Genomic DNA, 96,114 nt, shown 5'->3' with positions numbered 1-96,114 from the left:
GGCCCCGCCCCGAACGCCGACCGCACTGACGCCGGTCAGGTACCCGGCTGTGCCGGCGGATCCGGCACCAGGCGCAGGCCGGTGGGCCGGGCGGCCGCCAGATGGTCCTCCACGTCGGCGAACGCGTCGTCCAGCGCGGCCAGCAGGTTCGCCGTCGTACCGAAGAGGGCCCGGGTCCGCGGGTCGTCCACGGTGTCCCGGTCGTCGCGGAGCTGGTCGGCCAGCTCCCGCAGCCGCGCACGGGCCCGCGTCGCGGACCCGCGGGCGTCGGTGCGGCCGGTCGACACGTCGGTGCGGGTGTCGCCACGGGCCGCGGACGGAGAGTCGTCCACCGCGGTGCCTCCTGTTCCTGCGCGGCCGGTGCGCCGACCCGGTGCGGTCCCCGAAGTCGACACCGACCTGCCCGTACGCCGGGGTGTCGGCGCGGCCGGGATGCAGCCCAACGTACCTCCCCGGCCCGCGCGCGGCGCCGTCTTCGCCGCAGCACGGCCCGGACGACCGACGTGTCCGACGTCCGACCGGCCGACCCCCGTGTCCCGGCCCGGTACGCATCGCCCGACCGGTACGTCAGGCGCCGGGGCCGTACGCCGCGGCGATGTCCTGCGACCCGGACCACCGGCTGTACGTCGGCGACTGCGGCCAGCCCTCCGGCGAGTCCTGCCACTCCTCCTGCCGCCCGTACGGCAGCAGGTCGATGAGCGGGAACGTGTGCGTGAGCTGCTCCGTACCGCGGCCGTTGGTGTGCCAGGTGCGGTAGACGGTGTCACCGTCGCGCAGGAACACGTTCACGGCGAAGCCGCCGCCGGGAGGCGCGTCGACGTCGGTACCGAACGGGCTGTTCGCGGTGGAGTACCAGGTCATACGGTTCCCGACCCGCCTCTTGTACGCCAGCGCCTCGTCGATCGGCCCCTGGGTGACGATCACGAACCGGGCGTCGTAGTCGTCCAGGAACTCCAGCCGCGTGTACTGCGCGGTGAAGCCCGTGCAGCCCGGGCACTGCCACTCCTTGCCGGGGAACCACATGTGGTTGTAGACGATCAGCTGGGACCGGCCGGCGAAGACCTCGGCGAGCGTCACCGGCCCCTCCTCGCCCTCCAGCGTGTACTCCGGCATGGCGACCATGGGCAGCCGGCGGCGTTGCGCGGCGATGGCGTCCAGTTCCCGCGTGGCCGCCCTCTCCCGCTTCCGCAGCTCGTCGAGTTCCCTGCGCCAGGTGTCGGCGTCGACGACCGGCGGTCGCGCGGTGAGGCTCATGCTCTCTCCTCCAGGTCCGTGCCCGGTCGCCCTCTCGGCCCCGGGCGTACGCTGCTGTCGCAGCCTGCACCGGGGTAGACGAGCCGCGCGCGCCGAACTCATCGGTCGGCCGGGGGAGCCGCAGGAGAGCCGGAGATCAGGGCGCGTCCGGTCGGTTCCCGCGCGTCCGGCGGACCGCACACCGACCGAACAGTTCGGGAAAGTGCCGAGGAACGACGCCCCGCTCCGATCCGTACGGCCCTGGGCCAGGTGGCATCCGCGGCACCGTCATCGCCCGTACCCGGGTCGGGCATCGCCCGCGTGCCGCGGCCCGTCTTGACCGAATGTTCGCCGCCGCCGGCCCCCTGCCGGTCACAATGGATCGACCGCACGCCCGCGCGGCCACGGTGGCGGCGCGCGGCGACACCCGCCGGCGAACACCGTGATCCCGGCGGTACGGCACCGCCCGGCGAGGAGGGCGCGACCACGGAACCTGTTGCCGCACAACGGATCCCGTCCCGCCTCCGGAGGCGGCGGCGGTCAGTCGGCGGTGCGGGTGGCGAGCGCGGTGGCGGCGGCGTCGGCGAGGCGCGTGACGTAGTCGGCGGAGAGCGGGGCGCGCGCCACCGCGAGCCGCCAGTACAGCGGGCCGATCATGAGGTCGACGAGGAAGTCGGGGTCGGTGCCCGCGGGCAGCTCGCCGCGTCGGGTGGCGCGGTCGACGAGCAGCGTGCCGATGCCGTGCTGGTTGTCGCGCAGGGCGGTGTGCAGGATCGTCGCGATCGCCGGCGTACGCGCGGCTTCGGCCAGCAGGTCGGGCACGATGTGCGCGGCGAGCGGGTGGCGCAGCGCGTGCGCGGCGAGGGTGAGCACGGTCTCGATGTCGCTGCGCAGGCTGCCGGTGTCGGGCAGCGCGGTGATGTCGACCGCGACGGCGGACACCATGTCGATGACCATTTCGAGCTTGGAACCCCAGCGCCGGTACACGGCGGTCTTGCCGACGCCGGCGCGGCGGGCGACCCGCTCGATCGACATCCGGCCGTACCCGACCTCGGCGAGCTCGGCGAACACGGCGTCCCGGATGGCCTCGGTGACGTCCTCACGGAGCACCGCGGCGCCGGCCGGCGGGCGCTTCGCCCGCGGGCCGGAGCCCGCTGGCTGGCTCTTCGCCGGTTGCATCCGAGCAGCTTACCGCGACGACGATCCGGTTGCGTTCCGTCGTCGGACGTGCCTATCGTATCGAGACGACGAAACGGTATCGTTCCGACGTGGCAGCACGCCGGTCGCGTACGCCGGTGTCGTGTCGTACCGGGGGGTCGACACGCGGGACGGCCGTCGCGCCGGTTGCTGCGGAGCCCGAGCGAGGAGTACCGATGGGTGAGGGAGTTGAGCTGGCTGTGACCGATCTGTCGGCATCGGCGCGTGCGGCCGGCGGTGCCGGGGCGGCCCCGCCGCCCGACACGACCGACCTGTCGGAACTCGCCCGCAGATACGGGCTGGGGGTCAGCGGCGCGCGCCCCGGCCTGATCGAGTACGCCCGGCAGGTGTGGGGGCGCCGGCACTTCATCGTGACGTTCGCCTCGTCGAAGCTCGCCGCGCAGTACACGACGGCCCGGCTCGGTCAGCTCTGGCAGGTGGTGACCCCGCTGGTCAACGCCGCCGTCTACTTCCTGATCTTCGGCGTACTGCTCGGCACGCACCGCGGCATCCAGAACTACATCGCGTACCTCTGCGTCGGGGTGTTCATCTTCAACTTCACGCAGCAGGCGGTGCAGTCGGGCACCCGGTCCATCCCGGGCAACCTCACCCTGATCCGCGCGCTGCACTTCCCCCGGGCCTGCCTGCCCGTCGCCGCGACCATCTCCCAGTTGCAGCAGCTCGTGCTGTCCATGGTGGTACTGAGCGGGATCGTGCTGCTCACCGGCGAACCGCTGACCTGGCGCTGGTTCCTGGTCATTCCGGCGATCCTGCTCCAGTCGATGTTCAACGCGGGGCTGGTGCTGATCGTCGCCCGGCTGGCCGCGAAGACGACCGACCTGTCGCAGCTGGTGCCGTTCGTGATGCGCGTCTGGATGTACGGCTCGGGCGTCTTCTACAGCACGGCCATCTTCTCCCGGCACGCCCCGCACGCCGTGTCGACGCTCCTCAACGCCAACCCGGCGTACGTGTTCATCAGCCTGATGCGGCGCTCGCTCATGTCGTCGGTACCGCGGGACATGGTGCCGGGGCACCTGTGGCTCAAGGCCGTGCTGTGGGCCGTGGTCGTCGGCATCGGCGGGTTCGTGTTTTTCTGGAAGGCCGAGGAGGAGTACGGCCGTGGCTGACTTCGACGACCCCACCGTCATCGTCGACGACGTCCACATCGTCTACCGGGTGTACGGCGCCAGCGGCAGCCGGAACTCGCCGGCCGCGGCGTTCAGCCGGATCGTACGGCGGCGGCGGCCCCCGTCGATGCGCGAGGTGCACGCCGTACGCGGGGTGAGTTTCGTGGCGCACAAGGGCGAGGCGATCGGCATCGTCGGCAGCAACGGTTCCGGCAAGTCCACGCTGCTGCGCGCGATCGCCGGCCTGCTCCCGCCGCACACCGGCAAGGTGTACACGAACGGGCAGCCGTCGCTGCTCGGCGTGAACGCGGCGCTGATGAACGACCTGACCGGCGAGCGCAACGTGGTGCTGGGCTGCCTGGCGATGGGGATGACCCCCGCGCAGGTGAAGCAGAACTACCAGCAGATCGTCGACTTCTCCGGCATCAACGAGCGCGGCGACTTCATCTCCCTGCCCATGCGCACGTACTCGTCGGGCATGGCGGCGCGGCTCCGGTTCTCCATCGCCGCCGCCAAGACCCACGACGTACTGCTGATCGACGAGGCGCTGGCCACCGGCGACGCGTCGTTCCAGCGGCGCAGCGAGGAACGCGTGCGGGAACTCCGCGGCCAGGCCGGCACCGTGTTCGTCGTCAGCCACCAGAACAAGACGATCCGCGACATGTGCGAACGTACGATCTGGCTGGAGTCCGGTGTGATCCGGATGGACGGTGACACCGAGGAGGTCGTCGCCGCGTACGAGGAGTTCTCCGGCCGGCGCAGCTGACCCGCGCCCCTTCCGTCGAGCGTCGCGAAACCGTTGCGCCGCAACGTGATCGAGCGAGCGGGGCGACCGCGAACGCGGCGGAACGGGGGCTAGCCGGCGAGGGCGGCGAGGGCGCGGGTCAGCTCGTCGCGGTCCGGGAAGCCCAGGCCGACCAGCGTGACGTGCCGCCACCGGACCGTACCGTCCGCGTCGACGAGGAACACCGAACGGCGCAGCCCGAGCCCGGGCACGGCGATCCCGTACCGGCCGGCGACCTGGCCGGTGGTGTCGGACAGCAGCGGGAAGCGGATGCCGCGCTTCACCGCGAAGCTCTCGTGGCTGTCGAGGCCCTGCCGGCTGATGCCCCACACGTCGGCGCCGAGGTCGGCGAACCCGGCCAGGCCGTCCGAGTACGAGCAGAGCTGGCGGGTGCACACGGGCGTGTCGTCACCCGGGTAGAACGCGAGCACGACCGGCCGCCCCCGGTACGCGGAGAGCCGGTAGTCGGCGCGGTCCACCTGCGCCTCGCCGTCGCCAGGTCGGAGCAGGACGCCGGGCAGCTCGAAGTCCGGGGCGGCCGTACCGACGGGAGGGGGCTTGGGCATCGGTGGCGTTTCCCTTCGGTACCAAGGACTGCGCGGCATCCCGATCGTAGCCGCGGCAGGGTGCGGTGGACCGGGTGAGGAGGTCGGCCGGGCACGTCGCCGCGGCCCGAGGACGGTCAGGACGCGCGGAACGCCCGCCGGTACGCGCCCGGTGTCGTACCCACCCGGGCCAGGAACCGGCGGCGCAGGTTGACCGCGGAGCTGAGGCCGACCCGGGTCGCGACCGCGTCCACCGGCAGGTCCGTCTCCTCCAGCAGGGTGCGGGCCGCGGCGACCCGCCGGGCGAGCAGCCACGCGCCGGGACTCGTACCGAGCTGCTCGGTGAAGCGGCGCGCCAGCGTACGGCCGGAGACGCCGAGGCGGGCGGCGAGATCGTCCACGGACAGCGGTTCGCCGAGGCGGGCGCCGGCCCAGTCGAGCAGGTCGTCCAGCCCCTCCCCGGCCGGCGGCGCCACCGGCACCCGACCCTCCTCCCGGTACGGCAGCACCATGTGCCGGGCCAGCCGCGCGGCGTACGCGGTGCCGTGGTCGCGGCCCGCCAGGTGCAGGCACAGGTCCAGCCCCGCGCCCGCGCCGGCGCTCGTCGCCACGTCACCGTGGTCCACGAACGACCGGTCCGGTTCCACGCCCACCCGCGGAAACTCCCGCCGGAACTGTTCCGCCCGCGCCCGGTGCACCGTCGCCGACCGCCCGTCCAGCAACCCGGTACGCGCCACCGCGAACACTCCGGAACAGATGGACACCAGCCGGGCACCGCGGGCGTGCGCGCGCAGCAGCGCGTCGCGTACCCGGGGCGGCAGTGGGGACTCCACCGGCAGCCAGCCCGGGACGACCACGGTGTCCGCGGACTCCAGCGCCGCCAGGCCGGCCGGCACCGACATCGCGTACCCGCTGGTCGTCGGCACCAGACCGGGCGTCTCGGCACACACCGCGAACTCGTAGTGCCGCGGCACGCCGGCGCGTTCCGTGCCGAACACCTCGACGGCGCAGCCGAGCTCGAACGTCGACTGCACCGGCCGGACCAGGGTCACCACCCGATGCATGGCAGGAAAGTACCCCAGGGTGGCGGGGCGGGCTCTGTCCGGCCGTACCGCGCGCGGGGCACCGTGGCAGGCATGCACCCGGAGATCCTCGCCCAGCCGGGCTACACCGCCAGTACCGTCGACGACGCCCCGGTCCGGGAACTGTTCCCCGGGATCCGCGTCCGCCCGCTGTGGCGCGGGCCGACCGGCGCGCACGCCGACGTCCTGGAGATGGACCCGGGCACCTCCTGGCCGCACCGCGACGTGCACGAACCCGGACCCGAGGAGGTCTACGTCGTCGCCGGCACCTTCCACGACGGCGCCCGCGACCACCCCGCCGGTACCTTCCTGCACGCGCCCGCCGGCAGCTGGCACGTGCCCGCCTCCACGACCGGCTGCACGCTGTTCCTCTTCTACCCGGAGGGCTGACGGCGTCAGTGCGCGGTCCAGGCGCCGTCCACCGGCAGCACCGCCCCCGTCAGGTACGACGCCGCCGGACTCGCCAGCAGCAGCGCGGCACCGGTCAGCTCGTGCGGCTGCGCCCACCGACCCGCCGGTACCTGATGGTCGAGGAAGTCGCGGACCCGCGGATCGTCGTCGACCCCCTCGTTCAGCGGCGTACGGAACGGGCCGGGCGCCAGCGCGTTGACGCAGATCCCGGTGCCGGCGAGTTCCACGGCCAGGCTGCGGGTCAGCTGCACCACGGCGCCCTTGCTCGCCGCGTACGCCGAGCGGCCGGCAGCACCGACCAGCCCGAGCGCGCTCGCCAGCGTCACGATCCGCCCGTACCCGCGGGCGCGCATCACCGGCACCGCCGCCCGGCACGCCAGGAACGTCCCGACCACGTTCACGTCCAGGCAGCGGCGCAGCGCCGCCACGTCCAGCTCCGCCAGGTCACCGCGCGCCTGCACGCCCGCGCTCGTGACCAGCACGTCCAGCCGGTCCCCGACCGACGCGACCGCCGCCGCCACCGACCGTTCGTCGGTCACGTCGCAACCGACGCCGGTGACGGGACTGCCTGTCTCGTCGGCGATCCGGGCCGCCTCCGCGGCGCACGCGTCCGCGCGGCGGCTGGCGAGCACGACCCGCGCTCCCGCCGCCGACAGCGCCGCGGCGATCGCCCGACCCAGCCCGGCCGAACCACCCGTGACGAGCGCGACCTGCCCGCTCAGGTCGAAGTCCGCCATCCCGTACCCTCCCCCCGGATTACGCTGCCCCGCAAGCGATCCGGTCCACATCGCCACTCGTACGCCACCAGCGTCGCACGCTTCCGTTGGCAGGCGCCGCAAGGCAATCACGCCGGTACGGCGGCGCGCGGCGTCGACGCCAGAGGTGATGCGCCAGTACCGGTGGCGGCAGGCGCGGTCCCGTGGGGCGCGGAGCTGACGCGGGTTCTCAGCGGTCCCCGGCCCAGTCGGTCGGCAGGCCGAACGTGTCGTGCAGCCCGGCGGTACCGGCGGCGGTGAGTCGGACGACGCGGCGGGCCCGCCCGCGCCGGAGCCAGTCCAGGTCGAACAGCCGCGCGGCGAACGCACCCCCGAGCGCGCCGGCCAGGTGATGCCGGCCCTCGCCCCAGTCCACGCAGTACCGGATGGTGGGGCGGCGGCGGGGGAACTCGGCGGGGTCGATGCCGAACGCGACGAGGTCGTCCCGACCGGCCGCGGTGATCCGGTAGGAGGCCCCGTCGTACGCGAGGGTGCGGTGGTCGACGAGCGCGGCGAGCAGCGCGACGCCGAGCCGGCCGGCGAGGTGGTCGTAGCAGAGCCGAGCGCGCAGCAGGGCCTGCGCGCGGACGCTGCCGCGCAACGTACGCACCGGCAACGGTCGGGCGATGCGGGCCAGTTCCTCCAGCGCACGGGCCACGTCCGTACTGGCGAGGCGGAAGTAGCGGTGCCGGCCGTCGTGCTCGACGGTGAGCAGCTTCGCCTCGCGCAGCTTCGCCAGGTGCGCGCTGACCGTGGAGGCGCTGACGCCGACCTCGGCGGCGAGCGCGCTGGCGGGCAGGACGCCGCCGCCGGCGAGGGCTTTGAGGATCGCGGCGCGCGACGGGTCGCCGATCGCCGCCGCGACGTGCGCGATGTCGGTCTCGGTGGCCAGCGGCCGCCCGTCCGCGCGTCCCATGGCACCCCTTCCCTTGGCACCCCTTCCCATGGCATCAGGGTAGAGCGACGACACTTCGTCGTTCGGCGTAGTGTTCCGGCCGGACACTGGGGCCATGACGATCACGACCGGCCCCCGTACCGGACGGGCGGTGTCCGCCGGGCTGCTGCCCCTGGTGGCGGTGTGCCTCGGATACTTCCTGGTGATCCTGGACGTCACGGTCGTCACCGTCGCCCTGCCGACGATCGGTACCGAGCTGGGCGGCGCGGTCACGGCGCTCCAGTGGGTCGCCGACGGGTACACGCTGGCGTTCGCCGGGTTGCTGCTGTTCGCGGGCGGGCTGGGCGACCGGTTCGGCAGCCGGGCGGTGTTCCTGGTGGGGTTGACCGTGTTCACGCTCGCCTCGGCGGCCTGCGGGCTCGCGCCGGGCGCCGGCACGCTCGTCGCGGCGCGGCTGGTACAGGGGGTGGGCGCGGCGCTGATGGTGCCGGCGTCGCTGGCGCTGCTGCGGCACGCGTACCCGGACGCGGCGGCGCGGGCGCGGGCGTTCGGGATCTGGGGCATGGTCGCCGGGGTCGCCGCCGCCGCCGGCCCGGTACTCGGCGGCGCGCTCGTGTCCGCCGTCGGCTGGCGCGCGGTGTTCGCGGTCAACGTGCCGTTCGGGATCCTGGGCGTCACCCTCACCCGCCGGTACGTGTCGGCGCCGGCGCGGGTGGCGGTGCGCCGCGGGCTGGACGTACCGGCGCAGGGGGCGGGCGCGGTGTGTCTCGCCGCGCTGACCGCGGCGCTGATCGAGGCGGGCGAGCGCGGCTGGACCTGTCCCGTCGTCCTCGCCCTGTTCGGTACGGCCGCGCTCGCGCTCCCGGCGTTCGTCCTGCTGGAACGGCGGGCGCCGGCGCCGATGCTGCCGCTGGCCCTGTTCGCCGACCGGCGGTTCGGCGCGTCCGCGGTCGTCGGGATCCTGCTCAACCTCGGCTTCTACGGCCTGCTGTTCGCCCTCCCCCTGTACTTCCAGCGCACCGTCCACCTCGGCCCGCTCGGCACCGGGCTGGCGATGGCGCCGATGGCGCTGATGCCGGTCGTCGCGTCACCGCTCGGCGGCCGGCTCGCGGCGCGGCGCGGACCGCACGTACCGATGGCGGCCGGGCTCGTACTCGGTGCGGTCGGACTCGCCGGGTGGCTGGTGGCCGGCACCGACACGGCGTACTGGGTGCTGGTCGCGCCGCTCGTCCTCACCGGGTTCGGTACCGGGTTCACGATGCCGGCGGCCACGGCGGCGATCATGGCGGCGGCGCCTGCCGACCGCGGCGGCGCGGCGTCCGCGGTGTTCAACGCCGCCCGGCAGACCGGCAGCGCACTCGGTGTCGGGCTCGTCGGCACCCTCGTCGCCACCGATCCGGTCACCGGCCTGCACATCGGCGTACTCGTCGGCGCCGCCGGCTTCCTCACCGCCGCCGCCACGACCCTCGCCACCTTCCGCCGCACCTGACCGTTTCGCTTGCGTACCAAGGGAAACGGGTGGGTCAGCCGGCGGGTGGGCCGAGGACGGTGGCGAGGCGCAGCACGGTGTCGCGTACTCCGACCAGGTGCCGTACCCGGGCGAAACGGTTGACGCGGCGGGACATGGCGGCCATCCGCTGGGTGGGCCGGCGCCGCCGTTGGTCGTACGCGGCGAGCCCGGCGGACGGTTCGCCGGTGGCGAGGCATTCGGCGAGCGCGGCGGCGTCGATGATGGCCTGGCAGGCGCCCTGACCGAGGTCGGGGGTCATGGCGTGCGCGGCGTCGCCGAGCAGCACGACCCGCCCCGCCACGTACGACGGGAGGGCCGGGGTGAGGTCGGACAGGTCGTGCACGAGTAGCGCGCCGGGGTCGATGCGGTCGAGCACCCGGGGCACCGGGTCGTGCCAGTCGCCGAACACCCGGCGCAGCTCGGCGAGGTCGTCGTCGGGCCGCCACCCCTCCGGCACGGTACGCACGGCGTAGAAGTTGGTGCGGCCGTCGACCTGCGGCGTGCACCCGAACCGCGCGCCGCGTCCCCACGTCTCGCCGCCCTCGGCGATGGACAGATCGACGACGCCGCGCCAGCACAGCCATCCCGCGTACCGGGGACGCGACGCGGTGCCGAACGCCGCGGTCCGGGTGACGCTGCCGATCCCGTCCGCCCCCACGACCACGTCGTACTCGTCGGCCAGGGCAGCGGGATCCGTGACGCCGCAACCGAACCGTACGGTCCCGGCGGGGAGCGCGGCGGCCAGCAGGGCCAGCAGGTCGGGCCGGCTCACCAGCCGGACGGACTCGCCGTACCGCTGCTCGATGCGGGTCATGTCGAGCGTGGCGATGCGCGTGCCGTCGGGCCGGTAGAGCGCGCCGCCGGGTTGCGGCTGGCCGATGCTGCGCGCGTCCACGCCGACGGTGTCGAGCGCCCGCAGCGCGGCGGGCCAGATGCCGAGCGCGGTGCCGGTCGCGGGCAGCGCGTCGGCCCGCTCGTACACGTCGACGTGCCAGCCGGTACGGCGGAGCCCGGCCGCCGCCGTCAGTCCACCGATGCCGCCGCCCACGACGGCCACCCTCCGTGCCATACCCGCACCGTACTACATCTGTAGTGGCGATGACTACCCCTGTAGTGTCGGGTCATGTCCGACCGTCGTACCCGGGTGCTCGACGCGGCCATCACCGTGCTCGGCACCGCCGGCCTGCGCCAGCTCACCCACCGCGCCGCGGACGCCGCCGCCGACCTGCCCGCCGGCTCCACCTCGAACCTGTTCCGCACCCGCGACGCGCTGCTCACCGGCGTACTCGACCGGTTGCTCGAACGCGAGACGGCCGTCTGGTCCCGGCTCGCCGATCCGGCGCCGCCGCGTACCGCGGAGGAGTTCGTGCGCGCGATCGCCGTGCTGCTGGCCGATCTCACCGGCCCGCACCGCGAACTGACGCTCGCCCGGCACGCGGCGTTCCACGAGGCGGCGTTCCGGCCGCACCTGCAGCGCCGCATCGCCCGCGCCCAGGACGAACTCACCAGCTACGGCACCGTACTGCTCGCGCCGCTCGGGCTGCCCGACCCCGCCGCGGCGATACCGGGGCTGATGGCGCTGATCGACGGCCTGCTGCTACGCCAGCTGGCCAACCCGGACCCGGACTTCGACCCGACGCCCGCGCTCGCCGCGTACCTGACCTGACAGCCCGCTCACCCCGCCAGACCGTGCCGGTACGCGTACGCCACGGCCTGCGCGCGGTCGCGTACCCCGGTCTTCGCGAACACGTGGTTGACGTGCGTCTTCACGGTCGCCTCGCTGACCACCAGGGACCGCGCGATCTCGCCGTTCGACAGGCCGGCCGCGATCAGCGACAGCACCTCGACCTCCCGGTCGGTCAACCCGTCCGGCGGTACGCCCACCGTCGGCGCCGCGTGCGCCGGCAGCATCTCCAGCAACCGCCGCTGGACGTCCGGGTCGAGGTCGGCCTGCCCCGACGCCACCCGCCGTACGGCCCGGGCCACCTCCTCGGCGCCCGCGTCCTTCGTCAGGTACCCGCGGGCCCCGGCGCGCAGCGCGGCCAGCACGCTCTCGTCGTCCGCGTACGTGGTCAGGACGACGACCTGGGAGCGCGGATGGTCACGCCGTACCAGCCGGGTCGCCTCCACGCCGTCGCAGCGCGGCATCCGCAGGTCCATCAGTACGACGTCGGGGTCGTGCGCGGCGACCGCTGCCACCGCCGCCACCCCGTCCGCGGCGGTGGCGACCACCTCGACGCCGTCGGTCAACGACAGCATCAGCTCGATGCCGTCGCGTACGACACGCTGGTCGTCGGCCACGACAACCCGGATCGGCCGCTCGTCCACCGCGCTCCCCTCGGTCACGTCGGGATGCGCAGCCGGACCCGGAACCCTCCGTCGCCGTACGGGCCCGCCGACAGTGCCCCGCCGAGCAGTTCGGCGCGCTCCCGCATCCCGGCAAGACCGTACCCGGCACCGGTGGTCGCCAGGCCGAGGCCACCCTCCCGGGCACCGGTGTCGGCGATCTCCACGCTCGTCTCGTCCGCCGCGTACCGCAGGCGTACCGAGACGGACGCGCCCGGCGCGTGCTTGCGCGCGTTCGTCAGCGCCTCCTGCACCGTACGCACGATCGCCAGGGACACCTCGGGCCCCAGATCGCGCGCCGCGCCCTCGCTCGCGTACGTGGCGCCGGAGTCGGCGGCGAGCGCGGGCAGCGCCTCGTCCAGCGGCCGGGCCCGGCCACGCAGCGACTCCAGCGCCCGGCGGGTCTCCTCCAGCCCGTCCCGGGCCAGCCGCTGCGCCTGCTCGACGCGGGTCAGTACGGCGGGGGTGTCGGCGCCGCGGGACAGCAGCAACCGCGCCCCCTCCAGCTGTACGACCTGCGCGGACAGCGTGTGCGCGAGGATGTCGTGGATCTCCCGGGCGAGCCGCTGCCGTTCGGCGAGCAGTTCCGCGCGGGCGGTGGCCTCCCGGGCCTGCCGTTCCGACTCCAGCAGGCGCTCGGCGTCCGCGGCGCGCTGCCGGGCACTGCGCATCGTGTACGCCAGGATGGCCATGCCCATGCAGCTGCCGAGCTGACCGACCACCGCCGGCGCGCCGAACGAGAACCAGCCGACCACGACCATCGCGACGACCAGAGCGGACGAGAAGGCCAGCGCCCACCGGGCCGGCAGCCGGATGATCGCCCAGAACACCCCGAAGATCACCGGTACCCAGCCGAGCCAGCTGTGTACCAGCGCCATGAGTGCCAGCCCGCACGCGGCGTACAGGCAGACGCTGGCGACGGTCAGCCACCAGTGCCGCCGGCCGAGCAGCTGGCCGCCGACGACCACCGCGGTGCCGCCGACGGCCACCAGGACCGCGGTCACGGGCCGGTGCTCGGCGGGTACCGACACCAGGGAGATGGCCACCCACGCCAGCAGACTCACCATCCGCACGGCGGTACGCCGCGGCGACGTCGGGTTGCCCGGAAGGAACAACCCGCCGTCGCGTACGCCGTCGGCGCTCACGGCTGCCTCAGACCCGCTGCGGCTGCGCCCCGAGCAGGCCGCCGCGCCGGGCCACGATCAGGTTCTGCGCGCCAATGGTGACGGCAGCGAACAGCATCGCCTCGGCGACGCCCTCCGGCGCACCCAGCGACGCCGCGCCGAACGCCAGCGCCACCCGTACGGCGAGGGACACGATCCACAGCACCATCGTCCACCTGTTGCCGCGGGTGACGACCGAGTTGTCCGGACCGGGGCGTACGGCCATGGTCGCCGCCCGCGCGAAGCCGAGTACGACGGCGAGGACGAGACCGGCGGCGAACAGGCCCACGCCGAGGCCGGAGGACAGGTCGTGGCCGAGCGTCCGGCCGTTCACGACCGCGACCACCACGAAGATCAGCGGCATGACCGCCAGGCGCCGCGGTGTCCAGGTCCGCTCGCCCACCTGGCGGGAGATGATCCAGACCAGCAGGACGAGCCCGAGAAACCCGTACAGCAGGTACGTGACGGTCTGGGACGACATGGGTGCTCCATCGGTACGAGAGGGACGTGTCTTCGACGTCCCCGACGCTACGGATCGGCGCCGCGGCGCACATCGGCGCCGGGATGGGTCCGCGGGCTCAACCCCAGGGTTGAGGTGCCGCGCTGGGCATGCCGTACGCCGGGTGAACGCACAGCAAAATGATCAGTTCGGGTTCTAGCGTCCGGCGCGATGTCCATGAAGCGAACGATCAACCAGGCCCTCGCCCGCACCCTCGGATACCAGCTGGTCCGGGTGCGTGGCACCGGCAACGGCCACCGCGTCACCCGCACGGACCGGCTGCTGCACTCCCCCGTCTTCATCCTCTCCTCGGTACGCAGCGGCTCGACCCTGCTGCGCGCCGTCCTCGGCAGCCACTCCACCCTGTACTCCCCGCACGAGCTGCACCTGCCGGACGTCACCGCCACCGTGTCCGGCTGGTACGCGGAGCAGGCGATGGCCGAACTCGGCTTCGACCGTACGGAGCTGACGGCGCTGCTGCGCGACCGGCTGCTCGACGCGGCGCTGCACCGCAGCGGCAAGACGACGCTGGTGGAGAAGACCCCGAACCACGTCTTCGCGTACCGGTCGCTGGCCGACACCTGGCGCGACGCGCGGTTCATCTTCCTGCTGCGCCACCCCGCGGCGATCCACCGCTCCTGGCGGGAGGCACGCCCGACGATGACCGCCGACGACGCCGCCACCGACGTCCTCCGGTACCTGACGGCCCTGCAGGAGGCGCGCACCGAACTGACCGGCATCGACGTCCGGTACGAGGACCTCACCGCCGAGCCGGAACGCGAGACCCGGCGGCTGTGCGCCTGGCTCGGCGTCGACTGGGAACCCGCCATGCTGGAGTACGGCCAGCGCGGGCAGACGCGGTTCCGCCGGGGCCTCGGCGACTGGAGCGGGAAGATCAACTCGGGTGCGGTACAGGCCGCCCGGCCGACCCCCGGCGACGTACCCGAGGCGCTGCGCGACATCTGCCGCGCCTGGGGCTACCCCGTACCGGACTGAGTGGGCCGTCACCGGGGTGCACTTCCGCGACAGATGCTCGATGATGGGTGGTGACACCCGTTCGTCGCCGCGGAGGTGGCTGTGACCTGGTATGGCTCGGCGTCACCGGACCCGCAGCGGTCCGAACCGGACGCCGATCAGACGCGGCAGATCAGCCCGCCCGCCGCGCCCGCGCCACCGCGGCGCCAGCCGGTCTTCAACCCGACCCGGCTGTGGACCGGCGGCGTCGTCACCGCGCTCATCGCGGCACTGCTCGCCGTCGTCGGCTTCCTCATCGTCGGCAACGTGCTCGGCATGACCATCCTCGGCGTCAAGCCGAGCGGCCAGCCGTTCACCCCTTCCATGATCGGGTACGCCTTCGCCGGCGCGGTCGCGTCGCTGCTGGCCACCGCGGTGATGCACCTGCTGCTCGTCGGCACGCCCCGACCGCTGTTCTACTTCGGCTGGATCGGCGCGCTGTGCACCGCGATCCTCGTGCTCATCCCGCTCGGCATCCACCAGCGGGAGGGCGGCTGGCTCGCCGTCGCGCCCACCGCGGTCATCAACCTGATCGGCGGCATCGCCATCACCGCGATCGTCCGCGGCACGGCCGCCGCCAGCCTCACCCGCCGTACCGGCCTGCCGCCGGTCCGCTGACGGCCTGGACCCGGCCGCGGCCACGTCGCGGCCGGGTTCCCTGCCGTCAGAACATCCCGTGCGGCGTCGACGCCTCCTCCGGTACGGGCTGGACGACGTCCCAGTGCTCGGCGATCAGCCCGTCGGCCAGCCGCCAGATGTCGACCACCGCCGTACCGCGGGGCTCGTCGGGCGTCGTCATCCGGTAGTGCAGCACCACGTACGCGCCGTCGGCGACGACCCGCCGCAGGTCGAGCGCCGCGCCCGCGACCGGCGCCGTACGCAGGAAGTCGACGAACGCGTCGCGCCCGGACGGGTTGCCGGGACTGTGCTCCACGAAGTCCGGTGCCAGCACGTCCCGCAGATGCTCCAGGTTCCCCCGGGCGAACTCCTGGAACGCGGTGAGCACGATCGTCCGGTTCCGTTCCGTTTCCTTGGTCATGCCACCAGCCTCGGCCCTCGCCGGGCACCACGGCCATGACCAGTTGGGTCATGGCCGCGCCGACCGGCGCCCGGCTAGGCTCGCCGCGTGCCGACGATCGGAACCCTGCTGCGCGAGTGGCGGCACCGCCGCGGCCTCAGCCAGCTCGCCCTGTCGGAGCTTTCCGGCGTCTCCACCCGCTATCTGTCCACTGTGGAGACCGGCCGGTCCACCCCCAGCCGGCAGCTCGTCCTGCACCTCGCCGACCAGCTGTCGGTACCGCTGCGCGAGCGCAACGCGCTGCTCGTCGCCGCCGGGTACGCCCCGGTCTACCGGCACCGCACCCTCGACGACGCGGACATGGCCGCCGCACGGACCGCGCTGCGCCGCATCCTCGACGCGCACCTGCCGTACCCGGCGGTCGTGGTGGACCGGCACTGGACGCTCGTCGACAGCAACGCCGCGGCCCGCGTCTTCCTCGACGGCGCCGCCGCGGACCTGCTCGTACCACCGGTCAACATGCTCCGGCTCGGCCTGCACCCGGACGGCCTCGCCCCGCGCATCGCCAATGTCGACCAGGTACGCGCCGGGCTACTCGGGCGGCTGCGCCGGCAGATCGCCGCCACCGGCGACCCGGTGCTGAGCGCCCTGCACGACGAACTGGCGCCCGACGCGCCGACCGGCCCGCCGCCCGTACCGGCGCCGCACGACATCACCATGCCGATCCGGATCCGTTACGGCACAACCGAACTGGCCCTGTTCGGTACGCTGACGATGTTCGGCACGCCGCAGGACGTCACGCTCGACGAGCTCGTCGTCGAGCTGTACTACCCGGCCGACGACCACACCGCCGCGGCGCTGCGCGCGCTGCCGTAGCGCCCCGCCGGCCGGGCGACCCACAACGTCCACATCGGACTGTCCAGTGTGGAACGACCGCGCGGATCCGGCCGACCGGATCCGCGCGACGGTGTCACTGCGCCGGGTCGGCCTTCGGCTTCGGCTTCGCGTCCACACCGGCCTCCCGGCGCTGCTGCGGGGTGATCGGCGTCGGCGCGCCGGTCAGCGGATCGAACCCGCCGCCCGACTTCGGGAACGCGATCACGTCCCGGATGCTGTCCACACCGGCCAGCAGCATGCACACCCGGTCCCAGCCGAACGCGATGCCGCCGTGCGGCGGCGGGCCGTACTTGAACGCCTCCAACAGGAAGCCGAACTTCTCGGCCGCGTCGTCCGGCGTGATGCCCAGCAGGTCGAACACCCGCCGCTGCACCTCGTCCTGGTGGATACGGATCGAGCCGCCGCCGATCTCGTTCCCGTTGCACACGATGTCGTACGCGTACGCCAGGGCGCGGCCCGGGTCCTGCTCGAACGAGTCCAGCCACTCGGCGGTCGGCGAGGTGAACGGGTGGTGCACCGCGGTCCACGACCCCGACCCGACGGCCACGTCGTCGCTCGACTCCACCGGCAGGAACATCGGCGCGTCGGTGACCCAGCAGAACGCCCACGCGTTCTCGTCCACCAGCCCGGTACGCCGGGCGATCTCCTGCCGCGCCGCGCCCAGCAGCTCCTGCGCGCCGATCCGCTCCCCCGCCGCGAAGAACACCGCGTCGCCCGGCTTCGCGCCGACCGCGTCGGCCAGCCCGGCCAGGTGCTCCTCGGACAGGTTCTTCGCCACCGGACCCTTCGGCGCGCCCGACTCCCCGTCGAACACCACGTACGCCAGGCCCTTGGCGCCGCGCGCCTTCGCCCAGTCCTGCCAGCCGTCCAGCTCCTTGCGGGACTGGCCCGCGCCGCCGGGCATCACCACGGCACCCACGTACCCACCGGCGGCGATCGCGCCCGCGAACACCCGGAACTCGGTGCCCCGCAGGTACTCGGTCAGCTCGGTGAGCGTCAGGTCGTACCGCAGGTCGGGCTTGTCCGAGCCGTAGCGGTCCATGGCGTCGTGCCAGGTGATGCGCGGGATCGGGCGCGGGATCTCGACCCCGGCCAGCTCCTTCCACAGCGCCGCGGTGATCTCCTCGCCGACCTCGATCACGTCGTCCTGCGTCACGAACGACATCTCGATGTCGAGCTGGGTGAACTCCGGCTGCCGGTCGGCGCGGAAGTCCTCGTCCCGGTAGCAGCGGGCGATCTGGTAGTAGCGCTCCATCCCGGCCACCATCAGCAGCTGCTTGAACAGCTGCGGCGACTGGGGCAGCGCGTACCAGCTGCCGGGCTGGAGTCGGACCGGGACCAGGAAGTCGCGGGCGCCCTCCGGCGTGGACCGCGTCAACGTCGGCGTCTCGATCTCCACGAAGTCGCGCTCGCCGAGCACCCCGCGGGCGATCCGGTTCGCGTCACTGCGCAGCCGCAACGCCGCCGCCGGCCCCGACCGCCGCAGATCCAGATACCGGTACTTGAGGCGCGCCTCCTCGCCGACCCCGACGTGCTCGTCGATCGGGAACGGCAGCGGCGCCGACTCGCTCAGTACGTCCAGCTCGGTGACGGTCAGCTCCACCTCGCCGGTGGGCAGCTCCGGGTTCTCGTTGCCGGCGGGGCGGCGCTCGACCGTGCCCACGATCCGCACGCAGAACTCGCTGCGCAGCACGTGCGCGGCGGACGCGGCGGTGTCGGCCTCGGCGCTGCCGCCGCGGAACACGACCTGTACCACGCCCGACGCGTCCCGCAGGTCGACGAAGATGACCCCGCCGTGGTCCCGGCGGCGGGCCACCCAGCCGGCCAGCGTGACCTGGTGTCCGATGTGCTCGGCGCGCAGCGTGCCTGCCGCCTGGGTGCGGATCACGAGCTGTCTCCTTCGAAGATCGTGTCTCTGGTACCGAATTCTTCCAGCCGTCAGCCGGCGACGATCCGCGGGTGCAGGTCCTCGGCCGGCGGCTGCCAGGTCGCCGGGTCGACGGGGACCTGCTCGCCGGACCGGATGTCGCGGATCTGCACGCCGTCCTCGCCCGGGAACGCCACGAACGGGATGCCGCGCCGCTGCGCGAACCGGATCTGCTTGCCGTACTTCTGCGCCGCCGGCGCCACCTCGGTCGCGATCCCCCGCCGCCGCAGTGCCATGGCGAGCCGGTCGCAGTCGGCGCGGGACTCGTCGTTCGGCAGCGCCACCAGGACGCAGGTCGGCACCGTACGCGTCGCGGTCAGCTCCTCACGACCCAGCAGCCGCCCCAGGATCCGGGACACGCCGATCGACAACCCCACCCCCGGGTACGACTCGTCCCCCGAACTGGCCAGGTTGTCGTACCGGCCGCCCGAGCAGATCGAGCCCAGCGACTCGCTGCCGGCCAGGAACGTCTCGTACACGGTGCCGGTGTAGTAGTCGAGGCCGCGGGCGATCTTCAGGTCGGCGACGAGCAGGCCCGGCGCGTGCTCGGCCGCCGCCTCGACGACCGCGACCAGCTCCTCGACACCGGTGTCCAGCAGCGGATCGGTGACGCCCAGCGCCGCGACGCGGTCCGCGAACGACGCGTCCGGCGTACTGATCTCGGCCAGCGCCAGGCACGCCTTCGCCTGCGCGTCGCTCGCGCCGAGTACCGCGGTCAGCTGCTCGGCGACCGCCGCCGGACCGATCTTGTCGATCTTGTCGACGATCCGGATGGCCTCCATCGGGTCGGACAGCCCCAGCCCGGTGTAGAAGCCCTGGCACAGCTTCCGGTTGTTGACGTGCATGGTCACCGCCGGCAGCGGCAGCGCGCGCAGCGCGTCCGCGATCACCAGCGGCAGCTCCACCTCGTAGTGCGCGGGCAGCGTGTCCCGGTCCACGATGTCGATGTCCGCCTGCAGGAACTCCCGGTACCGGCCCTCCTGCGGCCGCTCACCCCGCCAGCACGGCTGGATCTGGTACCGCCGGAACGGGAACTGGAGCTTCCCCGCGTTCTCCAGCACGTACCGGGCGAACGGCACGGTCAGGTCGAAGTGCAGCCCCAGGCCCGAGTCGGACGGGTCGTCGGCGTCGGCCTGCAGCCGGCGCAGCACGTACACCTCCTTGGAGGTCTCGCCCTTGCGCAGCAACTGGTCCATCGGTTCGACGGCGCGGGTGGTCAGCGGGGCGAACCCGTACAGCTCGAACGTGCGGCGCAGCGTCTCGACGACCTGGCGCTCGACGATCTGCCCGGCGGGCAGCCACTCCGGGAACCCGCTCAACGGGGTCGGCTTGCTCATGTGGAACCTCTCGGCGTGTCACGGCCGCCGCGTACCACGCGGCGCAAGAAAAGGGGGTCGTGGTCAGTCGCCGGCGAGCACACCCGGATCCTGCAGGTACGGATTGGTGTGGCGCTCGCGGCCGATCGTGGTGTGCGGGCCGTGCCCGGGCAGGACGGCGACGGTGTCCGCGAGCGGCAGGACCCGCCGGCGGAGACTGTCGGCCATCTGCTCGGCACTGCCGCCCGGCAGGTCGACGCGTCCGACGGAGCCGGCGAACACCACGTCCCCCGCGAAGCAGACCTCGCTGGCCTCCACCAGCTCGGGCCGCTCCGGCAGCTCGGCGCCCGTGCGCCGCACGCCACCAGGGACGCGGAACATCACCGACCCCCTGGTATGGCCCGGGGCGTGGTCCACCGCGAACTCCAGCCCCGCCAGCCGTACCGCGGCGCCGTCGGACAGGTCGGCCACGTCGTCCGGCTCGGTCGACACCAGGCCACCGGGCAGCTGGTGCAGGGCCGCGGCGAGCTGGGGCGACAGCCCCGACGCCGGGTCCGCGAGCATCTTCCGGTCCGCCGGATGGATGTACGCCGTGATCCCGTTCGCCCCGCACACCGGCACCACCGAGTACGTGTGGTCGATGTGGCCGTGGGTCAGCAGCACCGCCACCGGCCGCAACCGGTGCTCGGCGACCACCTCGGCCAGCCGGTCGGCGACACCGATGCCGGGGTCGACGATCACGCACTCCTCGCCGGCGTCGGGCGCCACGACATAGCAGTTCGTCCCGAACACGGTGTCGGGGAACCCGGCGACGAGCATGACGTCCTTCCTGGCACGGTCTCCGGCGGTGGTGCCGCGGGGCGCGGAACCCGGCAGACTCGAAGAACAACACTACCGGCGTACGCACCGGGCCCGGCCGCAAGGCCGCGCAGCGCGGCCGGCGGGCCGTGCAGCGCGGCCGGCGGGCCGTGTACGGATGGTTCACAGGCGACCGTTATGCATTTGTTCCGACCCGGCCCGCGCGCCGGCCGATCACGGTTGGTTAACCTTTGACGCTGGGCCCGGCGACGTGTGCGCCCGACCCTGTCGGCGCACCGACCCATTTGTCCGCGTGTCGCCGTGCCTGACGTCCTTGCTGATCGACCGGGGAGGGGAGCTCACGGTGGCTTCCAGTAGGAACCGCCAGCGCGCACTGGCCCGCGCGAAGCTGGAGCGGCAGATGGCCCGCCGCGCCGCGACCGCGCGCAAACGCCGGCAGACCCTGGCGATCATCGGCATCGTCGCCGCGGTCCTCGTCGTCGGTGGCGGCACCGGTGCCTTCATCTGGGCGAACGCCGGCAAGGACACCAAGAAGAAGGCGTCCGCATCGGCCAGCGCGACCGCGACGCCGGCCGCCGCCAGCTGCTACAAGAAGGCGACGGCGCAGAGCGGGCAGAAGCTCAAGGACGTCGGGATGCCGAGCAACACCGACGTACCGAAGAGCGGCACGCAGACGATGACGATCAAGGCGAACATCGGCGAGATCGACGTCAAGCTCGACACCGCCAAGGCGCCGTGCAACGTCAACAGCTTCGCGTACCTGGCGGGCAAGAAGTTCTTCGACAAGACCACCTGCCACCGGATGACGACGAAGGCGTCCGGCCTGGAGGTGCTCCAGTGCGGCGACCCGTCCGGCACCGGCTCCGGCGGCCCGACGTACACCGTGAAGGACGAGAACCTGCCGACCGGCAAGAAGCCGACGTACCCGACGGGCACGGTCGCGGTGGCCAACACCGGCCAGGCCGGCTCCGGCAGCAGCCAGTTCTTCATCGTGTACGGCAACAGTGACCTGCCCGCGAGCTACACCGTGATCGGTACCGTGACCAAGGGCCTCGACAAGGTCCAGGCGGTCGCGAAGAAGGGCGTCACCGGTGCGAACGCCGCCAAGGGCGACGGCGCGCCGAAGGAGAAGGTGACCATCGACAGCCTGCGGGTGAGCGCCGCGACCGGCGCCAGCCCGTCGCCCAGCGGCAAGAGCTGACCAGCTCCGACACGACGATCGGGCCGGTACCGCCAAGCGCGGTGCCGGCCCGATCCGTGTGCGGTCAGTGCTCGGTGGTCAGATGCCGCAGGATCGCCGTGAGATGCGCGTCGGGCACCTCGTCCGGCTCCGGCGCACGGTGACTGCCCGTACGCACCGGAATCCGTCGCGGCAGTTCCCCTCCGCCGCCCTGAGCCCGGCCGGAACCGGGAACTGGCTGGTCAGGGTCGTCAGTCATGGCACCTCCGGCATCCGCTCCCCAGGTCACGGATTGTCCATCCTAGGCGCTCATGCAACCTGCATGCGACAAGACACGCAACCGTACGGCGGGGCCAGCGCGCCGGCTCAGGCGCCCGACGTCACCCGGTACGCGTCGTACACCCCGTCGACCTTGCGGACGGTCTTCAGCAGGTGACCGAGGTGCTTCGGATCGGCCATCTCGAACGTGAACCGGCTGACCGCGACCCGGTCCCGCGTCGTGGTGACCGTCGCGGACAGGATGTTGACCTTCTCCTCGGACAGCACCTTCGTCACGTCGGCGAGCAGCCGGTGCCGGTCCAGCGCCTCCACCTGTATCGCCACCAGGAACGTCGACGCCGCGCTCGGCTTCCAGCTCACCTCGACCAGCCGGTGCGGCTGCCGGCGCAGCTCCGCCGCGTTCGTGCAGTCGGTACGGTGCACGCTGATGCCGCCGGAGTGCGTCACGAAGCCGAGGATGTCGTCGCCCGGCACCGGGGTGCAGCAGCGCGCCAGCTTGACCCACACGTCGCTGGCGCCCGCCACGACCACACCCGGGTCGTACGACCGGCCGCGGTTGCGCGGTGGGCGGGTCGGCACCGCCGTCTCGGCGATGTCCTCGACCGCGCCCTCCTCGCCCCCGTACGCGGCGACGAGGCGCTGCACGACCGCCTGCGCGGAGACCTGGTTCTCGCCGACCGCCGCGTACAGGCTGGACACGTCGGTGTGGTGCAGGTCCCGGGCGATCGCGGTCAGCGCGTCCGCGGTCAGCATCCGCTGCAACGGCAGGCCCTGCTTGCGCATGGCACGGACGATCTCGTCCTTGCCGGTGTCGATCGCCTCTTCCCGGCGCTCCTTGTTGAAGTACTGCCGGATCTTGGTACGCGCGCGCGGGCTCGCCACGAAGCCGAGCCAGTCGTGCGACGGCCCGGCGGTCTCGGACTTCGACGTGAAGATCTCGACCACGTCGCCGTTCGCGAGCTGCGACTCCAGCGGCACCAGCTTGCCGTTCACCCGGGCGCCGATGCACTTGTGCCCGACCTCGGTGTGCACCGCGTACGCGAAGTCGACCGGGGTGGAGCCCTTGGGCAGCGCGATCACGTCGCCCTTGGGCGTGAAGACGTACACCTCCTGGCTGGACAGGTCGTAGCGCAGCGAGTCCAGGAACTCGCTGGGGTCGCTCGCCTCCCGCTGCCAGTCGAGGAGCTGCCGCAGCCACGCCATCTCGTCGATGTGCGCCGGCGGCCCGACGATCGTCGCGTCCTTGTTCTCCTTGTACTTCCAGTGCGCGGCGATGCCGTACTCCGCGGTGCGGTGCATCGCGAACGTCCGGATCTGCAGCTCCACCGGCTTGCCGGTCGGCCCGATCACCGTCGTGTGCAGCGACTGGTACATGTTGAACTTCGGCATCGCGATGTAGTCCTTGAACCGGCCCGGCACGGGCTGCCAGTTCGCGTGGACCACGCCGAGCGCCGCGTAGCAGTCCCGGACCGTGTCGACCAGGACCCGCACCCCGACCAGGTCGTAGATGTCGGTGAAGTCCCGGCCCCGCACGATCATCTTCTGGTACACGGAGTAGAGGTGCTTCGGCCGGCCGACCACCTGCGCCTTGAGCTTCGCCCCACGCAGGTCCGTCTTGACCTTGTCCGTCACCTCGGCCAGCAGCGCGTCCCGCTGCGGCGTGTGGTCGGCGACCAGCCGGGCGATCTCCTCGTACCGCTTCGGGTAGAGGGTCGCGAAGGCCAGGTCCTCCAGCTCCCACTTGATGGTGTTCATGCCCAGCCGGTGCGCCAGCGGGGCCAGGATCTCCAGCGTCTCGCGCGCCTTCTGCTCCTGCTTCGGCCGCGGCAGGAACGTCAGCGTCCGCATGTTGTGCAGCCGGTCGGCCAGCTTGATCACCAGGACGCGCGGGTCCTTGGCCATCGCGATGACCATCTTGCGGATCGTCTCCGCCTTCGCCGCGTCGCCCAGCTTGACCTTGTCCAGCTTGGTCACGCCGTCGACCAGCAGCGCCACCTCGCCGCCGAAGTCGCGCTGCATGTCCGGCAGCGTGTAGCTGGTGTCCTCGATCGTGTCGTGCAGCAGCGCCGCCACCAGCGTCGTGGTGTCCATGCCCAGCTCGGACAGGATCTGCGCGACCGCCAGCGGATGCGTGATGTACGGGTCGCCCGACTTCCGGAACTGACCCGTGTGGTACCTCGCGGCCACGTCGTACGCGTGCTGGAGCTCGCGGACGTCGGCCTTCGGGTGACTCGCCCGGTGCGTGGCCACCAGCGGCTCCAGCACCTCGGACACCTGCGGCGTCTGCCACGGCGCGTTGAACCGGGCCAGCCTCGCCCGCACCCGCCGCCCGGTGGGCGCGCTGGACAGCGCCGACGACGGTGCGGGCTCGTCGCCCGCCGACCGGTCCGGTGCCGCCGGCGGCGTCGGCCGCCCCGCGGGTACACCATCACGACGGTCGGCGGGTTCGGCCGCCGGTCCGGGCGCGACCTCGGCGGGACGCTCCGGCCGCACGCTCCGCTCAGACAACGCACACCCCTGACAGGCGAAGGTTTCACCACCCGTGAATCCACCGTACGGCGGATCCGGGTGCCCATCGTATCCCGCGTCACTCCGGCCGGATCGGCTCCACGACATCCGGCGCGAACACCACCCGGACGGTACGCCAACGCCGGACGACGCCAACCGGGCGGATCCGACCGCCCGGGGCCGGAGCCGGCCTCAGACCGTCAGCAGCGCGTGCACCGGGCGCGGCGCCAGCCGCTGCCGGCCACCCAGGAACCCCAGCTCCAGCAGCACGCTGAAGCCGGCCACCCGCCCGCCGGCCCGCTCGACCAGGTCGAGGCTGGCCTCCGCGGTGCCACCGGTGGCCAGCACGTCGTCGACCACCAGTACCCGCTCGCCCGCGTGGAACGCGTCGGCGTGCACCTCCAGCGTCGCCTCCCCGTACTCCAGCGCGTACGACGCGGCGACGGTGTTCCGGGGCAGCTTGCCGGCCTTGCGCACGGGCACCACACCGGTGCCCGTCGCGTACGCCACGGCGGCGGCGATGACGAACCCGCGCGCCTCCACGCCGGCCACCACGTCGAACGACTCCACCCCGTGGTACGCGATGATGGCGTCGATCGCCCGCCGGAACCCGGTCGGATCCGCGAACAGCGGGGTGAGGTCCTTGAACATCACCCCGGACTGCGGGAAGTCCGGCACGTCGAGCACGTGCTCGGACACCCCGGCCGCCACGTCCGGACCGCTGTCGCCCGCCGGGATGGCGGACGACCCGTCCTGCTGTTCGCGGTCGTCGTACTCGGCGCGCGATTCCACCCCGGTCACCTGAACGTACCTACCCTCGTGTGATCGTGTGCGGTCAGGTACGGCGCTTCGTGCCCGGACGACCGCCGCCGCCCTTGCCGCCGCGGCGCCGGCCCGAGGGCCGGGTGGTCGGGCGGGCTCCCGGCCGCGGCGCCGACCCGGCGAGCACCCGCTCGCCCGCCGCGGTGGTCTCCTCGGTCTCGGACTTCTCGCCCGCCGCCGCCTCGTCCGCGTCGGCCCCGTCCTTCTCCGCCGCCTCGCTGCGACGCCGGCGGGTGGTCTCGCCGCTCGCCCGCTTCGCCAGTACGCGAGCGGTGTGCGCCCGGATCCGCGGATCCCGGTTCTTCAGGTCGACCAGGATCGGCGCGGCCAGGAAGACCGACGAGTACGTGCCGGACAGCATGCCGACGAACAGCACCAGGCCCAGGTCCTTGAGCGTGCCCGCGCCGAGCAGCCCGGCGCCGATGAACAGCAGGCCCGCCACCGGCAGCAACGCGATCACGGTCGTGTTGATCGACCGCATCAGCGTCTGGTTGACCGCCAGGTTCGTCGCCTCGCCGTACGTCATGCGGCTGCTCGCCGTGATGCCCCGGGTGTTCTCGTGCACCTTGTCGAAGACCACGACCAGGTCGTACAGCGAGAAGCCGAGGATGGTGAGCAGACCGATGATCGTGTTCGGCGTGACCTCCCAGCCGACCAGCGAGTAGACCACCGCCGCGACGAACAGGTCGTGGATCACCGAGGCGAACGCCGCGACCGCCATCCGCCACTCGAACCGGAAGATCAGGTACACGACCACCAGGGCGAGGAACACCGCCAGCGCGATCAGCGCCTGCCGGGTGATCTGCGCGCCCCAGGCACCGCTCACCGAGGACTCGCTGATCTGGTTCAGCGGGATGTGCAGCGCGCTGCTGACGTGCTCCTTGACGTCGGTCGCCTGCTGCGGCGTCAGGCTCTTCGTCTTGATCAGGAACGTCGGATGGCTGCCGCCGACCGACTGTCCGGTGACGACCTCGGCGCCGCCGGCCGCGACCGCCGACTTCGCGTCGGCCAGGCTCACCGACGCCGTCTTCGGGACCTGGAACTCCTCACCGCCGGAGAAGTCGATGCCGAGGGTGAAGCCGCGCAGCGCGAAGCTGGCGATGCCGATGACCACGATCGCCAGGGTCACCAGGTAGAAGATCTTGCGGTGGCCGATGACGTTCAGCCCGGCCTCACCGCGGTACAGGCGGTGGGCAAGCCCGTTCCTGCTCACGTCAGGCCTCCTTCGGCGTGGTACGGCCGGACCGGCGCTTCTTCGGCTCGTCGTCGTCCTTGCTGTGCTCCAGCACCCGGCCCAGGCCGGACACCCGCGGCGACAGGAACGCGCGACTGCGTGCGAACAGCGTCATGATCGGATGCCGGAACAGGAACACGACCATGAGGTCCAGAATCGTCGCCAACCCCAGCGCGAACGCGAAGCCCTTCACGGAACCCGCGGACAGGAAGTACAGCACCGCGGCACAGAGAATGGTGATCGCGTTGGCCGAGATGATCGTACGGCGGGCGCGTGCCCACGCCCGGGGCACCGCACTGCGCGGACTTCGACCGTCCCGGATCTCGTCCTTGAGCCGCTCGAAGTAGATGACGAACGAGTCGGCGGCCACACCCAACGACACCACGAAGCCCGCGAAGCCGGCAAGGGTCAGCGTCAACCCGGGGTTGCGTCCGAGCAGGATCAACGCCGCGAACACCAGCAGACCCGACAGTACGAGGCTCAGGAAGATGACCACGCCGAGCAGCCGGTAGTAGAACAGCGAGTAGACCACGACGATCAGCAGACCGATCGCGGCGGCGATCAGACCCGCCTCCAGCTGACTGGTACCGAGCGTCGCGGAGATCTGCGTCGCCTCACCCTGGCTGAAGGTCAACGGCAGCGCGCCGTACTTCAGCTGGTTGGCCAGGATCGACGCCGAGTCCTGCGAGAAGCTGCCGCTGATCTCGGCGTCGCCGGGGATCACGCTGGTGATCGCCGGGGCCGACACCACGCGGGTGTCCAGCACGATCGCCACGCGGCAGTGCCCGGACTGGTCGAGGCTCGCCTGCTGGCACTTGTTGCCGGTGTTGTCGTACGCCTCCTTGGTCAGGTTCGTCCACTTGGACTGACCCGGACCCTTGAAGGAGAGCACGACCTTCCAGCCGCCCTGCTGCTGGTCGTACGTGTAGTCGGCGCTCTTGACGTCGGTGCCCTGCACCTTCGCCTTGTCCAGCAACAGCTTCGTGGCCGCGCCCGAACTGGAGTCGCAGGAGACGGCCTGCTGGTTCACGGCGTCGATCGAACCGGCGGGCCGCGCGTCGAGCTGCTTGCAGGTGATCTGCGGGATGTTGAACTGCATGCTCGCCGGCAGCACCGCCACCTCGGCCGGGGTCAGCTTCCGGAACGGCTTGAGCACCGCCTCGGCCTGCGGACCGGCCTGCGCCACCACGTCGGGGCTGGTGACCTGCTCGGCCGCCAGGTACGCGTTGCCGAGCTTCTTCTTCACCGAGGCGAGCAGCTTCTTCTTCTGCTCGCCGGTCACCGCGGGCGCACCGTTGTCGGTGGGCGTCGGGCTCGCGTTCGCGGCGCCGCTCTTGCTCGGCGACGCGCTGGGGCTGGACTTCGGGCTGGCGCTCGCACTCGCCTTCGCGCTGGCCTTCGGGCTGGCGGAACCGCTCGGCTTCGGGCTCGCGCTGCCGCTCTTGCTCGGCGTCGGGGTCGGCTTCGCGGTCTGCGCACCGGTGTCCTGCGCCTGGTTGAGCACCTTGCGGAACCGCAGCTGGGCCGGCGCGCCGACCTGCTTGATCGCGTCCGAGTTCTGGCCGGCCACCGAGACGACGATGTTGTTGCTGCCCTCGGTGACGACCTCGGGCTCGGCGATGCCGAGGCCGTTGACGCGCTGCTCGATGATCGAGCGGGCCTCTTCGAGGCTCGTCTTCGACGGCGCCTTCCCGTCCGGGGTCTGCGCGATCAGGGTGAGGGTGGTGCCACCCACCAGATCGAGACCGAGCCGCGGCTTCAGCTTCTGATGCACGTCGCCGATCGCACCGGGCCCGGTGAAGAACACCAGCGCGTACAGCACGACGAAGATGCCACCCAGCACGGCCAGGTACCGGGACGGATGCATCCGACCCCTCGGAGGTGGTGCCACGACCTGTTGTCTCCTGCCTCGAAGTCCCACATGCGGGTGCCGGACCCCATGCACCTCGGATCGGGGTCCGACCGGGTCGGTGTCGTCACCGCGACACGTCGCGTGATTCAGCGCTGATTGTGCAGTACCGCACTCGGCGTCCGATCACCGGGCGGACCTACTCCGCGGGGCCCGGCGACACTGCTGCCGGGCCGTACCGCGGAGGACGTCAGTTGGCGGTCGGGTCGCGCGGCAGAGCCTGGTTGGACGCCGCGACCTCTTCCTTCTCCTTGCCCTTCTTCTTGGCGCCGTCGGCCTTCGCGGGCTCGTCGTCCTCGACCTCGGCGACCTCGGGCTCGGCGACCTCGTCGGTCTCCTCGACGTACTCCTCGTCGACCTCGTCCTCGTCCTCTTCCTCGACCTCGGCGGCCGGGGTGACGACGCGGGCGATGGCGCCCTTGGCGTAACGGTTGGTGACGCCCGGCGAGACCTCGATGGTGATGGTCTCGTCGTCGGAGTCCACGATCGTGCCGTACAGCCCGCCGAGGGTCATGATCTCGGCGCCGATGCCGGCGTTGGACTGCATCTGCTGCTGCTCACGCTTCCGCTTCTGCTGCGGGCGGATGAGCAGGAAGTACATCGCGACGATCATGAGGACGAACAGCAGGATCATCGTCCAGCTGCTGCCACCGCCGCTCTTTGCGGCCGCCAAGGGCTGTGCGAAAAGCACTGTGGACCTTCCCATATTCTCTGGTGTAGACCGGCCGGAGTCTAGCCGGTCAGTCTTCGCGAACCCTGAGCGGCGTAGGTCACGGTCCAGTCACGGCTCACGTGTCGGTTGATTCACGTATCGGCGAACAAGCCCGGCTGCGAGCCAGGTCCCTCCCCGGCCGGGTTCGCACCGAACGTCCCCGGTGGCGGCGTGCGGCCCAGGTGTTCCCACGCCGCGGGGGTCGCCACCCGACCCCTCGGAGTACGCGCCAGCAGTCCGGCCCGGACCAGGAACGGCTCGCACACCTCCTCGACAGTATCCGGTTGCTCGCCGACCGCCACCGCCAAGGTGCTGAGGCCCACGGGACCGCCCCCGAACGACGACACCAAAGCGGTCAGCACGGCACGGTCCAGCCGATCCAACCCACGTCGGTCCACGTCGTACACCGTGAGGGCGGCGCGGGCGACGTCCAGGGTGACCACCCCGTCGGCCCGTACCTCGGCGAAGTCCCGGACCCGGCGCAGCAGCCGGTTCGCGATCCGCGGCGTGCCCCGGGAACGACCGGCGATCTCCGCCGCGCCGTCCGCGGTCAGCTCCACCCCCAGGATCCGCGCCGACCGGACAAGCAGCGCGTCGAGCTGGTCGGCGGTATAGAAGTCCAGATGCGCGACGAAACCGAACCGGTCCCGCATCGGGCTCGTCAGCAGGCCCGACCGGGTCGTGGCGCCGACCAGCGTGAACGGCTCCACGTCCAGCGGGATCGCGGTCGCGCCCGGGCCCTTGCCGACGACCACGTCGACCCGGAAGTCCTCCATCGCGCTGTACAGCAGCTCCTCGGCGGGACGGGCGATGCGGTGGATCTCGTCGATGAACAGTACGTCGCCCGGGCCGAGGCTGGTCAACATCGCCGCCAGGTCGCCGGACCGCTCGATCGCCGGACCGCTCGTCACCCGCAGCGCCGAACCCAGCTCCGCCGCCACGATGTTCGCCAGCGTGGTCTTGCCCAGGCCGGGCGGACCGGCCAGCAGGATGTGGTCCGGCGGGTCGCCGCGGCGGGTGGCGCCGGCGATCAGCAGCTGCAACTGCTCACGGACCCGGTCCTGCGCGATGAACTCGGCCAGCCGGCGCGGCCGTACGGTCGCCTCGGCCTGGACCTCCTCGGCCGACACGTACGCCGAGACGGGGCTGTCGTCGGTCACCGGGGCCGCCCGAGATGCCGGATCGCCTGCTTCAACAGCACCGGTACGGCCGGGGTCGGCTCACCGTCCGGCAGCGTGCCGGCCACCGCGGACACCGCCGTACTCGCGTCCTTCGCCGACCAGCCGAGGCCCACCAGGCCCTGTGCCACCTGCTCCTGCCACGCCGCGGCCGGCGCACCCGCCGCCGGCTCGTCGGCCCTGTCCGCGACCGGCACCGGACCGATCCGCTCCTTCAGCTCCAGCACCATCCGCTCGGCCACCTTCTTACCCACCCCCGGTACCCGGGTCAGGGTCGGGATGTCCTTCGTGGCGAGGGCGCGCCGCACCGTGGTCGGGTCGAGAACGCCGATGATCGCCTGCGCCAGCTTCGGCCCCACCCCCGACGCCGTCTGCAACAGCTCGAACAGGCCGCGCTCCTCGGCGTCGGAGAACCCGTACAGCGTCAGGGAATCCTCGCGGACGACGAGGCTGGTGTGCAGCGTGGCGTCGGTGCCGACGCGCAGCTTGGCCAGGGTGCCCGGCGCGCACTGCACGGCGAACCCGAGACCGCCGGAACCGCCGCCGATGTCGACGATCGCCTGGTTCGGTCCCAGGGCGGTCACCTGACCGCGGACGGTCGAGATCATCGCCGGCCTCCCCATGCTCGTGCGGACCCGCGCCGCCCGCCGCCCAGCGCCGCCGCCAGCCGGGCCTGCGCACCACCACGCCAGATGTGACAGATCGCCAGCGCCAGCGCGTCGGCCGCGTCGGCCGGTCGGGGCGCCTCGGCCAGCCGGAGCAACCGGGTCACCATCGTCGTCACCTGCGCCTTGTCCGCCGTGCCCGAACCGGTCACCGCGGCCTTCACCTCGCTCGGCGTGTACGTCGTGACCGGCACGCCGGCGCGCGCCCCGGCCAGGATCGCGACCGCACTGGCCTGCGCGGTGCCGATGACGGTCTGCGTGTTGTGCTGACTGAACACCCGCTCGACCGCGACCGCCTCCGGCCGGTGCTCCCGCACCAGAGCGCCGAGCCGCTCGTCGAGCGTCAGCAGGCGGGCCGGCAACTCCGCGTCCGACGGGGTGCGGACCACCTCGACCGCGACGATCTCGCAGGCGCCGCCGGGCCGACCGGACACCACGCCCACGCCGCAGCGGGTCAGGCCGGGGTCGACCCCGAGCACCAACACGACAGAGTCCTCCTCGAACGTCAGTTCGAGGAGGACTCTACCGGTCCGGGTACGGGCGCGCCGTGGACGACACGCCTGCGCCCGTTCAGTCGATCGCGGCCAGTACCTCGTCGGCGACATCGGCGTTGGTGAACACGTTCTGCACGTCGTCGCAGTCCTCCAGCGCGTCGACGAGCTTGAACACCTTGCGCGCGCCCTCCTCGTCCAGCGGGACGCTCACGCTGGGCAGGAAGCTCGCCTCGGCCGACTCGTAGTCGATGCCGACGTCCTGCAGCGCGGAACGCACCGCGACCAGGTCGGTCGCCTCGCTGACCACCTCGAACTCCTCGCCGAGGTCGTTGACCTCCTCGGCGCCGGCGTCGAGCACCGCGGTCAGTACGTCGTCCTCGGACAGCTCACCCTTGCCGACCAGCACCACGCCCTTGCGAGTGAACAGGTACGACACGGAGCCGGCGTCGGCCAGGTTGCCGCCGTTGCGCGTCAGCGCCGTCCGTACCTCGCTCGCGGCGCGGTTGCGGTTGTCGGTGAGGCACTCGATCAGCAGGGCGACACCGTTCGGGCCGTAGCCCTCGTACATGATGGTCTGCCAGTCGGCGCCGCCGCCCTCCTGGCCGGAGCCCCGCTTGACCGCACGGTCGATGTTGTCGTTCGGGACGGAGCTCTTCTTCGCCTTCTGGATGGCGTCGTACAGCGTGGGGTTGCCGGCGGGGTCACCGCCGCCGGTGCGCGCCGCGACCTCGATGTTCTTGATCAGCTTGGCGAACATCTTGCCGCGCTTGGCGTCGATGACCGCCTTCTTGTGCTTGGTCGTGGCCCACTTGGAGTGCCCGGACATTCACCTCTCCGTCCCCGACGGCGCCCACCGTCATGCGCGCGTCAGCATGCCACACGCCGACCGCACCGAGTTTCCGCCCTCGTGCTCGCTTTGTCCTTCTACGACCGGGCCCGTCCCCCGCCGGGCGCGGACCGCCGCGGCTCAGCGCGCCGCGCGGACCAGATCCACGAAGAACCGATGGACACGGAGGTCGCCGGTCAGCTCCGGGTGGAACGCGGTGGCGAGCAGGTTGCCCTGTCGTACCGCGACGATCCTACCGTCGGCCGGACCGCCCTCCACGCGGGCAAGCACCTCCACGCCCGGACCGACCGATTCGACCCAGGGCGCGCGGATGAACACCGCGTGGAACGGCTCGCCGGCGATGCCCGACACCGACAGCGACGTCTCGAACGAGTCGACCTGCCGGCCGAAGGCGTTGCGCCGCACCACCATGTCGATCCCGCCGAACGACCGCTGGTCCAAACGCCCGTCGAGGACCGTCTCCGCCAGCATGATCATGCCGGCACACGACCCGTACACCGGCATGCCGGCGGCGATGCGGGCCCGGATCGGCTCCAACAGCTCGAACGCGACGGCCAGGTTGCTCATCGTCGTCGACTCGCCGCCCGGTACGACGAGCGCGTCGACCTGGGCCAGCTCCGCCGGACGGCGCACCGCCAGCGCGGTGACGTCGTCGGCGGCCACCGCGCGCAGGTGCTCGCGTACGTCGCCCTGCAGGGCGAGTACGCCGATGGTGAGACGGCCCGTGGCCGGGGCGGAGTCGACCCCGGCCGGGGCGAGGCGGGTACTGGTCACGCGGGGTGTCACCAACCGCGCTCGGCGAGCCGGTGCGGCTCCGGGATGTCGTCGACGTTGATGCCGACCATCGCCTCGCCGAGACCGCGCGACACCTTGGCGAGCACGTCGGGGTCGTCGTGGAACGTGGTGGCCTTGACGATCGCCGCGGCGCGCTTGGCCGGGTCGCCCGACTTGAAGATGCCGGAACCGACGAACACGCCCTCGGCGCCGAGCTGCATCATCATCGCGGCGTCGGCCGGGGTGGCGATGCCGCCGGCGGTGAACAGCACGACCGGCAGCTTGCCGGTGCGGGCGATCTCGGCGACCAGCTCGTACGGCGCCTGCAGCTCCTTGGCGGCGACGAACAGCTCGTCCGGCGCCATCGCCGTCAGCTGGCGGATCTCGGCACGGATCTTGCGCATGTGGGTGGTCGCGTTGGACACGTCACCGGTGCCGGCCTCGCCCTTGGAACGGATCATGGCCGCGCCCTCGGTGATCCGGCGCAGCGCCTCGCCCAGGTTCGTCGCGCCGCACACGAACGGCACGGTGAACTGCCACTTGTCGATGTGGTTGGCGTAGTCGGCCGGGGTGAGGACCTCGGACTCGTCGACGTAGTCGACGCCGAGCGACTGGAGCACCTGCGCCTCGACGAAGTGGCCGATCCGGGCCTTCGCCATCACCGGGATCGAGACGGCGCCGATGATGCCGTCGATCAGGTCCGGGTCGCTCATCCGGGCAACGCCGCCCTGGGCGCGGATGTCGGCCGGCACGCGCTCCAGCGCCATGACGGCGACGGCGCCGGCGTCCTCGGCGATCTTCGCCTGCTCGGCGGTGACCACGTCCATGATCACGCCGCCCTTGAGCATCTCGGCCATGCCGCGCTTGACCCGCGCGGTGCCGGTGCCGGTGGCGTTCTCGGTGGTCGGTTCGGTGGTCACGCCGACGCGCTCCTTTGCGTTGTTCTGACGGGGTCTGCGGCGGCCTGCCGGGCGAGGTTCCGGCCCGGAAACCACCCTTCATCCTACCCTCGGGCCGCGGCGTTCCCGCTGGTCGAGAGGTGCGCTTCACACACCGCCGGTGCCGACCGAGAGTACGCCGGTGGGCTCGCCGGGGCTCGGGTCGTCGATGTCGAAGTACGCGGGGGCCGGGTGGCGGCGGGCCAACCGGACCAACCGGACTATCCGCTGCCGCCGTACGCCCAGCGCGTCGCGCACGAGGTCGGTGTGCACCTGGCGGGCCAGGGCGACACGACGCCCGACCGAGTCCAGATCGTCGACCATGTCCGGATCGTCCGGGTCGAGCTGGCGCAGCCGGCGGGTCAGCTCGTTCTCCGCGGCCTCCCGGTCCGGCGGCGCCGAGTCGACCGCGGTACGCGCGGCGGACCGGACCGCGGCCGCGCCGCTGTCGTCCGGGCGGGCGACGAGAACCCGCTCGGCGACCGCCGCGGCGAGTACGGCACGGCGGCGCAGCTGCGCGTCCAACGCCGTACTCGCGCCGGCGGCGCGCGCGTGCAACCGGTCGACCCGCGCGGCGAGCCAGGTCAGGTACGTGGCCCCGAGGACCACCAGCGCGACGACCGCCACCACCCACCACACGAGCGGAATCCTAGCCGGCACGGTCCGGCGCCGGGCGCGGTCCGCGGCCGATCTGGCTCAACGTTGCCGGGATGTGGCCCGACGGAACAGGTCGCGTGCCCGGCGCAGGCCCGGCGTGTCGTCCTGCGCCTCGTGCGGCGTACCGTCCGGGGACGCCTCGGCGAGCGCCGCCGGCAGCCGTTCGTCGAAGGCCGGGTCGTCCGCACGGACCGTCGGCTGGCTGCTCGTCGCCTCGATCGCGGAGGTGTAGACCTCCAGCACCCGCCCCGCCACCACCGGCCAGTCGTACGCGGCGACCACGTCGTCGGCGTGCGCCCGCAGCGCGGCCCGCCGGTCCGGGTCGTCCAGCAGCGCGGACAGCTCCGCCGCCAACGACGCCGCGTCCCCGGTACGGAACAGCGCGCCGGCCCGGCCGTTGTCGAGTACCCGGCGGAAGGCGTCGAGGTCGCTGGCCAGCACCGGGGTGCCCGCCGCCATCGCCTCGGTGAGGATCATGCCGAACGACTCGCCGCCGGTGTTGGGCGCGCAGTACACGTCGACGGAGCTGAGCATGCGGGCCTTGTCTTCCTCCGACACCTTGCCCAGGAACGTGACGTGGCCGCGCAGCTCCGCCGGCAGCCGCTCGGCCAGCTCCGCCTCGTCGCCCGGGCCGGCGACCAGCAGCCGCAGCCCTGGCCGCTCCGGTACGAGGAGGGCCAGCGCCTCGGCGAGGATGTCGAAACCCTTGCGGGGCTCGGTGAAGCGGCCGAGGAAGCCGACCGTGTCACCGGTGTGGTCCCAGCCGGGCAGCGCGGTGGCGGCGCGGTAGCGGGCGGCGAGCACGCCGTTCGGGATCTCGACCGCTCCCCCGCCCAGGTGCTCGACCTGCGCGCGGCGGGCCAGCGCGCTCACCGCGATCCGCGCGGTGATCTTCTCCAGTACCAGTTGCAGCACGCCCTGCGCGGCCATCAGCGCCTTGGACCGGCCGCCGGTCGCGAAGTGGAAGTGGAACGTGGCCACCACCGGGCCGCGCGCGGCCAGGCAGGCCAGCAGCGACAGGCTCGGCGACATCGGCTCGTGCACGTGCAGCACGTCGAAGCGGCCCGCCGACAGCCACCGCCGTACCCGGGCGGCGGAGATCGGACCGAACGACACCCGGGCCACGGATCCGTTGTACGGCAAGGGAACCGCGCGCCCGGCGGACACCGCGTACGGCGGGAGGGTGGTCTCGTCGTCGGCCGGCGCCAGCACGCTGACCTCGTGCCCCAGCCCGATCAGCGTCTCGGCCAGGTCGCGCACGTGCCCCTGCACCCCGCCCGGTACGTCGAACGAGAAGGGGCACACGATCCCGATGCGCATCCGGCTCACCCCGTCGGGGCGGACTCGTCGGCGGGCACGGGCGCCGGCGCCGTGTTCGGCCGGTCGTCCAGCCACAGCCGGCCGAGCATGTGCCAGTCCGCCGGATGTGCGGCGATGCCCGCCGCCAGCTCGTCCGCCAACCGTTGGGTCAGCTCCGCCACCCGCTCCGTCAACGTGCCGTGCTCCGGCACCGGCAGCGGACCGGTGAGCTTGCAGTACGTGCCGTCGGGCTCGAACCACAGCGACACCGGGAACAGCGGCTTCCCGGTACGGATCGCCAACAGCGCCGGCCCCGGCGGCATCCGCGTCGGGTGCCCGAAGAACATCACCGGTACGCCCCGGGCGGACATGTCGCGGTCGGCCAGCAGCGCCACGACCGCGCCGTCGGTCAGCCGCTCGGACAGCACCTCGATCGGTTGCCGTTCGCCGCCGCGGGTCGGCAGGATCTCCATCCCCAACGCCTCGCGGTACGCGACGAACCGGCGGAACAGGCCCTCCGGCTTCAGCCGCTCCGCGACGCTGACCAGCGGGATCTGCTGCGAGGTGACCCAGACGCCGGCGTGCTCCCAGTTCGCCGAGTGCGGCAGCGCGAAGATGCAGCCCTCGCGGGCGCCCTGCTCGAACAGCTCCGGGGTCGTCATGTGGAACGTGTCGCGCATGGTCGCCAGTGGCACGCTCGGCAGCCGGAACGCCTCCAGCCAGTAGCGCGCGTACGAGCGCATGCCCTCGCGGGTCAGGGCGTCCAGCTCGTCCCCGGTCGCATCCGGTACGACCCGGGAAAGGTTGCGGCGCAACTGCCACACGCTATTGCCGCCGCGCCGGGTCAGGTGGTCGGCGGCGAACCGGAACGTCGCGCGGGCCAGGCCGGCGGGCATGGTGCGGACCACCGACCAGCCCGCCGCGTACGCCCACTCGACGGCGCGTCCGGGCTCGCCGCGACGGCTCACCGGGACGACCCCGCCACGTCGTCGTGCCGCTCCCGGGGCGGTGCGGCCGGTCCCCCGCCCAGCGGCGTACGTTGCCCCGCCGACTGCTTGTACACGTGCACGATGCGCTGGCCCGCGGTGAACAGCGACAGCGCCGCGAGCACCCACAGCGCGACGTCGAACACGTACGGCACGCCCACGACGTACAGCAGGGCGCCGACACCGATCAGCACCAGCCGCTCGGCCCGCTCGGCGATGCCGACGTTGCACTCGATGCCGACCGACTGCGCCCGCGCCTTCGCGTACGACACGACCTGGCCGGCGGCGAGGCAGATCAGGGCCGCCGCCATCGACGCCGGGTGACCGGTGTTGCCCAGCCAGAACGCCACCGAACCGAACACCGCGGCGTCCGCGATCCGGTCCATCGTCGAGTCGAGGAACGCGCCGAACGGCGTCGAGTATCCCCGGGCGCGCGCCATCGCGCCGTCCAGCATGTCGGTGCAGACACTGACCGTGATGATGATCAGGCCGACGAGCAGGTGGCCGCGGGCCGCGAAACCGAGCGCCCCGACGAGTACGCCGCAGGTGCCGATCACCGTGACCACGTCGGGCGAGATCCCCGCCCGTACCAGGGTCCGGCCCAACGGGTTGACCACCCGGCCGATCCCGGCCCGGCCCAGTACGCTGAAGATCTTTGCCATGCTCCCGCCAGGATCGTGGACGTCCCCGCCGCCGCCCACCGGCGCGGACACATCGCCCGCCATCGGGCGCGGCTTCCCACCTTAACGGGTGGCAGGACACCTACGACGCGCGCTCCGCGCGTCGGGGTTGTGATCACCCGGGGGCGGGTGTGTGATCGCTGACAGGCGGTGCGTGACGACACGCCGGCGAGGACGCCGGCCGATGGAGGTTAGGGCGATGGCACAGAAGAGCACGGGCCCACAGAAAGGGGCCGAGAAGGGGGTCACCGGCCCCGCGCCGGTGGTGACGAACCCCAGCAACGTACGCAACGTGGTGCTCGTCGGGCATTCCGGCGTCGGCAAGACGACCCTGGTGGAGGAACTGCTCGCCGCCACCGGGACGGTCACCCGCGCCGGCACCGTCGCCGACGGCACCACGGTCACCGACCACGACCCCACCGCGGTACGCCAGCAGCGTTCGGTCTGCCTGGCCACCGCGCCGGTACTGGTGGGCGATGTGAAGATCAACTTCCTGGACACCCCCGGCTACTCCGACTTCGTCGGCGAACTGCGCGCCGGGCTGCGCGCCGCGGACGCCGCCCTGTTCGTGGTCTCCGCGGTCGACGGGATGGACGCGGCCACCGTCGCGCTGTGGGACGAGTGCGCCGCGGTCGACATGCCCCGCGGCGTCGTCGTCACCCGGCTCGACCACCAGCGCGCCGACTTCGAGGAGACCGTGGCACTGTGCCAGCGCGTCTTCGGCGACGGCGTACTCCCGCTGTACCTGCCGGTGCACGGCGAACGCCCCGCCGACGCCCCGGACGACGCCGGCGAACCCGTCGTCGGGCTCATCGGGCTGCTCACCCAGCAGGTGTTCGACTACACCGAGCAGTACCCGCCGGTCGTGCACCCGCCGGAGCCCGCGCACACCGAGGCCATCGAGGAGGCGCGCAACGCGCTGATCGAGGGGATCATCGCCGAGAGCGAGGACGAGACCCTCATGGACCGGTACCTCGGCGGCGAGGAGGTCGACGAGGCCACCCTGATCACCGACCTGGAGAAGGCCGTCGCGCGCGGCTCGTTCTTCCCGGTCATCCCCGTCAACGCGCCCAGCCGGGTCGGCCTCGACGCGGTGCTGTCCGGCATCGTGCGCGGCTTCCCCGCCCCGCCCGAGCACACCCTGCCCGCCGTCACCGGCCTGGACGGTACGCCGCGGGATCCGTTGCGGTGCGACCCCGCCGGCCCGCTCGTCGCCGAGGTCGTCAAGACCACGATCGACCCGTACGTGGGGCGCGTGTCGCTGGTACGCGTCTTCTCCGGCACCCTGACCCCGGAGACCGCCGTACACGTCGGTGGGCACGGGCTCGCCGAGCGCGGCCACCCCGACCACGACGCCGACGAGCGCATCACCCACCTGTACTCGCCGGTCGGCTCGGCGCTGCGGGAGGTCGCGCAGTGCGTGGCCGGTGACCTGTGCGCCATCACCAAGTCCGGTACGGCCGAGACCGGCGACACGATCTCCGCGAAGGACGACCCGCTGCTCATCGAGCCGTGGGAGATGCCGGAACCGTTGCTGCCGGTGGCGATCGTCGCGCACACCCGGTCCGACGAGGACACGCTGGCGAAGAACCTGGCGAAGCTGATCGCCGGCGACCCGACCCTGCGGCTGGAACGCAACGCCGAGACCGGCCAGATGGTGCTGTGGTGCATGGGCGAGGCGCACGCGGACGTGGTGTTCGACCGGCTGCGCGCGGGCGGCGCCGAGATCGACACCGAACCGATCCGGGTCGCGCTGCGCGAGACGTTCAGCGCGCCCGCGGGCGGGCACGGGCGACACGTGAAGCAGTCCGGCGGGCACGGCCAGTACGCGGTGTGCGACATCGAGGTGGAGCCGCTGCCGGCCGGGTCCGGATTCGAGTTCGTGGACAAGGTGGTCGGCGGCGCGGTGCCGCGCAACTACATCCCCAGCGTCGAGAAGGGCGTCGCGGCGCAGCTGTCGCACGGCCTGGCCGCCGGGTTCCCGGTGGTCGACGTACGGGTGACGCTGACCGACGGCAAGGCACACTCGGTCGACTCGTCCGACGCCGCGTTCCAGACCGCCGGTGCCCTCGCCCTCCGGGACGCCGCCGAGAAGGCCGGCATCACCCTGCTCGAACCGGTCGACGACGTGTCCGTCCTCATCCCGGACAACCACGTCGGCCCGGTACTCAGCGACCTGACCGGCGGCCGGCGCGGCCGGGTGCTCGGCACCGAACAGCTCGCCGGGGACCGCACCATGATCCGCGCCGAGGTGCCCGCCACCGAACTCGTCCGGTACGCGGTGGAGCTGCGCTCCACGACCAGCGGTACGGGCAGCTTCACCCGGACGTTCAGCCGGTACGAGCCGATGCCGGCACACCTGGCCGAGTCCGTACGCAAGGAGCAGGCCGCGCACTGACCGACGGCGGGCGGGCCCCGGCACCCGGGGTCCGCCGCCGGTCGGCGCTCACTCCTCGGTGGCGCCCAGCGCGTCCAGCGCCGGCAGCGCGGCGAACAGGGCCGCCCGGTGCTCCGGGGTCAGCGCCGCCACCCGGTCCCGCAGTACGTGCAGGCGGGCGGATCGGTTGCCGTTGATGAGCTGTTCGCCCTCCGGGGTGGCGCGGATCAGGCTGGCGCGGCCGTCCGCCGGGTCCGGCTCGCGCACCGCGTACCCGGCGGTCTCCAGGCCGGCGACCACCCGCGTCATCGTCGGCGCGCTCACGCCCTCCCGGCTGGCCAGGTCACCGGACCGCAGCGGCCCGAACCAGACGATCGTCGCCAGGGCCGCCACCGACGAGTGGCCGAGCAGCGCGGGCGCCTCCCGCCGCAGCATCCGGTTCAGCCGGGACATCGCCACGAACAGGCGCGCCGCGGGGTCCGCGTCGTCCGTCCCGTCCTGCGGGGCGCGGACGGCCGTGCTGCTGTTCGGCTCGGACACTCGCGCACCTCGTTCCGCTCGTCGGCGGCCACCGCCGTACGCCCATCATGACCGCCGGCGTCCCTCCGGCGACCCTCGGGGCCAGCGAAAACCCCGTCCCGGTACCGCCCGGAATGGGATGCTGGGTCCGTGTCGGGCGACAAGCCGGCGGACCGGCCGGGGGTGCGGTTGTGGCGACGGGTACGACAGCCCGACGCGTACGGTGTGGTGCTCGCGGCCGTCCTGCTCGCCCTGATCGGTACCGGCTTCGGCGGGGTCGTCGCCGCGCTCGCGGCGCTGCTGCAGGCCGCCGCCCTGCTCTTCGCGCTGTGGACCGCCCGCTACCCGCCCGCGCTGCTGGCCGTGGCCGTACCGGTGGGTCTGCTCGCGGCCGGGTTCGCACTGGCCGGCGCGGTCACCCAGGACCGCGCGCTCACCGCGGTCGGCGAGGCGCTGACCGTACTGCTGGTGGCCGGGACGGTCGTGCTCATCCTCGGCCGCATCGGCCGGCGACCCCGGGTCACGCTGGCCACGATCGCCGCCGCGCTCAGCGTGTACCTGCTCGTCGGCATCGCGTACGCCCACGCGTTCGGGCTGATCAACGCGGTGGGCGGGCAGTTCTTCACCGCGCCCGGCACCGAACGCAACGTCGACTACCTCTACTTCAGCCTGACCACTCTGACCACCACCGGGTACGGCGATCTGGTGGCGCGCACCGACCCGGGCCGGATGACCGCGGTGTCGGAGGCGGTCATCGGACAGCTCTACCTGGTCACGATCGTGGCGACGGTGGTCAGCAACGTCGGCCGGGCGCGCCGGCGCGACCTCCGCGCGGGCCCCGACGACCGGTGACCCGCGGGTACCCGCCCGGCTCCCCGCCACCGTCCGGCGCCCGCACCGGCCTGCCGTCCGACGGACCGCCGCGACCACCAGGTCTCCCGCCGCAACGCCCGGCGCGACCGGAATGCCTGGCGCCGCAACGGAAACCGTGGCTCAGGTCAGTACCCGGAGCGGGGTGCCGTCCAGCCAGGCGGCGATGTCGGCGACCGCGTCACCGTAGAACGCGGCGTACGTGTCGCGGGTGACGTACCCGAGGTGCGGGGTGGCGAGGACGTTCGGCAGGCGGCGCAGCTCGTCGTCGGCGGGCAGCGGCTCGGTGTCGTACACGTCGAGGCCGGCGCCGGCGAGCCGGCCCTCGCGCAGCGCCCGGACGAGCGCGGCACGGTCCACGACCGGCCCGCGCGAGGTGTTCACCAGGTACGCACCGGGCCGCATCCGGCGCAGCAGCGTCTCGTCGACGAGCCCGCGGGTCGACTCCGACAGCACCAGGTGCACGGTGACCACGTCGGAGTCGGCGAACAGTTCGGCGGCCGAGCCGGCGAGCCGGGCGCCGGCCGCGTCCGCCCGTTCCGCGGTCAGGTGCGGGCTCCACGCCAGCACGTCCATTCCGAACGCGCGGCCGATCTCCGCCACCCTCGACCCCAGCCGACCCAGCCCGAGCACGCCCAGGGTACGGCCGGCCAGGTCGGTTCCGACCGTGCTCTGCCACGGCCCACCCGTACGCAGCGCGGTGGCCTCGGTCAGCAGGTTGCGGGCGAGCCCGAGGATCAGCGCCCAGGTCAGTTCCGCGGTCGCGCCGGAACTGCCGCGGGTGCCGCACACCGTCACCCCGTGCGCCGCGGCGGCGGCCAGGTCGATCGACGCGTTGCGCATCCCGGTCGTGACCAGCAGCCGCAGGTCCGGCAGCGCGGCGAACAGCTCGGCCGGGAACGGCGTCCGTTCCCGCATCGCCACCACCACCTGGTACCCGCGCAGCGCGTCGGCGACCTCCCCCGGCGCCAGCGGACGCCCGAGCCGGTCCACCCGTACCCGGTCGGTCAGGGTCGACCAGTCGGCGCTGGTCAGCGCGACGTCCTGGTAGTCGTCCAGCAGCAGGCAGCGCACCGTCGTCATGGCGCCCAGCCTGCCAGCCGCGGCACCGGTCAGCCCGCCAACCCCGCCCAGGTACGCGCGAGCAGGTCGCGGGTGTCGGCCAACAGCTGCGGCAGCACCTTGGTGTGGCCGACCACGGGCATGAAGTTCGTGTCGCCCAGCCAGCGCGGTACCACGTGCTGGTGCAGGTGCCCGGCGATCCCGGCGCCGCCGGCCGCCCCCTGGTTCATCCCGACGTTGAAGCCGTCGGCGTTGCTCGCCGCGCGTACGGTCCGCATCGCGGTCTGCGTGAACGCGCCGAACTCGGCGACCTCGTCGGCCGTCAGGTCCGTGTAGTCCGGCACGTGCCGGTACGGGCAGACCATCAGGTGCCCCGAGTTGTACGGGTACAGGTTGAGCAGCGCGTACACGGTGGTGCCGCGGGCGACGACCAGGCCGTCGGCGTCGGGCAGCTTCGGCGCCCGGCAGAACGGGCAGCCCGTCGGGTCGTCGTCCGGCCCGGTCGGCTTGTTCTCACCCCGGATGTACGCCATCCGGAACGGGGTCCACAGCCGCTCCAGCCCGTCGTCGTCGCCCGCACCGTCCTGCCGTTCCACCGCGTCGTCGGTCACGGCGCCGATCCTACGGCGCCGCACCGGCCCGCCCGGGCAGGCCCACGGCGAACCGCCCATCGCGGGACACGACGGGCTCCCGGCCGACCGTACCGACCGTGAGCCCGGTGGGGCTCAGGACGCGGACGGGCCGGTGTTGGCGCGCGAGCGGACCACGTCCACGACGTGCTCGACCGCCTCGTCCAGCGGGACCGCGTTGCGCTGCGAGCCGTCCCGGTACCGGAAGGACACCGTGCCGTGCTCGACGTCGTCGTCCCCGGCGATCGCCATGAACGGGACCTTCTGCTTCTGCGCGTTGCGGATCTTCTTCTGCATCCGCTCGTCCGCGGTGTCGACCTCGGCCCGGATCCCGTGCTCCCGCAGGCGATCCACGAACCGCGCGAGGTAGTCGGCGTGGTCGTCGCGGATCGGGATGCCGACCACCTGTACCGGCGCCAGCCACGCCGGGAACGCCCCCGCGTAGTGCTCGGTCAGGACGCCGAAGAAGCGCTCGATCGACCCGAACAGCGCCCGGTGGATCATCACCGGCGTCTGCCGCGTGCCGTCCGCCGCCTGGTACTCCAGGCCGAACCGCTTCGGCTGGTTGAAGTCGAGCTGGATCGTCGACATCTGCCAGGACCGGCCGATCGCGTCCTTCGCCTGCACCGAGATCTTCGGCCCGTAGAACGCCGCGCCGCCCGGATCCGGCACCAGCTCCAGGCCGGAGTCCTCGGCCGCCTGCCGCAGCGCCTCGGTGGCCGCCTCCCACTCCTCCGGAGCGCCGATGAACTTGTCCGAGTCGTCGCGCGTGGACAGCTCCAGGTAGAAGTCGTCCAGGCCGTAGTCGCGCAGCAGGTCGAGGACGAACGAGAGCAGGTTGCGCAGCTCGCCCGGCATCTGCTCCGGCGTGCAGTAGATGTGCGAGTCGTCCATCGTCAGCCCGCGCACCCGGGTCAACCCGTGCACCACACCGGACTTCTCGTACCGGTAGACCGTGCCGAACTCGAACAACCGCAACGGCAGCTCCCGGTACGACCGGCCGCGCGAGTCGAAGATCAGGTTGTGCATCGGGCAGTTCATGGCCTTGAGGTAGTACTCCGCGCCTTCGAGCTCCATGGGCGGGTACATGGTGTCCGCGTAGTACGGCAGGTGGCCGGAGGTCTCGAACAGCGCGCCCTTGGTGATGTGCGGCGTGTTGACGAACTCGTATCCCGCCTGCTCGTGCCGCTGCCGCGAGTAGCTCTCCAGCTCGCGGCGGATGATGCCGCCCTTCGGGTGGAAGACCGGCAGCCCGGACCCGAGCTGCTCGGGGAAGCTGAACAGGTCCAGCTCGGCGCCGAGCTTGCGGTGGTCCCGCTTCGCCGCCTCCTCCAGCAGCTTCAGGTACTCCTTCAGCTCGTCGCGGGTCGGCCAGGCCGTCCCGTAGATCCGCTGGAGCTGCGGGTTCTTCTCACTGCCCCGCCAGTACGCCGCGGCGGAGCGCATCAGCTTCACCGCCGGGATGACCCGGGTGGTCGGCAGGTGCGGGCCGCGGCACAGGTCGGTCCAGGCGCGGTCTCCGGTCTTCTGATCGATGTTGTCGTACATGGTGAGCGCGCCCTCGCCGACCTCGACGCTGGCGCCCTCGGCCGCGTCGCCGGCCGCGCCCTTCAGGTCGATCAGCTCCAGCTTGAACCGCTCGTGCGCCAGCTCCTTGCGGGCCTCGTCGTCGGAGATCGGCCGCCGGTGGAACCGCTGCCCGGACTTGATGATCTCCTGCATCTTCTTCTCGATCTTCACCAGGTCGTCCGGGGTGAACGGACGGTCGGGCAGGAAGTCGTAGTAGAAGCCGTTCTCGACCGGCGGGCCGATGCCGAGCAGGGTGCCCGGGAAGATCTCCTGGACGGCCTGCGCCATCACGTGCGCGGCCGAGTGCCGCAGCACGTTCAGCCCGTCGGGGCTGTCGATGGCGACCGGCTCGACCTCGGTGTCCGACTCCGGCGCCCACTCCAGGTCGCGGAGCGTCGCACCGTCCCGCACCACGACGACGGCCTTCGGCCCGGTCGTCGGCAGGCCGGCGGCGGCGATCGCGTCGGCGGCCGTCGTTCGCGCCGGCACAAGGACGGAGGTGGTCTCACTCCCCTGAGCGGCGGCGGGTACGGGCACTGTGCACTCCTCACGCTGGTGGCTTCCGAGCGCCGGTGACCACGACGAACGGGCACCGGCCGGATCCCACGATGCTATCCGGCCAGGCCCGGTACGCCCGGCTCAGCCCCGCTTCCAGAACGCCGCGCGACGGGGCGCCGGCGTACCGCGGTCGCCGGTGAAGGCGGCCAGTACGGTCAGGGTCCGCTCCCACAGCCGGTCCAGCGCCTCACCCCGCGGCGGTCGCGGGCCGTCGCACTCGCGCAGCGCGACCACCAGATCCGCCAGCTCGGTACGCCCGGGCGCGGTCGGCGGCAGCGTGTCCACGAGTACGGCGAGGCGGCTGCCGAGGTCGGCCAGGGTGACCAGCCGGTCGGTGTCCGCCCCGGCCGTACGCAGGGCGCGCAGCTCGTCGGCGACCTGGTCGCGGGCCGTCACGCCCGGATCGACCGGATCCCGGCGACCGTGCTGCGGCGCGAACGCCGGCGGCCCCGCGGCCACCCCCGGCCCGCGACCGCGCGGTACGCCACCCGGCGCGGCCGGCGCGGCCTGCGGTGCCATCCGGGCGTGCGAGGCCATCATGGTCATCGCCCCGCCGTACCCGCCCGGCGCGGGTGGCGGCGCCATCGGCTGCCAGCCCGCCGGCAGTTCCACCGGCTGCGTCACCCGGTGCGGGGTGCCGCCCTCGGTCACCACCCGGCTGTCGACCGCGACGTACGCGGTGAAGCGGCACAGCACGCCGAACCGCAGCGAGGCCGCCACGATGGTGGCCTCCGACGCGTTCCGGTCGGCGTCACCCGCCGCGTACCGGTCCTCCAGGTCGCGCAGGTGCCCGCGGGCCCACACCGCGGCGGCGGCCGGCCCGGTCGCCCGCGTCGCGTCCACCGACGTCTCCCACGGCGTACCGTCCGGGCGGGTGCCGCGCACGGTGGCCGTGCCGCCCGCCGACCGGGTACGCCCGGCGACGACGACCGGCGCGCCGGGGAACAGGTCCGGCAGCCGGGCCGGGGTGACGCTGCCGTCGACGACGTCGAGCCCGTCCAGGTCGAGCGTCAGCCCGGACACCACCGGACTCGCGATGCGCCGGTGGATCCGGTCCATCGCCTCGTCCAGCCGGTCCTCCGACTCGACCAGCTCGCAGCGGCCACCGCCGAACGTCGCCAGCCGGCCCAGGAACCCGGCGTTCACCGCCTGGTCGATACCGACCGTGTGCACCCGTACCGAGCGGAGCGCGTCGCCGGCGCGCGCCAGGATCTGGTCCTCGTTGCCGACCTGCCCATCGGTCACCAGGACCAGCACCCGGTCCCGGGAGGAGTCGGCGAGCAGCCCCAGCCCCTCGGTCAGCGGCCGCAGCAGCTCCGTGCCGCCCCGCGCGTCGGTACGCGCCAGCGCCTCCACCGCGCGGTACCGCAGCCGGTCGGTGGCCTTCGCCAGGCCCTCGTCGAGGCCGGGCGGGCGCTCCACCACGTTGTCGAACAGCAGGACCGCGAACCGGTCGTCGTCGGTCAGGGTGTCCACGATGCGGGCCGCGGCGCGCCGGGCGGCGACCATCTTCCAGCCGGCCATGCTCCCGGAACGGTCCAGCAGCAGCACCACGTCACGCGGCCGGGGCCGTACCGCACCCGTCGGTGGCAGGACCGTCAACCGGAACGTGCCCGTGCCGTACGCGTCGTCGGTGGCTGGGTCGTCGGTGGCGGGGTCGTCGGGCACCACGGTCAGCGCCCCCGCCTCCGCGTCCGCCCCGTACGCCAGGCGCAGGACGAAGTCGCGGTCGGCGCGTTCCCCCGGCGTGACCGCCAGGTGCATGCCGTCCGGCGACCGCTTCACCGTGTGCAGGCTGGACCGGACCGCGCTCAGCGGCAGCCCGGCCGGGTCCACGTCGACCGTGATGGACAGGGCCACCGGGTTCGGGAAACCGGGCAGCAGCACCGGCGGCGTGATCCGCGAGGCGTCCGGCACCGCGTCGGTGTCCGGTACGACGCCCGAGCCGACCGACTCCCCCGGCAGCGGCGCGCCCGGCACGTACCGCGGGGCGACCACCAACGGGAAGCGGTACGTCGCCGCGTCGTCCGCGTACGGCAGGGGGCCGTCGAGCGTGAGCGCCACGGTGACCCGCTCACCGGGCAGGATGTTGCCGACCCGCATGGTGAACACGTCCGGCCGCTCCTCCTCGGCGATCGAGGCGCGCCGGCCGGAGGCGACCGCCTCGTCGTACTCCTGGCGCGCCTGCCCGCGCTCCTTCAGCTCGCCCTCGACGACCCGGTCGGCGGCGGTCATCCGCATCGCCGTCACCGCGGCCCGCGGCGGCAGCGGGAAGACGTACGTCGCCTCCAACGGCTCGTCGTACGGGTTGCGGAAGCCCTGCTCCAGCACCGTACGGGCGGTCAGCCCGGTGATGCTCGCGCGGACGTCGAGCGTGTCGAGCGGCAGGTTTCCCCGCTCCGTACGCAGGGCGCCGGTGCCGTCGTCGTCGCTCACCGGTACGCCGGCGCGACGTGCGCCCACCCGGTCGAACTCGTCGTCGGGCAGCGGTGTCACCAGAACGGTCATCACGATCCTCCGGGCCGGTCGGGCTGGTCGGTGTCGGTGGGCGGGGACGGTGGCGCGCCGGGCAGCAGGCCGCGCGCGGCCAACTCCTCGACCAGCGGCGCCGCGGCGGCGCGGACCGCCGCGAGGTCGTCGGGACCTGGTGCGGACGCGCCGGGCGGCAGGACGAGCAGCAGGCCGTCGGGCAGCCGTACCCCGTGCACGGCGCCGTCGGTGGGCGGCGCGGGCGGCTCGACCCAGAACCGGGCGCGGGCCGGCGCCGGCTGCGCGGTCTCCCCGCCCGCGAGCAGGTCGTCCGGCACCGCGGCGACCTCGCGCAGCGTGTCGTCGGTGGCGCCGGCCAGCTCGGCCTGGATCTGCGCCAGGGTGCGTCCGGCGGCCTGCCGCCGCTTGATCGCGACGAGCTGCCGGAGCTGACGCGTCCCGTACAGCGCGGTGCGGCCGCGCATGGCTCCGGGCCGGTCCACCAACCCGATCGTCGTGTACCACCGGACGGCGCGCCGGTCGGGCAGGTCGCGGACGCGCCCGCTCGTGGCCCCGCCGTACCCCCGGGACAGGGCGGTGCCGACCAGCTCCACGAGCTCGTCGATCGTCCACCGCGCCCCCGTACTCATGCCGCCATGGTGACACTGTCACCGTGACAGTGTCAACGACCAGCTCACAGTCCTTGCCGAACGACAGTTAGCGATATATCTTCGAAGAGACGAGATACAACATGGAAGAACGGAGAAGGATCATGGATGAGGCTCTGAACATGCGAGCCCTGCGTGCCGCCCGGGCCTTCGGCTTCGGTCCGGCACACCACCAGCGCCACGAAGGCGGGCGCGAGCGCTACGAGGCGCACCGCGAGCGGTACGGCCACGGCGGCCGCGGTCGCGGCGGCGGGCGCGGATTCGGCGGCCCCGGCTTCGGCGCGGGCTTCGGCGGCTTCGGCGGCTTCGGGTTCCCGGGCGGCGGACCGTTCGGCGGACACCGGCGGCGCGGCGGCCGCGCCTCCCGCGGCGACATCAGGTTGGCCGCACTCGGCCTGCTCGCCGACCAACCGATGCACGGCTACCAGCTGATGCGCGAGATCGGCACGCGCAGCGAGGGCGTCTGGCGCCCCAGCCCCGGCGCGATCTACCCGGCCCTCCAGCAGCTGGAGGACGAGGGCCTGATCGAGCCCGAGCGGGCCGAGGGCAAGCGGGTCTTCACGCTCACCGCCGAGGGCCGGCAGTACGTGGCGGACCACCGCGAGGAGATCGACGCGGTCTGGCAGAACACGGCCGACAGCGTCGACGAGGACTGGGCCGAGCTGGCCACCAACGGCAAGCAGGTCATGCAGGCGTTCTGGCAGGTCATCACGGCCGGCAACCGGCGGCAGGTGGCCGCCGCGACCGAGCTGATGACCGAGACCCGGCGCAAGCTGTACCGGATCCTCGCAGAGGACGAGGAGCCCGCCGCCGACGAGACGGACGACGAGCCGCGCGACTGACCGGGTCACATCGCCGCGAACGCCGGACGGCGGACCGCGTGGCGAGTGATCATGACGGGGGTCGGACCAGGAAGCCCGGGTCCGACCCCCGGTGCGCGTGAGGAGGTCGCGGCGATGGCACAGATTCCGGATGGCCCCGTGGTGGTCGGGGTGGACGGCTCGCGCGCGGGCGGACCGGCGCTGGCCTGGGCCGCCCGCTTCGCCGCCGACCGTAAGCGGCCGCTGCGGGTCGTCCACATCTACCCGTACCCGTCGCTCGCGGTGTCCGTGGCGCCCGAGTCGCTGCCGCCCGAGCAGGAGTGGCGCCCGGCGTTCGAGCGGATCGTCGACGACGCGGTGCTCCGGGCGCGGGAGGCGGCGGGCGGGCCGCTGGAGGTCACCGGCCACCTCGCCGAGGGCACACCCGCCGAGGTACTCATCGAGGAGGGCGACCGGGCGGGTCTCGTGGTGATCGGCAGCCGGGGCCACGGCGGTTTCCGCGGCCTGATCGTCGGTTCGGTCAGCGTGCAGGTCGCCGCGCACGCCACCTGCCCGGTCGTCGTCGTACCGCCGCGGTCGGGTGGGTTGGCCGACGGGCCGGTCGTGGTCGGCGTGGACGGTTCCGAGCTGTCGGAGGCGGCGGTCGGCTTCGCGTTCGAGGAGGCGTCGTTCCGGTCCGCGGAGCTGCATGCGGTCAGCGCCTGGTCCGTACCGGCGGGGCTGGACCTGGTGCCGTTGCAGGTCGACATCGACCGGTTCTCGGAGGACCAGGACCGGGCACTCGCGGAGAGCGTCGCCGGCTACCAGACGACGTACCCGGACGTGCCGGTGCGGCGCAGTGTCGCGCTGGGCAGCGCCGCGCAGCTGCTGTTGCAGGCCGGGAAGGACGCCCAGCTGATCGTGGTCGGTTCGCGCGGACGGGGTGGGTTCAAGGGGATGCTGCTCGGCTCGGTGAGCCAGTCGATGCTGTTCCACGCGACGTGCCCCGTCGCGATCATCAAGAACCGCTGACGGCTCAGGCGGCGCGGGCCAGCGCGGCGACGTAGCCGACCTGGTGTTCGATGGCGCGCGCCTGCACCGGGTTGCCGACCGGCAGGTCGACGACGTGCTGGTGCGTGCCGTCCCACGCGCACACCTGGAGTACGCCAACCGTGCGGTGCTCCTTGACGAGCAGGAACAACAGGCTGACGAACGGTACGACGAGGAAACCGAGCACGGCGGCGGCGATCGCCCATGTCGGGGTGACCCGCTCGGTACGCCAGTAGTCGAAGCAGCGCCACACGGACCCGTGCAGCGGGAACACGCCGGACGGGGCGCGCACCGTCGTCGCGGTGACCTCGATCGACCCGAACCGGGCGATGACCGGACCGGCCGTGACCGGCCGCTGATGCGGCGGCGCCAGGTCGGCGGTCAGCTCGGCCAGTTCCGTGACGGTCTCCGCCCGGTACGCCCTGGCCGCCCGCGCGTCGAACTCGTCCAGGTCGAGGCGGCCGGACCCGACCGCACCCCGTAACTGCTCGACCGTGGCGTCCCGTTCGGAGTCACCGGCCCGGCCGGGCACGGCTGCGTTCGGTGGCATGAATTCATGCTGGCGGGCGGCGGACCGACCGGCAATCGGCCGCGCACCTGAGTTTTCCCTGGACGTCCGGCGCGGGTCTCAGGGATCACCCGGATACGTCCCCGGTGAGCAGGCGAGTGCCCGCCACCGCCGGGGCCGGCGCCGTACGCTCGTGCACGCCCAGTGCGGTCACCGCCAGGACGACGAGCAGCACCCCCAGCCACTGGCTCGGCGCGAACCGGTCCCCCAGGACGAACACGCCGACGAGCGCCGCCGTCGTCGGGAACGCCAGCTCCGCCAGCGTCGCCCGCGCCGCCGCCGTACGCCGCAGGCCGCGGTAGTAGAGCAGGAGGGCGAGCAGACCCGGGATCAGCGCCAGGCCCAGCAGCGACGGCACGTCACCGGCCGCGATCCGCCACGAGGTACCGGTGGCGAGCGCGATGACGACCGCGGTGGGCAGGCCGATCGCGTACCGCAGGACGGTGACGGTGGTCGGGTCGAGGTCGGCCGCGACGTACCGGCCGAGGACGGTGCCGGCGGCCCACAGTACGGCGGCGCCGACGGCGAGCAGGGCGGCCTCGGCGCTGGCGAGCGACACGTGCAGCGGGTCGGGGAACGTCAGCAGCCACGCACCGGCCAGCGCCGGCACCACGAACAGCAGGTACCGCCGGTGCAGCCGCTCGCCGAGCAGCAGCGCGGCCAGCCCGATCGCGATCAGCGGCTGGAGCTTCTGGAGTACCAGGGGGGTGATGGCGTCGCCGCGGGTGAACGCCAGCGTGAACAGGGTGGTGGCCAGCGCCGACGCGCCCGCACCGACCCCGACCATCGCCCACCGCTGCCGGCCGGTCAGCCCACGGAAGCCGCGCCACGCGCGGGGCAGGAACGGGCTCAGCACCACCACGCACACCGCGTGCTCCACCACCACGATCAGCGGCGTCGGCAGCTGCGTGGTCAGCGGTTTGCGCAGCAGCGCGTCGCTGCCCCACAGCGCCGAGGACAGCGCCACCAGCCAGGTCAGGTCACGGGTACGGGGTGCGGCCATGCCCCAGATCCTTACCGAGCCGGTGGTGTTCGCGCCACCGGACGAACGTCACGCCGTCGCCGCGGCGACCACCTGGGACAGCAGGACGGCGGTGGTGACCGGCCCGACGCCACCCGGTACGGGGGTGATCGCGGCCGCCACCTCCGCCACCTCCTCGGTACGCACGTCGCCGACGAGACCGCCGTCCGCGGTCGGGTTCGTCCCGACGTCGACGACGACCGCGCCGGGCGCCACGTGGGCGGCGCCGATCAGCCCGGCCCGGCCGACCGCGGCGACCAGTACGTCGGCGCGCCGGGTGTGCTCCGCGAGGTCCGCCGTACGCGAGTGGCACACGGTCACCGTGGCCTGCTGGGCCAGCAGCAGCGTCGCGGCCGGCCTGCCGACCACGGTGGACCGGCCCACCACGACCGCGTGCCGCCCGGCCAGCGGTACGGCCTCGGCGCGCAGGATCGCCAGTACCGCGGCCGCCGTGGCCGGCGCGTACGCGGGGGCGCCGGCGGCGAGCAGCCCGGCGGACAGCGGGTTCGCGCCGTCGACGTCCTTGGCCACGTCGATCGCCAGCCCGACCTCGACCGGGGTCAGCCCGGCCGGCAGCGGCGTCTGACACAGCACCCCGTGTACGCCCGGGTCGGCCGACAGCGCGGTCAGCTCCGCCACCAGCCGCTCCGCCGGTACGGGCGGGCCGATCACGCGGCACTCGACACCGAGCCGCTCGGCGGTGCGGCGCAGCTGCCGCACGTACCAGGCGGTGCCCTCGTCGTCGGTGGGCACGACCACCGCGAGGCACGGCCGTACCGGGGCGGCGGCGACGCGGTCGGCCAGCTCGGCGCGGAGGGCGGCGGCGATGGCGCGCCCGTCGATCGTCCGGGCGGTCATCCGGCCAGCTCCGCGCGCAGGTGGGCGGCGAGGTCGCGGGCCGGGGCGAGCCGCGTCGTGGCCGCCGTCAGCCGCTCGGCCAGCGGCGCCCGGTCCGCCTCGGGCAGCCCGGCGAGGTTGATCTCGACGTTGATCGCGGCCGACTCGATCGCCGCCGCCGCCGTACTCGCCGCCACCGCGACGTCGGACAGGACGGTGCGGTTGGAGCGGCCGGGCAGTTCGGCGGCCAGCCCGGCCACCTCGTTGGCGACCGCGGCGATCCGCAGCGGCGGTTCGGCCGCGGCGATCGTCGCGACCCGGACCGCCTCGGCCCGGCCCGGATCCTCCCGCGGCAACCGGTACGCCGCCATCACCCCGCCGAACGCCGCGGCGTCCGCCTCCGCCAACCCCACCGCCTCGGTACGCAGCGCGGCGGCGCGGGCGAGGATCCGCGCCGTGTCCGCCTCGTACTGCGCGTACCGGGGGCGGCCGGTGGTCAGGTTCGCCACCATCTCCACCAGGCCCGCCGCAATGGCCGCGGTCATCGCCGCCGCCGCTCCCCCGCCCGGCGTCGGCGCCGCCGACCCGAGTTCCGCCAACCAGTCGTCGACCCCCTGCATGCCCGCGAGCCTAGCGGCGGCGCAGGGCTCCGCGGGCGGCGACGTGCACACCGGCCGTGACCGCGCCCAGTACCGGCATGGCGAGCCGCAGCGCCCGCCGGTCCAGCGGTACGCCCGCCTTGCGCAGCTGCCAGCACGCCCACGCCGTGAACGGTGCCGCCACGGTCGGCGCGGTCAGCACCCCCGGCGTGTACCCCCGGTACGCCAGCGCGCTGCCGGCGTGCGTCGCCACGTGCGCGCCGAACGCGACCAGCACCGCCTGGTACAGCACGGAACGGCCACCCGTACGGTCGCCCCGGTACGCGGCGAGCGCGACGACCGCACCCATCAGGCCGATCGATACCGCCGCCTCGGGCCCGGTCGTACGCAGGCCGTCGAGCAACCGCGCCGGTATCCGCGGGTACCGCTCGCGCAGGCGGGGCACGGCACGGCGGGTCCAGGCGGCCATCGTGACGAGCTCCTCCAGGTCGTGCAGTGCCCAGGCGGCCAGCAGCCCCCAGGTGACCTTCTTGTCCACAGTGGACATCCGCGCCTCCCCGGCCGATCGCGGCGCCACCGTACCAGCGGGAACGCCGCCGGCGGCGCCGGGCCGGGCGGTCAGTGACGCGCGGCGGGCGGGCCGGCCACCGGCTCCGGCGGCGGACCCGTCTCCTCCAGTTCGACGTGCGGGACGATGCAGTCCAGCCACCGCGGCAGCCGCCAGGCGCGGTCCCCGAACAGCGTCATGACCGCCGGTACGAGCATCAGCCGGACCACGGTCGCGTCGATGAACACGGCGGCGGCCATCCCGACCGCGAGCATCTTGATCGTCGGGTCCGGGTCGAGCACGAAGCTCAGGAACACCACGACCATGATGGCCGCGGCCGTACTGATCACCCGCGCGGTGCCGCCGATGCCGATCGCCACGGCGCGGTGCGCGTCCCGGGTCCGCAGGTACGCCTCGTGGATGCGGGACAGCAGGAACACCTCGTAGTCCATGGACAGGCCGAACACGATCGCGAACATCAGCATCGGTACGAACGCCGGCACCGGCAGCGACTCGTGGATCCCGACCACGCTCGACCCCCACTGCCACCCGAACACCGCCACGATCACGCCGTACGACGCGGCCACCGACAGGATGTTCAGCACCGCCGCCTTCGCCGCGATCAGTACCGACCGGAACGCCACGGTCAGCAGCAGGAACGCCAGGAGTACGACCGCGCCGATGAGCCAGGGCAACCGCTGCGACACCCGTTCGGTGAAGTCGACGTAGCCGGCGGTGGTGCCGGTCAGCTTCGCCGACAGGTGCGACGACGGCAACACGTCGGTACGGATCCGGTCCACCAGGTCGGTGGTGGCCGCGTCCTGCGGCGCGCTCTTCGGGATCACCGTGATGATGCCGGTGGTGCCGGACTGGTTGACGACCGGCGCGGACGCCGACGCCACGTCCGAGGTGTGCGACAGCGTCGACTGCAACTGGCTCAGCGTCGACTTGTCGTTCGGCGACGACAGCCCCGCCACGACGACCAGCGGACCGTTGATGCCCGGCCCGAACGCCGACGCCATCAGGTCGTACGCCCGGCGGCTGGAGTCGGTGGTCGGGTTGCTGCTGGCGTCGAGCTGGCCGAGCCGGAGCGACGACAGCGGCACCGCGAGTACGAGGAGGACGACGACGCTGCCGATCGCCCACGGCCACGGCCGCGCGCTGACCCGCCGCCCCCACCGGGCGAACAGGCTGTTCTCGTGGTCGACCGGCGGTGCCGTGCCGGTACGGCGCCTGCGCGGGAGTACCCACTTGCCGGCGACGCCGAGCAACGCCGGGATCAGGCTCAGCGCCGCGAGTACGGTCACCGCCACCACGATCGCGGACGCCGCCCCGAGCGCCGACACGAACGGAACGCCGGACACGTACAGGCCGAGGATGGCGATGACGACGGTGCCGCCGGCCACCACGATCGCCGCGCCGGACGTCGCGGTGGCGCGCCCGGCCGACTCGACCGGAGCGCCGCCCGCGTCGCGCTGCTCCCGGTAGCGGGCCACGAGGAACAGGCCGTAGTCGATCGCCACGCCCAACCCGAGCAGGGTCGCCACCGTCGGCGCCGCGGACGGCACCGTCGTGAGCGCCGCGAACAGCCCCACCAGCGACAGGCCGGCCCCGACGCTGAACACCGCCGACAGCAACGGGATCGCCGCCGCGAAGAGCGCGCCGAACATCAGCAGCAGCAACAGCAGCGCGCACGTCAGGCCGATCAGTTCCGAGCGCAGGTCGTTGGTCTGCTGGCCGACCTGCCCGGCACCACCGCCGTACTCCACCTGCAACCCGGCGTCCCGGGCCGGCTTCACCGCCGTGTCCATCCGGTCCAGGTACGAGCTGTCCAGCGACGCGGGCACCACGTCGAACGCCATCGTCGCGTACGCGGTGGTGCCGTCGTGGCTCACCTGCGGCGAGTGCGGCGCGGCGAACGGCCCGACGGTGTGGATCACGTGCGGCAGCTTGCCGACGTTGGCCACCGCCGTGTTCACCGCCGTCTGCTGCGCGGCGACCGTACCGCCGTGCGCGTGGAAGACGATCTGCCCGGCGGTACCGCTCTGCTGCGGGAAGTCCTTCGACAGCGTGTCCGAGGCGGTCGAGGACTCGCTGCCCGGAACGGTGTAGTCCGTGACGTAGTCGCCGCCGACCGTCGCCCGCAGCAGCAGTACGCCGACGAGAATCAGCAGCCAGACCGCGGCGACCACCCAGTGCCGCCGGAACGCCAGGCGCCCCAGCCGGTCGAGGAACGCGTGCATGTCGCCGCCCCCACGTCCGGGCGACGTCGTCGCTGGGGGGCGGGCCGACACCGGCCACACACGGCCGCCCGGACCCGCCAGTGTCGTGGCCGTTCCCGGGCGCGTCAACGCGAACCGGACCCGGCACGTCCGCTCGCCCGACCCCGGGTCGACCGTTCGACCGCCACCCGCGATCAGCCGGTACGGCCCGGTCACGCCGTACCGCGCGCCTGCTGACGTCAGGCACGGCGACCGTCAGCACGGTGGGCGTCAGGCGCGGTGGGCGTCAGGCACGGCCGGCGTCGAGTGCGACGGGCGTCAGGGGCGGCGGGTACGGAAGGTGCCGGCGCCGACCGCGATGAGGACGGCGAGCGCGGCCACCACCAGGAACGAGACGGGCAGCGACGTACCGGCTGCGATCCCGCCGATCACCGCGGGCGCGGCCAGGCCGGCACCGTACGAGATGGTGGCGACGCCGGCGATGGCGTGCCCCGGATGGCTGGTGGCGGCGCCGGCGGCGGTGAACGTCAACGGGACGACCACCGAGACGCCGACGCCGAGCAGGGCGAAGCCCACGATCCCGGGCACCGGGGCGCGGGACAGCACGATGAGGACGGCGCCGGCGGCGGACAGCACCCCGCCGAGCCGTACGGTGCCGACGACGCCGAGGCGGGCGACCACCCGGTCGCCGACCAGCCGGGCCGCCGCCATCGCGCACGCGAACCCGGTGTACGCGCCGGCCGCGATGCCCTGCCCCGCCCCCGCCACGTCCGTCAGGTACTTGGCCGCCCAGTCGGAGCCGGCGGCCTCGCCGAACACCGCGCAGAACCCGACCAGCCCGATCAGCAGTACGGGCCGGGGCGGGAGCGCGAACGCGGGCGGTTCGGCCGCGTCCGGATCGGGCCGTACGGTCGGCAGCAGGCGACCGCCGAGCTGGCCGACGACGAGCAGTACGGCGGCCATCAGGCCGAAGTGCACCCGGGCGTCGAGGCCGACCGCCGCCGCGGCGACCCCGATCCCGGACGCGGCCAGCCCGCCGGCGCTCCACAGCCCGTGCAGGCCGGACATGATGGGCCGGCCGTACCGGTTCTCGACGGCGACGGCCTGCGCGTTCATGGCCACGTCGGCCATCCCGGAGACCGAGCCGTACACCAGCAGCGCGGCGCACAGCAGCGGCAGGTTCGGGGCGAGCGCGGGCAACGGCAGCGCCAGGCACCAGGCGGCGAGCAGCAGCCGGGTGACGCGACGCCCCTCGTACCGGTGCAGGAGCCGGCCGCTGAACGACATCGTCGCCATCGCGCCGATCGCGGGGAACAGCAGCGCCAGCCCGAGCCGCCCGGTACCGACGCCGACGTGGTCGGCCAGCCACGGCACCCGGGTGGCGAAGCTGCCGGTGACCGCGCCGTGCGCGACGAACACCACCGACACGCCGAACCGGTTGCGCCGCAACGGATCCATCCCACTCCTCGCTCGGTGCACGGCCGGAGTGCCACGCCTCGTGCGTGCGCCGGCCGGGACGCAACGGCGCCCCCGGGTACGGTCCCGGGGGCGCCGACGCCAGACGTGCCGCGGTCAGGCCCGCCGCAGCCTCAGCGTACGGATCTGGAACGGCCGGAACGCCAGCGGCTCGCCGGCGTCCAGCTCGGCCAGCGGCCGTTCGAGCAGGTCGACCTCGGTCACCGCGGCCACCGGGAACCCGGCCGTGACCGTCGTACTGGCCCGGCCACCGCGCGACTCGTACAGCCGGACGACCACGTCGCCGGAGCCGTCGTCGGCCAGCTTCACCGCCTCGGCGAGTACCGCCGGGTGGTCGAGCCGTACCAGCGGGTCGGGCGCGGCGGTGCCGGCCGCCACCGTCAGCGGCAGGTTCAGCGCGTACCCGGCGGCCACCGCCTCGCCGATCCCGGCCCCCGGCACCAGCGAGTACGTGAAGGTGTGGGTGTCGATGTCGGTGTGCGGGTCCGGCGAGTGCGGCGCGCGCAGCAGGGTCAGCCGCACCGTCGTGGTGGTGCCGCCCTCCTCCCGCGTCGCCCGGTGCACGTCGTGCCCGTACGTCGAGTCGGTCACCAGGGCCACGCCGTACCCGGGCTCGGCGACGTGGATCCAGCGGTGCGCGTACACCTCGAACCGGGCGGCGTCCCACGACGTGTTGGTGTGCGTGGGCCGCTGCACGTGCCCGAACTGGATCTCCGCGGACTCCCGCTCGGCGTGCACGTCGATCGGGAAGGCCGCCTTCAGCACCTTCTCCGACTCACGCCAGTCGATCTCGGTCCGTACGTCGAGCCGCGGGCTGCCGGCCCGCAGTACGAGGGTCTGGGTGGCGGTCGACTCGCCGAACCGGCGTACCACCCGGATCGCGCCGAGCAGCGGGCCGCGGTCGACGACCTCCACCGACTCGGCCTCGGTCAGGTCGGTGTGCCGGTGCTGGTAGTGCTTGTCGAGGTCCCAGGCGTCCCACTTGTTCGGGTGGTCCGGGTGCAGCTGCAACAGGTTCCCGTACGTGCCCGGCGCCAGGACCTCGCGGTCGGCGCGCAGGTCGTACACGGAGGTGACGAGGCCGTGGTCGTCGACCGTGACCCGGACGAGGCCGTTGGACAGCACCCGGCCGTCCACGGTGACCGGCGCGACGTCACCGGACGGCAGGTCCGGCTCGACCGTGCCGACCCCCAGCGCCGGCGCGCTCGCCCACGCCGCCACCTGACCGTCGGACAGCTTCTGCACCGCATCGGCGGCCAGTCCGGTGTGCGCGGCCAGATCCGCCGGTACGGCGGTGACCTCGGCCCGGTCCTGCGGCGCCGCGTTGAACGACCGCAGCCCGCCTAGCCGGGGTTCCGACTCGCCTGTCCGCCTCTCCGAAGCCGACTCGGAACCCCGTCCTCCGCCGACCGAGTGCGCCGACGACTCGATGATCGCGGCCAGCTCGGACCGGATCCGCTCGTACGTGGCGCGCGCCTCGCGGTGCACCCACGCGATCGAGCTGCCCGGCAGGATGTCGTGGAACTGGTGCAGCAGCACCGTCTTCCACAGCGCGTCCAGCTCCGCGTACGGGTAGTCGGCGCCGGAGTACACGGCGGCGGCGGTGGCCCACAGCTCCGCCGTACGCAGCAGGTGTTCGCTGCGCCGGTTGCCCTGCTTGGTCTTCGCCTGCGTGGTGAACGTGCCGCGGTGCAGCTCCAGGTACATCTCGCCGCGCCACACCGGCGCGTCCGGGTACTCCTCGCGCGCCGCGTCGAAGAACCTGTCCGGGTGCTCGACGGTGACCTTCGCCGACCCCTCCAGATCCGCCAGCCGGCGCGCCTTCTCCAGCATCTCGCGGGTGGGGCCGCCACCGCCGTCGCCGTGCCCGAACGGCAGCAGCGAGATCGTACCGGCGCCCTTCTCCGCGTAGTTGCGTACCGCGCGGGCCAGCTCCTCGCCCGCGAACGTCCCGTTGTACGTGTCGGCCGGCGGGAAGTGCGTGAAGATCCTGGTGCCGTCGATGCCCTCCCACCAGAACGTGTGGTGCGGCATCTTGTTGACCTGGTTCCACGAGATCTTCTGGGTGAGGAACCAGTCGAGCCCGGCCAGCCGCGCGATCTGCGGGAACGACGCGTTGTACCCGAACGAGTCGGGCAGCCAGATGCCCCGGGTGTCGACGCCCAGCTCGTCGGCGAAGAACCGCTTGCCGTGCGTGATCTGCCGGACCAGCGCCTCGCCGCCGGGCAGGTTCGCGTCCGACTCGACCCACATCGAGCCGACCGGCGCCCAGTTGCCGTTGGCGACGGCCCGCTTGATCCGCTCGAACACGGCCGGCTGCGCGTCCTTGACCCACGCGTACTGCTGGGCCTGGGAGCACGCGAACACCAGCTCCGGGTACTCCTCGGCCAGCGCCGTGACGTTCGCGAACGTACGGGACGACTTGCGTACCGTCTCGCGCAGCGGCCACAGCCACGCCGAGTCGATGTGCGCGTGCCCGGCCGCGGAGATCCGGTGCGCGGACGCGTGCGCCGGGCGCGACAGTACGTCGACCAGCTCGGCCCGGCCCGCCGCGGCGGTACCGGCCACGTCGTGCAGGTCGAGGGTGTCGAGCATGCGCTCCAGCGCGCGCAGGATCTCGTGCCGGCGCGGGTTGTCCACGCTCAGCTCGTGCATCAGCTCGGAGAGCACCTCGACGTCGGCGATCAGCCCGAAGACCGTCTCGTCCAGGACCGCCACGTCCGCCTGGCGCAGCTGGTACAGCGGGGCGTCACCGGCGGTGAGCTTGTCCCCCAGGTACGTCGGCTCGATGCCCATCGAGATCTCGGGGTTGGCGGCGCCCTCCAGCAGCAGGTCGACCCGCTCGCCGCCGGCCACCGGGTTGCCGACCGGCACGTACCGGTTGAGCGGGTGCAGCGCCTTCACGGGCACTCCGGCCGCGTCGTACGCCATGGCCTCGCAGGAGAAGCCGGGGCCGCCGCCGAAGCCGAGGTCGAACACCGCCTCGACGCGCTTGCCGGCGAACTCGGCGGGCACCTCGCCGGTCACCCGGAACCAGCTCGTCGACCACGGCCGACCCCACCGGGTACCGAGCGGCATCGGCTCGTACGTCGCGGCGAGCGCGTCGGTGACCGGCCGGGGCTCGGCGGCGACCGGGCCACCGGCTGCGCCGTCCGGGTGCGGTTCGTCCGGCACGTGCCAGACCGCCACCGTCAGGGGCGCGGTCGCGGCGTAGAGCGCCGGCCGGATCCGCTGTTCCATCGCCCGGTCGAGGCGCCGCTCGACCAGGTCACGATCGTCATGCACTGCTTTCGAACCCCCACCCAGAACTCGCCAGGTACATCGTTGTCACACCCGTGATCGCGTCACGCTATCCGACCCCGTCCGGTTCCTGCCAGGGGTCGTCGCCCACCTCCCGCTGCACCGTGGCGAGCAGTTCGGTCAGCTCCACCCGCACCCCCGCGTACGCCGGGTCGTCGTACACGCTGTGCAGCTCGCGCGGGTCGGTCGTGAGGTCGAACAGTTCCCATTCGGGCGCGAACCGCTCGTCCGACGTACCGGGCAGGCCGAGTCCGTCGGAGTAGTAGAAGATCAGCTTGTACCGGGGTGTCCGGATGCCGTAGTGCGCGCGGACGTGGTGCGGCCGGCTGCCGTGCTCCCAGTACCGGTAGTAGTGGACCTCGCGCCAGTCGGGCGGGGTGTCGCCGGCCAGTACGCCGCGGAGGCTGCGGCCCTGCATCCGGTCCGGCGCCGGCACCCCCGCGTAGTCGAGGAACGTCTGCGCGAAGTCGACGTTCGACACCATCGTGCCGGTGGCCGTGCCCGGCGCGATCTCCCGCGGGTACCGCACCAGCAGCGGCATCCGCAGCGACTCCTCGTACATGAAGCGTTTGTCGTACCAGCCGTGGTCGCCAAGAAAGAAGCCCTGGTCGGAGGTGTACACGACGATGGTGTCGTCGGTCAGGCCGCGCGCGTCCAGCTCGTCGAGCAGCCGGCCCACGTTGTCGTCCACGCTCGCCACGCAGCGCAGGTAGTCCTTCAGGTACCGCTGGTACTTCCAGCGCGCCTCGTCCGCCGCCGACAGCCCCGCCGGTACCGGCTGCTTGAGGTCGGTGGCGGTGAGGTCGCGGGAGACGCGCATCGTGGCGGTACGGGCGGCCTCGGCCCGGCCGGCGTAGTCGTCGAAGAACGTGTCCGGCACCGGGATGTCGACGTCGTCGTACAGGTGGGCGTGCGCGGCGTCGGGCTCCCACGGCCGGTGCGGCGCCTTGTGGTGCACCATCAGGCAGAACGGCTGCCCCGCCGGTACGGTGTCGAGCCAGTCCAGCGCCAGGTCCGTCGTGACGTCCGTGACGTAGCCCCGGATCACCCGCTCCACGCCGTTGTCGAGGAACGTCGGGTCGTGGTACTCGCCCTGGTCGGGCAGCACCGTCCAGGAGTCGAAGCCGCGCGGGTCGTGCCGCGGCCCGTGCCCGAGGTGCCACTTGCCGACGATGGCCGTGGCGTACCCGGCGTCGTGCAGCGCGGAGACGAACGTGGGCTGGCTGTTGTCCAGGTCCGTCGGCAGTGTCGTGACCCCGTTGACGTGGTTGTACGTCCCGGTCAGGATCGCGGCCCGGCTCGGCGCGCACAACGCGTTGGTACAGAAGGCGTTGTCCACGCGTACGCCGCCGGCCGCGATCCGGTCGATCTGCGGCGTGGCGTTCACGACGCTGCCGTACGCGCCGATCGCGTGCGCGGCGTGGTCGTCGGACATCACGAACAGGATGTTGGGGCGCGTCACCGGGTCACCTCCGCGTGCCAGTCGCGTACCGCGGCGGTCAGCCGCACCACGATCTCCGGGTACCGCCCGGCCAGGTTGACCCGCTCACCCGGGTCGGCGTCCACATCGGACAGATGTACCGGCTCCGGTCCCGGGCGGTCCAGGTCGAGCCGGCCGTCGAGGACCAGCTTCCACCGGCCCTCGCGTACCGCGAGTTGGGTGTCCTGCGCCCAGAACAGCCGCTCGTGCGGGCTCTCGCCGCCGCGCAGCATGGCCGACACGTCCACACCGTCCACATCGGACGGTACGGGCAGCCCGGCGAGCGCCAGTACGGTCGGGACCACGTCCGACATCTGGCCGGCGCCGTCGCACACCACACCGGCCGGCAGGCCCCGCGGGTACGAGATCAGGAACGGTTCGCGGATGCCACCGTCGAACAGCGATCCCTTGTGGCCGCGGAAGATCCCGGCCGAACCGCCGTAGTAGGGGTCCTCGGTGCCGTCCAGCCAGTTGCGCGACTCGCACGACGGGCCGTTGTCGGACGAGAACACCACGATCGTGTCCTCGCGGATCCCGTTGCGGGACAACGCATCCAGGATGCGGCCGACCCCGTCGTCGACGGCCGCCACCATCGCCGCCATGACCCGCCGGTCCGGCGGCAGGTCCGGAAACCGGTCCAGGTACTCGCGCGGCGCGTGCATCGGGTAGTGCGGCGCGTTGTACGGCACGTAGCAGAAGAACGGGCCGCCCGCCTGCCGGTCGATGAAGTCCACCGCCCGGTCGGTCACCAGATCCGTCAGGTACCGCCCGTTGTGCCACACCTCGTCGTCGCCGTCCCACAGGTCGTGCAGCGGGTTCACCCCACCGGACTGGCCCCAGTACATGATGTGCGAGTAGTAGTCGACGCAGCCGGCGAGGAAGCCGAAGAACTCGTCGAACCCGTGCGCCGTCGGCCGGTGCTCCTCGACCACACCCAGGTGCCACTTGCCGAACAGACCCGTCGCGTACCCGTGGCCGCGCAGCCGGGTGGCGAGCGTCGTACGGTCCGGCGGCAGGCCCGGCGTACTGCGGCGGGCGCCGAGGATGCGCGTCACCCCTGCCCGGTCCGGGTGCAGCCCGGTCAGCAGCGACGCCCGCGACGGCGAGCACACCGGGGCGTTCGAGTACCAGGTGGTGGCGCGGACACCGGACGCGGCGAGCGAGTCCAGGTGCGGGGTCCGCGCGTCGGGCGAGCCCTGGCAACCGAGGTCGCCGTAGCCGAGATCGTCGGTGTAGATGACGACGACGTTGGGGGGACGGTGCACGGTCCTCACTTCAATCCGCTGGTCGAGGCGCCCTCGACGATGAGCTTCTGGAAACACACGAAGACCAGTACGACGGGCAGCAGCGACAGCGTGGTCATCGCGAACATCGCGCCCCAGCTCGACTGCCCGGTGTCGGCCAGGAACATCTGCAACCCCAGCGGTACGGTCAGCTTCGCCGGGCTGGACAGGTAGAGCAGCTGGGTGAAGAAGTCGTTCCAGGTCCAGATGAACGTGAAGATCGCCGCGGTCACCAGCGCCGGCCGCATCTGCGGCAGCACCACGCTGCGGTAGATCCGCCACGGCCCGGCCCCGTCGACCATCGCCGCCTCGTCCATCTCCCGCGGGATCCCGCGCAGGAACTGCACCATCAGGAACACGAAGAACGCGTCCACCGCCAGGAACTTCGGCAGCACCATCGGCAGCATCGTGTCCGTCAGCCCCAACTTCACGAACAGGATGTACTGCGGGACGAGTACCACGTGCTGGGGCAGCATCACCGTACCCATCATGATCGCGAAGATCAGCCTGCGACCGCGGAACTCCAGCCGCGCGATCGCATACGCGACAAGGGAACACGACACCAGGTTGCCGACGATCGACAGCGCCGCGATCAGCGCCGAGTTGCCCAGGAACACGCCGAACGACGTACCCAGCCCGGACCAGCCGTGCGCGTAGTTCGCGAACTCCGCCCTCGTCGGCAGCAGCGAGTGGCTGGTGAAGATCTCGTTCTCCGGCTTCACCGAGCTGGCCACCATCCACACCAGCGGGTAGAGCATCGCCACCGCCAGCGCCACCAGGACCACGTGCAACACCAACCGCCGCGGCCGACGTACACCCTGCCCCATCACACTCATCGCCGTTCCTCCTTCGTCGGAACGCCGACGAGGCACCACGCACAACGACCCTGACTCGCTCGCTCACGCTCACTCATCGCCGTTCCTCCTTCGTCGGAACGCCGACAAGGCACAGCACACAACGACCCTGACTCGCTCGCTCACGCTCACTCATCGCCGTTCCTCCTCCGGCCCACGCTCGCTCATCGCTCGTCTCCGTAGTGCACCCAGAACCTGGAGGTACCGAACGTCAGCGCGGCGAACGCGGCGATGATGACGAACAGCACCCAGGCCATGGCGCTCGCGTAGCCCATCCGGAAGTTCGTGAACCCCTGCTGGTACAGGTACAGCGTGTAGAACAGGCTGCTGTCCGAGACGCCGCCGGTCCCGCCGGACACCACGTACGCCGGGGTGAACGCCTGGAAGCCGTTGATCATCGACAGCAGCAGGTTGAACAGGATCACCGGCGACAGCAGCGGCAGCGTCAGGTGCGCGAACCGGCGTAGCGGGCCGGCGCCGTCGATCGCCGCCTGCTCGTACAGCTCGCGCGGTTGCTGGCGCAGCGCGGCCAGGAAGATGACCATCGGCGCGCCGAACTGCCACACGTGCAGCAGGATCAGCGTGCCCAGCGCGGTACGCGGATCGCTGACCCAGTCCGGTCCGTGCAGCCCGAACAGGCCGAGCAGCCAGTTCACGAGCCCGGTACGGCCGAACACCTGCCGCCACAGGATCGCCACCGCCACGCTGCCGCCCAGCAGCGACGGCAGGTAGAACGCCGACCGGTACGCACCGGCGCCACGTACGCGGCGGTTCAGCAGTACGGCGACGAGCAGCGCCACGGCGACCGACAGCGGCACCGAGACCACCACGTACGTGAAGGTGACCTGCAACGAGGACAGGAAGCGCGGGTCGTCGGTGAGCAGCCGCTGGTAGTTGGCCAGGCCGACCCACTTCGGCGGGCTCAGGATCGGGTACTCGGTGAACGACAGGTACAGCGAGGCGAGCATCGGCCCGACGGTCAGCGCCGCGAACCCCACGAACCACGGCGACAGGAACGCGTACCCGGCGAGTCGCCGGCCGCGGCGCCGGGTCGTCCGCGCGGCGGTCGCCTCCCGCGTGGTGCTCACGTCCTCAACGGTGGTCACGTCGTCCCCTTCACGCCTGGAGGTAGGAGGTGGCTTGGTTGACGAAGTCCTCGGCCGCCTGCCGCGGGCTGACCTGCCCGTAGCCGACGCTGAGGTTGAGCCGGCCGAGCAGCGCGCCCGTCGCCGTCAGCAGCTGGTCCGCGCCGAGCGGCCGGGTCGGCGGGTACCGCGTCGCGGTCGCGTTGCGCTGCACCATCGCGTCGAAGTCGAGGATGGTACGGCCGACGCCGGTGGCCTTCGCCCGTGCCGCGTCGAACACCGCGCGGGCCGGCGGCGACCCCAGCGTCATGCCGAGCCGCCCCGCGACGCGCTCGTCGGTCAGGAACGCGCCGAGGATCCGCGCCGCCCGGTCCGGCCGCGCCGTACTCCGGTTGACGCTGAACATGTTCGTCGGCTTGATGTACTGGTACGCCCCGGGCCGGTCGCGCGCCGAGACGCCCGGGATGGTGAGCATCCGCAGCGGCGCCTTCACCTGGCCCTGGATGCCGGTCGCGTTGGAGAAGTTGAAGCCGATCACGGCCTGCCCCGCCACCAGCGCCCGTACGGTCGTGTTCGCGGTGACGTCGATGGACGCCGCGCCGCCCGACGCCCGCAGCCGCCGCCAGTACTCGAACCACTCGGCCAGGTGCTCGCGCGTGGCGCCGAGCCGGCCGGATTCGGTGAACAGCTGGCCGCCGCGCTGGCGTACCCAGATGTCGAGGGCGAAGTCGCTGCCGCCGCCGTCCTCGGTGCCGAAGACCGTGCCACCACTGGCTTTCCCGATGTCGGTGCAGATCCGCGCGTACGACTCCCACGTCGTCGCGTCCGGCACCGCCACCCCGTACTTCGCGGCCAGGTCGGTGCGCACCACGATCGCCTGCGTGTGCGTACCGATCGGCACGCCGTAGAGGCGGTCGCGGAAGCGTCCGCCGTCGAGTACGGCGGGGCGGCCGGCGGCACCGTCGACGGGATCCGGCGCGTACCGGGTGACGTCCAGCAGCGCGCCGCGCTGCGCGTACCCGGCGAGGTGGGTGAAGTCCATCATCACCACGTCCGGCGCGGCGCCGCCCGCGAACCGCGTCGCGAGCTTGTCGTAGTAGCCCTGGAACGCGCCGAACTCGCTGTCCACGGCCAGCTCCGGATGCTCGCGCCGCAACAGCCCGAACGCCGCCACCAGCGCCGCGTTCACGTCCGGCGCGCCGTAGAACGTGGCGCGCTGCCGGCCGTCGCCGCGGCCCGTACCGCAGCCGGCCAGCGCCGCCGCACCCAGCCCCAGCCCCATCGCGCCGAACGCGCGCCGGCCGATCCCCGGTCCCGTCATCGGTGCCCCCTCAGGTCTGCAGGATGCTTCGGGCCTGCCGGACGAAGTCCGCCGCGGCCTCACCGGGCTTCACCAGGCCGTACCCGACGCTCTCGTTCGCCCGGTTCAGCAGGCACGTCTTCCCCGACAGCAACTGGTACGCGCCCGCCGGCCGGCTCGCCGGGTACTCGCTCGCGGTGCCCTCGCGCAGCACCATCGCGTCGTAGTCGAGGATCGTGCGGTCCAACCCGCGCGCCGCGCCGCGCACCCGGGTGAACACCGACCTCGACGGCGGCGATCCGAGTACGGTGCCCAACTGGCCCGCCGCCGACGGTGCGGCCACCAGCGCCGCCGCGATCCGCACCGCCCGCTCCGCGTACCGGGAACGGCGGTTGACGCACAGCATCGTCGTCGGCTCCAGGTACTGGTACGCGCCCGGCCGCTCGCCCGCGCGCCCCAACGGCATCGGCCGCATCGCCAGCGTCGTCTTCACCTGCGAGGCGACCCCGCGCATGTTCGAGTAGTTGAAGCCGGCGAGCGCGGTACCGGTGACGAGCTGCCGGGCCGTCTCCCCCAGGCTCACCGACGTCGGCACCGCGCCGCCCGACCGCCGCAGGCCCTGCCAGTACGCGAGCCAGTCGGCCAGGTCGACGCGCCCGAACGCCAGCCGGCCGTCGGCGTCGAACAGCTGCCGGCCGCGCTGCCGCAGCCAGATCGCGAACGCGTAGTCGAGCCCGCCCGCGTCCTCCGTGCCGTACCGCCGGCCGCCGCTGGCCCGGTGCACCTCCGCCGCCCACCGCCCGTACTCGGCCCACGTCAGCGTCGCCGCGTCCGGTGCCGGTACCAGCCGGTCGGCCGCCTCGGTGTCGACGAGCAACGCCTGCGTGTGCTGCCCGTCCGGAACCCCGTAGAGGGTGCCGGCGACGCTGCCGCCGGACAGCACGTCGGGCCGGCAGCCCGCCGGGTCGATCCACCGCGGTACGGCGTCGGCCAGCGGCCGCAGCGCGCCGCGCTGCGCGTAGTCGGCGAGGTGGGTCGGGTCGAGCATCACCACGTCGGCGGCCGACCCGCCCGCGAAGCTCACCGCGAGCTTGTCGAAGTACCCGTTGAACGGCCCGTACTGCGGGCGGACGGCCAGCTCCGGGCTCGTCGCGGCGAGCCGCCGGAAGAACCGCAACAGCGTCCGGTTGACGCCGGCGGAGCCCTCGTAGAACGTCGCGCGCAGCCCGGCGGAATCCGAACAACCGGCGAGCAGCGCGCCCGCACCCATCCCGAACGCGCCCGCCAACAACCGTCGTCGACCCAGCCGTACCATGGGGCGCACTCCTTTCCCGGGACCTGGTGAGGATCGGGTACTGGCCCAGGAACCTAAACCAGCGAATGCGATTCACGCAAGGTTTTCCGACACCACTTCCGCGATTGTCCCGACCAGTGGTATACCGGTTTAGTACTTTGAAGGGAACGACATGGTTGAGCCCGGCCGGCGGCCGACGATCGCCGACATCGCCCGCGAGGTCGGCGTGACCAAGGGCGCGGTGTCGTTCGCCCTGAACGGACGGCCCGGCGTCTCCGCCGACACCCGCGCGCGCATCCTCGCCGCCGCCGAACGCCTCGGCTGGCGCCCGAGTACGGTCGCGCGGTCGCTGTCCAACCTGCGCAGCGGCTCGGTCGGCCTGGTGGTGACCCGGCCGCGCTCGCTGCTCGGCGTCGAACCCTTCTACATGCGCCTGATCGCCGGCCTCGAACGAGCCCTGCACGCCGACGGCCGGTCGCTGCTGCTCGCCGTCACCGACCATCCCGGCGACGCCGCCGAGATCTACCGGGCCTGGTGGTCCGAGCGGCGGGTCGACGGCCTCGTGCTCACCGACCTGCGGACCGACGACCCGCGCCTCGCCGCCGTCACCGACCTCGGCATCCCCACCGTCGCCCTCGGCGCGCCCGGGCCGCTGCCCGGCCTGTCGACCGTCACCGGCGACGACGGTCCGACCCTCCGCGCCGCCCTCGACCACCTCGCCGGGCTCGGCCACCACCGGATCGCCCGGGTGTCGGGGCCGGCCGGGTTCGCGCACGCGGCGCGCCGGCACGCCGAGTTCGCCGCCGCGCACCGCACGCTGTTCGGCACCGACCCCCGCCAGGCACACACCCGGTACGTGGCCGACCAGGTGCTGGCCGCGACCCGCGAGCTGCTCGACGACCCCGAGCCGCCCACCGCCGTCGTGTACGACTCGGACCTGATGGCCGTCACCGTCGTCGGTTCCGCCGCCGAACTCGGCGTCCGCGTCCCGGCCGACCTCGCCGTCCTCGCCTGGGACGACTCACCCCTGTGCGAGCTCGTACGGCCACGGGTCAGTGCGTTCGCGCACGACGTCGACGCGGACGGCGCGACCGCGGTGTCCCTGTTGATCGAACAGCTCCGCACCGGCACACCGGGCCACGCCGAATTGTCGCCGCGTACCTTGACCGTGCGCGGGAGTACCGCGGGCTAAACCGGTTTACCGAGAACGGTGCGCCGGCGCCGGGTCAGTCGTCGGAACGGCCGTCGCCGAACCAGTTCGACTGGAGGAACCCGCGCCCGCGCCGGTACGACGCGCGCCGCGGATCCCGGGCGAACAGCCGGATCTCCTCGCGGGCCAGGTCCGCCGCGCCGATCAGGCCCGCCTCGTTGCCCAGACTCGCCCGTACGATCCGCGCCTCCGGCCGGAACCCGCGCCCCGACAAGGTCCGCCGGTACGCGTCGCGCGCCGGGTTCAACAGCAGGTCGCCGGCGTCCGACACGCCGCCGCCGATCACGAAACACCCGGGATCCAGGGCGCAGGCCAGGCCCGCCAGGCCGACCCCGAGCCAGTGCCCGATCTCGTCGAACAGCTCGATCGCCGTCGGATCACCGGCCATCGCCGCCTCCGTCACCAGCGGACCGGTGATCGCCGCGACGTCCCGGCCCGCCCTGTCCAGCAACGCCTGCGCCACCGGCGACTCCGCCGCGGCCAGCTCCCGCGCCTCGCGTACGAGGGCGTTGCCGCTGGCGTACTGCTCCCAGCAGCCGCGGTTGCCGCACTCGCACCGGTGCCCGCCCGGTACCACCTGCATGTGCCCGAACTCGCCGGCCACGCCGAACCTGCCCCGGTGCACCAGCCCGTCGACCACGATGCCGCCGCCGATCCCGGTGCCCAGGGTGATGCAGATCAGGTGCTCCTCGCCCTGGCCGGCGCCGAACCGCCACTCCGCCCAGGCCGCGGAGTTCGCGTCGTTCTCGACCACGACGGGCAGGCGCAACCGGGACGACAGCGCCTCGCGCAGCGGCTCGTGCCGCCACGAGAGGTGCGGCGCGAACAGTACGGACGATCCGGTCGCGTCGACGAAGCCGGCCGCACCGATGCCGACCGCGGCCACGTCGTGCCGGCCGGTCAGCTCGTCCACCACGTCGGCGATGGTCTCCTCGACCTCGCTCGGGCTCTTGCTCCGCCCCGGCGTCTCCCGCCGCGTACGGTCCAGCACCCGCCCGGCGGCGTCCACCACGCCACCGGCCACCTTGGTACCGCCGATGTCGATGCCGATGGTGAGCCGGCGCAGGAAGCGGGACGGCGGACGGGTCCGGTACCGGCGGGTCACGCCCTGACGGGAAGACATGCCAGCATTCAAACGCACCGGCCGTTCACCTCGCCGACCACCCGCCGCAACCGTGCCAGGATCACGCAGGTCAGGCCGTCGGCTCCGGGCCCGGACGCAGCACCAGCACCCGACCGGCGAGCGTGTCGTCGGTGCACAGCCTGAGTACGGCGTCGGCCAGCTCGCCCAGTGGCACCAGGGGCGGGGCCGCCGCCCGCTCGGCCGGCCCCATCGCCGCCAGCTCCGCGTACGCCCGGTCGGTGCCCACCCAGTCGGGCACCACGCAGCCCACCCGTACTCCGGAGCGTTCGCGCAGCGGCGCCAGGCACTCGGTGAACCGGATCAACCCGGCCTTGGCCACCGCGTACTCCGGCCAGGGGTGCGGCGCGGGGCCGAGGCCGGCGGTGGACGCGACGTTGACGACGGCGCCGCCGCCGGCGCGGCGCATCGGCTCGACGACGAGCTGGGTGGCGAGCATCGCGCCGCGCAGGTTCGCGTCGAGTACGGCACCCCAGACGGCGGGTGGGGCGGCCGGAAAGCGTTGCGCGGGGCCGGGTCCGCCGCCGGCGTTGTTCACCAGTACGCGGGGCGGGCCGTGGCGCGCGAGCGTGGTGTCGACGAGGGCGCGCAGGTCCGCCTCGACCCGTACGTCCGCCCGGAGGAACGCGGCGCGCCCGCCGGCATCGGCGATCAGCTCGACGGTGCGCGCGCCGCCGACGGGGTCGATGTCCGCGGCCACCACGGTGGCGCCGGCCGCGGCGAGCCGGCGGGCGATCGCCCGGCCGGTCCCGACCGCGGCGCCGGTCACCACGGCGACCGCACCGGTGAGGTCCATGCCGGCATCCTCGCCCGGGGGTACGACAGATCCACGTGGTGGAAGGTTTCTTGCCATCGGGTCGCACGCGTTGAAAGATGAGGCCGTCGTCGTACCCGGAGGAGCACCCGTGTCCGTCACCGCCCGTACGCCGCGCCGCCGGCCCGCCCTGCTCCGTACCCTGGCCGTCCTCGCCGCGCTGGCCACCCTGCCGATCGCCGCCGCGCCGGCCGCCGCGCAGCACCGACCGGAGGCGACCGACCCCGAGATCGGGTACGTCGACGTCGCCGCGGCCACCCTGTGGGTCGACCCGGGTACGGACCGGCCGGTGGACGCGAAGGCCACCGGCAACCCCGTCGACCTGCGCGCCTGGACCGACGGGCTGTCGCTCGCCGAACGGCGCTGGCTCGTCGGCGAACTGGAGACCCAGGCGCTGTACGGCACGAAGGTCACCATCCTCGAACGCCGGGGCGACTGGCTGCACGTGGCCGTCGACGGCCAGCCCACCCCGCGCAACCCGCTCGGCTACCCGGGCTGGGTGCCGGCCGTACAGGTCAGCACCGATCCCGCGTTCGCCCGGCTCGCCGCGCCGCGCTCGCCCAGTACCCGGCCCTTCGCCCTGGTCACCGCCACCACCACCGGCCTGTACGCCGACGCCCGGCGTACCCGGCGGATCATGGATCTGGCGCTGGACACCCGGCTGCCGGTGCTGTCCCGGCACGGCGACGCGATCGAGGTCGCCACGCCCGACCACGGTCCCGCCTGGCTGTCCACCGCCGACGCCCACGTGTACGCCGCGGCCACCGACATCCCCCGCCCCACCGGCGCCGACCTGGTACGCACCGCGAAGCGGTACGCGGGCCTGCCGTACGTGTGGGCCGGCACCTCGTCGTGGGGCTTCGACTGCTCCGGCTTCACCCACACCGTGTACGACGTGCACGGCGTGACCATCCCCCGCGACGCCGACGCGCAGTACGCCGCCGGCACGCCCGTCGCGGACGACGACCTGCAACCCGGCGACCTGCTGTTCTACGCGTACTCCAGCGGCTACGTGCACCACGTCGGCATGTACCTCGGCGACGGGTACGAGATCGACGCGCCGAACAACACGAGTACCGAGGTCAGCACGGTGGAGATCGTGCCGGTCGCCGAGCACCGGTACGCCGACGAGTACGTGGGCGCGCGCCGCTTCCTCTGACCGCGGACGACCCGGCCGGTGCCGGCTCCACGTCGACCGCACCGGGCACAGCTGGCACGCGGTGCGGTGGTGCTACCGCGCCGTACGGGCCCGGGGCGTCCGGTCGGGTTCCTCGACGCGCCGCTCGACCAGGGTGCGGCAGCGGTCCGCGCGTAGCAACGCCCGCGCCGCCTCCATCGGCACCCCCGCGTCGTCGTACGTGGTGCGCAGCAGCATCAGCGCCGGCGAGCCCGCCGCCACCTCCAGCGGCCGGGCCTCGTCCTGGTGCAGTACCACCGGCTCGAACGACTCGGTCGCCCGCACCAGCAGCACCCCGTACTCCTCGCGGAGGATCGCGTACAGGCTGGTGTCGGAGAACTGCGCGGCGGCGATGCCCGGCAACCGGTCGGCGGGCAGCCAGGTCTGCTCCAGCATCAGCGGCTCACCGTCGGCCCGCCGCAACCGTTCCAGCTCCAGTACGGAGGCGTCGGGGTCGATGTCGAGGCTTGCGGCGACCGCGGGCAGGGCCGGGGTGACGGTACGGGACAGCACCTCGGTGGTGATCGTCGCGCCGGACGACCGCAACGCGTCGACGATCGAGAAGTGGCCGAGCAGGGACTGCTCCAGCCGCCGCCCCGCCACGTACGTGCCGGAGCCCTGCCGGCGGATGATGAAGCCGGCGCGTTCCAGCTCGTCGAACGCCTCGCGGACGACCTGCCGGCTGACCCGCGAGCGCGCCGCCAGCTCCCGCTCGGTCGGCAGCTTCGACCCGACCGGCCAGTGGCCGGACAGGATCTCCCGTTCCAGGCTGGCCGCGAGCGACAGGGCCAGCGGACTGCGAGGGCTCATCTACGGATCCAATCCCCATCCGGCGTCGACGGCCAGTACCTGACCGGTCACCGCCGCGGCGGCCGGCGACACCAGGTATCCCACCGCGGCGGCCACGTCGTCGGCCACGAGCGGCCCGCCGGTCAGCCGCTGCCGGTCCGCCACGTACCGGGCGACGACGGGGTCGGTGCGCGCGCGGCCGGCGAACGGCGTGTCGACCAGGCCCGGGGCCACGCAGTTCGCCCGGACGCCGGCGTCGGCGCCCTGCGCCGCGATCGCCCGCGCGAACGCCACCAGCCCACCCTTGCTGATCACGTACGCGGTGCTGCGGAACGGGCCGCCGCCGCCGGTCAGCCCGAGTACGGAGGAGACGAGGACGACGGTGCCGCGGGCCGCGGTCAGCGCCGGCCACGCCGCCGACACCGTCAGGAACGCGCCGCGCAGGTTCGTCCCCACGACGGTGTCGAACGCCGCGGCGGTGGACGTCCCGACCGGGCCGTCCCCGGACGACGAACCGGACACGCCGGCACAGCACACCACCGCGTCGAGCCCCGCGTCGCCGACCGCCGCCGCCACCGCCGACCGCAGCGACGCCTCGTCGGTCACGTCCGCCGCATGCAGCTCCGGGTCGTCGGATCCCGAACGGTCGATGCCGGCGACCCGCCATCCGTTGGCGCGCAACAGGTCCACCGTGGCCCGGCCGATGCCCGAGGCGGCGCCGGTGACCAGCGCCCGCCTCACGACGCACCCCCGCGCGACGCCTGGTACAGCCGGGCGATCGCGGCCCGCCGCTCCACCGCGGGCGCCAACCGGGCCGGATCCGGCTCGTACCGGGCGGTCACGTGCCGGTGGGCGCGGACCAGCCCGGCCAGCTCCGCGTCCGACGCCGCCGCGGCGATCATCGCGTCGCCGACCGCCGCACCGTCGTCACCGACCACCTCCACCGGTACGCCGGTGGCGTCGGCGATCTCGCGCATCCAGGCCGGCGAGGCCGTCGGGCGGCCGGTGGCGGACAGCAGGGTGGCCGGCGCGCCGGCGGACGAACACACGTCCAGATTGTGCGCGACGGCGGATGCGGCGCCGGCGAGTATCCCCCGGGTCAGCTCCGCCCGCCCGGTCGCCAGCGACAGCCCGGCGAGGATCCCCCGGGCGTGCGGGTCGTTCACCGGGTGCAGCTCCCCCGCCAGGTACGGCACGAACGTGACCTGCCCGGCGTCCGCCGTCTCCGCCTCCGCCAGCAGGTCGGCGACGGGCACCCCGGTCACGTCCGACCACCAGCGCAGCGCCGACCCGGCCGACGTCATCGACCCGGACAGCAGGTCCAGACCCTCGCGTACGTGCGGGAAGCTCAGCAGGCGCGGCTCGTCGGTGACGCCCGCCGGCACCGCCACGCCGACCACCCCCGCCGTCCCCAGGCTCAGGTACGCCGCACCGGCGGTCAGTACGCCAGCCGCGAGCGCGGCGCTCGACGTGTCCTCGCCGCCCGCGCGTACCCGGGTGGTGGTGGCCAGGCCGGTCGCCTCGGCCGCCGCGGGCAGCACCGTACCGACGTCCTCGGTGGCGGCGGCGACAGTCGGCAACAGCGCCGGATCGAGCCCGACGCCCGCGGCCAGCCCCCTCGACCAGCCGCGGGACGTCAGATCGAACAGGTCGCTGATGCCGGCGTCGCTGACGCTCTGCACGCCGCGGCCGGTCAGCCTCGCCAGCACGAAGCCGGCGGCCGAGGTCACCCGGTGGGCGCGGTCGAGCGCGGCCGGCTCGTGCGCGCGCAGCCAGCAGAGCTTGGCCGCCACGTTCCACGAACCGACGTCGTTACCGGAGGCCCGCCGTACTCCGGCGGCGAAACCGTTGGCGCGCAACGCTTCCGCCTCCCGGTCGGCCCGCTGGTCCAGGTGGATCAGCGCCGGCCGTACCGGCTCGCCGGCGGCGTCGGTCAGCACCACCGCGGCGCCCTGCCCGGACACCGCCACCGCGTCCACCGGCGCGCCGCCCGTCGCCGCGCGGATCGCCGCCACCGCACCGGCCCACCAGTCCGCCGGATCCTGCTCCGCGTACCCCGGGCGGGGCGTGGCCACCGGGTACTCCGCCGTGCCGCGCCCGAGTACGCCGCGGTCCGGGTCGAACAGCACGGCCTTCGCCGAGCCCGTGCCGATGTCCACGCCGACGGTGCGCACCTCAGACCCGCCGGGTCCGCTCGCGGTACGCCGCGTAGTACTCGGCGAGGTTGCGTTTCGCGGCCTCCTGGTCGGAGAAGTGCGGCGACCCGAGCACCACCGGCGGCGTACCCCGGGCGACCAGCTCGGTGGCGAGCACCTCGTTGATCGAGTGCGCGACGGTCACCGTGCCCAGCGTCGACGTCGGCCCCACCGGGTACTCGCAGCCCTCGACGTGCACGACCGCGTCGCCGGCCGGGGAACAGTTGTCCACGACCACGTCGGCCACCTCGTACAGGTGCTTGCCGGAGGGGTGGCGGGAGTCGACGGTCGTCGAGTGCGCCAGCGACGTGATCGCCACCAGCGGCAGGCCGCGCGCCTTGAGCCCCAGCGCCACCTCCACCGGTACGTTGTTGATGCCGGTCGAGGAGATCACCATCGCCGCGTCGTGCTCCCCGAACTCGTAGTTCGCCAGCAGGCACTCGCCGAACCCGTCGACCCGCTCCAGGAACAGCGACTGCGCCAGGCCCATCGTGCCCAGCACGTTGGTGTAGTAGCTCAGGGACAGCTCCACGATCGGGTGGTAGCCGACGATCGACCCGATCCGCGGGAAGATCTCCTCCACGCCCATCCGCGAGTGCCCGGCCCCGAACAGGTGCACCAGCCCGCCGGCCGAGATCGCGTCCGCGAAGATCCGGCCGGCGGCCCGGATGTTGTCCTCCTGCGTGTCGGCAATCCGTTTCAGGACCCCGTACGCCTCGTCCAGGTAGCCAAGACTCATGTCGCCTCCGTGGCGGAAGGTACGTCGGCGGGCGTGGCGTCGCCGCCGTGGCGGACAGTACGTCGGCGGTGCCGGTGCCGGCCCCGCGGTACGGCGCGGTCAGCGCCGGTCGAACACCCGGCGCGGCGTCGCGACCAGGATGGTGTCCAGCTCCTTCCGGTCGAACCCCATCCGGGTCATCAGCGGCAGTACGGTGGCGAACAGGTGCGCGAGCCCCGGCCCTCCCCCGTACGACCGCCAGTAGGCCCGGCGGGCCAGGTCCTGGCCGAGCACCACCCGGTCCCCGAGCCCGGCCTCCACCAGCGACGCCGCCAGCCGCACGATCACCTCGTCCGGCCGCCGGTCCGTACGCCCCAGCCAGTCGAGGCACACCGTCGCCCCGGTCCGGCAGATCTCGGCCAGCTCCGCCGCATCGGCGTGCCGGTCCATGTGCGACAGCACCACCCGGTCCGCCGGTACGCCCCGGTCGGCGAGCGCGGCGAGCTGGACACGCGCGCCGGCGACCGTCTCGGTGTGCGTGATGACGGGCAGGCCGGTCTCGGCGGCCGCCAGCCCGACCGCGACGAGCAGCCGGCGCTCCAGCTCGGTGGGTGTCTCGCCGCTGGTCGCCACCTTGATCACGCCCGGCCGGGCGCTCGACCGGTCGTCGTCGGGCGGGGCGACGCCGTCGCGGCCCATGCCGCGCAGGTGCTCGGACACGATGATCGCGGCGAGCGTGTCGGTGTCGCTGCGCCGCACCCAGTGGTCGTCCGGATAGAACGCGTCGCGGTGGAAACCGGACGCGCCGAGCAGCGTCAGCCCGGTCCGGGACGCCACCTCGACCAGCCCGTCGGCGTCCCGGCCGACGCCGAGCGGCATGCAGTCGACGAGCGCCGCGCCGCCGGCGGCGAGCACCGTCTCGGCCTCGGCCACGGCGGCGGACACGTCGTCCAGCAGGTACCCGGGCTCCAGGGCGACCGCGTGGCCGCCGCGGATGAACAGATGGTCGTGGCAGTCGGTCGGGCCGAGGGACTCCGGGTCGATGTCGCCGAGCACTGAGGTGATCACGAGGTCGCTCCCCGATGGTGGGTCTTGCAAACCATTCTGCGATCTGCTGGGATGGTGGGCAATGGTATCGGAGCGGGCCGGGCATGGCAACGCACCATCTCGGGAATCTGGCTCAACAACAACGGATCTGCACACGTAAGTGGCACCTGATTGGTCCGCGATACATCTGTCGTACTGGAGTCGCCATGACCCACCAATTGGCCAAGGCCACAGACCAATGAGCCCACACTGGAGCACCGTCCCGGTGTACGCGGAGGCCGACGTGGTCGTCGTCGGTGCCGGTTCGGCGGGTGCGGTCGCCGCGATCACCGCGGCCCGCGCCGGCGCGGACACCCTGCTGGTGGAGCGCCAGGGCTACCCCGGCGGGACGAGTACCGCGGTGCTCGACACGTTCTACGGCTTCTACACGCCGGGCAGCTCGGCGGCGAAGGTCGTCGGCGGCGTACCGGACGACGTGGTCGCCGGCCTCACCGCGTACGGGCCGGTCATCCGCCGGCCCAACTCGTTCGGTGCCGGCACCGGCGTCACGTACCACCCGGAGCACCTGAAGGTGGTCTGGGACCGGCTGCTCGCCGGCGCCGGCGCCCGGGTGCTGCTGCACGCGTTCGTCCAGGACGCCGACGTGTCGGACGGGCGGGTACGGGAGCTGCTGGTGGCCACGAAGGCGGGCCTGCGGCGGATCCGTGCGGCGGTCGTCGTGGACGCCTCCGGCGACGCCGACGTGTGCCACCACGCCGGCTTCGGCTACGAGCTGGCCGGCGCCGAGGCGCCCGCGCAGACGCTGACCACCACGTTCAAGATGGTCAACGTCGACGTCGCGCGGCGGTTCGCGCTGACGAAGCGGCAGCTCGCCGAGCTGATGCACGACGCCTCCGCCGACGGGTACGAGCTGCCCCGACTGGACGGCAGCGACCACATCACGCCGGTGGACGGCATGACCGCGACGATCATGACGCGGGTGACGTCGTACCGGACGGGTCCGGGTGGGGTGGTCAACGCGACCGACCCGGACCTGCTCACCGCCGCCGAGACCGCCGGCCGCCGGCAGGCGCTGGAGTACGTGCGGTTCCTGCGCGACCGCGTCCCCGGGTACGAGCGGGCGCAGCTGGCGACGCTGTCGGCGCAGATCGGCGTGCGCGAGACCCGCCGGGTGTACGGGGACTACCGGCTCAACCGGGCGGACGTGCTGGCGGCGCGGCAGTTCGACGACCAGGTGGCGCTGTGCGGCGCCCCGATCGAGGACCACCACTCCGGTTCCGACACCGCCTGGCGGTACCTGCCGGACGGGGAGGCGGTGGGCGTGCCGTACCGGACGCTGCTGGTGCGGGACTCGGTGAACACGCTCGTCGCCGGCCGGTGCTTCTCCGCGACGCACGACGCGCAGGCGTCCGTACGGTCGATGGCGCAGTGCATGGCGATGGGCCAGGCGGCGGGCGAGGCGGCGGCGCTGGCCGCGGCCTCGCACGTGTCGCCCCGGGACGTACCGGTCGGCGTGTTGCGCGACCGGCTCGCCGCGAACGGCGCGATCCTGTCCCTCGACGCGGAGGTACCCGCCCGATGACCGTGCACGTACGGCAGGACGACGCGGGGGTCACGGTGACCGCGCCGGCGTACCGCTTCGTGTGGGGGCGGGCGGACGACCGGTTCACGCTGACCGACGCGGCGGGCCGCACGATCGTCGCGGGGCCGCTGGCGCCGCTGGTGGTGACGGCCGCCGGGCCGCGACCGGCCGGCTCCGCACACACCGCCCGGGTGACCGGTTCCCGGCTCGCCGTCCGGTACCCGGAGGTCGGGCTGGCGCTGCGGTTCGAGGACGCGGCGGTGTGGGTCGAGCCGGTCGAGGCGGTCCTCGCCGACCCGGTCGTCGAGCTGTACCTGTTCGGCGGCGTCGCGGACGGGCGCGCCGCACCCGGCCTGACCCACACGTACCTGGTGCAGCCGGGGTTGTGCGAGTCGGCGGCGGTCAGCCCGGTGCTCAACACCGACGTGAACCTGGACCTGGTGAGCTGGCTGGGCCGCGGCACGATGGGCGCCGACAGCGCGATCCACCAGCAGTGGGGCCTGCCCGCGCACTTCTTCTGCGGGGTCAGCCGGGACGCCCCGCCGAACTCGGGGCGGTCGGCCACCGACCGGCGGTCCGCCGCGTTCTGTCTCGGGTTGGCCGAGCTGCCGGCCGCCGACTTCCTGCTGCACCTGGGGCCGGGCAGGACCAGCCCCGTCTTCCGCTACCACGCCGACCGGTGGGGCCAGGTACCGACGGGTCCGGTGCGGTTGGGCGCCGAGCTGGTGCTCACCGTGGCCGACGACTACCGCGCCGCGATCCGCGCGTACTACCGGGTCCTGCGGGACACGGGGCGGGTGACGCCGGCGCGGGGCCGGCGGGCGGCGCTGGCGACGCAGTTCAACACGTGGGGCGCGCAGTGCGCGGCGGGCGTGGAGGGCGCGAAGTTCGACCAGGACGCGCTGGAGCGGGTGTACGAGGAGATGCGCGCGTCGCCGCTGCGGCCGGAGATGTTCGTGGTGGACGACAAGTGGGAGGGCAGCTACGGCGCGCTGGCGCACGACGAGCGGCGGTTCGGCGGGTTCGAGAAGTTCCTCGACCGGGTCCGCGCGGACGGGCACCTCGTCGGGCTGTGGGCGGCGTTCCTGCGTACCAACGATCCCGGGTTGCTCGGGCTCGGCATGGAGCACGTGCTGCACGACGCGGCCGGGGTGCCGATCGCGAAGGGCAACGCGTTCGAGGCCGCGCCGTACTACCTGTTCGACGTGTCGCAGGAGGCGGTCGCGGCGGCGCTGACCGCGGCGATCGGCACGTTCGTCGCGCGCTACGACCCCGACCTGGTCAAGTTCGACTTCGGGTACGAGCTGCCGGCGCTGTCGCGCGCGATGCCCGCCGACCCGGCGTACGCGGGTGAGCGGCTGCTCGGCCGGGCACTGGACGTGGTGGTCGGGGCGCTGCGCGCGGCGAAGCCGGACCTCGCCGTCATGTACTACGCGCTCTCGCCGCTGCTCGTCGACCGGATCGACCAGCACTGCCACGACGACATGTTCCTCTGCGTGGACGAGTACGCGGAGGAGGGGAACCGGCGGCAGTGGTTCTCCAGCCTGCTCGGCGAGCTGGGCGTGCCCAGCTACGGCTCGGGCGGGTACGACTGGGCCTCGATGCCCGACATCTGGTTCGACACCGTGGCGGCCGGGCCGATCGGCACGCTGTCCGGCGTCGGCGACGACGAACGCGGCGGCCGGCTCACCCCGGCGGTCGCCGCCCGGCACGTCGGGCTGACCGCGATCGCCCGGCGTACCTCGATGTTCCGGGTCGATCCCGTCAGCCCGGTGACGGTCGGCGCGGCCACCGGCGCCCGCTCGTCCTCCTGGCTACGGTACGAGGCGGATGTGCCGGTGCTCGCCTGCCTGCGCGCCCGCGACGGTGCGGCCCACCACGCCGGCATCGGCACCGACGCCGACGTGGTCGTCGCGTCGCTGACCGACCAGCCGGTCTCCGACGCCGACCGGGTCGGCGTCGTCCCCTTCGGTACGGGCACGCTGACCCTCGCCGGCCGCCCCGGAACCGTGACGTACCACCGGCTCGACGGGTCGCAGCGCGCCGCACCCGCCGGGCACCACGACGGCGCGCTGTCCGTACCCCTGGACGGAGCGGGTGACCCCCCGGTGACCTGGATCGAGATCGTGCGCGGCTGACCGACAAGACCCCGGCAGCGCCACCGGAAGTCAAGGAGACTGACATGCGCAAACCACTCGGCGTGGGTGGAGGGTACGCCCGCCGCATCACCGTGCTGGCCGCGGCTCTCGGGCTCACCGCCGGCGCGCTCACCGCGTGCGGCAGTTCGTCGGGAGACACCGGTTCCGGCAAGGACGTGAAACTGGGGATGGTCACCCAGCTCTCCGTCCAGCCGTACTTCGTGACCGAGGCCGACGGGGCCAAGGAGCAGGCGAAGAAGATGGGCGTCCAGTTGCAGGTGGTCGACACCGGGCTGGACAACAGCAAGGTGATCAGCCAGACGAAGACGCTCATGACGAACGGCGTGCAGGGCATCGCCGTCGTACCGAGCAACACCGACGTGGGGCCGCGGCTGGCCACCATGGCCAAGCAGCAGGACGTGCACCTGGTGGCGTCGGACTCGCCGCTCAAGGACTCCAGCGGCAAGGCGCTGCCGTTCGTCGGGCTCAACAACAAGCAGTCCGGCGTCCAGGTCGGGCAGATCGCCGCGCGCATCTACGGTGACCTCAAGTGGCCCGCCGCCGACACGTACTTCGCGGACGTGGAGGCGCCGTTCCAGGCGTGCCTGGAGCGTACGAACGCCGAGTACCAGGTGTTCCGGAAGGCGCACCCGGACGTGCCGGCCAACCACGTGGTGAAGGTGCCGTACGACGGGCTGGCGAACAAGGCGCAGGACGCGATGCGCGCCACCATCACCGCGCACCCGCAGGCCAAGCACTGGGTGATCGCCTCCTGCAACGACGCCGGCGTGGTCGGCGCGCTGCGGGCGCTGCGCGACAAGTCCGTGCCGGTCGGCAACGTGCTCGGCGTCGGACTCGGCGGCGACCAGGCGTGCCAGGCGTACACCCAGTCGTACGTGAAGGACGGGATGCGGGCCTCGACCTGGCTCAACCCCAAGGCGATCGGCGCCGGCGACGTGAAGGTGCTGTACCAGATGGTCGTGCAGAAGAAGACGCCGCCGGCCGTCACGTACATCCCGACGCCGGAGATCAACGCCAAGAACTACAAGCAGACGATGTCCTGTTAGGAGGGTGGTCGTGCCCACGACGCTCGCGGCACCGCCGCGCAACCGCGTGCCGGTCGTCGGCCTCGCCGCCCGTGCGGCCGGGGCGGTCGGCAAGCAGAACCTCGGCCTGCTGGCCGGCCTGGTCCTGCTGCTGGCGGTGATCCGTACGCAGACCGACCGGGTGTTCATCACCGGCAACCTGCTCGACATCGGGGTCGCCATCTCGATCCTCGGCATCCTGTCCGTCGCGCAGATGATCGTGATCGTGTCCGGCGGCCTCGACATCTCGATCGGGAGTACGGCGAGCCTGTGCGGGGTGGCGGTGGCGTTGCTGCTCAAGCACCACGCCGGTACGCCGACCGCGATCGTGCTGGCGCTCGCGGTCGGCCTGGCCGCCGGCGCGCTCAACGGCGCGGTGATCGTGTTCCTGCGACTCAACCCGATCATCACGACGCTGGCCAGCTTCAGCGCGTTCGCCGGGCTGTCGCTGGTGCTCTCGCACGGCCTCGACGTACCGGCGACGAGTCACTTCTTCGACGTGATCGCCACCGAGAGCGTCGCGGGCATCCCGTACCCGCTGCTGTTCCTGCTGCTGTTCGGGCTGGCCACGCACCTGATGCTGCGGTACACGGTGATCGGCCGGCACGTGTACGCGATGGGCTCCAACCCGGACGCGGCCCGCAACACGGGCATCAACCTCGCCGCGTACAAGATGGGGATCTACCTGTTCGCGGGGCTCGCCGGCGCGATCGGCGGGATCATGACGGTGGCCCGGGACTCGTTGGCGCAGGCCAACACCGCGGGCGCCGACCTCGGCCTGACCGCCATCACCGCGGCGCTGCTCGGCGGCGCTGCGCTGACCGGCGGCCGGGGCGCGGTACCGGGGGCGCTGCTCGGCGTGCTGATCCTCGGTGTCCTCGACAACGGGCTGATCCTCATGCAGATCGAACCGTTCTACTCGCAGATCGCCATCGGCGTCCTGCTGGTCCTCGCGGTGTCGCTGCAACAGTCCCGGCTGATGGAACGGCTCGGCCGGCGAGGGAGGAAGCAATGACCGACGCGTCGCTGCGTACGCCCGATGCCGCGGCCGACTCCGGCGGCGACGGTACGCCGCTGCTGGAGCTGGTCGACGTCGGCAAGCACTTCGCCGGCATCACCGCGATCACCGGCGCCTCGCTCGCCCTGTACCCGGGCAGGGTCATGGGGCTGGTCGGCAACAACGGCGCCGGCAAGTCGACGCTGGTGCGCATCGTGTCCGGGGTGCAGCAGCCGGACGAGGGCCACGTCGCCTGGCAGGGCGAACCCGTACGGCTGCGCAATCCCCGGCAGGCGCGCGGTCTCGGCATCGACACCGTGTACCAGGAACTCGCGCTCGCCGACGACCTCGACGCCACCGCGAACATCTTCCTCAACCGGGAGATCTCGCGCGGCTGGGGGCCGTTCCGGGTGACGAGCAGCAAGCGGATGCGGCGCGAGGCCGCGGCGCTGTTCGAGAAGTTCGCCATCCAGGTCCCCGCCTCCGGCACCGAGGTACGCCAGATGTCCGGCGGCCAGCGGCAGGGTGTGGCGATCGCCCGCGCCCTGCTCGGCGGCAGCAAGGTGCTGCTGCTGGACGAGCCGACCGCGGCGCTCGGCGTCGAGGAGTCCGGCCACGTCGAGGATCTCGTACTCCGGCTGCGTGACCACGGGGTGGCGATCCTGCTGGTCAGCCACAGCGTCGACCAGTTGCTGAAGCTGTGCGACGACCTGTGCGTACTGCGCCGCGGCCGGATGGTCGGCGTGTACTCGCGCCGCGACCTCACCGGCTCCGACGTGGTGTCGCTGATCGTCGGCGCCGACGCCAGCTGACCGGCACGTGCCGCCGTCCCGGGTACGGGCGGCGGCACGGCCCCGGTCCGGCCACGGGGGCGGCGCCGACGGGTGAGACTGGAGCGCATGAGCGATCCACTGCCCCGGCTGCGCGCGCTCTGCCTGGCCCTGCCGGAGACCACCGAACGGCCCAGCCACGGCGAACCGTGCTGGTTCGTCCGCGACAAACGCCTCTTCGTCATGTACGCCGACCACCACCACGACGACCGGCTCGGCTTCTGGTGCGCGGCACCGTCCGGCGCGCAGGAGGCGCTGGTCGCCGCCGAGCCCGACCGCTTCTTCCGCCCGCCGTACGTGGGGCACCGGGGCTGGCTCGGCGTGTGGCTCGACGTACCGCAGGACTGGGCGGAGCTGACCGAGATCGTGACCGACGCGTACCGGGTGGTCGCGCCGAAGACGCTGGTCGCCCGCCTGCCTGCCGCACCGTGACCGTACGGGTCCGCGTGCCCCGGCGGTGGCTGGATCGCCGTGGCAGCAACGGATCCGGCGGTTCCGGGCCCGCGCGTACGGGCCCGGAACTCCGCCGGTCAGGCGAGGTCGCGGACGCGGTCGGTGTCCGGTGGCCGCAGGACGCCGACGTGCCGGAGGTAGTCGACCCACGCGAACCGGTCCTCGTCGGGCAGCCGGTAGTGGCGGGTGGCCGCGGCGGCCGCCGGGTACGCCGTGTCCTGCGCGTACACCGGGCCCTCGAAGAACGTGACGCTCGCGGCGACCCGGTACGTCCGCCCGGGTGCGAGCGGCCGCCCCGCCACCCGTACGGCGCGGACCCGGTCGCCGACCGGCCGGGACGTGTCGTACGTGCAGGTGACGTTGCGGCTGACGGCGAGTGGGGTGAACACGGTGGCGCCGGACGCGTCGGTGCGCCACTGCTGTTCGAGGACGGCGCGGAGCTGGTCGCCGGTCAGGTCGGCGTTCACGACCGGCTGCGACTGGCCGCCGGGTGAACCGGCGACCTCGGCGAACAGCACCCGTCCGGGCGAGTCCCCCGGCACCTGGCCCGGCGCGTACGTCAGGTCCGGTGGCAGGAAGATCTGCTTCACCAGCGCGAGGTCGGCGGCGTGCGGGTCGCGCTGCCCCTCCCACAGTTCCATGTCGGCGACCGCGTCGCCCATCGTGCTCTCGCCGGCCGGGTTCCGGGCCGCGGTGACGTCGGCGGCGACCGCGCCGACCGTGGTCTGCTGGTACCCGGCGAAGTAGCCGGACCAGTGGTCGACCATCGCCTGCGTGGTCGGGTCCGGTGTGACGTCGTGGGTGTTGGCGATGTTGTGCGCGACGGTACGGGACCGGTCGACGTCGCCGGTGTCCGCGTCGAGGGTCAGCGACATCGCCGCGACCGCCTGGCCGTACGCGCCGGCCTCGATGACGGGCCGCGGGTTGCCGGCCGGATCGTCGACCACGCAGTTGAACAGCTGGTGCTGGTGCCCGGTGAACACGGCGTCGATCGCCGGGGTGACCGCCTTGGCGACGGCCATGCCCATGCCCCACTCCAGCGACGAGTCGATGTCCGAGCACGAGTCGTACGGGGTGCCGGACTTCGGTACGCCGCCGTCGTGGATGTTCAGCACGATCGCCTGTACGCCCTGGGACTGGAGTACCTGGGCGTAGTGGTCGGCGGTGCGGACCTCGTCGAGCGCCGCCAGCGACGGGTTGAACGACAGGATGGTGCGCAGGTTGCCGACGGTGTCCGGCACGGTCAGGTTGATGAACCCGATGCGCGCCGCGCGGCCGGCGTCGTTGCGCACCGTCTCCACCACGTACGGCGGGGCGATGGGGCGGCCGGTGCGCTTGTCGACGATGTTGGCCGAGGAGTACGGGAAGTCGGTGCCGTGGTAGCGCCGGCCGGTCGAGTCCGGGAAGCAGGACGCCACCCCGACCGTGCCGTACTCGCCGCCGCAGGCGCCGTCCACCATGTGGTCGGTGAGCCATTCGGGTCGGCTGTCGAGTTCGTGGTTGCCGACGGTGGCGAACCGTACGTGCTGCTGGTTGAGGAACTCGACGATCGGCTCCCCGCGCAGCCAGAACGAGTCCTGTTCCCAGCCGGTGAAGTTGTCGCCGGTGGAGAACGTGATCGAGTTGCGCTGGCCGGTCCGTAACTGGGCCAGATGCGTTGCCAGGTAAGCGAGTCCGCCCACCGCGGACTTCGTACCGTCGGGGTTGGTCACGGGTGCGACGCCGGTCGGCTGGAGCTGCCCGTGCAGGTCGGTCACGTCGAGGAGCTGCACGGGGATCTCCCGGTCCGCCTCACCCGCCGCGGCGGGGGTACCGCCGGCGAGCAGTGCGCACACCGCGGCCACGCAGGCCACGGCCGTACCGAGGGCTGGGACTGGTCTGCCTCTCATCGGCACTCTCCGATCGCTGGGGACGTCCGAGGGTGATGAGCAGGCCCAGTCTGGGGGAAACGCCGGAAGAAGGCCAGGTACCGGACGAACGGTTCAGAACACCGAACATCGGGGCAGCCTGGCCGAACGGATGAGCGCGCGGGTCAGTCGGCGGCGCGCAGCAGCGCGAGCAGCGCGCGGTTGAGCGGAACCGGGATGCGGTGGCGTGCCGCGGCGGCCACCACCGCGCCGGTGGTCAGGTCGGTCTCCAGCGGCCGGCCGGCGAGCCGGTCGGACAGCATCGGCGTGCCGTCCTCCGGGCGGTACCGGCGGTGGATCCGCAGCGTGCGCGCCACCTCGTCGCGGTGCAGGACGGCACCGTCCGCGGCGGCCACCGCGACGCCCTCGGCGAGGATGCCGCGGGCGAGTTCGGCGACGTCCGGTTCGGTCAGGACGCCGAGTCCGCGCCCGGTCAGCGCCGTGATCGGGTACGCGGCGAGGGCGCCGACCAGCGTCCGCCACGCCTCCGTACGGAAGTCGGTGACCGGCTCGACGCGTACGCCGGAGCCGGCGAGCAGGTCGCCGAGCGCGCGCCCGGCCGCACCCGCCGGTACGACGAGGCGGTTGCCGCCTCGGTGCACGACCTCGCCGGGCGCGGTACGTTCCGCGGCGACGTGGACCAGGGCGGGCAGCAGCGTGGCCGGGCCGATCAGCGGCGCGACCCGTTCGGCGTGGTCGATTCCGTTGTGCAGCAGTACGACCGTGGTGGACGCGCCGGCGAGCGCGGCGAACCAGCCGGCGGCGCCGCGGGTGTCCCCGGCGCGGGTCGCGACGAGCAGCCAGTCGACGGGCCGCTCCCCGGCCGGGTCGGTGACGAACCGCGCCGGTACGTGCGCCACCCGCGCGCCGGTGCGTACCGTGAGCGCGTCCAGCGGCGTACGCAGGCAGAGCGTCACCGGATGGCCCGCGTCGTGCACCGCGCCGGCGAAGAACCCGCCGACCGCGCCGCCGCCCACGACCGCGACCGTCGGTGCACCCATCGCCGAACCACCGCCTTCCCTTGTACGGCAACGGTTCCGTCCGCCTGTTGCGGGGACGTGTCGCGCCGCGTACGGGGCGGTTAACCGCGCTCAGGACTGCGCGTGCCGGTCCAGGAAGGTGTACACGTCGGTCTCGTCGACGCCCGGGAACGTGCCGGGCGGCAGCGCGGCGAGGACGTGCGAGTGCGCCCGCGCCGACGGCCACGCGAACTGGTCCCAGCGCCGCGCCAGGTCGGCCGGCGGCCGGCGGCAGCACTCGCCGTCCGGGCACGCCGACTTCGCCGTGTTGGTCGTGTCCCGCCCGCGGAACCACCGCGAGTCCTCGTACGGCACGCCCAGCGTGATCGCGAAGTTCCGTTCCCTGCTGGGATCCACGTACGCCGCGCACCAGTGCGTCCCGTTCGGCTTGTCCGTGTACTGGTAGTGGATCGAGAAGCGGTCCGGCGCGTTGAACACCTGCCGGCCCGACCAGTACCGGCACATCCGCTGGCCCTCGATCGCGCCCGTCGCGTCGGTCGGGAACACCAGCCCGTCGTTCGCGTACGCCTTGTAGATGATCCCGGACTCGTCGCTCTTGGTGAAGTGACAGCGCAGCCCGAGGTGCTCGGTCGCGAGGTTCGTGAACCGGTGCGCCGCCATCTCGTACGAGGTGGCGAACACGTCGCGCAGGTCCTCCACCGACAGGTCCTTCGCCTGCTTCGCGGTTCGCAGGTACGACACCGCCGACCGTTCCGGAATCAGTACGGCGGCGGCGAAGTAGTTCGCCTCGACGCGCTGCCGCAGCCAGTCGGCGAAGTCGCGCGGCTGGTCGTGCCCCAGCAGGAAGTGCCCGAGCGTCTGGAGCAGCACCGTCCGCGGCGTGTGCATCCCGAACGACGCGCGTGCCAGGTAGATCCGGCGGTGCCGCAGGTCGGTGACGGACCGGACCGACCGCGGCAGGTCCGCCACGTACCGCAACGTGAAGCCGTTGTGCGCGACCAGCGCCAGCAGCAACCCCTCCGACACCGCGCCGCCGGAGTACCCGACGGCTTCGAGGGCCTGGCCGGCGAGCCGCTCGATGCCCGCGAAGTAGTTGTTGCGTTCCCGCATCTCCCGGCGCAGTTCGGCGTTCGCGATCCGCGCCTCCTCCGGCGTACCGGTGGGCCGGGAGTCGCGCCGCTTCAGCTCCGTGTACAGCCCGACGAGGTGTTCGAGCACGTCGGTGGGGACGCGGCGGCCGACGCGCAGGCCGGGCAGGCCGAGCCCGGCGTACAGCGGGTCGCGCTGGGCGGCGTCGAGCGCGAGTTCGAGTTGGGCGCGGCGGGTGGGCGGCTCGGCCGACAGCAGGTCGTCGAGGGTGCAGCCGAGTTCGCCGGCGAGCGCGGTGAGCAGCGACAGCTTCGGCTCGGCCTTGCCGTTCTCCAGCTGGGACAGCGCGGACGGGGCGCGGCCGACCCGGCGGCCGAGTTCGGCGAGGGTGAGGCCGGCCTGTCCGCGCAGGTGCCGGAGCCGCTGGCCGAAGGTGGCAAGATCCACCTCCGCCGCGAAACTCTGATTTTCTTTCGCTACCAACTTCGCCATGTGTTCACGATAGATGAACTTCTGCAAATCTTCATCGCCCGGAGGGCTGGGTTCCATGCCCCGCGGCCAACACACTCTGTCGTACAGCGCCGACCATCGGTATCACGCGGACAGCGAGGAGAGTCGCGATGTCGACCAGCACCCGTACCCACACGCCGGACACCGCCCACGCCGCCTCCCCCGCAGCCGCCCGGAGCAAGGCCGACCAGCTCCGCCGGCACTGGGCCACCGACCCCCGGTGGTACGGCGTGACCCGCGACTACACCGCCGAGGACGTGGTGAAGCTGTGCGGCTCGGTACAGGAGGAGCACACCCTCGCCCGGCTCGGCGCCCGCCGGCTGTGGAAGCTGCTGCGCAGCGAGCGGTACGTCCCGGCGCTCGGCGCGCTCACCGGCGGCCAGGCCGTGCAGATGGTGCGCGCCGGCCTCCAGGCCATCTACCTGTCCGGCTGGCAGGTCGCCGCGGACGCCAACCAGGCCGGCCAGACGTACCCCGACCAGAGCCTGTACCCGGTGAACTCGGTGCCGCAGGCGGTGCGGCGCATCAACAACGCGCTGCTGCGCGCCGACCAGATCTCGTGGGCCGAGGCGCAGGACGGCGAGGCCGAGGACGTGCACTGGCTCGCCCCGATCGTGGCCGACGCGGAGGCCGGCTTCGGCGGCCCGCTCAACGCGTACGAGCTGATGAAGGCGATGATCGCGGCCGGCGCCGCGGGCGTGCACTACGAGGACCAGCTGGCCAGCGAGAAGAAGTGCGGGCACCTCGGCGGCAAGGTACTGGTCCCGACCGGCCACCACATCCGTACGCTCAACGCGGCACGGCTGGCGGCCGACGTGGCCGGCGTGCCCACCGTCGTGATCGCCCGTACCGACGCGCAGGCCGCCACGCTCATCACCTCGGACGTGGACGAGCGGGACCGGCGCTTCCTGACCGGCGAACGTACCGCCGAGGGGTTCTTCCACGTCAGCAACGGGCTCGACGCGTGCATCGCCCGCGGCCTCGCGTACGCGCCGTACTCGGACCTGTTGTGGATGGAGACGTCGAAGCCGGACCTGGGCGTCGCGCGCGAGTTCGCCGAGGCGGTCAAGCGGCGCCACCCGGACCAGATGCTGGCGTACAACTGCTCGCCGTCGTTCAACTGGAAGCGGCACCTGGACGACGCGACGATCGCGAAGTTCCAGCGCGAGCTGTCCGCGATGGGCTACACGTTCCAGTTCATCACGCTGGCCGGGTTCCACGCCCTCAACCACTCCATGTTCGACCTGGCCCGCGGGTACGCGGAGGGCGGCATGAGCGCGTACGTGGAGCTGCAGGAGCGGGAGTTCGCCGCCGAGGCCGACGGGTACACGGCGACGCGGCACCAGCGTGAGGTCGGCACCGGGTACTTCGACCTCATCACCACCGCGATCACCCCGAACGCGTCGACCACGGCACTGTCCGGCTCCACCGAGGCCGAACAGTTCAGCGAGGACCTCGCGCCGGCGTCCTGAGCCCGCCGCGTGCCGTACGACAGCGTGGTCGTACGGCACGCGAGCGCAACCGCCCACCGGCGGACCGTCCGGAATGCTGTACTGACAGGCGGACGGACGGGAGGCGACATGCACGTACTCGGCATCGACATCGGCGGCAGCGGCATCAAGGGCGCACCGGTCGACACCGCCACCGGCGAACTCGTCGGCGAACGGCACCGGATCCCCACCCCGCAGCCGCCCAAACCGGACGAGGTGGCCGAGGTCGTCGGCCAGGTCGTGACGCACTTCGACTGGACCGGCCGGATCGGCGTCACGTTCCCCGGCGTCGTCGCGCACGGCGTCATCGGTACCGCGGCCAACATGGAACCCGACTGGGTCGGTACCGACGCGCACGCCCTGTTCACGCGCGTCACCGGCCGCCCCGTCTCCGTACTCAACGACGCGGACGCGGCGGGCGTCGCCGAGATGCGGTTCGGCGCCGGCCGGGGCGTCCGCGGCGTCGTCGTCCTGCTGACCTTCGGTACGGGGATCGGCAGCGCCCTGTTCGTGGACGGCACGCTCGTGCCGAACACCGAGTTCGGGCACCTGGAGATCGACGGCCACGACGCCGAACGCCGCGCCTCCGCCAGCGCCCGGGAACGCCACGACGAGAGCTGGTCGCACTGGGCCAGGCACGTCGACAAGTACCTGCGGCACCTGACCGCGCTGCTCTCCCCCGACCTGGTCATCGTCGGCGGCGGCGTGAGCAAGAAGGCGGACAGGTTCCTGCCGCAGCTGACCGACCTGCGTACCGAGATCGTGCCGGCGACGCTGCTCAACGAGGCCGGCATCGTCGGCGCCGCCCTCGCCGCCGAGACCCGCTGACCTGCCGGTACCGTGCCGCACATGGGCACGGTGGTGGTGACGGGCGGCAGCCGCGGGATCGGCGCGGCGGTGTGCCGCCGGCTGGTGGCCGACGGCCGCCCGGTGGTGGTCAGCTACGTCGCGGACCGCACCGCCGCGGACGCGGTGGTCGAGGCGGTCACCGCGGCCGGCGGCCGGGCCCGCGCCGTACGTGCCGAGGTCGCCGACGAGGCCGACGTGGTGGCGCTGTTCGACGCGGCCGCGGAGCTGGGCCCGGTCGACGGGCTGGTCAACAACGCCGGCATCACCGGGCCGTACGGCCGGTTCGACGAGCTGGACGCCGCCGAACTGCGCCGCGTGGTGGACGTCAACGTGGTCGGCGCGATGCTGTGCGCCCGCGAGGCCGTACGGCGGATGTCCACCCGCCACGGTGGTACGGGCGGGTCCATCGTCAACGTCTCGTCCCGGGCCGCGGCGCTCGGCAGCGCCGGCGAGTGGGTGCACTACGCGGCGAGCAAGGGCGCGCTCGACACGCTCACGATCGGGCTGGCCCGCGAGGTCGGCGGCGAGGGCATCCGCGTCAACGCGGTCTCGCCGGGCCTGATCGAGACCGACCTGCACGCCGCGGCCGGGCAGCCGGACCGGCTCACCCGGCTCGCCCCGGGCGTTCCGCTCGGCCGGCCGGGTCGCGCGGACGAGGTGGCCGAGGCGGTCGCCTGGTTGCTGTCCGACGCCGCGTCGTACGTGACCGGCGCTGTCGTACCGACCGCGGGCGGTCGCTGATCCCCACTCGATCGGTGGTCGGACATGCGACACCGCCGGTCGATCTTCTCCACTCCGTGTGACGGGCGTCGCGGTACGCGTCCTGCCCGATCGACGGCATAACTCCTGGTCGTAGCGCTGGACCGGACCCGCCAGCCGTGCATCGGTCGTACCGAATGCGTGTGGTTGGTGACCGAGCGCACGCGTGATCTGTCCCCCGCAGGACACCGGACCGGCCGGATCCGCCGCACCATTCAGAGCAGGCGGTCCGCTGTCCCTGAGCGGACCCGGGGAAGGAGTTCACGTACGATGCCGACCGTCGAGACCGCAGCCGTGGCGGCCATCACGTACGCGGCGCTGTTCGCCGGGCACCACCTCGGTGACCATCCCCTGCAGAGCACCGCCGCGGCGACCGGCAAGGCCGCACCCGGCACCGACGAGCTGGCCCGCGGCGCGCACGCCTGGCGCGGCTGGTCCTGGTGCGCCCGGCACGTCGCGGTGTACACCGCGGTCCAGGCCGCGTGCCTCGCGCTGGTGTCGGTCGTCGCGCCGCTCAGCCTGATCGGGGCGATCGCGGCGCTGGCGGTGTCCGCGTCCACGCACGCCGTCATCGACCGGCGCTGGGTGGTCCGCTGGTTCCTCGACGCCAAGGGCGCGCACGACTGGACCGAGGGTCCGTACCTGGTGGACCAGTCGCTGCACCTCGGCATGTTGCTGGTCGCGGCGGTGGTCGCCGCCGGTGTCACCGGCCCGACCGGGCTCGCGGTCACCCTCGTCGCCTCGACCGCCGTGGTCGCCGCCGGCCTACTGGTCGAACGGCACCGCGCCCGCGCCGCCGTACCCGCCCCGCTGGTGGCCCGCGCCCGGCACTGACCGTACGAACCGAACGGCGAACGGCCCGGAGCGCACGCCCCGGGCCGTTGTCGTACCGGTGGGTCAGTGGGTGACCGCGCCGGTCTTCGGGTCGAGGACGAGCGGTGTGGTGTCGGGGCGGCCGAAGCTGAACATCGCGTTCAGCGAACCGGCCCGGGTGTCGAACGAGTGGTCGCCGATCCGGCCCGTCCGCCAGTTGTCCTCGATGAACTTCAGGACCGAGGTCTGGTCGGTGAGCGAGTGGTCGACGTGGTTGCGCTTCGCGTACGGCGAGACGACCAGGAGCGGCAGTCGCGGCCCGTACCCGCAGCGGTCGGCGTAGCCGCCGGTGGCCTTGGCACCCGAGCAGTACGCGGTGTCGAGGCTGGCGTCCTGCGAACCGTTGACGGTCGGCGGCGCGACGTGGTCGTACCAGCCGTCCGAGTCGTCGTACGCGAGGACGACCGCGGTGGACTTCCACTCCGGCGACTTCTGGAGCTTGTTGATCGTGTCGACCACGAACCGCTGCTCGTCCAGCGGGTCCGAGTTCGCCGCGTGGCCGTCCTGGTACGACGGCGCCTTGAGGAAGCTGACCGCCGGGATGTTGTCCGCGCCGACGGCGGCGTCGAAGTCGGTCAGGTCGTACTGGTGGTTCGCCTGGTCGGTGTGCCCGATCGCCCGCACCGACGACGGGGCGAGGTGCTTCGGGTTCGACGTGGACTTGTAGTACTGGAAGGGCTCGTGGTGCGGGCTGTAGTCGACGATCTGGTTGCCGCCGATGTTGGCGTGCTTGGCGCCGCAGACCGAGTAGCCGTTGGCGGTGCCGGTCGGCCGGAAGCCGCCCTGGAACCAGCCCCACGTGACGCCCTTGTCGTTGAGCAGGTCGCCGACGTTGCGCCCGGTGGCGACGGCCAGGTTCTCCTTGGCCGTGTGGTTGGCGTCCGAGCAGTCGTCGAACGCCGGGTCCGGGTCGTTGACGACGGTGCCGACTCCGTTGGCGTCCGGCGACTGCACCGCGTACGAGTCGCTGACCTTCTTGCCGGTCACCGGATCCACCGCGTAGACGCCGTGGGTCTGGCCGGAGATCAGGTTGAGCGCGCCGGGGGTGGACGGGCCGTACACCGTGTTGTAGGAGTTGTCGCTCATCGCGTAGCGCTGGGCGTAGTTCCACATCGCGGTGACGGTGTTGCCGTCGTAGTAGTCCATCACCAGGCCCGGTTCGCCGAACAGGATCGGCTGCCCCGTGCACGTGTCCTTCTCCGTGTACTCCACGAACTTGTCGGCCTTGCCGCCGTCGTACGCCTTCTGCTCGTTGCCGTAGCCGTGGTTCTGGTCGCAGGTCAGCGCCTGCGTCGGCGACAACCGCTTCGGGTTGTACTGGTTCGGGTTGTGCGTCAACAGGTCGGGGCTGAGCCCGTTCACCTTCGGCGTGTTCTTCGCCGCGTGGAACGGCGTGCCGTCGGTGTTCGTCGCGTTCGGGTACGTGCCGAAGTAGTGGTCGAACGAGATGTTCTCGCCGAAGATCACCACGACGTGCTTGATCGGCGTCGCGGTGTGCACCGGCCGGGTCGGCTCGTGCGTACCGGCGGAACCCCAGCTCTGCGTGGTGCCGGCGACCACGGCCGCCGCGACCACCACCGCGGCGCCGGCCACTGCCAGCGACCGGGTCCTGCTCCATCTGCGGGCAGACACGCCCACATCGCCTCCTCGTACGGCTGAGGGGATGCCGGCCGGTGGGTCGTCGGAACCCCGTGGCCGGCGGTCGCCCGGCGTACTCCGGGCCACCGCAGGCACTCTGGTACACCGCCACGACAGGGTTGCGGCAGTGCCGCGACCGGAACCCGAACGCTGGATGGCCGGGAGGTTAAGCCAGCAGCGTGCGACCGTACGTGTCGTGCGCGTCGCGTACGCCGGGGAGGGTGAAGAAGTAGCCCCCGCCGAACGGCGTGATGTAGTCGACGAGCGGCTCGTCGACCAGCCGCGTCTGCACCGCCTCGAACTGCCGGGCCAGATCCCTTTGGTAGCACACGAACAGCAGGCCCATGTCGAGGTCGCCCACCGCGTCGACACCCCGGTCGTAGTTGTACGGCCGGCGCAGCAGCAGCGACGGGTCGGACTTCGCCGTACGCGGGTTGGCGCGCCGGATGTGCGAGGTGAGCGGGATCGCCGACCCGACCGGATCCTCCGCGTACTTCGGCGTGTCGAACTCGCCGCTGCCGTCCAGCGGCGCGCCCGTGTCGCGGCGCCGGCCGATCAGCTTCTCCTGCTCGGACGTCGAGATCCGGTCCCAGAACTCCAGCCGCATCCGGATCAGCCGCACCACCTGGTACGAGCCGCCCGCGGTCCAGGAGGGTTCGCCGGCCGCCTGTCCGGTCGCCTTCCCTGCGGAGAGCCAGATCCGCCGGTCCATCTCGCGCGCGTCGGTACGGTCCGGGTTGGACGTGCCGTCCTTGAACCCCATCAGGTTGCGCGGCGTACCGGACGGTCGGGGCGGGGAGCGGAAACCGTCCATCCGCCACCGGATCTGGGCCAGCCCGCGGGTGTGCCGGGCGACGTCGCGCAGCGCGTGGATGACGGTGTCCGCGTTCGGCGCGCAGAACTGCACGCTCACGTCGCCGTGGCACCACGCCGGGTCGGGCGCGTCGTTCGGGAACGTGCGCATCGGGCTCAACCGCACCGGTTTCCGCGTCGCCAGACCGTACCGGTGGTCGAAGAGGGAGGCGCCCACGCCGACGGTGATCGTCAGCCGGTCCGGCGGCACGTCCGGTCCGAGTACGCCGGAGTCGTGGGGTGGCGCGGCGATCCCCGGGTCCGGTGGCGTACCGCCGGCGGTGAGGAAGCGGGCCCGCGCGGTCAGCGTCGTGAACAGCTCGCGCAGCCCGTCGCGGTCGTCGGCGAGCACGTCGAGCGACACCATCGTCGAGTGCTTCGGCGCCGCGTCCACCACCCCCGCCTGGTGTACGCCGTGGAACGGCACCGCGTCCGGCTCGGGCCGCTCGTCCGTACCGGCATGGGCCGCGGCGTACGTGGCGCCGGCGCCGGCCACCGCACCGGCACCCACGCCGATCGCGCCGGTCAGTACCTGGCGGCGGGGCAGCTTCACCGTGTCCTCCGTACCTCGGCGAGGGCGGCGATCGGGGCGAGCCGCTCCAGCGCGTCGCCGGTCGCGCCGTCGAGCCGTTCCCGCTCGGCCCGCGACAGGTCCGCGACCGGCGTCCACGTGCCACCGGAGTGCTGCGCGTCGAGCAGCTTCGCCAGCGTGTCCAGCGACGCGTCCGCACCCGACAGCCCCCGGTACCGCCCGGTCAGCACCGGCCGCAGCGCCGAGAGGACCGCGCGGGTGCCGTCGACGTTGGCGCGGGCGGTCGCGAGCGTGCTGCCGCTGCCCTGGTCCGCGGCGCCCG

At 73.0% G+C, this 96,114-nt stretch carries 86 protein-coding genes and 2 pseudogenes (1 of these 88 cut by a window edge); 25 read left to right on the top strand and 63 right to left on the bottom strand.

Going from position 1 to position 96,114, the window contains the following annotated elements; translation table 11 throughout:
- Positions 1 to 35 precede the first annotated feature (35 nt).
- The 3 genes from Aru02nite_RS02740 to Aru02nite_RS02730 form a co-directional block, all read right to left on the bottom strand.
- The gene (locus tag Aru02nite_RS02740) at positions 36 to 332 is read right to left on the bottom strand and encodes a hypothetical protein (RefSeq protein WP_203654547.1); all 297 of its coding nucleotides are present in this window, start codon (positions 330 to 332) and stop codon (positions 36 to 38) included.
- A 235-nt stretch (positions 333 to 567) separates the two neighbouring features.
- A complete protein-coding gene (locus Aru02nite_RS02735; protein ID WP_203654545.1) occupies positions 568 to 1,254 on the bottom strand; it encodes a DUF899 domain-containing protein in 687 nt (228 codons plus the stop codon).
- A 519-nt stretch (positions 1,255 to 1,773) separates the two neighbouring features.
- Positions 1,774 to 2,412: a TetR/AcrR family transcriptional regulator gene (locus tag Aru02nite_RS02730; RefSeq protein ID WP_203654544.1), complete on the bottom strand. Its 639-nt coding sequence runs from the start codon at positions 2,410 to 2,412 to the stop codon at positions 1,774 to 1,776.
- Between the two features lie 194 nt (positions 2,413 to 2,606).
- Here Aru02nite_RS02730 and Aru02nite_RS02725 point away from each other — a divergent pair, with 194 nt between their 5' ends.
- The gene (locus tag Aru02nite_RS02725; protein WP_203654542.1) at positions 2,607 to 3,557 is read left to right on the top strand and encodes an ABC transporter permease; all 951 of its coding nucleotides are present in this window, start codon (positions 2,607 to 2,609) and stop codon (positions 3,555 to 3,557) included.
- A complete protein-coding gene (locus tag Aru02nite_RS02720) occupies positions 3,550 to 4,323 on the top strand; it encodes an ABC transporter ATP-binding protein (RefSeq protein ID WP_203654540.1) in 774 nt (257 codons plus the stop codon). Before Aru02nite_RS02725 ends, Aru02nite_RS02720 begins: the two co-directional genes overlap by 8 nt.
- Before the next feature lie 89 nt (positions 4,324 to 4,412).
- On the opposite strand, the gene Aru02nite_RS02715 is transcribed toward Aru02nite_RS02720, so the two are convergent.
- Both Aru02nite_RS02715 and Aru02nite_RS02710 read right to left on the bottom strand, forming a co-directional pair.
- Positions 4,413 to 4,907 (bottom strand): peroxiredoxin, encoded by a 495-nt coding sequence (locus Aru02nite_RS02715; RefSeq protein WP_203654539.1) that lies wholly within the window; start codon positions 4,905 to 4,907, stop codon positions 4,413 to 4,415.
- A 116-nt stretch (positions 4,908 to 5,023) separates the two neighbouring features.
- Entirely contained in the window at positions 5,024 to 5,950 is a 927-nt protein-coding gene (locus Aru02nite_RS02710) for a GlxA family transcriptional regulator (RefSeq protein WP_239076326.1), read from the bottom strand.
- Positions 5,951 to 6,022: 72 nt separating this feature from the next.
- Between Aru02nite_RS02710 and Aru02nite_RS02705 the strand changes: the two genes are divergently transcribed.
- Positions 6,023 to 6,358 (top strand): cupin domain-containing protein, encoded by a 336-nt coding sequence (locus Aru02nite_RS02705; protein ID WP_203654538.1) that lies wholly within the window; start codon positions 6,023 to 6,025, stop codon positions 6,356 to 6,358.
- 5 nt (positions 6,359 to 6,363) lie between these two features.
- On the opposite strand, the gene Aru02nite_RS02700 is transcribed toward Aru02nite_RS02705, so the two are convergent.
- Both Aru02nite_RS02700 and Aru02nite_RS02695 read right to left on the bottom strand, forming a co-directional pair.
- Positions 6,364 to 7,116, bottom strand: coding sequence for an SDR family NAD(P)-dependent oxidoreductase (locus Aru02nite_RS02700; RefSeq protein ID WP_203654537.1), 753 nt, complete (start codon positions 7,114 to 7,116; stop codon positions 6,364 to 6,366).
- A 208-nt stretch (positions 7,117 to 7,324) separates the two neighbouring features.
- On the bottom strand, positions 7,325 to 8,050 hold the full coding sequence (locus tag Aru02nite_RS02695; RefSeq protein ID WP_203654536.1) for an ArsR/SmtB family transcription factor: 726 nt from the start codon (positions 8,048 to 8,050) through the stop codon (positions 7,325 to 7,327).
- A gap of 94 nt (positions 8,051 to 8,144) precedes the next feature.
- Between Aru02nite_RS02695 and Aru02nite_RS02690 the strand changes: the two genes are divergently transcribed.
- On the top strand, positions 8,145 to 9,518 hold the full coding sequence (locus Aru02nite_RS02690) for a DHA2 family efflux MFS transporter permease subunit (RefSeq protein ID WP_203654535.1): 1,374 nt from the start codon (positions 8,145 to 8,147) through the stop codon (positions 9,516 to 9,518).
- 34 nt (positions 9,519 to 9,552) lie between these two features.
- On the opposite strand, the gene Aru02nite_RS02685 is transcribed toward Aru02nite_RS02690, so the two are convergent.
- A complete protein-coding gene (locus tag Aru02nite_RS02685; RefSeq protein WP_203654533.1) occupies positions 9,553 to 10,608 on the bottom strand; it encodes an FAD-dependent monooxygenase in 1,056 nt (351 codons plus the stop codon).
- A 54-nt stretch (positions 10,609 to 10,662) separates the two neighbouring features.
- On the opposite strand from Aru02nite_RS02685, the gene Aru02nite_RS02680 reads away from it, so the two are divergent.
- On the top strand, positions 10,663 to 11,205 hold the full coding sequence (locus Aru02nite_RS02680) for a TetR/AcrR family transcriptional regulator (RefSeq protein WP_203654531.1): 543 nt from the start codon (positions 10,663 to 10,665) through the stop codon (positions 11,203 to 11,205).
- Between the two features lie 8 nt (positions 11,206 to 11,213).
- On the opposite strand, the gene Aru02nite_RS02675 is transcribed toward Aru02nite_RS02680, so the two are convergent.
- From Aru02nite_RS02675 to Aru02nite_RS02665, 3 genes are read right to left on the bottom strand one after another with little or no spacing between them, the layout of a single operon-like run.
- Positions 11,214 to 11,885 (bottom strand): response regulator, encoded by a 672-nt coding sequence (locus tag Aru02nite_RS02675; RefSeq protein WP_203654529.1) that lies wholly within the window; start codon positions 11,883 to 11,885, stop codon positions 11,214 to 11,216.
- Positions 11,882 to 13,030: a sensor histidine kinase gene (locus Aru02nite_RS02670; RefSeq protein ID WP_203654527.1), complete on the bottom strand. Its 1,149-nt coding sequence runs from the start codon at positions 13,028 to 13,030 to the stop codon at positions 11,882 to 11,884. Before Aru02nite_RS02670 ends, Aru02nite_RS02675 begins: the two co-directional genes overlap by 4 nt.
- Before the next feature lie 7 nt (positions 13,031 to 13,037).
- Entirely contained in the window at positions 13,038 to 13,529 is a 492-nt protein-coding gene (locus tag Aru02nite_RS02665; protein ID WP_203654525.1) for a hypothetical protein, read from the bottom strand.
- A 189-nt stretch (positions 13,530 to 13,718) separates the two neighbouring features.
- Between Aru02nite_RS02665 and Aru02nite_RS02660 the strand changes: the two genes are divergently transcribed.
- On the top strand, positions 13,719 to 14,543 hold the full coding sequence (locus Aru02nite_RS02660) for a sulfotransferase family protein (RefSeq protein ID WP_203654523.1): 825 nt from the start codon (positions 13,719 to 13,721) through the stop codon (positions 14,541 to 14,543).
- An 81-nt stretch (positions 14,544 to 14,624) separates the two neighbouring features.
- Positions 14,625 to 15,179 carry a DUF6069 family protein gene (locus Aru02nite_RS02655; RefSeq protein ID WP_203654522.1) on the top strand — a complete coding sequence of 185 codons (555 nt, stop codon included), beginning with the start codon at positions 14,625 to 14,627 and terminating at the stop codon, positions 15,177 to 15,179.
- A 46-nt stretch (positions 15,180 to 15,225) separates the two neighbouring features.
- Here the strand turns inward: Aru02nite_RS02655 and Aru02nite_RS02650 are convergent, their stop codons facing one another.
- Positions 15,226 to 15,600 (bottom strand): nuclear transport factor 2 family protein, encoded by a 375-nt coding sequence (locus tag Aru02nite_RS02650; protein WP_203654521.1) that lies wholly within the window; start codon positions 15,598 to 15,600, stop codon positions 15,226 to 15,228.
- Positions 15,601 to 15,687: 87 nt separating this feature from the next.
- Here Aru02nite_RS02650 and Aru02nite_RS02645 point away from each other — a divergent pair, with 87 nt between their 5' ends.
- Positions 15,688 to 16,455, top strand: a complete 768-nt coding sequence (locus Aru02nite_RS02645; RefSeq protein WP_203654520.1) for a helix-turn-helix domain-containing protein — start codon at positions 15,688 to 15,690, stop codon at positions 16,453 to 16,455.
- Between the two features lie 94 nt (positions 16,456 to 16,549).
- Here the strand turns inward: Aru02nite_RS02645 and aspS are convergent, their stop codons facing one another.
- From aspS to Aru02nite_RS02630, 3 genes are all read right to left on the bottom strand, one after another.
- On the bottom strand, positions 16,550 to 18,364 hold the full coding sequence (aspS, locus tag Aru02nite_RS02640) for an aspartate--tRNA ligase (protein WP_203654519.1): 1,815 nt from the start codon (positions 18,362 to 18,364) through the stop codon (positions 16,550 to 16,552).
- Positions 18,365 to 18,414: 50 nt separating this feature from the next.
- On the bottom strand, positions 18,415 to 19,740 hold the full coding sequence (gene hisS, locus Aru02nite_RS02635; protein ID WP_203654518.1) for a histidine--tRNA ligase: 1,326 nt from the start codon (positions 19,738 to 19,740) through the stop codon (positions 18,415 to 18,417).
- Between the two features lie 63 nt (positions 19,741 to 19,803).
- Entirely contained in the window at positions 19,804 to 20,538 is a 735-nt protein-coding gene (locus Aru02nite_RS02630) for an MBL fold metallo-hydrolase (RefSeq protein WP_203654517.1), read from the bottom strand.
- 343 nt (positions 20,539 to 20,881) lie between these two features.
- Here Aru02nite_RS02630 and Aru02nite_RS02625 point away from each other — a divergent pair, with 343 nt between their 5' ends.
- The gene (locus tag Aru02nite_RS02625; protein ID WP_239076325.1) at positions 20,882 to 21,739 is read left to right on the top strand and encodes a peptidylprolyl isomerase; all 858 of its coding nucleotides are present in this window, start codon (positions 20,882 to 20,884) and stop codon (positions 21,737 to 21,739) included.
- Between the two features lie 345 nt (positions 21,740 to 22,084).
- Here the strand turns inward: Aru02nite_RS02625 and Aru02nite_RS02620 are convergent, their stop codons facing one another.
- The 15 genes and pseudogenes from Aru02nite_RS02620 to pgsA all read right to left on the bottom strand — a co-directional run bounded on the left by Aru02nite_RS02620 (position 22,085) and on the right by pgsA (position 37,682).
- Entirely contained in the window at positions 22,085 to 24,505 is a 2,421-nt protein-coding gene (locus Aru02nite_RS02620; protein ID WP_203654515.1) for a RelA/SpoT family protein, read from the bottom strand.
- A 192-nt stretch (positions 24,506 to 24,697) separates the two neighbouring features.
- Positions 24,698 to 25,243 (bottom strand): adenine phosphoribosyltransferase, encoded by a 546-nt coding sequence (locus Aru02nite_RS02615; RefSeq protein ID WP_203654617.1) that lies wholly within the window; start codon positions 25,241 to 25,243, stop codon positions 24,698 to 24,700.
- Between the two features lie 97 nt (positions 25,244 to 25,340).
- The gene (gene secF, locus Aru02nite_RS02610) at positions 25,341 to 26,540 is read right to left on the bottom strand and encodes a protein translocase subunit SecF (RefSeq protein ID WP_203654513.1); all 1,200 of its coding nucleotides are present in this window, start codon (positions 26,538 to 26,540) and stop codon (positions 25,341 to 25,343) included.
- 1 nt (position 26,541) lies between these two features.
- Entirely contained in the window at positions 26,542 to 28,428 is a 1,887-nt protein-coding gene (secD, locus tag Aru02nite_RS02605; RefSeq protein WP_203654511.1) for a protein translocase subunit SecD, read from the bottom strand.
- A 394-nt stretch (positions 28,429 to 28,822) separates the two neighbouring features.
- A pseudogene (gene yajC, locus Aru02nite_RS37425) lies at positions 28,823 to 29,176 on the bottom strand (preprotein translocase subunit YajC); the annotation flags it as partial.
- A 98-nt stretch (positions 29,177 to 29,274) separates the two neighbouring features.
- On the bottom strand, positions 29,275 to 30,342 hold the full coding sequence (ruvB, locus tag Aru02nite_RS02595) for a Holliday junction branch migration DNA helicase RuvB (protein ID WP_203654507.1): 1,068 nt from the start codon (positions 30,340 to 30,342) through the stop codon (positions 29,275 to 29,277).
- A complete protein-coding gene (ruvA, locus tag Aru02nite_RS02590; RefSeq protein ID WP_203654505.1) occupies positions 30,339 to 30,968 on the bottom strand; it encodes a Holliday junction branch migration protein RuvA in 630 nt (209 codons plus the stop codon). The genes ruvB and ruvA overlap by 4 nt, the downstream gene beginning before the upstream one ends.
- Positions 30,965 to 31,510 carry a crossover junction endodeoxyribonuclease RuvC gene (gene ruvC / locus Aru02nite_RS02585; RefSeq protein ID WP_203654504.1) on the bottom strand — a complete coding sequence of 182 codons (546 nt, stop codon included), beginning with the start codon at positions 31,508 to 31,510 and terminating at the stop codon, positions 30,965 to 30,967. Before ruvC ends, ruvA begins: the two co-directional genes overlap by 4 nt.
- An 85-nt stretch (positions 31,511 to 31,595) precedes the next feature.
- Positions 31,596 to 32,345: a YebC/PmpR family DNA-binding transcriptional regulator gene (locus Aru02nite_RS02580; RefSeq protein WP_203654503.1), complete on the bottom strand. Its 750-nt coding sequence runs from the start codon at positions 32,343 to 32,345 to the stop codon at positions 31,596 to 31,598.
- A gap of 141 nt (positions 32,346 to 32,486) precedes the next feature.
- Positions 32,487 to 33,077: a pyridoxal 5'-phosphate synthase glutaminase subunit PdxT gene (gene pdxT, locus Aru02nite_RS02575; protein ID WP_239076343.1), complete on the bottom strand. Its 591-nt coding sequence runs from the start codon at positions 33,075 to 33,077 to the stop codon at positions 32,487 to 32,489.
- A 71-nt stretch (positions 33,078 to 33,148) separates the two neighbouring features.
- On the bottom strand, positions 33,149 to 34,060 hold the full coding sequence (pdxS, locus tag Aru02nite_RS02570; protein WP_203654501.1) for a pyridoxal 5'-phosphate synthase lyase subunit PdxS: 912 nt from the start codon (positions 34,058 to 34,060) through the stop codon (positions 33,149 to 33,151).
- A gap of 126 nt (positions 34,061 to 34,186) precedes the next feature.
- Positions 34,187 to 34,717, bottom strand: a complete 531-nt coding sequence (locus tag Aru02nite_RS02565) for a hypothetical protein (protein ID WP_203654500.1) — start codon at positions 34,715 to 34,717, stop codon at positions 34,187 to 34,189.
- Between the two features lie 216 nt (positions 34,718 to 34,933).
- Positions 34,934 to 36,055: pseudogene (locus tag Aru02nite_RS02560) on the bottom strand (glycosyltransferase family 4 protein); the annotation flags it as partial.
- 5 nt (positions 36,056 to 36,060) lie between these two features.
- Positions 36,061 to 36,930 (bottom strand): phosphatidylinositol mannoside acyltransferase, encoded by an 870-nt coding sequence (locus tag Aru02nite_RS02555; protein ID WP_239076341.1) that lies wholly within the window; start codon positions 36,928 to 36,930, stop codon positions 36,061 to 36,063.
- Positions 36,931 to 36,998: 68 nt separating this feature from the next.
- On the bottom strand, positions 36,999 to 37,682 hold the full coding sequence (gene pgsA, locus Aru02nite_RS02550; RefSeq protein WP_203654497.1) for a phosphatidylinositol phosphate synthase: 684 nt from the start codon (positions 37,680 to 37,682) through the stop codon (positions 36,999 to 37,001).
- Between the two features lie 217 nt (positions 37,683 to 37,899).
- On the opposite strand from pgsA, the gene Aru02nite_RS02545 reads away from it, so the two are divergent.
- Positions 37,900 to 40,098: an elongation factor G-like protein EF-G2 gene (locus Aru02nite_RS02545; protein WP_203654495.1), complete on the top strand. Its 2,199-nt coding sequence runs from the start codon at positions 37,900 to 37,902 to the stop codon at positions 40,096 to 40,098.
- 48 nt (positions 40,099 to 40,146) lie between these two features.
- Here Aru02nite_RS02545 and Aru02nite_RS02540 read toward each other — a convergent pair whose 3' ends face one another.
- Positions 40,147 to 40,617 (bottom strand): MarR family winged helix-turn-helix transcriptional regulator, encoded by a 471-nt coding sequence (locus Aru02nite_RS02540; protein WP_203654494.1) that lies wholly within the window; start codon positions 40,615 to 40,617, stop codon positions 40,147 to 40,149.
- Positions 40,618 to 40,746: 129 nt separating this feature from the next.
- Between Aru02nite_RS02540 and Aru02nite_RS02535 the strand changes: the two genes are divergently transcribed.
- On the top strand, positions 40,747 to 41,448 hold the full coding sequence (locus tag Aru02nite_RS02535) for a potassium channel family protein (protein WP_203654493.1): 702 nt from the start codon (positions 40,747 to 40,749) through the stop codon (positions 41,446 to 41,448).
- 141 nt (positions 41,449 to 41,589) lie between these two features.
- Here Aru02nite_RS02535 and Aru02nite_RS02530 read toward each other — a convergent pair whose 3' ends face one another.
- The 5 genes from Aru02nite_RS02530 to Aru02nite_RS02510 form a co-directional block, all read right to left on the bottom strand.
- Positions 41,590 to 42,549 (bottom strand): D-2-hydroxyacid dehydrogenase family protein, encoded by a 960-nt coding sequence (locus Aru02nite_RS02530; RefSeq protein ID WP_239076322.1) that lies wholly within the window; start codon positions 42,547 to 42,549, stop codon positions 41,590 to 41,592.
- A gap of 29 nt (positions 42,550 to 42,578) precedes the next feature.
- Positions 42,579 to 43,061: an HIT family protein gene (locus tag Aru02nite_RS02525; RefSeq protein ID WP_239076340.1), complete on the bottom strand. Its 483-nt coding sequence runs from the start codon at positions 43,059 to 43,061 to the stop codon at positions 42,579 to 42,581.
- Positions 43,062 to 43,253: 192 nt separating this feature from the next.
- Positions 43,254 to 45,215 carry a threonine--tRNA ligase gene (gene thrS, locus Aru02nite_RS02520; RefSeq protein WP_239076320.1) on the bottom strand — a complete coding sequence of 654 codons (1,962 nt, stop codon included), beginning with the start codon at positions 45,213 to 45,215 and terminating at the stop codon, positions 43,254 to 43,256.
- 150 nt (positions 45,216 to 45,365) lie between these two features.
- Positions 45,366 to 47,792 (bottom strand): VIT domain-containing protein, encoded by a 2,427-nt coding sequence (locus Aru02nite_RS02515; protein ID WP_203654490.1) that lies wholly within the window; start codon positions 47,790 to 47,792, stop codon positions 45,366 to 45,368.
- Positions 47,792 to 48,403: a MerR family transcriptional regulator gene (locus Aru02nite_RS02510; RefSeq protein WP_203654489.1), complete on the bottom strand. Its 612-nt coding sequence runs from the start codon at positions 48,401 to 48,403 to the stop codon at positions 47,792 to 47,794. The genes Aru02nite_RS02515 and Aru02nite_RS02510 overlap by 1 nt, the downstream gene beginning before the upstream one ends.
- Positions 48,404 to 48,525: 122 nt before the next feature.
- Between Aru02nite_RS02510 and Aru02nite_RS02505 the strand changes: the two genes are divergently transcribed.
- Positions 48,526 to 49,263, top strand: a complete 738-nt coding sequence (locus Aru02nite_RS02505; protein WP_203654487.1) for a PadR family transcriptional regulator — start codon at positions 48,526 to 48,528, stop codon at positions 49,261 to 49,263.
- A gap of 114 nt (positions 49,264 to 49,377) precedes the next feature.
- Positions 49,378 to 50,253, top strand: coding sequence for a universal stress protein (locus Aru02nite_RS02500; protein WP_203654486.1), 876 nt, complete (start codon positions 49,378 to 49,380; stop codon positions 50,251 to 50,253).
- A 4-nt stretch (positions 50,254 to 50,257) separates the two neighbouring features.
- Here the strand turns inward: Aru02nite_RS02500 and Aru02nite_RS02495 are convergent, their stop codons facing one another.
- The 14 genes from Aru02nite_RS02495 to Aru02nite_RS02430 form a co-directional block, all read right to left on the bottom strand.
- Positions 50,258 to 50,821: a DUF1707 SHOCT-like domain-containing protein gene (locus tag Aru02nite_RS02495; protein WP_203654485.1), complete on the bottom strand. Its 564-nt coding sequence runs from the start codon at positions 50,819 to 50,821 to the stop codon at positions 50,258 to 50,260.
- 85 nt (positions 50,822 to 50,906) lie between these two features.
- Entirely contained in the window at positions 50,907 to 51,842 is a 936-nt protein-coding gene (locus Aru02nite_RS02490) for a DMT family transporter (protein WP_203654484.1), read from the bottom strand.
- Positions 51,843 to 51,890: 48 nt separating this feature from the next.
- Positions 51,891 to 52,718 (bottom strand): bifunctional 5,10-methylenetetrahydrofolate dehydrogenase/5,10-methenyltetrahydrofolate cyclohydrolase, encoded by an 828-nt coding sequence (locus Aru02nite_RS02485; protein WP_203654483.1) that lies wholly within the window; start codon positions 52,716 to 52,718, stop codon positions 51,891 to 51,893.
- A complete protein-coding gene (locus Aru02nite_RS02480) occupies positions 52,715 to 53,317 on the bottom strand; it encodes a cyclodeaminase/cyclohydrolase family protein (protein ID WP_203654482.1) in 603 nt (200 codons plus the stop codon). Before Aru02nite_RS02480 ends, Aru02nite_RS02485 begins: the two co-directional genes overlap by 4 nt.
- Before the next feature lie 10 nt (positions 53,318 to 53,327).
- The gene (locus Aru02nite_RS02475; protein WP_203654481.1) at positions 53,328 to 53,843 is read right to left on the bottom strand and encodes an HXXEE domain-containing protein; all 516 of its coding nucleotides are present in this window, start codon (positions 53,841 to 53,843) and stop codon (positions 53,328 to 53,330) included.
- 71 nt (positions 53,844 to 53,914) lie between these two features.
- The gene (locus Aru02nite_RS02470; protein ID WP_203654479.1) at positions 53,915 to 56,086 is read right to left on the bottom strand and encodes an MMPL family transporter; all 2,172 of its coding nucleotides are present in this window, start codon (positions 56,084 to 56,086) and stop codon (positions 53,915 to 53,917) included.
- A 297-nt stretch (positions 56,087 to 56,383) separates the two neighbouring features.
- Entirely contained in the window at positions 56,384 to 57,523 is a 1,140-nt protein-coding gene (locus tag Aru02nite_RS02465) for an MFS transporter (protein WP_203654477.1), read from the bottom strand.
- A 114-nt stretch (positions 57,524 to 57,637) separates the two neighbouring features.
- The gene (locus Aru02nite_RS02460; RefSeq protein ID WP_203654475.1) at positions 57,638 to 60,826 is read right to left on the bottom strand and encodes an alpha-mannosidase; all 3,189 of its coding nucleotides are present in this window, start codon (positions 60,824 to 60,826) and stop codon (positions 57,638 to 57,640) included.
- Between the two features lie 64 nt (positions 60,827 to 60,890).
- Positions 60,891 to 62,303, bottom strand: coding sequence for a sulfatase family protein (locus tag Aru02nite_RS02455; protein ID WP_203654474.1), 1,413 nt, complete (start codon positions 62,301 to 62,303; stop codon positions 60,891 to 60,893).
- Entirely contained in the window at positions 62,300 to 63,586 is a 1,287-nt protein-coding gene (locus Aru02nite_RS02450) for a sulfatase-like hydrolase/transferase (protein ID WP_203654473.1), read from the bottom strand. The genes Aru02nite_RS02455 and Aru02nite_RS02450 overlap by 4 nt, the downstream gene beginning before the upstream one ends.
- Before the next feature lie 5 nt (positions 63,587 to 63,591).
- Complete coding sequence (locus Aru02nite_RS02445) at positions 63,592 to 64,440, bottom strand: carbohydrate ABC transporter permease (RefSeq protein WP_203654472.1); 849 nt, start codon at positions 64,438 to 64,440, stop codon at positions 63,592 to 63,594.
- A gap of 182 nt (positions 64,441 to 64,622) precedes the next feature.
- Positions 64,623 to 65,546, bottom strand: coding sequence for a carbohydrate ABC transporter permease (locus tag Aru02nite_RS02440; RefSeq protein WP_239076318.1), 924 nt, complete (start codon positions 65,544 to 65,546; stop codon positions 64,623 to 64,625).
- A 28-nt stretch (positions 65,547 to 65,574) separates the two neighbouring features.
- Positions 65,575 to 66,864, bottom strand: a complete 1,290-nt coding sequence (locus Aru02nite_RS02435) for an ABC transporter substrate-binding protein (protein WP_203654471.1) — start codon at positions 66,862 to 66,864, stop codon at positions 65,575 to 65,577.
- 10 nt (positions 66,865 to 66,874) lie between these two features.
- Positions 66,875 to 68,158: an ABC transporter substrate-binding protein gene (locus Aru02nite_RS02430; RefSeq protein ID WP_203654470.1), complete on the bottom strand. Its 1,284-nt coding sequence runs from the start codon at positions 68,156 to 68,158 to the stop codon at positions 66,875 to 66,877.
- 151 nt (positions 68,159 to 68,309) lie between these two features.
- Here Aru02nite_RS02430 and Aru02nite_RS02425 point away from each other — a divergent pair, with 151 nt between their 5' ends.
- Complete coding sequence (locus tag Aru02nite_RS02425; protein ID WP_203654468.1) at positions 68,310 to 69,329, top strand: LacI family DNA-binding transcriptional regulator; 1,020 nt, start codon at positions 68,310 to 68,312, stop codon at positions 69,327 to 69,329.
- Between the two features lie 34 nt (positions 69,330 to 69,363).
- Here the strand turns inward: Aru02nite_RS02425 and Aru02nite_RS02420 are convergent, their stop codons facing one another.
- Positions 69,364 to 70,470 carry an ROK family glucokinase gene (locus Aru02nite_RS02420; RefSeq protein WP_203654466.1) on the bottom strand — a complete coding sequence of 369 codons (1,107 nt, stop codon included), beginning with the start codon at positions 70,468 to 70,470 and terminating at the stop codon, positions 69,364 to 69,366.
- A 70-nt stretch (positions 70,471 to 70,540) separates the two neighbouring features.
- Complete coding sequence (locus Aru02nite_RS02415) at positions 70,541 to 71,284, bottom strand: SDR family NAD(P)-dependent oxidoreductase (RefSeq protein ID WP_203654464.1); 744 nt, start codon at positions 71,282 to 71,284, stop codon at positions 70,541 to 70,543.
- Positions 71,285 to 71,393: 109 nt separating this feature from the next.
- On the opposite strand from Aru02nite_RS02415, the gene Aru02nite_RS36390 reads away from it, so the two are divergent.
- Positions 71,394 to 72,461, top strand: a complete 1,068-nt coding sequence (locus tag Aru02nite_RS36390; protein ID WP_239076315.1) for a C40 family peptidase — start codon at positions 71,394 to 71,396, stop codon at positions 72,459 to 72,461.
- Positions 72,462 to 72,533: 72 nt separating this feature from the next.
- Here Aru02nite_RS36390 and Aru02nite_RS02405 read toward each other — a convergent pair whose 3' ends face one another.
- The 5 genes from Aru02nite_RS02405 to Aru02nite_RS02385 all read right to left on the bottom strand — a co-directional run bounded on the left by Aru02nite_RS02405 (position 72,534) and on the right by Aru02nite_RS02385 (position 77,249).
- Positions 72,534 to 73,289, bottom strand: a complete 756-nt coding sequence (locus Aru02nite_RS02405; RefSeq protein WP_203654462.1) for a GntR family transcriptional regulator — start codon at positions 73,287 to 73,289, stop codon at positions 72,534 to 72,536.
- Complete coding sequence (locus Aru02nite_RS02400; protein WP_203654461.1) at positions 73,290 to 74,009, bottom strand: SDR family NAD(P)-dependent oxidoreductase; 720 nt, start codon at positions 74,007 to 74,009, stop codon at positions 73,290 to 73,292. It lies immediately after the preceding gene.
- Positions 74,006 to 75,427, bottom strand: a complete 1,422-nt coding sequence (locus Aru02nite_RS02395; RefSeq protein WP_203654460.1) for a xylulokinase — start codon at positions 75,425 to 75,427, stop codon at positions 74,006 to 74,008. The genes Aru02nite_RS02400 and Aru02nite_RS02395 overlap by 4 nt, the downstream gene beginning before the upstream one ends.
- A 16-nt stretch (positions 75,428 to 75,443) precedes the next feature.
- Positions 75,444 to 76,202, bottom strand: a complete 759-nt coding sequence (locus tag Aru02nite_RS02390) for a sugar isomerase domain-containing protein (protein ID WP_203654459.1) — start codon at positions 76,200 to 76,202, stop codon at positions 75,444 to 75,446.
- A gap of 99 nt (positions 76,203 to 76,301) precedes the next feature.
- Positions 76,302 to 77,249, bottom strand: coding sequence for a phosphotriesterase family protein (locus Aru02nite_RS02385; protein ID WP_203654458.1), 948 nt, complete (start codon positions 77,247 to 77,249; stop codon positions 76,302 to 76,304).
- A 217-nt stretch (positions 77,250 to 77,466) separates the two neighbouring features.
- Here Aru02nite_RS02385 and Aru02nite_RS02380 point away from each other — a divergent pair, with 217 nt between their 5' ends.
- From Aru02nite_RS02380 to Aru02nite_RS02355, 6 genes are all read left to right on the top strand, one after another.
- Positions 77,467 to 78,810 carry an FAD-dependent oxidoreductase gene (locus Aru02nite_RS02380; protein ID WP_203654457.1) on the top strand — a complete coding sequence of 448 codons (1,344 nt, stop codon included), beginning with the start codon at positions 77,467 to 77,469 and terminating at the stop codon, positions 78,808 to 78,810.
- Positions 78,807 to 80,948: an alpha-amylase family protein gene (locus Aru02nite_RS02375; RefSeq protein WP_203654456.1), complete on the top strand. Its 2,142-nt coding sequence runs from the start codon at positions 78,807 to 78,809 to the stop codon at positions 80,946 to 80,948. Before Aru02nite_RS02380 ends, Aru02nite_RS02375 begins: the two co-directional genes overlap by 4 nt.
- Positions 80,949 to 80,992: 44 nt before the next feature.
- The gene (locus Aru02nite_RS02370; RefSeq protein ID WP_203654455.1) at positions 80,993 to 82,015 is read left to right on the top strand and encodes a substrate-binding domain-containing protein; all 1,023 of its coding nucleotides are present in this window, start codon (positions 80,993 to 80,995) and stop codon (positions 82,013 to 82,015) included.
- A 10-nt stretch (positions 82,016 to 82,025) separates the two neighbouring features.
- Positions 82,026 to 83,048 carry an ABC transporter permease gene (locus Aru02nite_RS02365; RefSeq protein ID WP_203654453.1) on the top strand — a complete coding sequence of 341 codons (1,023 nt, stop codon included), beginning with the start codon at positions 82,026 to 82,028 and terminating at the stop codon, positions 83,046 to 83,048.
- Complete coding sequence (locus Aru02nite_RS02360) at positions 83,045 to 83,842, top strand: ATP-binding cassette domain-containing protein (protein WP_203654452.1); 798 nt, start codon at positions 83,045 to 83,047, stop codon at positions 83,840 to 83,842. The genes Aru02nite_RS02365 and Aru02nite_RS02360 overlap by 4 nt, the downstream gene beginning before the upstream one ends.
- Positions 83,843 to 83,929: 87 nt before the next feature.
- On the top strand, positions 83,930 to 84,292 hold the full coding sequence (locus Aru02nite_RS02355; protein ID WP_203654451.1) for an MmcQ/YjbR family DNA-binding protein: 363 nt from the start codon (positions 83,930 to 83,932) through the stop codon (positions 84,290 to 84,292).
- Between the two features lie 98 nt (positions 84,293 to 84,390).
- Here the strand turns inward: Aru02nite_RS02355 and Aru02nite_RS02350 are convergent, their stop codons facing one another.
- The 3 genes from Aru02nite_RS02350 to Aru02nite_RS02340 all read right to left on the bottom strand — a co-directional run bounded on the left by Aru02nite_RS02350 (position 84,391) and on the right by Aru02nite_RS02340 (position 88,781).
- A complete protein-coding gene (locus Aru02nite_RS02350) occupies positions 84,391 to 86,202 on the bottom strand; it encodes a bifunctional metallophosphatase/5'-nucleotidase (RefSeq protein ID WP_203654450.1) in 1,812 nt (603 codons plus the stop codon).
- A 143-nt stretch (positions 86,203 to 86,345) separates the two neighbouring features.
- Positions 86,346 to 87,221 (bottom strand): 2-dehydropantoate 2-reductase, encoded by an 876-nt coding sequence (locus Aru02nite_RS02345; protein ID WP_203654449.1) that lies wholly within the window; start codon positions 87,219 to 87,221, stop codon positions 86,346 to 86,348.
- A gap of 90 nt (positions 87,222 to 87,311) precedes the next feature.
- Positions 87,312 to 88,781: a helix-turn-helix transcriptional regulator gene (locus Aru02nite_RS02340; RefSeq protein WP_203654448.1), complete on the bottom strand. Its 1,470-nt coding sequence runs from the start codon at positions 88,779 to 88,781 to the stop codon at positions 87,312 to 87,314.
- A 128-nt stretch (positions 88,782 to 88,909) separates the two neighbouring features.
- On the opposite strand from Aru02nite_RS02340, the gene aceA reads away from it, so the two are divergent.
- The 4 genes from aceA to Aru02nite_RS02320 all read left to right on the top strand — a co-directional run bounded on the left by aceA (position 88,910) and on the right by Aru02nite_RS02320 (position 92,731).
- On the top strand, positions 88,910 to 90,271 hold the full coding sequence (aceA, locus tag Aru02nite_RS02335) for an isocitrate lyase (RefSeq protein WP_203654447.1): 1,362 nt from the start codon (positions 88,910 to 88,912) through the stop codon (positions 90,269 to 90,271).
- Positions 90,272 to 90,379: 108 nt separating this feature from the next.
- Positions 90,380 to 91,117, top strand: coding sequence for a polyphosphate--glucose phosphotransferase (gene ppgK, locus Aru02nite_RS02330; RefSeq protein ID WP_203654445.1), 738 nt, complete (start codon positions 90,380 to 90,382; stop codon positions 91,115 to 91,117).
- A 21-nt stretch (positions 91,118 to 91,138) separates the two neighbouring features.
- Positions 91,139 to 91,879, top strand: a complete 741-nt coding sequence (locus tag Aru02nite_RS02325; protein ID WP_203654443.1) for an SDR family oxidoreductase — start codon at positions 91,139 to 91,141, stop codon at positions 91,877 to 91,879.
- Between the two features lie 288 nt (positions 91,880 to 92,167).
- Entirely contained in the window at positions 92,168 to 92,731 is a 564-nt protein-coding gene (locus Aru02nite_RS02320) for a DUF3307 domain-containing protein (RefSeq protein WP_203654441.1), read from the top strand.
- 63 nt (positions 92,732 to 92,794) lie between these two features.
- Here Aru02nite_RS02320 and Aru02nite_RS02315 read toward each other — a convergent pair whose 3' ends face one another.
- The 3 genes from Aru02nite_RS02315 to Aru02nite_RS02305 form a co-directional block, all read right to left on the bottom strand.
- The gene (locus Aru02nite_RS02315) at positions 92,795 to 94,402 is read right to left on the bottom strand and encodes a phospholipase C (protein ID WP_239076313.1); all 1,608 of its coding nucleotides are present in this window, start codon (positions 94,400 to 94,402) and stop codon (positions 92,795 to 92,797) included.
- 172 nt (positions 94,403 to 94,574) lie between these two features.
- Complete coding sequence (gene efeB, locus Aru02nite_RS02310) at positions 94,575 to 95,813, bottom strand: iron uptake transporter deferrochelatase/peroxidase subunit (protein ID WP_203654437.1); 1,239 nt, start codon at positions 95,811 to 95,813, stop codon at positions 94,575 to 94,577.
- A protein-coding gene (locus Aru02nite_RS02305; RefSeq protein ID WP_203654435.1) for an EfeM/EfeO family lipoprotein crosses the window boundary here: on the bottom strand, positions 95,810 to 96,114 show its end. 838 nt of this gene lie beyond the right edge of the window; 305 of the gene's 1,143 nt are visible here — the last part of the coding sequence; its start codon lies beyond the right edge, outside the window; it ends in the stop codon at positions 95,810 to 95,812. Before Aru02nite_RS02305 ends, efeB begins: the two co-directional genes overlap by 4 nt.

It is taken from the genome of Actinocatenispora rupis, from assembly GCF_016861975.1.
GTDB classification, from domain to species: Bacteria; Actinomycetota; Actinomycetes; order Mycobacteriales; family Micromonosporaceae; genus Actinocatenispora; species Actinocatenispora rupis.
Note: the sequence above shows the minus strand (reverse complement) of the source record. Positions and strands in the feature narration are given on the sequence as shown.

What these genes read in the sequence shown, in the direction of transcription:
- Aru02nite_RS02320 (WP_203654441.1), top strand. Translation starts at nt 92,168, where the DNA reads ATGCCGACCGTCGAGACCGCAGCCGTGGCGGCCATCACGTACGCGGCG.
- Aru02nite_RS02700 (WP_203654537.1), bottom strand. Translation starts at nt 7,116, where the DNA reads ATGGCGGACTTCGACCTGAGCGGGCAGGTCGCGCTCGTCACGGGTGGT.
- Aru02nite_RS02420 (WP_203654466.1), bottom strand. Translation starts at nt 70,470, where the DNA reads ATGTCTTCCCGTCAGGGCGTGACCCGCCGGTACCGGACCCGTCCGCCG.
- Aru02nite_RS02415 (WP_203654464.1), bottom strand. Translation starts at nt 71,284, where the DNA reads ATGGACCTCACCGGTGCGGTCGCCGTGGTGACCGGCGCCGCGGTCGGG.
- Aru02nite_RS02530 (WP_239076322.1), bottom strand. Translation starts at nt 42,549, where the DNA reads ATGACGACGGTGCGCTGCCTGCTGCTGGACGACTACCAGGACGTCGCG.
- Aru02nite_RS02660 (WP_203654523.1), top strand. Translation starts at nt 13,719, where the DNA reads ATGTCCATGAAGCGAACGATCAACCAGGCCCTCGCCCGCACCCTCGGA.
- Aru02nite_RS02685 (WP_203654533.1), bottom strand. Translation starts at nt 10,608, where the DNA reads ATGGCACGGAGGGTGGCCGTCGTGGGCGGCGGCATCGGTGGACTGACG.
- ppgK (WP_203654445.1), top strand. Translation starts at nt 90,380, where the DNA reads ATGCACGTACTCGGCATCGACATCGGCGGCAGCGGCATCAAGGGCGCA.
- Aru02nite_RS02360 (WP_203654452.1), top strand. Translation starts at nt 83,045, where the DNA reads ATGACCGACGCGTCGCTGCGTACGCCCGATGCCGCGGCCGACTCCGGC.
- Aru02nite_RS02505 (WP_203654487.1), top strand. Translation starts at nt 48,526, where the DNA reads ATGGATGAGGCTCTGAACATGCGAGCCCTGCGTGCCGCCCGGGCCTTC.
- Aru02nite_RS02730 (WP_203654544.1), bottom strand. Translation starts at nt 2,412, where the DNA reads ATGCAACCGGCGAAGAGCCAGCCAGCGGGCTCCGGCCCGCGGGCGAAG.
- Aru02nite_RS02500 (WP_203654486.1), top strand. Translation starts at nt 49,378, where the DNA reads ATGGCACAGATTCCGGATGGCCCCGTGGTGGTCGGGGTGGACGGCTCG.
- Aru02nite_RS02405 (WP_203654462.1), bottom strand. Translation starts at nt 73,289, where the DNA reads ATGAGCCCTCGCAGTCCGCTGGCCCTGTCGCTCGCGGCCAGCCTGGAA.
- Aru02nite_RS02680 (WP_203654531.1), top strand. Translation starts at nt 10,663, where the DNA reads ATGTCCGACCGTCGTACCCGGGTGCTCGACGCGGCCATCACCGTGCTC.
- Aru02nite_RS02345 (WP_203654449.1), bottom strand. Translation starts at nt 87,221, where the DNA reads ATGGGTGCACCGACGGTCGCGGTCGTGGGCGGCGGCGCGGTCGGCGGG.
- Aru02nite_RS02475 (WP_203654481.1), bottom strand. Translation starts at nt 53,843, where the DNA reads ATGTCCACTGTGGACAAGAAGGTCACCTGGGGGCTGCTGGCCGCCTGG.
- Aru02nite_RS02425 (WP_203654468.1), top strand. Translation starts at nt 68,310, where the DNA reads ATGGTTGAGCCCGGCCGGCGGCCGACGATCGCCGACATCGCCCGCGAG.
- pgsA (WP_203654497.1), bottom strand. Translation starts at nt 37,682, where the DNA reads ATGGCAAAGATCTTCAGCGTACTGGGCCGGGCCGGGATCGGCCGGGTG.
- aceA (WP_203654447.1), top strand. Translation starts at nt 88,910, where the DNA reads ATGTCGACCAGCACCCGTACCCACACGCCGGACACCGCCCACGCCGCC.
- Aru02nite_RS02470 (WP_203654479.1), bottom strand. Translation starts at nt 56,086, where the DNA reads ATGCACGCGTTCCTCGACCGGCTGGGGCGCCTGGCGTTCCGGCGGCAC.
- Aru02nite_RS02350 (WP_203654450.1), bottom strand. Translation starts at nt 86,202, where the DNA reads ATGAGAGGCAGACCAGTCCCAGCCCTCGGTACGGCCGTGGCCTGCGTG.
- Aru02nite_RS02480 (WP_203654482.1), bottom strand. Translation starts at nt 53,317, where the DNA reads ATGCAGGGGGTCGACGACTGGTTGGCGGAACTCGGGTCGGCGGCGCCG.
- Aru02nite_RS02340 (WP_203654448.1), bottom strand. Translation starts at nt 88,781, where the DNA reads ATGGCGAAGTTGGTAGCGAAAGAAAATCAGAGTTTCGCGGCGGAGGTG.
- Aru02nite_RS02355 (WP_203654451.1), top strand. Translation starts at nt 83,930, where the DNA reads ATGAGCGATCCACTGCCCCGGCTGCGCGCGCTCTGCCTGGCCCTGCCG.
- Aru02nite_RS02445 (WP_203654472.1), bottom strand. Translation starts at nt 64,440, where the DNA reads ATGAGTGTGATGGGGCAGGGTGTACGTCGGCCGCGGCGGTTGGTGTTG.
- Aru02nite_RS02495 (WP_203654485.1), bottom strand. Translation starts at nt 50,821, where the DNA reads ATGCCACCGAACGCAGCCGTGCCCGGCCGGGCCGGTGACTCCGAACGG.
- Aru02nite_RS02380 (WP_203654457.1), top strand. Translation starts at nt 77,467, where the DNA reads ATGAGCCCACACTGGAGCACCGTCCCGGTGTACGCGGAGGCCGACGTG.
- secD (WP_203654511.1), bottom strand. Translation starts at nt 28,428, where the DNA reads ATGCATCCGTCCCGGTACCTGGCCGTGCTGGGTGGCATCTTCGTCGTG.
- Aru02nite_RS02735 (WP_203654545.1), bottom strand. Translation starts at nt 1,254, where the DNA reads ATGAGCCTCACCGCGCGACCGCCGGTCGTCGACGCCGACACCTGGCGC.
- Aru02nite_RS02430 (WP_203654470.1), bottom strand. Translation starts at nt 68,158, where the DNA reads ATGGTACGGCTGGGTCGACGACGGTTGTTGGCGGGCGCGTTCGGGATG.
- Aru02nite_RS02510 (WP_203654489.1), bottom strand. Translation starts at nt 48,403, where the DNA reads ATGAGTACGGGGGCGCGGTGGACGATCGACGAGCTCGTGGAGCTGGTC.
- Aru02nite_RS02485 (WP_203654483.1), bottom strand. Translation starts at nt 52,718, where the DNA reads ATGACCGCCCGGACGATCGACGGGCGCGCCATCGCCGCCGCCCTCCGC.
- Aru02nite_RS02705 (WP_203654538.1), top strand. Translation starts at nt 6,023, where the DNA reads ATGCACCCGGAGATCCTCGCCCAGCCGGGCTACACCGCCAGTACCGTC.
- hisS (WP_203654518.1), bottom strand. Translation starts at nt 19,740, where the DNA reads ATGAGCAAGCCGACCCCGTTGAGCGGGTTCCCGGAGTGGCTGCCCGCC.
- Aru02nite_RS02695 (WP_203654536.1), bottom strand. Translation starts at nt 8,050, where the DNA reads ATGGGACGCGCGGACGGGCGGCCGCTGGCCACCGAGACCGACATCGCG.
- Aru02nite_RS02690 (WP_203654535.1), top strand. Translation starts at nt 8,145, where the DNA reads ATGACGATCACGACCGGCCCCCGTACCGGACGGGCGGTGTCCGCCGGG.
- Aru02nite_RS02325 (WP_203654443.1), top strand. Translation starts at nt 91,139, where the DNA reads ATGGGCACGGTGGTGGTGACGGGCGGCAGCCGCGGGATCGGCGCGGCG.
- Aru02nite_RS02465 (WP_203654477.1), bottom strand. Translation starts at nt 57,523, where the DNA reads ATGGATCCGTTGCGGCGCAACCGGTTCGGCGTGTCGGTGGTGTTCGTC.
- Aru02nite_RS02665 (WP_203654525.1), bottom strand. Translation starts at nt 13,529, where the DNA reads ATGTCGTCCCAGACCGTCACGTACCTGCTGTACGGGTTTCTCGGGCTC.
- Aru02nite_RS02725 (WP_203654542.1), top strand. Translation starts at nt 2,607, where the DNA reads ATGGGTGAGGGAGTTGAGCTGGCTGTGACCGATCTGTCGGCATCGGCG.
- Aru02nite_RS02555 (WP_239076341.1), bottom strand. Translation starts at nt 36,930, where the DNA reads ATGCCCGCCGGCCTGGCCCGCGCGACGTTCCGGTTCGCCGCCGACCAC.
- Aru02nite_RS02370 (WP_203654455.1), top strand. Translation starts at nt 80,993, where the DNA reads ATGCGCAAACCACTCGGCGTGGGTGGAGGGTACGCCCGCCGCATCACC.
- Aru02nite_RS02715 (WP_203654539.1), bottom strand. Translation starts at nt 4,907, where the DNA reads ATGCCCAAGCCCCCTCCCGTCGGTACGGCCGCCCCGGACTTCGAGCTG.
- Aru02nite_RS02375 (WP_203654456.1), top strand. Translation starts at nt 78,807, where the DNA reads ATGACCGTGCACGTACGGCAGGACGACGCGGGGGTCACGGTGACCGCG.
- Aru02nite_RS02435 (WP_203654471.1), bottom strand. Translation starts at nt 66,864, where the DNA reads ATGACGGGACCGGGGATCGGCCGGCGCGCGTTCGGCGCGATGGGGCTG.
- Aru02nite_RS02390 (WP_203654459.1), bottom strand. Translation starts at nt 76,202, where the DNA reads ATGAGTCTTGGCTACCTGGACGAGGCGTACGGGGTCCTGAAACGGATT.
- Aru02nite_RS02580 (WP_203654503.1), bottom strand. Translation starts at nt 32,345, where the DNA reads ATGTCCGGGCACTCCAAGTGGGCCACGACCAAGCACAAGAAGGCGGTC.
- ruvA (WP_203654505.1), bottom strand. Translation starts at nt 30,968, where the DNA reads ATGATCTCGACCGTCCGCGGTCAGGTGACCGCCCTGGGACCGAACCAG.
- Aru02nite_RS02710 (WP_239076326.1), bottom strand. Translation starts at nt 5,950, where the DNA reads ATGCATCGGGTGGTGACCCTGGTCCGGCCGGTGCAGTCGACGTTCGAG.
- Aru02nite_RS02490 (WP_203654484.1), bottom strand. Translation starts at nt 51,842, where the DNA reads ATGGCCGCACCCCGTACCCGTGACCTGACCTGGCTGGTGGCGCTGTCC.
- Aru02nite_RS02545 (WP_203654495.1), top strand. Translation starts at nt 37,900, where the DNA reads ATGGCACAGAAGAGCACGGGCCCACAGAAAGGGGCCGAGAAGGGGGTC.
- Aru02nite_RS02515 (WP_203654490.1), bottom strand. Translation starts at nt 47,792, where the DNA reads ATGACCGTTCTGGTGACACCGCTGCCCGACGACGAGTTCGACCGGGTG.
- Aru02nite_RS02630 (WP_203654517.1), bottom strand. Translation starts at nt 20,538, where the DNA reads ATGCTCGTCGCCGGGTTCCCCGACACCGTGTTCGGGACGAACTGCTAT.
- Aru02nite_RS02650 (WP_203654521.1), bottom strand. Translation starts at nt 15,600, where the DNA reads ATGACCAAGGAAACGGAACGGAACCGGACGATCGTGCTCACCGCGTTC.
- Aru02nite_RS02525 (WP_239076340.1), bottom strand. Translation starts at nt 43,061, where the DNA reads ATGGCGTACATCCGGGGTGAGAACAAGCCGACCGGGCCGGACGACGAC.